The following is a 112500-nucleotide window of genomic DNA, read 5'->3' as shown; positions in this document are numbered from 1 at the left end:
CGATAGGAAATCAAAATTGCGATATTCCTGAACTAGGCTCACCGGCTCATAGACAACCCGCTTTTCAAGGTCGTCATAACGCACTTCGGTATAACCAGTCAGCGGGAAGTCCTTGCGCAGTGGATAGCCCTCGAAGCCATAATCGGTCAGCAGGCGGCGCATGTCCGGGTGACCGGCAAAGCGGATGCCATACATGTCGAATGCTTCGCGCTCGAACCAGTCGGCGCTGGGGTGAAGCCCGGTAAGGCTCGGCACCGCGGCGCTCTCATCAGTCGACACCTTGACGCGGATGCGCTGGTTCAGGCGCATCGACAGGAAGTGGTAGACGACCTCGAAGCGCTGGCTGCGCTCTGGATAGTCGACACCGCAAATGTCGATCAGCGTCTCGAAGACGCACTGATTGTCGTCCTTTAGGAATTTCGACAGGCGCAGGATCGAATCGCGTTCGGCGAGCAGCGTCAGCTCGCCATGCTTCACATGGAAGCTTTTCACCATATCAGCGCACGAGTCGCTGATATGCTCGCCAAGCTCTTTCAGGGCTTCACTCATGACCAGTAAATCCTTTCCGCCTAGCGCTCGATCGAGCCTTCGCGGCGGATCTTCTTCTGAAGTTGCAGCATACCATAGACGAGCGCTTCTGCGGTCGGCGGGCAGCCTGGCACATAGATGTCGACAGGCACGATACGGTCACAGCCGCGAACGACTGAGTATGAATAGTGATAATAACCGCCGCCATTCGCGCAGGACCCCATCGACACGACGTAACGCGGCTCCGGCATCTGGTCGTAGACCTTGCGAAGCGCTGGCGCCATCTTGTTGGTGAGCGTGCCGGCAACGATCATCACGTCTGACTGACGCGGAGAGCCGCGCGGCGCCATGCCGAAGCGTTCAAGGTCATAACGCGGATTGCCTGCCTGCATCATTTCAACGGCGCAGCATGCCAGACCGAACGTCATCCACATGAGCGAACCGGTCCGCGCCCAGGCGATCAGATCGTCGGCACGTGCGGTGAAATAGCCCTTGTCGGCAAGGTGATCGGAAAGACCGGCAAAGAACGGGTCGTCAGCGCGCACATCGTGCCCGCCTTCGACACCGGCCCGGCCGGCTCCAAGTGCATACGGCTTATAGTCGTCGGCCATCTATTCCCACTCCAGCGCCCCACGGCGCCATTCGTATATGAAACCTACCGTCAGCACGCCGAGGAAGACGACCATGGACCAGAAGCCGAACACGCCGATGGTGCCGAGACTGACCGCCCAAGGGAAGAGGAAGGCCACCTCCAGGTCGAAGATGATGAAGAGGATGGCCACCAGATAGAAGCGGACATCGAATTTCATGCGCGCATCGTCGAAAGCGTTGAAGCCGCACTCATAGGCCGAATTCTTTTCAGGGTCCGGGTTGGACGGGGCCAGAATGGCGGCGCCAATAATGAAAAGCAGCGACAGGATCACACCAAGTCCCAGGAACAGGATCACTGGCAGATAGTCGAGGGCAAAGCGTTCAATCTCGGTCATATGAGGTGAGCTCCTCGAAGGACGGGCGTCGAAAGCGTCGGGTTAGGACGCTTTCAGCGCGATGGCAACATGCCATCCCCATCATAACTAACGTGGCTGACAGAAAATTCTGCCCCCTCGCATGCGGCGAGGCGACGCGCTGGCTGCAACCGGCATCCAGCTGAAAATGCGAAGGATTTGCAAGTGTTCGAACCCGGCGCTCTTTGAGCAATTACAATCGCCTGAGCATTTGAAATCGAGGCGTTGCGCCCGTCACTCAAATTGAAACGTGAGCGGCTTCCTTCCAACTTGCTAGTTGCGGGCCATGCAAGCCCTCTGTACGCCGGAGAAGTGATCTCATCAGGACTGCAGACTTGAATTATGTCTCGATACAACCGTTGATCAGCAAAGCGTCGGAAGCAGATCTGGCTGCGTCGAAGCGAGAAGCTTTTTTTCAGCCGAAGTTGAGATTAATCCGGAACAGGGTCGGCAAAACAGCTGGATGCCTGATCTGGCGCGCGCCCTGGGCGATCCCAATCTCGCGCAAAACATAAATTATCTCTATGAAGTGCTTCACGACCTATGCACGGACAATCCGGGCAAGCTCTTTACCTTTGTAGTGAGAGCGAAGCCGGGAGCCGACCTGGAATCTCTTCTAGTTATCTACGACTTTATTCGATCACTCGACGAAGAGTCGCCTGAATGTTCCGTGCTGGCCTATCTAACATATGACTGAGACTGTGGGCGTGTTACCCACACTGTTTGTAGATCGCGGAAAAAACACCGCCAGTACACCGTCAGAAACACCGTGCCTGCACCAGAGTTTCCGACACCTGAGCGCCACGGGGTACATTAGCCCCATGATCGCCCGCGACTGGATCCTTGATGTCTTGGCAGAGCTAGAGCTCTGGTACTGGCCCATCTTCCTATGGGAGCTGTACTGGCTGGACCGCTACCTCACGGCCCGCCGCGCAGAGCATCGCTCTGGCCTGATTGGCTACTCGGTCTGCAAGAAGGGCCGCATCTATATCACGCTGCAGGCCTTCGCGGACAAACCAGACCCGAATGACTGGACCGTCTTCGCGCCGCGCGCGCCGTGGAAGCAGCTGTCTTTGGACATCTCTGCTGTTTGGCGGGGCCGCAATGATGCTGAACCTCAGAAACCCACCCAGCAGCTAACGCGCGGTACCCCCGAACCGTGGAAGTTCTTCGCGCCCGCACCACTCAACCTTGTCCCACCCTAACCACAACACCTAGCACCAACTCCGCAAGGTGAGCGAAGCCGAACCAGGCGGCCGCCTACCGCCCCCTCAAAACCCATCACCCACCTCCCGAAGATACCTGCGAAGGCAGGTATCCAGAGTGCAGTCTCAGAACGGAAACTCTGTTTCACCGGGTTCACTATGGACACCTGCCCCTCATCCTGAGCTTTTCGAAGGACGCAGATGTCTTCGGCCTCAAAGCCACCCAGTACCGCAGCCCCACCCGGGCCTGCGGCCGCAAGCGCTGCCTCATCCTGAGCCTGTCGAAGGATGAAGCAGAAAATCACCGAAGGAAGCCCTACAACCTCCTGAGACCCCGGCCTGCGCCGGGGTGAGCGGATTGAGTGAAGAGCAGCCCTGAACCCGATCCATCGCGAAGCAAAGCGAAGCGGGGACCAAAAACCAAAAAAGCACGCCTCACAAGAGGCGCGTAGCTTGGATATGGAAACTGGAAAAAATGGTGCCCGGGGGCGGATTTGAACCACCGACACGCGGATTTTCAATCCGCTGCTCTACCCCTGAGCTACCCGGGCGGGTCACTGGGGAAACGGCGTCATAACGCCGGGACTCGCCATTGTCCAATCCCCTGTTTGATCTTTTTGCAGCAAGCTGCAGCCAGCCTCAATTATAGCGAGGCTGAACCGTCTCCGCGGGGGCCGATTCACCTGCCCGGACAGTCTCGCAAGCCGCGTCGAGATCGCGCAGATAGTCATCGATCATATCGGCATGTTTTGGCGACAGCATCAGATGGAGACTGCGCGGCTCCTTGGTGACCGAGGTGAACCAGCCACGCTTGTACAGCTCACCATAGAGCGCAAAGGAATGAAGGTCCGGATGGCGAAACGCGATGAGGCCCAGCAGCGGGTTGCCGAGAATCTCAAACCCGCGTTCGCGCAACCCCTGCTCTACTTTCTCCCGCGCGCTGCAAACCTTGCCCTGGAGGCGGCAATATCCCTCGACACCCAGATGGTTCATAACGGCCCAGGCCGCAGAGATCGCCCCGCCCGGCCGCGTCCCGGCCAGGGTCGGCGTTTTCATCGGGGCCCCGGACCAGCCCGCAAAGTCGAACGGCATATGCTGATAGATGTCAGCAGAGCGGAAAAGCACCGTAGATGCGCCTTTGGCAGCGTATCCGTATTTATGAAGATCCGCGCTCATCGACTGAACGCCTTCCAGCTCGAAATCGAAAGCCGGGACCGGGACGCCATTCATTCGCGCAAACGGCGCGAGAAACCCGCCAACGCAGGCATCGACGTGAAGCCAGACGCCCTTCTCAACTGCAACATCCGACAGAGCCTCGATCGGATCTATAACGCCATGTGGAAAATTCGGAGCTGAGCCGACCATCATGATCGTATTCTCATCCAGCGCAGCCGCCATGGCGGGCGGATCAGCCTTGAAGCTGCCATCGGTCTGCAGCGGTACGCGCCGGATCTCCACATCCATGAGATGCGCTGCCTTGTCGAAGGCAAGGTGCGCCGACTGCGGGAGGACGATATTTGCAGGGCCTGACTGGCCTTTCGAACGGGCGAAGTCGCGCGCTGTCTTGAGCGCCATCGTAATCGAATCGGTCCCGCCAGACGTCATTGCGCCGGTCGCGCCTTCCGGCCCATGCAGGAGGTCCAGAGCCATGGAGACAACATCCTTCTCCATCTGCGCGAGCGACGGAAAGGCAAGTGGCCCAAGCCCGTTTTCGGACATGAAAGCCGCATACGCTTCCTTCTGCACCTGCTCGACCTCGGGGCCCGCATTGAAGACATAGACGGCCGTCTTGCCATCGCGCCATTTAGCGTCACCCGCGCCGCGCGCAGTCATTTCGGACTTCAGCTCGGTCCAGCTCGTTCCAGTTTTTGGTAATTTCATCGCTGCCTCCCAGCCGGGCAGCATAATAGAACCGCCAGCAATGGCGACCCCTACAGGACTTGAACCTGTAACCGTCGGATTAGAAGTCCGGTGCTCTATCCAGTTGAGCTAAGGGGCCGGAAAGCGCGCCGGACTAGTGCGTCCAGGGTTGTTTGCGATCGGCAGCGAAGTTCTGGGAATAGGATTTCACCAGACGCCTTGGCTCACGCGGCTCATCGACGGTGAAGGCCAGTTTCTCGCGCTTGGCAAACTCGATCGCCTGCTCGCGCGTTTCGAAGTGCATACGCACCTGGCCTGTTGTGTCGTTGATGCTGGTCCAGCCCATCAGCGGGTCGGCGAAGCGAGCATCGTGATCAGCACGAAACTCGAGAACCCATTCACGCGTCTTTCCCCGGCCAGACTGCATGGCAGTCTTTCTGGGTTTGTAGATACGCGCGTCCATGTTCGCCTCCACAGTATCGATGGTCGGAGCGAGAGGATTCGAACCTCCGACCCCCTGATCCCAAATCAGGTGCGCTACCAGGCTGCGCCACGCTCCGACATCGGATTGCCCTTCTATTCAGACGCGCCGGAGGCTGCAAGCCCTATTTAGCGGTTCGACGCAGCACGCGGAAAACAGCATCAGCTCTAGCAGCCAAAACCGTGCCCACGAGCATGTCAGCCGTCACATGCACAACGCCGTTATCGCTAGCTATGACGCGGGGATTCGCCTCGAGCCAGTCGCCCGGACGAATGGTGCCATAGAAGCTGGTCGTGAGCTTCAGCGTGACTGACATTTTACGGGTTTCGTACCAGACGGCCCAGGCAAGCGCGCCATCGGCGAAAGAACTCACCATGCCGCCATGCATGAAGCCCATACTGTTGCAGTGGCGGTCCAGCACCCAGATACCGCTGCGCATGTCGCCTTTTGCGGTCGCCCGGCAGACCGGGCCATTGCGCATCGTGAATGGCCCGCGAGAGGAAGATACTTCGAAGCCCGCAGGCGGGTCGCGGTGGACTTCGTTATTCTGCGGCATCATTACCGAAGATTGCATGGCGCACGGTGTCACCCGGCTCAATGCCAAGCTCGGCTGCCCTGCCGCCATTGATCTCAAGTACGCCCTTCACAGGTGTGCCGGGTGAAATCGTTCGCAGCGAACCTGGGACAGCATTCCGGGCGATCATCACGACAGTCCCGGTTGGGGAGATGAACAGCATGTCGAGCGGGATCAGCGTATTCTTCATATACATCGCTGGCTCACGCGGATTGCCGAAATCAAATAGCATCCCCGCCTCCGGTGGGAGTGATTCGCGGTTCATCAGGCCGTAGGAGATTTCGTCACTTTCATCAGCGATCTCGATGTCGAACTGGTGACTGCCATTTGCGGACTCGATGGTCACAGTCGATTCCTCAAGCGGAACGGACGGCGCCTCGATCTGCGCAAAAGCGGTGGAGGATGGCAGCACAAGCGTGCTGAAGCTCAGGGCCGCGACGGCAAGAAGTATTTTCATGACAGCGGGTTTAGCCCGCACCTTTCGCCCGCACAACACGTCTTGGAGGCCTGCGATGTATCTATTCTGTAAGGACGGCGCTGACATAGGCGCCGCGCGTGCCGTCAGCGATCGTGACAGTGAACTGTTCGCCAGGTTCGGCGGATGAAATGCCGCTGCGACGCAGGACGGAAATGTGGATGAAGACATCGCCTTCTTCCTCAACCCGGTTCACAAAGCCAAAGCCCCGTTCTGTGCTGAACCATTTGACGATGACGTCTTCGGGATCAGGCGCGTTGCCCTTTTCCTTGGCGATCACTTCGCGCGGGCGGTCCATTTCAATGATGTTATCGACCTGCCAACCGCGCTCTCCTGCCACCGCATCACACACTATCCGTGCGCCTTCATCCGCGTCAGACTCGCCGTAAGCGCGCAATGCCGAAATGTGGATCATCACATCACCTGCGAGCTCGGATGAGGTCACAGAATCCGGAATGACGAAACCATAGCCCTTGGCGGGGTCAAACCATTTGATAGCGCCGATCACCCTCACTGAGGTTGAGGGCTCTAAATTCTGGATTTCTGGTTTCAACGCGCTCATCAACCCACCATTCCCGACAGGAATAGTAGAAAAGCCGAATCAGATTGTCATCCCCGAAGAAGAAAACAAATCGTGTTTTACGCGAAATTGTCCAAAAATTGGCACTCCCTAGGGGAATCGAACCCCTCTTTCCAGGTTGAAAACCTGGCGTCCTAACCGATAGACGAAGGGAGCGCTCTGTTTGGAACGCGCGATATAGCTGCCAGTCGCACAGCTTGCAAGCGGCTCTATGCGGACAAATCAGTTTTTTGCAGTTGGTAGCTTTTCACCGGGCATTTCTACATCGCTGGAGCCCCGGCCATACAAGCAATTTCACGGATTTAGCTGTGCGACGGCGCGGCGTCCACGAGTTCCAGTTGCGCGCGGCGGCGGCCATTCCACTCGTCACATTTCAGCCGGCCTACCAGGTGAAAACGCCCCCGGGCCTGCAAGGCGTCGCCAAGTGGCGTACCTGCGCTGCGCCAGCTCAGCACCTCGACACGGCCGCTCGTGCTTTCGGCCGTCAGGCGAAGGTGGTTCACGCCGATCGGCCGCGCGTGCGTAATCTCCATGTCCGTCAGCGCGAAGTATGGCTCAGGTGCGCCCTGACCGAATGGGCCGAGCTGCGCGATCAGATCAAACGTGTCTGGTGATATCGCGCCTGCATCGAGCAGTGCGTCGACTTTCAGTTCACGTGCAGCATGACGCTCATCGGAAAAGGCGCTGAGATGTGTGTTGAGCCACTCGGAGAAGTGTTCGATCTGATCTGGCTCGAGGCTGAGTCCTCCCGCCATCGCGTGCCCACCACCTGAAAGGATATGCCCCTCGCGCGCCGCCTGTGCAATCGCATCGCCAATGTTCACCCCGAGCACAGACCGCGCCGATCCTTTCGCGACTGGCCCTAGGTCAATGCCCCAGCCAATCACGATGGTCGGCCGGTGGAAGCGATCCTTGATTCGCCCGGCCACGATTCCGATGACACCGGGATGCCAGTCTTCGCCGGAGACAACGAGGGCATGGCGATCCGGGTCCTGCTCGATCTGGCGTTCAGCCTGTGCGGTCGCGATTTCAAGAATGTGAGCCTCTACCGCCTTACGCTCATCGTTCAGGCCATGAAGACGCTCTGCAAGCTCGATGGCTTCCTGCCGGTCATCCGTCGCAAGCAGTTTCGCTGCAAGCCACGGATCGCCCACGCGGCCGCCAGCATTCAGACGCGGACCGAGGACGAACGTCGCATGATAGACGCTTTCGATTCGGCCGATCCCGGCGACATCCGCCAGGGCACGAAGCCCCGGATTACCGTCGCGTGCCATGATCTTCAGCCCCTGATGCACGAAGGCCCGGTTGGCATCGCGCAAGGGAGACATGTCGCAGAGCGTGCCGAGGGCGCACAGGTCCAGCCAGTCGAGCATGTTGGGCAGTCCGCCAGCAGGGGCGATATTCCGCCTGCGCGCTTCGGCGTTCAGGGCTGCGAGCATGACGTAAACAACGCCCGCCGCTGCGAGGTGGCCATGGCCGGATGTATCGTCCGGGCGATTCGGATTGACCAGCGCCGCCACCTCCGGCCACTCATGCCCCATCAGGTGGTGGTCAATGACAATGACGGGAAGACCAATGCGATTCGCTTCTTCGAGCGCCTCAGTCGCTGCGGCGCCGCAGTCCACCGTTATGACGAGATCGGCCCCCTGCTCTTTCAGATAGCGGAAGGCCGCAGGCGATGGGCCATAGCCTTCTGTCAGACGATCTGGAACGTAGAGCCCGAGTTCGCGGCCCCATGCGCGGAAATAGCGGGCGAGCAAGGCTGAAGAAGTGCCACCGTCGACGTCATAGTCAGCGAAAACCGTGACGTTCCGGCCATCGGCTATTGCGTCGAGAATCAGGCTCGCCGCCTTCTCCATATCCTTGAATGTCGACGGATCTGGAAAAGTGTCGCGAAGCTTTGGCGCCAGAAAACCCTGCGCTGCACTTGTTTCCACACCACGCAGGAAGAGCAGTCTTGAAATGAAGTCCGGCGTGCCGAGCGAGAGACTCAGCTGGCGCACCTTGTTGTCATCCACCTCTGCGAGCGACCAGTAACGGTCGCCGAGGGACTGACCAACATTGAAGAGGAAGCCGCTGTCCGGCATCGCCTAGACGGTTCGGTAGCGGGACTGGATCTTGCGCACCATGCCGTCGGCCGAACTCATCACGAGCGTATCGGTTGTCGTGACATCGGCGTGCACGACGACACCGTCGACGAGGCCGCCCTTGGTGACACCCGTTGCGCAGAAGACGGTTTCCCCACTCGCCAGTTCATCAAGATCATACTTGCGATCAAGGTCAGTTACGCCAACACGCTTTGCACGTGCACGCTCGGCGTCATTGCGGAAGAAAAGACGTCCCTGCATCTGTCCCCCGACGCATTTCAGCGCGGCGGCCGCCAGCACGCCTTCTGGTGCACCGCCTTGCCCAATGTACAGGTCAATGCCCGTGTCTGGATTGGTCGTATTGATGACGCCAGCGATGTCTCCGTCAGAAATCAAACTGATACGTGCACCGACGCTGCGAATGCTCTCGATGATCTCTGCGTGCCGAGGACGATCAAGAACGCAGACGGTTATCGATTCGATTGAACGTCCGGACGCTTTCGCGATGGATTTAATGTTATCGGCTGGCGTCGCGTCGAGATCGATCACACCTTTTTCATAGCCAGGCCCAACGGCGATCTTGTCCATATAGGTATCCGGCGCATGGAGCAGGCCGCCGCGCGGCGCAATCGCCACGACAGCGAGCGCGTTCGCCATAGCCTTGGCGGTGAGTGTCGTGCCTTCAAGCGGATCTAGCGCGATATCAATCTCTGGGCCGTTTCCCGTACCGACCTCTTCGCCGATATAGAGCATCGGCGCCTCATCACGCTCCCCTTCACCAATGACGATACGGCCCTTGAACTCAACCGAGTTGAAGGCTGTGCGCATCGCATCAACAGCGGCCTGGTCGGCGGCTTTTTCGTCGCCAAGGCCAGCCAGTTTTTGTGCCGCAATCGCCGCGGCTTCTGTCACGCGCACCATCGCATCAGCAAGATGCGGGACGAGAATGCTCTTCGTCATATCACTCCTCGCAGCCTGACCGGCTGCTCCCCCTACTCTGATGACGCCTCGATCGCCATTATTTGCGGCGTTCCTACATTCGAGGCCAGTGACTGCAAGCGCTCGCGCGCATTGGATATCGCCGTACGCGAACAAAGATGCGTCATGATCGCAATCGGCGCGGCACCGTCATCATCTGACGAATCCTGCAGCAATTTGTCGATCGACACGCCCGCTTCGGCAAGCGCCTCAGTAAGCTCTGCCAGCGAACCTGCCTTGTCCATCAGTTTTACGCGCACGAAATAGGCAGACGTTTCATTGGCTTCCGCGACAACGAACTTCCGTCTCGCATGATGTTCGGCATGACCGAAGGCGGGTCGCGCAATCGGATTGAACAGCTTAGCCACATCACCCATGACCGCACTTGCCGTCGGTCCGGGGCCTGCGCCAGGGCCGGTCAGCGTAACGGCACCAAGTGGTTCGCCCTCTACGCGCACGGTGTTCAAGCTGCCATTGATCCGGGCAAGCGGGTGGCTCTTTGGCAAGGCAAACGGCTCGACCCGGCAGACAACGCCCTCGCCCGCAATTTTGCCTTCTGCAATAAGCTTGATTCGAAGACCAAGCCGGTCAGCGAGGTCGAGGTCCAGCAGTTCGACACCATCGACGCCGGATACCGAAACCTTCGAGAAGTCCAAGTCAGCCGAGAATGCGATCGCCGCGAGAATAGCCGCCTTGTGAGCGGCATCCATGCCGGACACGTCCAGCGTCGGGTCAGCCTCGGCAAAGCCGAGGCGCTGCGCCTCCGCCAGAACCGTTTCATAAGACTTGCCGGTATCGAGCATTTCGCTCAGCAGGAAGTTACAGGTACCGTTCAGGATGCCAGTGACGCGATTGATCTCGACGCCAGCAAGCGAGTCGCGAAGCACGCGCACAATCGGTACACCGCCAGCCACAGCCGCTTCGAACAAAAGGTCCACGCCATGTTCGCGCGCCAACTCGGCGAGTGCCTGACCATGCATGGCGATCAGTGCCTTGTTAGCCGTCACAACGGACTTGCCCGACTTGATCGCGGTTTCGACGGCAACCTTGGCGGGCCCGTCCGAGCCGCCAATCAGTTCCACGAAGACATCGACCGACTCGTCAGCGGCCAGTTTCGCTGCATCATCGAACCAGCGATAGGAGTTTGTCTCGACAGGTCGGTTCCGGCTGCGATTACGCGCCGTGACACCCGTAATCTCGACCTGACCCGGAAGGCGCAGATTCTCCTGACGCTGCACGAGGTCAACGAGACCACAGCCAACATGGCCGAGCCCTGCGATACCGAGCTTCAATGTCTTCACGACAGCTCCTTTCCTTCTAATACCGGTCCCTCACCCGTCGCAGCGGTCTGGCTGCGGGTCTGAAGGAATTTCTTGATGTTACGTGCGGCCTGCCGGATGCGCTGCTCGTTTTCAACCAGCGCAATGCGAACATAGCCTTCGCCGCGCTCACCGAACCCGGAACCGGGCGCCACAGCAACACCTGCCTCATTTATGAGCGCGAGCGAGAATTCGAGGCTGCTCATGGACTTGCACTGCTCAGGCACCGGGGCCCAGCAGAACATGGAGGCAGAAGGTTTCGGCACATCCCACCCAGCGCGGCGGAAACTGTCAACGAGGGTATCGCGCCGCGCGCGGTAGATTTCGCGGGCCTCGGTCACGCAATCCTGAGGGCCGTCGAGCGCTGCGCAAGCCGCGACCTGGATTGGCGTGTAGGCACCGTAATCAAGATAGGACTTTACCCGGCCCAGCGCACCGATCAAGCGCTCATTCCCAGCGGCAAAGCCAATGCGCCAGCCCGCCATGGAATAGGTTTTCGACAGTGTCGTTGTTTCAACGGCAATGTCCCGCGCACCTTCGACCTGAAGAATGGATGGCGGTGGATCTTCGAAATAGATTTCGTTGTAGGCGAGGTCAGACAGGATCCAGAGATCGTGCTGGCGGGCGATCTTCACCGCTTCGCGGTAAAAATCGAGATCGGCTACAGCCCCGGTCGGGTTGGACGGATAACAAAGCACCATCGCGGTAGGCGGCGGCACGCTGTAGCGGATCGCATGATCGAGATTGGAGAGGTATTGCTCAGGCGTCTGCGCAGGCACGCCGCGGATCGAAGCTCCAGCGATGATAAAGCCGAAAGAATGCAGCGGGTATGAAGGGTCCGGCGCAAGGATAACATCGCCCGGCGCCGAAATCGCCTGCGCGAGGTTGGCGAAGCCTTCCTTGGACCCTAGCGTGACAATGACTTCGCGATCCTTGTCCAGCATAACGTCGAAGCGGCGCTTGTAATAATTGACGAGCGAGCGGCGCAGGCCATTGATCCCGCGAGAGGCCGAATAACCGTTTACGTCCGGCTTCTGCGCTGTCTCGCAAAGCTTGTCGACAATGTGCTTGGGGGTCGGCAGATCCGGATTGCCCATGCCAAGATCAATAATATCTGCGCCGTTTGCCCGAAGTGCCGCCTTCCGACGGTTCACCTGTTCGAACACATAGGGGGGCAGACGCCTGATCTTATAAAATTCTCCGGCCATGACCGAACTCCGCAGGGCAAATAGGCTTCAGCAATGAAAGGGAAGTGTCAGCGCCGGGCGCGGCGTCTGTCAAACCTTGCCCGCAGGGAAGCGACTTCCTGGTCCGTCAGGAAGTCGGCTGGACCGGGCCGCCCCTCCAGCCTGCTCAACTGTTCGTCACCCCAAGCCGCAATTTCCTGCGGCGTGAGATAAGTCGGAGCAGAGCGCGGATCCTTTATTATGGCCTGCCACAATGCGGTGCGCCGACGGACAGCGAGATCCTTGGCGCGCTTGGAGTCCGGATCGATTCGATCTTCCGCGTCTGCGGCCCGCTGAGGGACGGTTGGTACATCAGCGATCCTCGGAAAGCCCCGCTCCGTCAGCTCCGCCTGGCGCTGTTCGTACCATTCTGGAGGCTGGACAGCGCTGCCAGTCGGCTCGGTGGTCGTGCATCCAACAGCGATCATTGCAAAAACGGGGACTAACCAGACTTTCGTCATAAACTTCGGCACTCTTCATTCATCCTGAAACATTTATTCCCTACCCCTGTTTGTGTAGAATGGCGATAGAGGGTGATGAAAAGCACGAGCGATATGAGCGAACCCGAAAACCGCACACTGAATGCAATTCTTGCAGATCAATCACCTGAACAGTTGCAGGCGATCGGACAGGCGCTCGCTGAAGCCGCGATTGAATCGCAAGCGCTTCTCAATGAAGTACTGGCAACAGCAAAGCCGGGGGCCGGGCTTTCGGCTAATCCGGACCCGTTTGGCGTTGGCGGAACCTATGGCCGGCTCGGCCAGTCGCTCGCAAGCAATCCGCAGGCCCTGCTAAACGCCAACCTTGAGCTCTGGACTAGCTGGATCAGTCTCTGGAAAGACTTCACGCTCGGCCAGATCAGCGGCGTGCAAGACAAACGGTTTTCCGACCCGGAATGGTCTTCCAACCCGGCATTTGAGTTCATGCGCAAGGCATACGAGCTGAATTCATCATGGATGATGTCGCTTCTCGACGCGGCGCCGGACCTGTCGCCGAGCGAAAAGCGCAAGGCGCAATTCTACACCCGCCAGACCATCGATGCGCTGTCGCCCACGAACTTCTTCGCGACAAATCCTGCTGCCTTGCGCGCCATGCTGAAAACCGGTGGCCAGAGCCTTGTGGATGGCCTGCGCAATGCGCGTGCTGATATTGCCAAGGGAGGCGGACGCCTTTCGATCAGCCAGTCTGATGAAACCCCGTTCGAGATCGGCAAGAATGTCGCGACAGCCCCCGGCAAGGTCGTGTTCCGCAACAAGCTGATTGAGCTCTTGCAATTCGCTCCTTCGACTGAGCAGGTGTATGAGCGCCCGCTGCTGATCTTTCCGCCCTGGATCAACAAGTACTACATCATGGATCTTCGGGAGGAGAACTCGCTGATCCGCTGGCTGGTTGACAAGGGATTGACAGTCTTCGTTGTGTCGTGGCGGTCGGCCGACGCGGTGACCCGCGATTTTACCTGGGACGACTATATCGAGCACGGCGCTTTTGCCGCCATGAATGAAGCTCTTGCCCAGACAGGCGCCGAGAAGCTGAACGCTATTGGTTACTGCATCGGCGGGTCTCTCCTGACCGGCGCGCTTGCCCATATGGCCAAGACCGGAGATGACCGCGTTTCCTCAGCCACTTTCTTCGCATCGCAATCGGATTTCTCCGATGCCGGCGATCTCATGGTCTTTACCGACCCGGAATCGCTCGACAGCATCGATACTGTCATCGACGAGAATTCTGGGATCATGCCAGGGGAGATGATGGGCCAGACATTCAACTGGCTGCGCCCCGTGGACCTGGTCTGGCGTTACGTTGTCGACAATTATATGATGGGCAAGAAACCTCGCCCGTTCGACCTTCTGTTCTGGAATGCGGACCAGACGAATATCCCGGGCGAAACGCACCGTACTTATTTGAAAAACCTCTATGGGAAGAACGAGCTAGCCGAGGGACGTTTCAAAGTCTTTGGAGAGCCGGTTTCCATGGGCGACATCTCAATTCCCGTCACCATTCAGGCGAGCCGCGAAGATCATATCTGTCCGTGGCACTCCATCTATCGGGGTGCCCAGAAGTATGGCGGCGACGTCAATTTCATCCTGGCCGGGTCTGGGCATATTGCTGGCGTGATCAACCACCCAAGCGCCGAGAAATATCAGCACTGGACGAATGAGGACCTCGCAAAAACGCCAGAGGCCTGGCTGTCCGGAGCCGAAGAAACCAAGGGCTCGTGGTGGCCGACATGGTGGGAATGGCTGGAACCCAAGGCGGGCGAGCTGAAGTCCGCGGAAGCCATTGAGGACAAAGGTCTCGGCGACGCGCCCGGCACCTATGTTAAGATGCGCCTCTCGGACATTGCACAGGGCAAGATGCCGGCGACAGAGTATTCGATGCCTTCCAAACCTGCTGCCCGCCCGGTCCCCAAGGCGAAACCGGCAGCAAAAAAGGCGTCGGCGCCAAAGCCCAAGCCGACTACCGCAAAGGCAAAAAGCAGCTCGACGACTTCGGCGAAGTCAAAAGCGGGCGCGAAGAAGCCAGCCAAGAAAACTACGCCTCAGGGGAAAAGCGGCAGAAGCGCGTCGAGCCCCAAGGCCTGATCCCACCCCATCATCAGGTTGAGGTTCTGGATGGCCTGACCGCTCGATCCTTTGACGAGGTTGTCGATCACGGCGATCACAATCACACGGCCCTTCGCGCTGTCCGGGTAGACGGCGATCCTGCAATCATTTGTCCCGCGCACGTGACGCGTATCTGGCGGCGGTGCGCCAAGCGGCAAAACGGTGACAAAAGGCTGACCTTCGTAGGCTGCCGAGAGCGCTGCATGGATCGTATCGACGTCTCCACGCAGATGGCAGGTAACGTGTTCACCGCGGGCCATCGGGATCAGATGGGGCGTGAAGGTCACCTCGATATCGTCGAGGCCTGCACGAAGATTTAGCTCCTGCTCGATCTCGGGGGTGTGCCGGTGGGTACCGACCCCATAAGCATGCAAGCCTTCGGTGACCTCGCTAAAGAGATTGCCTTCCTTGAGGCCCCGCCCTGCCCCGGTCGCGCCGGATTTGGCGTCGATGATGATCGCGTCACGGTCGATGATCATAGGGTTCATCAGGGGCAGAAGAACCATGAGAATCGCCGTCGGATAGCAACCCGGACAGGCGACTAGATCTGCGCCATTCATGGCATCGGAGGCATGTTCGCTAAGGCCGTAGATTGCATTGGCCGTACGCTCGGGCGCGATATGCTCGCGCCCATAAGCCTTCGAATAGGCCACTGCATCGCGAAACCGGTAGTCTGACGACAGATCGACGACCTTTACATGGGATGGCAGCGTCTCAATCAGGTCCTGGCTCGTGCCGTGCGGCAAGCAGCCGAACGCAACATCGACACCGTGCCAGTCGACATCCTCAGCCTTGATGACGTCGAGCTCGTACTTACCGCGAAGGTGCGGGAAGATATCCGACAGTGTCTTGCCCGCGAGCGCATTGCCCGTCGCGGCGACGGGCGTGACATTCGGGTGATTGCGCAGGAGTCGAACGGTCTCAGCGCCGGTATAACCGGACGCGCCGAGAATAGCGGCTTTCAACGGTTGATCGGTCATGAGGCCTCTTTGTCATGTCAGCGGGCAAAGAAAAAGGGCGCTTCGGTGTCGAAGCGCCCTTTTCGGGAAAAGATTCTGAATGCGAACCTAGCGCTTCGAGAACTGGAAGCTGCGGCGTGCTTTCGCACGGCCATACTTCTTACGCTCAACCGTACGCGGGTCGCGGGTCAGGAAGCCGAATGGCTTCAGAACCGAACGCAGGCCTGGCTCATAGTTGACCAGCGCGCGCGCAATGCCGTGACGCACTGCGCCAGCCTGACCGGAAAGGCCAGAGCCCTTGACGGTGCAGATCACGTCGAACTCGGTGCGACGATCAGTTTCGATCAGCGGCTGTTCAATCACCATGCGCAGAACCGGGCGAGCGAAATACTGCTCCTGGTCCTTGCCGTTGACGGTGATCTTGCCGGTGCCTGGCTTGATCCATACGCGGGCCGTTGCCGATTTACGACGGCCGGTGCCGTAGGAACGGCCGAACTCGTCGATCTTCGGCTCTACAGTGACAACCGTTTCGGTTGCGGCTTCGCCGCTCGTTACGGTTTTCAGGTCTTCAAGAGAATTGGCGGTATCGGACATATGATCAGTCGTCTCTCTGATTCTTGACATTCATCGATGCGAAATCGACGGTTTCCGGCTTCTGAGCCTCATGCGGGTGCTCGGACCCGGCATAGACGCGAAGCTTGGAGAATTGCTGGCGGGCGAGCGAGCTTTCGCCCGGCATCATGCGCTTCACAGCGAGCTCAATCGCGCGCTCTGGGAAACGGCCGCCAAGGATCTTCTCTGCGGTGGTCTGCTTGATGCCGCCCGGGTAACCGGTGTGACGGTAATAGGTCTTGTCACGCAGCTTATTGCCGGTGAAACGAGCCTTTTCCGCATTAATCACAACAATATGGTCGCCCGTATCGATGTGTGGTGTGTAGTCAGCGCGGTGCTTGCCGCGCAGGCGTTTGGCGACATATGAAGCAAGGCGACCGACCACAACATCAGTTGCGTCGATAACGATCCACTTGTTCTCCACGTCAGCTGGTGCGTTATAAGTCTTCATTGCTCCTCGGGAGCCTCTCATTCGGAGTGTTGGAATATGTTCAAGCGCCCGCGTTTAAGCGCGCAGACCTTCCCTGTCAACGCAGGGATCGCCGGTTTCCTGCTATTCTATGCTGCATCCTGTTCTGGACCGCAAGAGCCAGCCGAGCAGGGCGAAGTAGCGCCTCAGGAGCAGGACGCGCCCCCTGAAAGCACGGATACCGCCAACGTAAATATGTTGCCGGCTGTCTGGTCGACCCGAGAGCTCGATTCGCCGGTCGCCAGTATTGGCGTCGCGGGCGGTGCCGGATCGACCTTCGCCGTCGCCTATGACGATGGAAGCGTGCAGATCTTCGACTTTGACGGTGAGCGCATCACCGAACCGACGGGTGAAGGTACGCGCGCGCTCGCGGAAGGGCGCTATGCGATGCTAGCCGGTACGCCCGTGACGATTTTCCCGGGTATCGATGCAGAAGGCAGCCTGAAGGTCTGGATTTATGGCGGCGGTGTCGCTGCGCCTATTCAATATGACCTGCAGGGAGACCAGGCCGGCCCCGCAGCTGGCCTATGCGCTGCGCCGCCCGCTGACGACACAGATTCTATCCATCGGATCGCCTACTGGACTGAAACCGAGCCGGACACCCTTTATAACGGCGCAATCCGTGAGGCAGGCGGTGAGCTCGTCTTCGAAGTCGAAGATGAGCAATCAGCCGACGGCCCGATTTCGGCCTGTATTATAAGTGCTGATGCCGCCACGGCGTTCACCGACCCGGTTGATGGCGCAGCAAGCCTCCGCCGCCTTGGGCGCGAGACGCTGATTTTGAGTGAAGGAAATGGTCGTCTCAAATTGGCTGTAAACGAAAGTGAGCCTGCCGCCTTCGAGATCCGTGAAGGAATCACGGTCGAAGTGCCGAACATGTTCACATCCCTCGCGGCAACGGGCGATGCCCGCGGCGGCGGTTATCCCGGCGGCGTAATTATAGTCGGCGGAACGGTCAGCGGTGACGATCACCGGGTCGTGATGATCGACCCAAGCCGCATCACGATGTCGCCGATTGAAGTTCCTGCGGCGACCGAGTGATCCAGACAAGGCGCACGGCGGCGATGAACACGATCACGCCGAGCGCCTGATGGATGATCGCAAGCTCCAGCGGCGCGCCGCTGACGAGCGTGTAGATCCCCCACGCGGCCTGCGCCGTAACCAGGGTCGCCAGCAGGGCAAAGGGTTTGGCGGCAGGCTTGCCCCAGGCAAGCATCGCCCCGCCCAGTGCCGCGCCCCAGAGGACGTAGGCGAGCACCCGGTGATTGAACTGGGTCGCCGCCAATCCTTCGAACAGGCTGCGGATGCCAAGACCTTCCTGAATATATGAAGCGGGCAGGAAGGCTCCGTCCATCAGCGGCCAGTCAGTATAGGTCCGCCCCGCATCCAGACCTGCTACGAGGGCGCCTGATGCCATCTGGATAGAGACCAGGGCCAGTAGCGCAATCGACAGGACAGAAAGAAGCCGGGAGGTTTTGAACCGGCGTTCGCCGCCGAGGTCCAGCCAAAGCCAGACCGTATAACCGATAATAATGAGCGCGAGCATGAAGTGCGTCATCAGCCTGTAGGGGGCGACGTCCAGCCTGTCCGTGTCGCCGATGCCGCTCGACACCATCCACCAGCCAATTGCGCCTTGTAGGCCGCCAAGCGCGATGAGGATCACGAGACGTGCCGTGAGCGCTCGTCCAATCCAGTTACGCATCAGAAAAAAGACCAGGCCGCCCACGGCGATCAATCCGATCAATCGGCCGAACAGGCGATGGCCCCATTCCCACCAGTAGATGTACTCGAACTCGCCAAACGTCATATTGTAATTCTGCTGCTGGAATTCCGCTGTCTGCTTGTACTTCGCAAACTCCTCGGCCCAGTGGTGCTCACTCAGAGGTGGTAGAGTGCCGCCGATGACGTCCCATTCGGTAATTGAAAGGCCGGAGTCAGTCAGACGGGTCATCCCGCCAATCAGGATCATCGCGTAAACGAGCAAAGCGATAACGACGAGCCAGCGTCGGATCCATTTGTCTGCGAGCGGGGACTTTGCCATGTGTGTCATGGCGACCTATCTGAGCGTAAACCGCAATTTCGCAAGCCGTCACGCGGTCGCAGGTAATTCAAAGCAGCATCGGGACACGTCATGCGCAAAGGGCTCGCCGCCATCGCAATCCTTGCAATCATTGCCATCTGGATCGTGTTGGTCGGCACGATTGGTAGCCGCATCACAGATTGGCCGTTCTGGGCGCAACTGCCATTCTACGTTATCGCGGGCATCGCCTGGATCCTGCCCGTGCGCCCTGTCCTGCGCTGGATGAACAGCGCAGAGCCACGCAAGGACTAGCGGTTACCCTCGTCCTCATCCTCACCTGCGAGCCTTCGGGCCTGCTGGCGAAGTCGCTCGAACATTGTGGATGGGTCCTCATCTTCGCCCTCAGCATCTGACGATGTGTCAGCGCCCGGCTCGAAATTCGGTGTCTCCGAGACGTCTTCTGCGACTTCTGGCGGTAGCGTCTCAGGCGTTGGCTGGGTGACCCATTCTTCCTCACTCGCCTGCACTGTGGCTTCCGCTTCTTCCTCTACCGGCGCCGGAATGACTTCCGGGGTTGGCTGCGAGTCGGCTGTGTAAGCTTCGTTTTCCGGCACGTCCGCTTCATCTACAGGAGCGTCTGCCTCAACCAGCTGCTCAGGCATGACCTCCGGCGACGCAACTGCAGCGGTAGCGGCCGTCGTCGCGACCGGGGCGGTGTTTTCGGAGTGGCTCCCGGCCATCGCCTGCACCGCGTCATCATGCTGCGGTGCAGATGCAGCCTTGGTCAGTGCAAGATCCCAGAGAATTGTTTCGCCGCCCGTCAGCGTGCGGCCCGGCTGAACGATGCAGCTACCCGGCGAACGCGCCGGAATGTAGACATCACACCAGCCGCCGAGGCGGCGCGTTGCGACCGTTTTCCCCTTGGCGACCCGGTCACCTGCGTCAGACTTGGTAACAAGGCGCGGGCCGAGACCGCCGGATGCAAAGACGAAACCGGTGCGAATATTGTTGTTGCTGAACACTGCAGAGAGGCGCGCCAGCCCTTCTGACTCAGCCTTCATGGCGATGACCGCCTTCGGCTCTCCCTCAGTGCATTCGATACGGTCAAGAGCGCCCGCAATGGGTGCGTGAACGTTGTTGGTGGAAACTGGTGAGGACGCGACACGGATGCGTACGGCCGGACCGGCCATGCGAAGACTCTCCGGTGCCTCTACCTCTTCTACTGAGACGACAACGCCGTCGCAGGGCGATGTGACATGGTCCGCAGACTGCGGTGTGACACGCTCTGCCGTACGCGTGGCAAAAAGGATGATCACCCCCGGAATGAAGCCGAGCCAGAAGAGCGGCTCCCACAGCATGGCGAGCAGGATGCCGAGCAACCAGGCAGCCAGAAATCCGACAACGCCCTCAAGGTCAAAACCGCTCCTGAACCAGGGGAAGGTCTTGTGAGAGAGCGACGCGTCACGGTCTGCCATGGTAATTCCTCTTATTCGGCGGCGGTTGCGAGTCGGTCTCTTGCAACCTGATGCGCCCACATTTGTGCATACTTGCCTTCAGAGCGCAAAAGTTCGCTGTGCGTTCCGCGTTCTGCGATCCGTCCCTGCTCGAGAACGATAATTTCATCGGCATTTTGTACAGTCGAGAGGCGGTGCGCGACCATAAGCGTCGTTCGTCCGCGGGAGGCTTCGTCCAGCGCATCCTGCACAGCAGCCTCGGTCGCGCTGTCGAGCGCGGAGGTCGCCTCATCAAGGACAAGCACGGCCGGGTCAGCGAGGATGACGCGGGCGATCCCCACGCGTTGCTTTTCACCGCCCGAAAGCTTCAGCCCTCTTTCACCAACTTCGGTGTCCCAGCCATCGGGCAAGGCTCTGATGAAGGACAGCAATTGCGCACGTCGGGCTGCATCCTCAAGCGCGTCGATTGAGGCGTCCGGATTGGCGTACGCAATATTGGCCGCGATCGTATCGTTGAAAAGAACCACGTCCTGCGGGACGAGCCCTAAGGTTTGTCTAAGCGAGGTCTGTGTCACGTCACGCACATCCGTCCCGTCGATACAAACACTGCCGGACTGAACATCGTAGAAACGGAAGAGGAGTTTCAGCAGGGTCGATTTACCTGCACCAGAGGTGCCGACGAACGCCACCTTGCGGCCGGCCGCGACATCAAAGCTGATATCGGCCACGCCAACCGTGCGGGCATCATGCGTGAAGCTTGCACCGTCGAACGAAACCGCTCCCTCGGGCTTATGGAGTTCAACGGCGTCCGGCTCATCCTGTACCTCGGGCTTCATGGCGAGCAGACCATGAAGTTTTTCAAGATCGACAGCACCCTGTTTGATTTCGCGCCAGGCCCAGCCAAGGATGTTCAGCGGGGCATACAGACTAAGCAGAACGAGCATGACAGCCGTAAGGTCACCGATCTGCATCGTTCCCTGGGTGTAATTCCAAGCCGATAACGCCAGCACGGCCAGCAAGCCGGCATTCATGATGAAGGCCTGAACACCGTTCAGCAGGTACATACTACGTACCGCTTCGACATAGCGTTTGTTGTAGCGGCGCGTCGCCGTGTCATAGCGACCGGTCTCTCGCTTCTCAGCGGCGAACGCTTTCACAGTCTCGAAATTGGTGAGTGTATCGATGGAGACAGCGCGAAGCTCTGTGTCGGCTTTGTTCATGCGCCGGCGCTGGCGCACGCGCCATTCCGTGATGATGACGGTCGCAATCACATAGAGGATGATGGTCGCCACAGCGATCAAGGCCAGCCGGTAGTCATAGGCTGCGCCAAGCGCAATGGAGGCCAAAGCCAGACGAACGAAAGTCGGGCCTATGTTAAACGCAAGGAAACGGATCAGATAATCGATGGCGCTGGCACCGCGCTCGATCACGCGGTTGAGCGCGCCAGAACGGCGTGTCTGGTGGAAACCGAGAGAAAGCGATTGCGCGTGGCCGAAAGCGTCGACGCAGGCGATGCGCTGGGCATCTTGGCTGACAGGGCTGAAGAGCGCGTCGCGCGCCTGCGGGAGTGCTGCGGCCAGGAAGCGAAGACTGATCGCGAGCGCGATCCAGCCAATTGCGATTGCAAGCGGCGCAGCTTGCACGCCATCCTCACCTGCCACCCGGTTGATCGCGTCGCCGAGGATTATGGGTGAAATAACTTCCAGCACCGCTGCGCCAAGCGTAAGTATGATGGCAACCACCATGATGGGGCGCCATTTCTTCATCTCGGGCCGAGCGAGCAGTTTCAGGATTTTGATGATCGCGCTGCCAAGGCCGCCATCGGCGCTCTCGATCTGGTCGCGGTCTGGCTGCGAAGAAGTAGGTGCGGTCATGGCTGCCATATGGGACGAAATGTGCGCGGCGAACAGGGCGAGGCTGGAACGAATCCACGCAGTAGCCTAAACGCGCTTTGAAAAAGAATGAGACTGAAATGGCGAAACTGAAATCAATCTGTGTCTATTGCGGGTCGTCCGACGATGTTCGCCCCGGTTATCTGACCCTTGCCCGCAATCTTGGTCGCGCGCTCGCGGATCAGGACCTCAAGCTGGTCTATGGCGGCGGCGGTGTCGGCCTTATGGGCGCTTGCGCACGCGCGGCTCACGAAGCGGGAGGCGAAGTGCTGGGCATCATGCCAAAGTTCCTGCTTCAGAAAGAACGCGTCTTCGATGAGGTCGAACACCGCATTGTCGATGACATGCACACGCGCAAGCAGATGATGTTCGACGAATCGGACGCTTTCATCGTGCTGCCCGGCGGCATCGGCACGCTGGAAGAAGCCGTAGAAATGCTGAGCTGGGCGCGCCTTGGCCTTCACGCAAAGCCAATGGCATTTCTTGATGAGGATGGCTTCTGGGCTCCGTTCTTCGAGCTGATGAACCACATCATCGATGGCAAGTTCACGCCGGAAAGCTTTCGCGGCGCGCTAGTCCATGAGAGCACGCCGGAGAAGGCCATCGATGCCTTGCGCGACCGGATCGTCAAACTCTCCGACTAGGTCGGCACATCTTCGGAAATTAGCGTGGAAACAGACGCCGTTCGGCAGCTTCGCGCCCGATAAGCGGGAAGATCACCGACATGTCAGGGCCGTGCTCCTGACCTGTAAGCGCCTTGCGGAGAGGCATGAAGAGCCCTTTCCCCTTGCGGCCGGTCGCTTCTTTCAGCTCCGTGGTCCAAGCCTTCCAGCTTTCACTGGTCAGCTCTCCTTGTGGAAGACGGTTGCGCGCCTCTGCAATGAAGTCCGCGTCTTCGTCATCAATGACTGATGAAATCGTGCCGTAAGCGATGTCCGCGAAGGGCTTTGCGTCATAGACCGTCTCGCAATTCTCGCGAACGGCGAGCCAGAACGGCTCGTTCGCGGCATCTGGCGAGATCTTTTCGAGGTCTTCGCGAACCGCATCGAATGGCAGGTCATGCACCAGAACCGCATTCAGGCTGAGGAGGTCTTTCTCATCGAACTTGGCAGGCGCGCGGCCGATTTTGCCGAAGTCGAACTCGCTTGCGAGCGTGGCGAGGTCCTCACGGACCTCGATATTGTCGCTGGTGCCAAGCTTGGCGAGCAGTGACAGGATTGCCATTGGCAGGATGCCGCGCTGCTCCAGCGTATCCATGCTGAGCGAGCCGAGGCGTTTGGAGAAGGCGCCGCCTTCGGCATCGACCAGAAGCGGCGTGTGGGCCATGTCCGGCGTTTCGCCGCCAAGGGCCTTGAAGATTTCGATCTGCGCGCCGGAATTGGTGACGTGGTCTTCGCCGCGTACGACATGAGTGATCTTCGCGTCGATATCGTCGACGACCGATGGCAGCGTGTAGAGGTAGGATCCGTCCTCGCGGATCAGGACAGGGTCGGAGACGCTGGACGTGTCGATGCCCTGCGGGCCGCGGACAAGGTCATTCCATTCGACCCGGTTACCAGACAGTTTGAAACGCCAGTGGGCTTTGCGGCCTTCGGCCTCCAGTTTTGCCTTGTCCTCATCAGTGAGGCTGAGCGCTGATCTGTCATAGACGGGCGGGCGGCCGCGTGAGAGGGCGATCTTGCGCTTGCGGTCGAGCTCATCAGCGGTCTCATAGCAGGCATAGAGCAGGCCCATGCCGCGCAACTTGTCAGCGGCCGCATCGTACTGGTCAAAACGCTTCGACTGGTTGAACGTGTCGTCCCAGACAAGGCCAAGCCAGGTGAGATCGGCTTTCAGACCGTTCTCATAGGCCTCCGTCGAGCGCTCAGTGTCCGTGTCATCGACACGCAGGATGAATTTGCCGCCCTGCCCTTTGGCGAACAGCCAGTTGATAAGGGCTGTGCGGACATTGCCGACATGAAGCTTGCCAGTTGGCGAAGGCGCGAAACGGACGACAGGTGCGGTCATCAATCATCCCTGAAACGGTTGGTAATCGGATAGCGACGGTCGCGGCCGAAATTCTTGCCGCCGACTTTGACGCCGGGCGGCGCTTGCCTACGCTTGTACTCGGCAATGTACAAGAGATGCTCGATGCGTCTTACAGTCGCCTCATCGTGGCCACGCGCCAGGATGTCGTCGATATCGGCCTCATCATCGACGAGCCCGCGCAGGATGTCATCGAGGTCGTTATAGGATGGCAGCGAGTCTTCATCCTTCTGGTCTTCGCGCAGTTCTGCAGATGGCGGCTTGGTGATGATCCGCTCGGGGATAACCTCACCGGACGGTCCAAGCGCCCCTTCTGGCAGGTTCATATTGCGCCAGCGCGAGAGCTCAAAGACCTCGGTTTTGTAGAAATCCTTCAGCGCATTGTAGCCGCCGCACATGTCGCCATAGAGCGTCGCATAACCGACCGCCATTTCCGACTTGTTGCCCGTCGTGACGACCATGTGGCCGAACTTGTTGGAGAGGGCCATCAGCGTGACACCCCGCAGCCGGGACTGAATGTTTTCTTCGGTCGTGTCGCTTTCCTTGCCGGAGAAAAGCTCGTCCAGCATCTCATCCATGGCGCCGACGCCCGGCGCGATGTTGATGATATCGTAGCGCACGCCCAGGGCCTCGGCGCAACGTTTGGCGTCCTCAAGGCTGTCGGATGAGGTGTATTTCGACGGCATCATGACGCACCAGACCCGGTCAGGCCCCAGCGCATCGACCGCGATCGCGGCCGTTAGTGCGCTGTCGATCCCGCCAGACATACCGAGCACGACACCCGGAAACCTGTTCTTGTTCACATAGTCACCGAGCGCCAGCATCGCAGCGCGGTACTCCATATGCCATCCGTCCGGATCGAGCTCACATCCGCCATCGGGGAGACGCAGCTTGCGTGTGGCGAGATCAAACTCGACTATGGCAGTGCCGGTCTCGAACTGGCCGACGAGGCCGCAACGTTCAGCATGCACCGTGTTGGTCGCGTATGACGCACCATCAAAGATAAGCTCATCCTGACCGCCGACCTGGTTCACGAAAAGATATGGAAGCCCAAGCCGGCTCCACCGGTCGAAGGCCTCGGCACGTTCCGTGTGGATGCTGCGGCGCCAGGGCGAGCCATTGGGGATGACCAGCAGTTCGGCGCCAGCCGCCTTTGCCGCATTCGGGACGCGGTCGAACCAGACATCTTCACAGATGGCGAGACCGATCTTTACGCCCTTCACTTCAACTATACAGGCGGGCGACTTGCCCTTCGTGAACAGGCGCTGTTCGTCAAAGACGCCGTAATTGGGCAGCTCCTGCTTGTCGTACCGCGCTTCGATGGCGCCATCCCGGCAGAAAAGCTCTGAATTGTAGAGCTCGCCATCCTCAGCCCAGGGAGAGCCGATGATGAAGGCTGGCAGGTCGGCAGACTCTTTTGCGAGGTCGGCGACCGCTTTCATGCTGAGCTCAACCGCGCTCGGCTTCAGAACGAGGTCTTCCGGCGGATAGCCAAGGATGAACATCTCGCTGAAAACAACGAGATCAGCCTCATCGCGCGCGCCTGCCTCAAGCGCCTCGCGTGCAAGCTTCGCATTGCCGTTGATGTCACCGACAACGGGGTTGAACTGGACCGCCAGTATTTTGAGCACGTCTGTCATGGCGCCCACATAAGAGAAACTGTCAGCGCTGCAAAGCACCAAGGAGTGCGTCACAAACCCGGTGGACCTGCTCTTCCGTCAGGTATGGGTGCATTGGCAGGCTGAGAACCTCCTTCGAGGCACGTTCACATTCTGGCAGACCGCCTGGAGGCGAGAACTGCTCGAAGGCCGGCATCTGGTGGATCGGCGTGTCGTAATAGATCGCCGTCGGCACGCCCTTTTCCTGCAGCGCGGCCCGGATGGCGTCACGCTCTGGCACCCGCACTGTGTAAAGACCGTAGGCTGACTCGTCGCCCTCGGCGCCGATCTGGCCTTCGACCTTATCCGCAAGGCGCTCATCATAGATTGTCGCCGAAGCGATGCGGCGCTGGCGCTCATCTTCAAAGATGCCGAGCTTTTCGGAAACGACGGCGCACTGGATCGAATCGCAGCGGCCATTGATGCCGACGCGGATAGATTCCTTACGATTATCGCCTGTGCCGTGCCAGCGGATCGAGCGCAGCAGGTCGCCGACTTCCTTGTCCCGCACAAGGATCGCTCCGCCGTCGCCATAGCCGCCGAGCGTCTTGGTCGGGTAAAAGCTCGTGGCAGAGATTTCAGCGAGCGTGCCAATCCACTTGCCGTCCTGACGTCCGCCAAAAGCCTGCGCGGCATCGGCGACAATTCGAAGGTTGTGCGCATCAGCGACTGCCTGGATGGCTTTGTAGTCCGCTGGCAAACCATAGAGATCGACTGGCATGATAGCGCGCGCGCGCAAATTGCGGCTACCTTTGACCTTCTCGATTTTCCGCTCAAGGTCTGCGGCGTCCATGTTGAAGGTCGCTGGGTCAATATCGACCAGAACTGGCGTTGCGCCAGCGAGGAGGACCGCATTCGCCGTGGCGTTATAGGTGAAACCCGGGATGAAGACCGCATCGCCATGACCATAGCCGAGCGCGATGAGCGGCATGACGAGCGCCTGCGTCCCCGAACCGACAACGACAGCGTCAGCAGCACCAGTAAACTCACAGAGTTTCTGCTCGCATTCATCAACTTCAGGCCCGCCGATATAGCGGCCGTGATCCAGTATGGACGTCCAACGCTCTTCGAGTGCGCCGCGGATCGAGGCCTGCTGAGATTTCAGGTCAAAGAACTGGATCGGCGCGTCGCCGGATGGGGTGATTTTTTCGGCAGCGGCCATGGGTCAGGCTCCGGTGGTTGTCTTTATTGTTGTTTCTAGGGCTTCGGCCACGCGCACAGCTTCGACTGCTTCGCTCCCCGGCACAAGGACAGGGCCTTTTCCGAGACAAGCGGCAAAGAAGGCATTGTCTGCCGCGCCGAGTGGGTCAGGCAGGGATTGCGAGACATCTGCGCGGACTTCGAACGGGGTGGTGTTGCGGACCTCACGTGTCAGGAAGTCGATTTCGATCTCGCCGCTCTTGAAAGCGAGGCGCATCTTGCGGCGGCGCTCTTCGGCGGCGCGGCTGGATGTGATGACGGCGCGTCCATCATTGGCAAAGCCCAGCGTCGCTGTGGCCTCGTCGATGAGGCCGGAATGGATGATAGCCCCCTGCCCTTTGATCTTGTCAGCGCCGCCCATCAGGCACGCAACCATGTCGAGGTCATGGATCATAAGATCGAAAATGACCGATACGTCGCCAGCACGGCCCGTCGGCGCGGGTGGGCTCTCACGCCATGCTTCGATTACGGTCGGTGTCTCAGGCAGGTCGAACAGGCCCATCTCCTTGAGAACCAGTCGCTCCTGATGGCCGACCTGTAGAACAAGTCCGGCTTCGTCTGCCTGCGCGGCGAGCGCTTTTGCGGTCTCGCCTGTGAGGGCCAGCGGCTTCTCAACCAGCACATGGCAGTTTGCAGTCAGTGCGGCCTCAACCGTTTCGGCGTGGTAGATTGCAGGGCACGCGATGACGACGGCGTCGGTAGCGGCGAGAAGTTCAGCCTGTGAAGTGGACGCCTTTACGCCATGCTTTTCAGCAAGCTCAGCGGCGCGCGCGGTATCGGGATCAAACACACCGACAAAATCAGTGGTCTGCGATTCTGCGATCTTCCCCGCATGATAACCGCCGAAGACGCCCGCACCGATCAGGCCCATTTTGAGAGACATATACCTTACTCCAGATTAGCTGCCCCATCGCACTCCACCACGCTGGCACGCAAGCAGCCGGCACAGATCACACGGTCAAAGACTCTTGCGAATTCTTTCGTCCCCGGCTTCACAGAAGCGCCGTGTTGACCCATGTTGCCGACCGAAACCTATCAGATATGTGAGGAAGCGCGATATGTCAGACATCAACGGAACAGGCTGGGCTCTGGCGAAACGTCCAGTTGGAATGCCCAAGACGGACGATTTCAAGACAGTCGATGTGTCAGCCCCTGCCCCTAAGGACGGCGAGATCCAGGTTCGAAACACCTGGATGTCGGTCGACCCATACATGCGCGGACGGATGTATGATCGCGAAAGCTATGTTCCACCTTTCCAGATTGGCGAACTGCTAACCGGCGGTGCCGTCGGACATGTCCAGGCGTCTGCACACCCTGACTACGCGGAAGGAGACCTCATCGTATCGATGGCCGGCTGGCGCGATGTGTGGACCGGGAAGCCGGAAGACAACATGGTCAACAAAGTCCCTCAGACCGGCCTGCCTGAGTCGGCATTGCTGGGTATTGCAGGCATGCCCGGGCTAACCGCTTATGCGGGCATCCTTCGGGTCGCTGATCTCAAGGAAGGCGACACCGTCTTTGTATCGGGTGCCGCGGGCGCTGTAGGGTCAACAGTCGTCCAGATCGCGAAGATCAAGAATTGCACCGTTATCGGTTCTGCTGGCGGCAGCGAAAAATGCAATCTCGTCAAGGAACTCGGCGCCGATCATGTGATCGATTACAAGGCACATGATACGTATGAGGGACTGCTTGGCGCGCTAAAGAAGGCCGCGCCCAAAGGTATCGACGTTTATTTCGACAATGTCGGCGGCGATCACCTGCAAGCCGCTATCGAATGCGCGCGGCCGATGGGGCGTTTCGCGATCTGCGGCATGATCAGCCAGTACAATGCGACCGACGTTCAGCCCGGCCCGAACAACATTATTCAGGTTGTCGGCAAACAGCTGACACTCAAGGGCTTTATCGTATCGACTTACGCAGATATGCAGCCGCAATTCCTCAAGGACATGGCCACCTGGATCCAGAATGGCGACATGAAGTTCGAGGAGACTGTAATGGAAGGTATCGAGATGGCGCCAGAAGCGTTCCTCGGCCTGTTCCAGGGTCGCAACAAAGGGAAGATGCTCGTCAAACTCGCCTGAGCATACCCCGCACGGAGGTAAGTCATGGCGCGTCTCTTCGACGCTTACATCATCGTGGACTGGAGCGCGGCGAGCAAACCCGCGCTCGGCGCCAACTCAGTCTGGGTTGGCGCGCTCGCCCGCGACGCACGTCTGAAATTTCAGTTTCAGGCTGCTAATCCGTCTACCCGCAAGAAAGCCCGTGAGCTCATTCAGGGGCTGGTCGAGCGGTTCGTTAAGCGCGGCGACAAGGTTCTTGTCGGCTTCGACTTCAGCCTGGGCTACCCGAGCGGAACGGCTGAACTGGCCGGGTTGTCCAGAGACAAGCCAGCCTGGCAAGCGATGCACGAGTATCTCGCCTCGAAGGTCAAGGAGACGGACGACAACAGCAATACGCGTTTTGCGGTCGCTGCGAGCCTCAACTATGCCATGAGCAAGGGACCGCTCCCTTTCTGGGGTGCGCCCGCGCGGGACCGGCTTACGACCCTGACGTCAACCAAAGGCAACTTCGAAGAGATAAGCCTCGAAGAATACCGCCGCGTCGAGCGCTTCGTACGCGAGAATTACAAGGCGAAGCCGAAATCAAGCTGGCAGCTTTATGGCGCGGGCTCCGTTGGCAGCCAGTCTGTGCTGGGAATTCCAACCGTTCAGACGCTTCGCCACTCTCTGCCGAACAGCAAGATCTGGCCATTCGAGACGGGCCTGGCAGCGATGGATGCAGAGACGCTGGACGAAACCGATGTCGTCTTCGCAGAAGTCTATCCGTCCATCGTTGATGCCAAGCCACGCCCCGGCGAGGTGATCGACCAGGCGCAGGTCGAAGCACTCGCCCGCCACTATTACAGTCTGGACGAGGCGGGGCGTCTCGGTGCCCTGTTTGGAGCACCTGAAACCCTCACAAGCGAAGAAATTACACAGATTGAGGGCGAAGAAGGGTGGATTCTGCTGAAATAGCCCGTGGTTATTGGGTTTTCAGCATATCTACCCAACTCGAATCATGTAGAAAACTTTCACGGCACAAAATCGCCGTTAACAAAGAGGAGTGCCCAATGAATAAGGGTGAACTTACGAAAGCCGTCGCAGAATCTGCTGGCATGTCACAAGCAGACGCCGGCAAAGCGGTGGACGCAGTCTTCGACACCATCTCCGGCGCAGTGAAGGACCGCAAGCAGGTCGCTATCGCTGGTTTTGGCACCTTCCACGCCAAGACCCGCGGCGCTCGTGAAGGCCGTAACCCGGCAACCGGCGAAACGATCCAGATTGCCGAAAAGACCTCTGGCGCTTTCAAGCCAGCTTCGGCTCTGAAAGACATCTAGGTCCGTCCAGGAACCTATGATTTGCGGCGCGTTGGCTTCAGCTGGCGCGCCGCTTTCGATTCCAGCAGTGCAGTCTGGGCCAGGCCAGCAATGAACGAAGCTATGAGCACAGCCTGCATCATGCCCATGGCGCCGCCGCCGCGCTCCATGCCGAGATACCAGGTCAGAGGCAACATGAGCAGGAAATATGAGCCGAGATGAATAAAGGTCGGCGGCCAGATCACATTCTGCGCGCGCATCGCCATCGAGGCCACGTTCTGAAGACCATCGAAGACGATGACGAGTGATGTAAATCCGATAATCGGCACGAGGGCGGCATGGATCGCAACGCCGGCGACTTCTGCATCAGACCGGATCAGGATTGAAGCCAGCTGCTCGCTGAACACCCAAACAAGCAATCCTAGCACTATCCCGATCAGCAGGGTCGCGATGATTCCAAGCCGGGACGCTTCGCGCACCTGGTCTGCATTCTTCCGCCCATAGGCCTCTGCGACGCGCACGCTGGTCGCCGTTCCAAGTCCCAGAAAGGCCATGAAGCAGAAGCCGATAACGTGGATCGCCATGCCGTAGATCGTATTCACGGAAGTGCTGATCAGCGTTGCGATAATGAAGGTCGAATTGAACCCGCCCCATTCGGCAACATTTGAGACGGCTGTCCCATACCCGACAGAGAACATGCGGCGCCCTTCATCTGCTGGCGCCTCGCTGGATGGCTTGAAGGCTGGTGTCATCTTCCAGACGGCGACGAGAAATAGCGCGACCAGAAACCAGCGCGTACCCGTAGTCGCGATTGCAACGCCGTCCGCACCAAGCTTGGGCATACCCCACCACCCGGCGACGACAGCAAGGTCAATAACCAGATTGACCAGTACGCCAGCATACATGATCGCCGCCACGATAAGCGGCCGCCTGAGAGCTTCAAGATAAGACCCTGCGACATGGGTGAGCATGTGACCGATGAGGCCGAGCGCGAGGATACGCGTGACTGACGCCGTGCCAGACGCGACCTCATTATTGAACCCAAACAGGCGAAACATCGGCCCTGCCGTCAGGAAGATGACCACTGTCAGGATTGCTCCGAACCACAGTGAGAACCGGATACCGCGTCTAAAGATGCGTCCTGTGTCCTTGCCCTGCCCTATGCCTGCAAGTTCAGCAGTTAGGACCGAAACGCCCATCAACAGGCCCATGGTCAGGCCAAGCGACACACCGATTGGCAGCCACGAATTCAAGACGAAGGGAACTTCTTCCGGCGCATTCTGCCCGAGCACGATAACGTCAGTCAGCCCCATCAGCATCATCGCAGCGCGTGAGACGGCAATCGGCCCTGAAAGCCGCAAAAGATCCGCAATGTCAGATGGCCGCGCCCAGGCGGGCCAAACCCGCCTGCGACGCATGGCGCTGTCTCCCCAGTCAGCTCGCTTGGCGAGCCTCGGCGTTTACCGCCTCTTTCATCAGCTGGAGCTTCTCTGCGATCAGGAAGGCAAGTTCAAGCGCCTGTTCGCCATTGAGGCGAGGATCACAATGAGTGTGGTATCGCGATGACAGGTCAGCTTCGGAGATTGCCTGTGCACCACCGATACACTCCGTGACATCCTGACCGGTCATCTCGAAGTGCACGCCGCCGGGATAGCAGCCTTCGCTCGAAACGATATCGATGAACTGGCTGATCTCGGACAGGATCCGGTCAACCGGACGGGTCTTGAAGCCGCTATCAGTCTTGAGCGTGTTCCCATGCATCGGGTCACATGACCAGACAACGTTGCGACCGCTGTTCTTGATGGCACGAACAAGCGGCGGAAGACCTTCTTTTACGCCCTCCGAGCCAAAGCGTGAGATGAGCGTAATGCGACCCGCCTCGTCTTTCGGATTCAGTGTCTCGATGAGACGAAGAAGCTCATCGGTTTCCATGCCTGGACCGCACTTGATGCCGAGCGGATTGTGAATGCCTTTGCAGAACTCAACATGCGCGTGATCGACCTGGCGCGTGCGGTGACCGATCCACAGCATGTGCGCGGACGTGTCGTACCAGTCGCCCGAGGTTGAATCGACGCGCGTCATTGCCTCTTCAAAGCCGAGCAGAAGCGCCTCGTGCGAGGTGTAAACATCCACCTGCGCCATTTGCGGCACGGTCTTGGAGCTGACACCGCACGCCTCCATGAAGGACAGCGCGTCCGTGATACGCTCCGCGAGTGCTTTGTAGCGTTCTGCCTGAGGCGAGCGGTCTACGAAGCCCAGCATCCAGCGGTGGACGTTTGCGAGATCTGCATAACCACCGTGAGAGAAGGCACGCACCAAGTTCAGCGTAGACGCCGATTGCGAATAGCTCTGGATCAGTCGCTCCGGATCCGGCATCCGGGACTCCGGCGTGAAATCCATGCCGTTGATATTGTCGCCTCGATAAGATGGCAGCGTAACGCCATCAATTGTTTCGATCGGCGCTGAGCGTGGCTTGCCGAACTGGCCCGCAAGGCGGCCGACTTTCACGACCGGCTTGGACGCGGCGAATGTCAGAACCACCGCCATCTGCAACATAACGCGCAGCGTATCGCGAATATTGTCGGCGCTGAATTCCTTGAAGCTCTCGGCGCAGTCACCGCCCTGAAGCAGGAACGCCTCGCCCCTGGAAACCGTCGCGAGCTGCTGCTTCAGCCTGCGGACTTCGCCGGCAAATACGAGCGGCGGAAAGTCTTTCAGGCGTGCTTCCACGTTCGCAAGTGCATCAACGTCCGGGTAGTCATCCGGAATGTGATTGGCGGGCCGTGCCCTCCAGCTGTTTGGCGTCCAAGTCATATTCATATCTCCAGAGCGGGGCGTATTAGCGGCCTCCGTTCGAATGGGCAAGTTTTACCACAGATAAGGTTTTTGTATCGCGACCAATGCAGTTTACGGGCGGTCCGGGCCCCACAGTCGCAAGATTTTGCCATTCTGGATCAGGCTGGTTCAGTCTCCGGCACCCATTTCTGGCGAAGGGTCACGATCTCTTCCGCAATGGTCGGGTGAACAGCGCAGGTCGCGTCAAACTGTGCTTTGGTTGCGCCCATTTTTACAGCGACCCCAATCATCTGGATCATCTCGCCTGCGTCCGGACTAACGATGTGAACGCCAACCACCTGATCGGTCTCGCCATTCACCACGAGCTTGATCATGACACGCTCAGGATCATCCAGGAGCATTGTCTTCATCGGCCTGAACTTGGTCTTGTAGATGTCGACCTTGTCGAGCGTCTTGCGGGCTTCGGCTTCTGTCATGCCGACCGTGCCCACTTCTGGCTGGGTAAAGACCGCCGAGGCGACATCGTCATGCTCGAAGTGCCATTCCTTGTCGCCGAAGATCGTATCTGCAAAGGCATGACCTTCACGAATGGCGACCGGCGTCAGCTGGATGCGATCCGTCACATCACCGACGGCAAAAATGTTAGGGACGCTGGTGCGGGAACTGTCATCAACGATAACTGCGCCCTTGTCAGAGAGTTTCACTCCCGCCGCCTCGCAGCCGAGCCCATCTGTCGCCGCGCGGCGGCCAACTGCCATAACGATCTTGTCGGCATTGATCTCCATGCCGTTGCTCAGCGTTATGCAGTAAGGACACTCTTCGCCTTCAACTTCGCGGATTTCCTCGAAGACGGCAGAGGTGACGACGCGGACGCCCGCTTCCTTAAGCCCTTCGTGAACGGCTGTCCGAACGTCCCAGTCGAAACCGTTCAGAACCGTATCGCCCCGGTAGACGAGGCACGTCTCCACGCCGAGGCCAGCGAAGATATGGGCAAACTCACAGGCAATGTATCCACCGCCCGCGATGACGACGCGTTTCGGGAGTTCGTCGAGGAGAAAAACCTCGTTTGAGGTCATCGTGTGCTCGACACCAGGCAGCTCTTCCGCCGAGGGTCGCCATGGTGTGCCACCTGTCGCGATTAGGATGCGGTCGACCGTAAATGTCTTGCCGCTCTCCTTGAGCACAACGGTGTGCGCGTCTTTCAACTCTGCGCGCTCCTCAAAAACGTCGACGCCCGCATTGGCTAGATTGCGCAGATAAATGCCGGACAGCCGATCGACTTCCGCGTGCATGGCCGACATGAAAGCAGGGAAATCGAAGCCCTTCTCTTCTACCTGCCAGCCATACTGACGAGCTTCCTCGATCTTCCGGCCATAGTCGCTTGCATAAACCATGAACTTCTTGGGGACGCAGCCGCGGATAACGCAGGTGCCGCCAATGCGGTACTCTTCTGCAATGGCCACGCGCGCGCCGTTCTGAGCAGCGATCCGCGCGGCGCGTACGCCGCCGGATCCCGCGCCGATGACGAACAGATCGAAGTCGTATTGAGCTTCAGCCATCGAGAAATTCCTTCCGGTACTTTTAACCTGCCAGCCTAGGTGGCGGCAGTCGCCTCAATATTCAAATATTGAGGCCCCATCATCGCTGCCAATAATCACTGTGCGAGCTAGACCGATGAAAAGACCGTGCTCCACGACGCCGGGGATTACCGAAAGAAGCTCGGCCGCATAGGCCGGGTCTGGAATGACTGAACAGGCGCAATCGAGAATGTAATTGCCGCCATCGGTTACGAGCGGTTTGTCACCACTTCCCCGGCGCACATCGATGCGTGGCCGCGACACGCCTGACGTCTTGAGCGCGTCGTAGACCTTCTTGGCCGTGATGGTGAAACCGAACGGCGTGACCTCTACCGGAAGCGGGAAAGAGCCGAGCACTTCGACCTGCTTCGAGGGGTCCGCGATCACGATCATGAGGTCGCTGGCATTCGCGATGATCTTTTCTCGTAGAAGTGCCGCACCGCCGCCTTTGATGAGTTGAGCCTGATCATCGACCTCATCGGCACCGTCCACGGTGAGATGAATGCGATCAACCTGCTCAACAGGTACCAACGGCACCCCGAGCGATTCGGCCAGGCGGCGCGTTTCCTCACTTGTCGGCACGCCGCGCACAACAAGACCATCCGCTATCTCGTCTGCCAGCGCCTCGACGAAGAATTTTGCGGTGGAGCCGGTGCCAAGACCGAGTGTCATGCCGTCTTCGACGAACTCAATAGCGGCCGTTGCCGCGTTTTCCTTTTCGCGTTCAAATGCCAATTTATATCTCCTGACGCTTTGAGGATTTCTCGCGCTGCTTCTGTTCTCTGAAGCCTTTGCTCCAGCCCGGCTTCTCGACCTGTTTTCCGCGGCCGAGGGCAAGCGCGTCATCCGACACATTCTGGGTAATTACAGAGCCTGAACCGACTATGGCCCGTTCGCCGATCGATACGGGCGCCACAAGTGCGCTGTTTGAACCGATGAAAGCCTCTGCACCAATCTCAGTTCGGTATTTCAGGAAGCCGTCATAGTTGCAAAAAATCGTGCCGGCGCCGATGTTTGCGCCCGCGCCAACCGAACCATCACCAAGGTAAGCCAAGTGATTGGCTTTGGCGCCTTTGCCGACAGTCGTGTTCTTGACCTCGACAAAGTTACCTATGCGGGCCTTCTCACCTATCTCGGCACCCGGCCTGAGACGGGCATACGGCCCGACTTCTGCGCCTGTGCGCACGATAGCTCCCTCAAGATGCGAGAAAGCGCGGACACGAGCGCCGGCTTCAACTTCGACGCCCGTTCCAAAAACAACATTCGGCTCAATTTCGACATCGTTTCCGATCGTCGTATCGTGAGAGAAGAAGACCGTTTCCGGCGCAATCATCGTGACGCCTTCACGCAGAAATGTATCGCGGCGCTTTGCCTGGAAAACCGCTTCTGCCTGCGCCAGTTCCACGCGTGAGTTCACGCCCATGACATCTTGTTCATCGCAGGTGACGGCACGGCAAACACATCCCGCCTCATTCGCAAGCCCGACAATATCAGTGAGGTAGTATTCCCCTTTTGCATTGTCGTTCGTGACTTTCGACAGGAGGTCGAACATCAATTCCCTCGCCCCGGCCATGACACCGGAATTGCAAAGCCTGATGGTGAGTTGTTCAGCACTCGCCTCCTTGGCCTCGACTATACCCTCGAGCCTCCCATCAGCAGTCTGGATCAGACGACCGTAAGCACCTGGCTCTTCCGCTTCGAAACCAAGCACGCCGAGATCGGCACCGCTCGCGAGCTCGCTAAAAAGATCGTTTACCGCGGTTTCCGGAATGAGCGGGCAATCGCCATAGAGCACGATCAGATCGCCGTCGAAGTCCTGAAGAACCTGTTCGCCAGCCTGAACCGCATGCCCGGTTCCCATTGGCGGGTCCTGAATGACGAAGGATCCTTCACCCAGCTCCCTGGTCACGTGATCCTGAAGCGCCTCCGAGCCGGCACTCACGACAACGATTATACGACGACAGCCGGACTTGCGCGCCAGGTCTATCGACCAGTCCAGCATTGCGCGGCCGCCAACCTTGTGGAGCACTTTCGGAACTTCCGACTTCATTCGTGTGCCCTGGCCTGCCGCCAGGATGAGCGCCGCCCGGTCTTGCATGATCAAAAAGTCTCGTTCTGCCTTGCCTTGTCGCCTAAACCATCAAACGACTCGATGCGAGAGGATAGAACAAGCAAGCATGACTTCCGACACACTTTCCGGCTGGACGATCGTTTTTGACCTCGATGGCACGTTGGTGGACACCGCGCCGGATCTGCACCTTGCGCTCAACCACTGCCTGTCCAAGGCAGGCTTTCAAGCTGTACCGTTCGAAAGCGTCCGCCACATGATCGGCCAGGGCGCGAAAGCTATGATCGAGAAAGGTCTCGCCTTCCAGGGTGTCAGCCGAGCATCGGCCGAGACCGAGCCCCTCTGGCATTCATTTCTGCAGTATTATGAAGCCAACATCTGCGCGGAAAGCAGACCCTTCAAGGGCGCCACAAGGTCGCTTGAATCCCTGGCAGCGATGGGCGCGACGCTGGCGATCTGCACAAACAAGACCCAGCATCTGGCCGAAACACTGATTGGAAAGCTCGGCCTGACGAGCCGTTTTGCAAGCGTTTGTGGCGCTGATAGCGTTCCACATAAAAAACCTTCAGGGGAACATATTCTGCATACTGTCGATCGAGCAAACGGCTCGCCCGACAGGGCAATTATGATTGGCGACAGCCAGACAGACGAAAGGGCAGCCCGGAATGCCGGACTGCCCTTCGTGTACGTTACCTTTGGATACGGCCCATCACCGGAAAACTGGGATGACACAAGATGTCGTGCGTCTTCCTACGTGGAAGTGATGGACGCTATCCAGTCAGTCGCGAACCCTTAGGCCGCTTCGACGACAACGTCGTTCGGACGATAGCTCGTGCGAACTTCTTCCTGCGTCTTCGCAATGCGACGGCGTGGCATGCCGTTCACCATATTGCTGCGCAGGTCAGTACGTGCGCTGCGCATTGCAGGAACGAAGCCAGCATCGACCAGGTCTACGTCGACTTCATAGCCGCGCTCTGCCCAATACTCGCGAATTTTCTCACGAAGACGTTTTGCACCTTCGTTGTTGCACCAATCTTTCATTTCAATCTCTCCAGACTATTTATTTAGGCTCGGAGGCTTAGCTCCAGCCCGTCTGTCCTTCTTTGTTGCTCGTTTTATCCAACGAGGGACATCGCTATGTCAGACCCCGTTCGTGTCGGTTAAATGACAACTTCGCCCGCGATTCACAACCCTTTCCGACTATGAAATTAGGTTTAGGTTCGAAGATGAACGGCCGTTCATACTGAACAGTTGTTCATCTTCGATGCGAGTTCGCAATTTTGCGCCCCTTGAACCTTTTCAATTGCAACTAAATTGCTTTCGGACGTCGATATCGGAACACGGGCGGGCATGTTTGCCCTTCGTCAATCGCCAATCTTGCCTTAACACAATGTGTCGCACCCAGACGCTGAGCGGCTAGCTGATTGCAGTTCTGCATGCCTGATTTGCAAACTTATTCTGAGAAACGGGCTTCTTCGGGCGTTGATGTCTTATCGCGTTGACCCAGAACACCCCTCGATATAAGACCGCGCTTCCTGTTTTCGGGCGATTAGCTCAGTGGTAGAGCACTGCCTTCACACGGCAGGGGTCACTGGTTCGAACCCAGTATCGCCCACCATTCCATTTCCAGGCGGCAGGAACGGGAGACAGCCTCTCAGATGAAGTCTTTCCTGCGTTCGCCGTTCATATCCGCCACTCTTGGTTATCTAATCTGGGCCTACATGGTCCTATGTGCCCGAACTATCCGTTGGACAGTCGAAGGCGATGATACTTTCAGAAAGGCATGGGCGGCGGAGAATGGCCTGCTGGTAGCCGGGTGGCATTCGAGGGTGCTGCTATTGCCCGTCATCTGGAGCAAGATCGCGCGAAAGCTGCCCGCCAAGGAATATCCGACTTCCATGCTAATCTCGCTGTCCAAGGACGGCGAAGCCGTTGCCAAAGCAATCGAACATCTTGGACTGGAGGCAGTACGCGGCTCGTCCTCTGATAAGCGAAAGAACAAGGATAAGGGCGGCGCAGCAGCTGTTGCAGAAACGAGCAAACGCCTTCGGTCCGGTAGCGTTGTCTGCATTACGCCTGATGGTCCCCGCGGCCCTGCCGAAACCGTGCAGCCGGGCACACTTATCATGGCGCAGCGCACCGACGCCCTCATCATTCCTTATGCGCTCGACTGCCGACCGGTCTTCAGACTGGACACCTGGGACAGATTCATGATCCCTCTCCCCTTCACAAAAGGGGCCATGATCCTTGGGGCGCCCCTCAGCGTGAAAAGGACCGTCGGCAAGGAAGAAAGACTGCGCCAGATAGAAGAGGCGATGAACGCAGCTTACGAGCGAGCCGCAGCCGTCGTTGCAAAGCGCTAGCAGTTTAGCGTCTGGCGAAGCCTGTAGAGCAGATTATCTTCACCAGATGAGCATGGGCCGTTTCCTTTATAGAACCACGACGCGCGCAGCGCAGCCCTTTCTCGGGTCACTGCTGCGCCGCAGGGCGAAGCACGGCAAGGAAAATGCTAAACGGATAGCAGAGCGGTTCGCCCGCCCGGATATGGACCTTACGCCAGCCCATCTTGTCTGGATGCATGGTGCGAGTATTGGTGAAACGAGGCTCTTGCTCGAAGTCGCTGAAAGACTTGGCGCGAAACGCGCAAACCTTCACTTCCTGTTCACAAGCCAGACTCAGACCGCAGCTGAGCTGATCAATCGCCACTTAAATGGCTCCGACGTTTTGCGTGAACGAGGCCGCTACCAGGTGGCCCCGCTCGACACACCCGACATCGCAGCCCGCTTTCTCGACAATTGGCAGCCCATCCTTTGTGTCTTCGCTGAAGGCGAAATCTGGCCGAACCTCATATTGGAAGCCAGCAGCCGGAAAATCCCTCTTGCTCTCATCAATGCGCGTATGACCAATAAGTCCGTGAAAGGCTGGACCTTTTGGCAGGGGTTTGCTCGCGAAGTGTTTTCGAGCTTTGATACAATTATCGCTGCGGACCACCAGACAGCTGAGGCGCTCCGAAATTTGGCTCAGACCGACGTGCCCTGTCCTGGCAGTCTCAAACTTTCGCTGTCGGTCGGCGACATTAGCGAAACCGAGGCTCAGGCCATTCGTAACGCCTTTATTGGTGGGCGACGCTGCATTGTCGCGGTTTCTACCCATGAAGGTGAGGAGGCGTGGATACTCAACGCCCTCGAGGGAATTGATCCGCGACCTGCCCTGACCATTATTCCGCGCCATCCAGAACGTCGCGAAGCAATTGAGAGCCTGCTCAAGGACCGCGGGCTGACCTTCTCTGTACGTTCTCGCGGCGAAACTCCGACGACAGCAGACGACGTGCTTTTGTGTGACACGCTTGGAGAAGTGGCCCTCTTCGCCAGCGTTTCCGACAGCGTCTATCTCGGAGGTGGTCATGCAAACGGCGTTGGTGGGCACAACCCGATCGAGATCCTGCGCATCGGCAAGCCGGTCTTCACCGGGCCGCACATACACAATTTTGCCGACCTTGCTGCCAGGCTGGAAGGCAATACCAGTTTCCAGATCGTTCGCGACCAGGAAGCACTGCGACGAGCTTTCCCCCTGCCCCCGCCTTCACACACGCTTAAGGCGTCTCTTAAGGCGCAGGCAGAAGAGCCCATGCGCGTGACGCTTAACGCGCTGGACAGGTTGTTGGAACAGACCACTTCATGATGCGCTCACCACGCTTCTGGGACCGTGACGTCGACCCAAAGTCACGCGAGGGGGCACCGCTGACCCGGCTCCTGATGACGCCACTTGCTGCGGTCTATGCCGGGGTCACTGCCCGGCGCATACGCAACGCCGATCCTTTTAAGATCGGCATTCCTGTGATCTGTGTCGGCAACCTCACGGCGGGCGGCAGTGGGAAGAGTCCCGTCGTTGCTGCCATACGGCAACATCTCACCGGGCTGCATGATGGCATTCGAGCTGCCAGCCTGTCGCGCGGCTATGGCGGCAAGTTGCAAGGTCCGCTGCGGGTTGATCCTGAAATACACAACGCCTCGCAAGTTGGCGACGAAGCGCTCATGCTGTCTCAATCCGGCGAAGCGTGGATTGGCGCCAACCGCGCTGCCGCCGGTCAGGCAATGGAATCTGATGGCGTCGATGTCATAGTTATGGATGATGGGTTCCAGAACCCCGGCCTGGCGAAAACGCTTTCCATTATTGTCGTCGATGCCGCTTCAGGCTTTGGGAACAGCCATGTGATTCCGAAAGGCCCACTGCGCGAACCCGTCCAGGCGGGGCTCGCCCGGGCCGATGCCGTAATTCTGATGGGTGCAGGTGAACCGCCCGACGAGTTGAGCGACTTCGAGGGGCCGGTTTTTCGCGCCAGTATAATGCCTGCTTCGCCTCCAACGCCTGGGGCTTATGTTGCTTTTGCGGGCATCGGCAGGCCAGAGAAATTTTTTGACACGCTGAAAGCCTACGGAACGCCGCCACTAGACGCGGTACCTTTCGGCGACCATCACACTTATAGTGAAAGTGACCTCAGATATCTTCGAGCGCTCGCGGCCGATTACAACGCGCAGCTGATCACAACCGAGAAGGATTTTGTCCGGCTGCCCCCCGCACAGCGCAAAGATATCGCCACACTCCCCGTTGCTGCCCAGCTCCAACGGTCGTCTGATCTGGTAGAACTCCTCAAGCCTGTTACAGACAGGCTTATGTGATGAGCGACGACAAGACCCAATACATCAGGCCGAAAGACATCGACGATCGGTCGACCTGGCGCCAGCGACTTGCCTGGCTTTTGGAAGCGGTTGCGTGGGATCTCATCTACTGGTGGCCCATGAAAGCGCTGGGGCCTGACCGGGCCTCGGATTTTGCTGGCTGGCTGGTCAAGCGGATTGCCCCGCTGCTGAGCCAGGACAAAACGGTCAAGCGCAATCTTCGCATGGCTTTCCCTGACTGGACAGAGGCGAAGGTCGAAGAGGTGGCAAAGGCAAGCTGGGAAAGCGTGGGACGGACGGCCGGTGAACTACCGCACCTGCCGAGGATACACCCTTATGAGGGCGACCGGGTCGAGGTCATACACCCGGAGCGACTGGACGCGGTCGAGACGAGCGAAAAAGGTGCAGTCTTTATATCAGGTCATTTCGCGAACTGGGAGGTGATGGCGGCTGTCATCTGTCGTCGGCCTGTCGATTGTCTCGTGACCTACAGGGCACTGAACAACCCGCATATTGACCGGCGCATCAATAAGGTCCGTCATGATTACGGCATAGGCGTCCTAACGCCGAAGGGCCTCGGCACGCGTGAACTGATGCGGGCTTTGTCGGCGGGTCGCTCTGTTGCATTGATGAACGACCAGAAATTCAACAAGGGCCTCGGCGTTCCCTTCTTTGGTCATGAAGCAATGACCGCACCGGGGCCTTCACGTCTTGCGTTGAAATATGACGTACCGATTATCCCCGTCTCGACCTTGCGGACCGGGCCTGCACGTTTTCAAACCACAATTCATGAACCAATACGCCCTCGCGCCGGGCTGGACGGCGAAGACGCTGTTCGCGATTGCGTTCAACAAATTACCAATTTCATCGAAGCGCAGGTGCGAGCCTACCCTGAACAGTGGTTCTGGCAGCACAGGCGCTGGCCGAAATCGGCCTGGAAAAATGCAGGTGTTTAGCTAGCTAAACCATTTGAACCGTCACATCGCTTTCTGGCCGCCAGGGAAACCACATGTCACCATTCATTCTGCTTTCGTCGGCCGCGCTCGTATTTTGCGCCCTTATCGGTCTTGGCGCACTCTTCGCCCCGAAATGGGCGCAGGGCGTTGTGAGGCTGGTTCCAGACCCTGATCCGGCGCGCCCGGGGGGATTTTCAGAGTTCCGCGCCACCTATGGCGGCCTGCTTTTCATGCTACACATTACAGCGCTGGTTATCCTGCTGCGCTTGAATAATCCGCTTGCCTTACTCGCCATCATGCCCGTCGCAGCTGGCTGGTTTGGCGCGGGCCTTGGCCGTTTGGTTTCCCATCTTGCAGATTCGAAAGAGAACCGGGCACCGGGCCTCATCCCTGTATGGATTGCTGTGGAGTTCGCACTGGCCCTTGCAATTGCTTCCCCGGTTCTTCACCTAGGCTGATGCCTTTCTAGAGGAACAGCACATGACGGATCGTCGAGAGACGCCCCGGCCCGGCAGACGGACCAAACCCAGCCAGATTTCATCGCACGTCGACCCCGACTGGTCCGGCGGCGAGCGCATTGCGAAATGGCTTGCGCGAGCAGGTATTGCATCGCGGCGCGAGAGCGAAACGCTGATCGAGGCAGGCAAGGTAACGGTCAATGGCCGCAAGCTGACCTCCCCCGCCTTCAAGGTGACCGGCAAGGAGTCAATCAAGGTCAACGGCAAACCCGTAAAAGCCCCTGAGAGCACGCGGCTGTGGCGCTATCACAAGCCTTCCGGTTTGATCACAACGACGCACGACCCCGCCGGTCGGCGTACGATCTTCGAAGAATTGCCAAAGCATCTTCCGCGCACTGTCACTGTCGGCCGACTGGACCTGACGACGGAAGGGCTGCTGCTTCTGACCAATGACGGCGAGCTCGCACGCACGCTTGAGCTCCCGCGGAATGCGTTCCGTAGACGCTACCGTGCAAGGGCACATGGCCGCGTGACGCAAGACAAGATCGAAGCTTTGAAAGATGGCGTCACCGTGGACGGCGTCACCTACGCGCCCATCATCGCGGAGCTTGAGCGCGAAACGGGGACAAATAATTGGATCAAGGTTGAATTGACCGAAGGCAAGAAGCGTGAGGTTCGCCGGGCTCTTGAGTCGGTCGGGCTTGAGGTGAACCGCCTCATCCGCACAGAGTATGGTCCTTTCGAGCTGGGCGATCTCGCGCCAGGCGCTGTCGAGGAAGTACCATACCAGATGCTGATGGAGGCGCTTGGACCGATGCTTCCCGCGCAACCTGTTCGCCGCAAGCCCGAGCCAAAGAAGCAGAGGGCTGACGCTAAGAAAGGCCTTAACAGACGCCGTTAGTCAGATAATGCTGGGTCGGTCCGTACAAGACCATCTGGAGACCCAAATGTCAGACACAGCCGTTGCCCAGCCGCCAGAGACCAAGAAAGATCCGTCTCGCCAGATGAGCGACGCGGCTCGCGCTACGAGTGACCTCATCGTGAGCCCCGATGTCTATGCCCATATGGATCAGCTTGATGCAGCGTTCTCGAGGCTTCGCGCAGAGGACCCGGTCGCCTGGTGCGAACCTGAAGCCTTCCGGCCATTCTGGGCCGTGACCAAGCATGCTGACATCATGGAAGTCAGCCGCCAGAACAAGCTCTTCACAAATGGCGAACGTGAGATGCTGAGCTATGAAAGCGCCGAGGAACGTGTCTATGCACAGACAGGCGGACCGCACCTTCTCAAGACACTCGTTCAGCTTGATGACCCAATGCATTACAAACTGCGTCATCTGACGCAGGACTGGTTCATGCCACACAAGGTAAAAACCCGCGAAGACGCCATCCGCACGATCGCCAAGGAGTTCGTCGACCGTATGGAAGACATGGGCGGCGAATGCGACTTCCAGCAGGACATTGCCCTTTACTATCCGCTGCGCATCATCATGCAGATCCTGGGGGTGCCGGTCGACGATGAACCGATGATGCTGAAGCTCACCCAGGAAATCTTCGGCGCTCAGGATCCCGACCTTATGCGCGACAAGAGCCTGTCCGAACAAGGCGACGCAGATAAAGGCCTCTCCTCGATCCAGGAGACGCTCGCCCAGTTCTTCATGTATTTCACGAATATAACTCAGGACCGCCGCGACAATCCGAAAGACGATGTCTCGACCGTCATTGCGAACGGCACAGTCGATGGAGAACCTATCGGGCAACTCGAAGCGATGAGCTACTACATCATCGTCGCGGCTGCGGGCCATGACACGACCAGCGCATCGACAGGCGGCGGCGTGCTTGGCATGCTGAACAATCCAGCCCAGCTGAAAAAGATGATGGATGATCCGAAAGGCATGTCCCGCACCGCGGTTGATGAAGCCATTCGCTGGACGACGCCGGTGAAACATTTCATGCGGACGGCTCAAGACGATTACGAGCTGCGCGGCCGCAAGATCCTTAAAGGTGAAAGCCTGCTGCTCTGCTACCCGTCCGGCAATCGCGATGAAGATGTGTTCAACGATCCGTTCGAGTTTCGCGTGGACCGGAGCCCGAACAAGATCATCTCATTTGGGCATGGAGGACATATGTGCCTTGGCATGCACCTCGCCCGACTTGAGATGCAGGCCATCTATGAAGAGCTCTTCTCCCGCGTGAAATCGATCGAACTCGCTGGTGAGCCGAGCTTTATTCGCGCGAACTTTGTCGGCGGACCAAAGTCCATTCCCGTGCGCTACAAGTTCTAGTCGACTGACTCGCTAGGAACGGGTTCGGCGTTACCAACGCTGAACTCGATACGGCGGTTACGCGCATAGGCAGCCGTGGTCTGCGACGTGTCTATGGGTTGGCTCTCGCCATAACCGACCGCGCGAAGCGAAGACGACGCCACGCCCAGATCGATAAAATAGTCCCGAATGGTGTTTGCACGGGTCTGTGACAGGCGTTGATTGAAGGATTCCGCACCACGGGCGTCCGTGTGTGCGCCAATCTCTATACCGTGGCGGTCACACAGAAGAGCAATCGCACCAAGCGCAGCTGCTATCGGCATTGTCTCGTCGGAAATTGCGGCATTGCCGGCCGAGAACTCGACCGTGCGACCATCAAGGACACCCGCAAAAGCCGCCGTGCAGGCTGAAACAGAAGGCGACGCCGGCAAGCTTGTAACCGGTATGCCTACGGGGTCTGATGCGCCTTCGATCTTGATCACGTCAACAATGACGCGTGCGCCATCGTTTGCGATGGTATCGTTCCTGATAGCTGTTGACGCAGCTTCCAGCGCAGAGAGCTTCTCATCCCCATCTGTTGCGGTGCCTTCGATAAGCGCAATGCCGCTCCGCTCGCGGATCGAAAGCCAATCATAGCCTGCCTGTCGCAAATCATCCTGCAGACGGCCTGCCCACTGCAACGATGAGGTGTCAGACCCTTCCTTCGCGCTCGCTTCGATTGGAATACCTGATGCTGGAATGAATAGTCCGTCGGCAAACTGGTAAGATCCTTCCGCCAGTTCCACGCAAGCACTCGGCGCGCTGACCTGAGTTCCCGCCTCACTCACACCGGCGGCATCACAAGCAGCTAAGCCGGCCGCCAAACAAACCGAAGCCATATTCGCTCGTATTGTCGGTTTTCGCATTTGCTCTACTCTCCCGGCCGACGGCACTTCGCATATAGGAAGACGCTGACCGCCATGGCAATTTTCAATTTACGCAATCTCGCCGTTTCCGGCGGTGCAGTGTCTATGAGTTTGATTGCCAACGCACAAAGTGGAGCCGGAGCTCCAACATTTGATAAAAACGATGCGGCGCTCGACAAGCTGGTCGAAGCTTGCTTCGAGATGGAGGGGGGGGTGACCCTTGTCCAGGGAATCGAAACAATCTGCTACCCGCACATGAGGCGGTTCATCAGATCCTGGGCTGAACCGGCGAACAATATCTACAACCACAGCACGACACAGACCGCCGCACAGACCGACTTATTCGTTTCAAACTATATGTCCTGAGAGCAGGTTCTGTTCAGGCCAGCAGGTCCTTCGGGTAATCAGGATAGCTTGCTTTCATGACACCATGATTGAGCAGCATCTGCGCTTTCAGGTCTGAACCGCCCTCATCGTAAAAGCTTGTCAGCACCCAATAGTTCTCGACGCGTCGGCTTTGCGAAAGGGCTACCACTTCGCGCTTGAGTCGGTAGGTTTCGCCGACAAAGAGCGGTCCATCGACCATCTTGATTTCAAGGTCGGCGAACAGGCCGATGGAGGGCCGCTTTACCGGCCAACTCACCATTCCGCCCGTATAATTGCCCAGAACAGACACCATCTCGGTTGGCACAATTGCCCTGCCCCAGGGCGAAGCAGACGCATCATGATACCAGTCCAGAGGCTCTGTGATCTTCTGCAGCTTGTCATTCAGCGAAAATGGATAGAGATCGCCCATATGCTGGTCTGGATCCATTCGCACCAGTTCGTCGTCCGGGCCTGTCATACCCGTTTTCATGTCTGACAGAATAACAAGGTCGCCCGCCGGGCGTAGCTTCGCCATCCGTGCAGCCAGCAGTGTTTCGCCGTGGTCTGGGCCAAGCGTCGCGCTTGCTTCAAGCACCGGCGTGCCGTCAGCCTTCTCAGCGCGGCAATAGGCAAAGGTGTCAGTCTTGGGTTCGATAAAGACGCGAACCTCTTCTCCCTCTACCACCATGTTCTGGAAGTGGGTCGAGAAGCAGCCGCGTTCAAACCAGGCTTTGCCGAACAGGTCGACCAGAAATGGCGAGAACTGGCTGAAATGCGTCGGTCCCTCGATTGGGCCGGCCCTGATGCCAAGTTTCTCGGCTTCAGCATCGTCGTGGATGGAGCTGTGCCCGTCATAGGACTGCTCTGCCAGCATCTGGGCAGGTTTGCGAAGCGGCCCTTCGATCACCTTCGACATAAGAGACTAGCCCTCCATCCCGGCCATGCGCGCGCGCTCTGCCGCGAACTTCGCAAGAGGAACAACACGCTCGGCATTGGCTGCAGCATTGGCATTCGATGCGGTGCCATCGCGCACGCGTCCAACGATCCCTTGGAGAATGCCAGCAAGACGGAAAGCATTGTAGGAGAAATAGTAATTGAGGTCCGGCATGCCGTCCCGGCCCGTATGCTGGCAATACAGGTCGACATATTCTTCCAGCGTTGGAATGCCCCAGGCCTTCAGGTCCTTGATGTTGGCGATCGACCCACGCGATTCGTCATTGCCTGGCATTACCCAGTTCATGAGGTGGTAGGAGAAATCAGCCAGCGGGTCGCCAAGCGTCGAGAGCTCCCAGTCCAGAACGGCAGTCACCTTTGGGTCCGTTGGATGCAGGACCATATTATCCAGACGATAGTCGCCATGGACGATGGTGACGTCTTCGTTCTTCGGAAGGTTTTTCGGCAACCAGTCGATCAGTTGCTCCATTTCCGGAATATGCATCGTCTCGGATGCCTTGTACTGCTTGGTCCAGCGATGGATCTGGCGGGCGCAATAGTCGCCTTCCTTGCCGAAATCCTGCAAGCCGACTTTCTTGTAATCGGTGTTGTGCAGGTCAGCGAAGGTCTTCACCTTCGCCTCGTAGATCGCGCGGCGCTGGGCCGGCTCATAGTCTGGCAGCGTCTGATCCCACAGGATGCGGCCATCTACATTGTCCATGACGTAGAAGATCGTGCCGATGACGTCTTCATCCATGCAGAGGCCATAGGGACGCGCGACCGGGAAGCCGGTTGGATAAAGCGCATTGATGACCTTGAATTCACGGTCCACTGCGTGCGCTGATGGCAGCAGCTTGCCCGGTGGTTTACGGCGCATGACGTAGACTTTGTTCGGCGTGAAAAGCTTGTAGGTCGGGTTCGACTGGCCACCCTTGAATTGCTTGACGGTCAGTGGACCTTCATAGCCCTCTACGTTCGCTTCCATCCAGGCTGCGAGGTTGGCTTCGTTAAACCTGTGAGATTCGGCCACATCCTTCGTGCCGCTGAACATTTCCTGCGCATTGTCGGCTTCTGACATGGCTCTGCTCCCTGATCATCTTGTCTTGCGGCAACCTACCGAAACGCTGGCGACGGACAAGCGTCTCGCAAGGTAATCTCAACGACAGTTGCACCCCTGAACGCAAAGAGGCCGGCTCAAGGCCGGCCCCTCTATATTTCAATAACGCATCACTGCTTGGCTCAGGTGAGCGCGTCAGCGAATTTTTCGCCCTGGCGCGCAGAGTTCTTTGCCCGTTTCAAAAGCTCGGTGGTTTCAGGGTCGAGGCCAGAGCTCTCCAGCTTCGAATCAATCCGGTCGCCAAGATAGTCTTCGCCATCGTCCACCGCTTCGAGAGCTGCCTTCTCATCGCTCATGAAGAGCGACGTAAAGTCTGCCCAGCTGCGATGCAGGGCACCAGCCGCACCGCCGTCGGTTTCCGGCTCGCCGCCAAGGTCACGGACGCGGGCCTGAAAAGCTGTAACAAGTTCACTTCGCTCATAGGCGAGCGTCTTGAACTTGTTTCGTAGACCGTGATTCTCATCGGCAACTTCACAAACCTTCTCATAGCCCTTCTGGCTATCGATCAGGGTCTTGGTGACTTCATTCAACACTTCGATATTCGGGTTCGACATTCTGTCATCTCCTTGTTGCGAACATGAAGATAACGACCAACACCAACATGCGGTTGCTGAGTGCTTGCAGAAAATCCGCTATTTCAAAGCGCGGTGTCCGATATCATTCCGGAAGAAGCCGCCGGGCCAATCAATGGCGCGCACACCTTCATACGCCTTGTCGATGGCGACCTTGAGGCTATCGCCGGTTGCCGTCACGCCGAGTACACGCCCGCCAGCCGCAACCACCTCATTCTTGTCATTGATATCGGTACCGGCGTGAAACACAGTCACGCCTTCAATCTCATCCGCACCGTCGACCCCATTAATGATGGTGCCTTTGACAGGCTTGTCCGGGTATCCTTCAGCCGCCATCACCACGGTGGCGCTCGGCCTGAAGTCGGCCAGTCCCATCATGTCGCAGAGCGAAGCGTGGCTGCTGACGAGCCCTCCCGTTGAAGACACCAGAAGTGCAGGCACAATGTCACCCGGCAGGCCTGCCATGAGTGCCTGACATTCCGGATCGCCAAAACGCGCATTGAACTCGACGACTTTCGGGCCACTCTCGGTCGCCATAATGCCGACGTAAAGAACGCCCTGATACGGCATGCCATCTTCGGCCATGCCCGACAGCATCGGCTCGACGATCAGCGTCTGGACCAGTTCCATCATTCGCGCATCGACGATAGGTGCCGGTGCATACGCGCCCATACCGCCTGTGTTCGGGCCGACATCGCCATCACCAACACGCTTATGGTCCTGCGCCGCAGGCAGATAGATAGCGCCTTCTCCATCGGTCATCACAAAGATGGATGCTTCCTCGCCGGTCATGAACTCTTCTATGACTATCTCGGCGGAGGCATCGCCAAACTTGCCGGTCATGAATTCTTCGACCGTGTTCTCCGCATCTTCTTGCGACTCGACGATGACGACCCCTTTGCCGGACGCCAGACCATCTGCCTTGATGACGTACGGACCATCGATCGTTTCAAGATAATCGAGCGCCTCTGTCAGGTCGCTGAAGCGGCCATAGTCTGCCGTTGGCACGCCGTATTTCTTCATAAGGTCTTTGGCAAAACCCTTGGAGCTCTCGAGCTGAGCAGCTTGCTGGCTTGGGCCGAACACATCAAATCCGCGCGCCCGCAGTGCGTCAGAGGCCCCTGCCGCGAGTGGTGCTTCCGGGCCGATAATGATCAGGTCAGGCGTAATCTGGAGCGCCAGTTCCTGTACGGCTGTCAGATCTGTCGGGTCGAGATCGAAACACGGGCCGATCTTGTCCATGCCGGGATTGCCGGGCGCAGAGAAAACTTCGTCCACCAGCGGTGATTGCGCGATTTTCCAGGCCAACGCGTGCTCACGTCCGCCAGAACCAAGAATAAGAACTTTCATGGAAGGGGTGATGAACGCGATTTTCGGATGGATCAAGGCTTCTTGCATGCTCCACTGAGCAATGGCGAAACCATTTGCTGGGGCAATTTATTGTGGGCTCACTGGAGATCAGCCCTTGATGACTGCGCCTGTCGCAATGCAAGTTCTAGCCAGATGACCAAACCCTATTCTGCCCGCACACCCAACCATGATCTCAGTGGCCTCTGGACAGGCTTCTATGCCTATGACCTGACGGACGATGCTGTGCCTTTCACGGCATGGATTTCCGAAGATGACGGCACCATCACCGGTTCTGTACTCGAGGATGACATCACCAGCCCGGAGTCGGATGGAGAATGCACCTCGGAAATCATCGGCGAGCGCCGCGGGCTGGATGTCCGCTTCACCAAGATTGAAACGGCAGGCCCGGACGGCAGCCTCGAGCTGCTGCGCTATCAGGGGGATACCGATCCCGAATGCTGCGTCATAAGCGGCGTGTGGTTTTTCGACGATCCGGCAGAAAGCTCTGGCACATTCATGATGACCCGCATTTCGGGCGCGTTGAAAGCTGCGATCCAGCCAGCCGCGGCAAGCGAAAGCCAGTTCGGCCGAAATACCGAGGACTGAACCCGCGTGAGCGAACCACCCCCATCAAATGTCGTCGAGCTATCTGTCTCCGAACTCGCCGGAGCGCTCAAACGCACAATTGAGACGACCTACGACCATGTTCGCGTGAGAGGCGAACTCGGGCGCGTCACGATTGCCCGGTCCGGCCACATGTACGCCGATATCAAGGATGACAAAGCCGTCCTCAATTCGGTGATGTGGAAAGGTTCTGTCCAGCGCCTTCCCTTCAAACCGGAAGAAGGCCTTGAAGTCGTCGCTGAGGGGCGCCTGTCGATCTATGCGGGCCGGTCCAACTACCAGCTCATAGCCGATTTCATGCGACCAGCAGGTGCTGGGGCGCTCATGGCATTGCTGGAGGAGCGTAAAAAGAAGCTCGCGGCAGAAGGCCTGTTCGACGACCGGCATAAGAAACCGCTGCCCTTCCTGCCAAGAACGGTTGGTGTGGTCACCAGCCCGACGGGCGCCGTCATTCGCGACATTCTTCACCGCATTCGCGAACGCTTTCCGGTGCGGGTCATTCTCTGGCCAGCCCTGGTGCAGGGGGACCGTGCTGCTGCGCAGATTGAAGCAGGCATACGCGGCTTTAATGGGATGGAAGATGACGATCGTCCGGATGTATTGATCGTTGGGCGCGGGGGCGGCTCAATCGAAGACCTCTGGCCCTTTAACGAAGAGAATGTCGTCCGCGCTGCTTTCGAGAGCGAGATCCCACTGATCTCAGCTGTTGGCCACGAGACTGACACGACACTCATCAATTTTGTTTCAGACGCGCGCGCGCCAACCCCGACAGGCGCAGCCGAGATTGCCGTGCCTGTTCGCTCCGATCTGATGATGGCTATCGATGAGAGAGCGCAAAGCCTGACACGCGCTCTGTCGCGGCGGGTACGCCATGATGCTGACCGGTTGCGCGCATCAAGGCTGCCGAGACTTGAAACCCTCATTGCACAAAAACGCCAGAGCCTGGATTACCTCGACGCTGGACTTCGCGGTGGCCTCTCTAGTGCGATCAAATCGAAACATATCGAACTCGCCCGAACGGGAAGCCGTCTTCGCACCGACCCACTAAACAAGGATGCGCGTGATGCGCGTCGTCGTCTCCTGGACACAGCCAAAAGGGCGCGGCCAGCACTCGAACGCCTGATCGACACGCGCAAACAAAGACTCTCCGCCGCAGCAAATATGCTCGAGGCGCTCTCGTATCAGGCGACGCTGGCACGAGGGTTTGCGGTCGTCCGAAACGAAGAGGGCGCGATACTTCGGTCATCGAAAACTGTATCGGTCGGCGAGCATCTCAGCATCACGCTGAGCGACGGGACGGTCGACGCCGCGGTTACCGCAGGCGAAGGCAAGCTTGTCAGATCAACTGGGTCAGCCTCTCAAAAGCCAAAAGCTTCACCGGCGGCTTCGAAGCCGGCGAAGGAACCGCCGCAAGGCAATCTTTTCTAAGATTAGGTGCCTGCGCGCGTCACTTTCAGGCCATTGCCTTCGGTGCCGTCCACAAGGACAGAAGCCCCCTCCCCCGGATTGCTGCCATCAGTCGTTTCCGCAGGCCATTCGGTGTCGCCTAGCCGCACCCTGCCCTGCCCATTTGCGAAAGCCGCGATGACCGTGGCCCGCTGGCCAATCGTGCGGCTCATAAGCCTGTTCAACGTTGGATGCTCCGCATCCTTTTTGCGCATGTCGGCGAAAACGGTCCGGCCAAGCACAACCAGTCCGACAGCGGCGGCGGCAAAGAAAAGGAACTGCCCTTGCCAACTATTGCTGCCAATAATCGCGAAAGCGGAAAATAGAGCCGTTGCCCCTGCAGCGATGGACACCCAAAGCAGGTCAAAAGTACCAAGCATCGTTTCGATAGCGAGCAGAACAAGCGCCAGCGTTAGCCAGTGCCAGGCTGTCGGTGGCCAGACCAGGTCGATGAGAGCGTCCACGATTACTCCTCCCGCTGGCGCGTGGTGGGCACGGCACCGCCTGTATTCGCGGCGATCGACTTTCCTGCACTTTCGGTGAGGCCGCGGATGCCTTCAATCGTACCGAGGATGGAGCTGAACTCGGCGGGGATGATGACGGTTTTATTGCTCTGCGACGTGGCAAGTTTCTCAAACGCCATGACGTATTGCTGGCCAAGGAAGTAGTTGATCGCGTTCACGTCGCCCTTGGCAATCGCTTCCGATACCATGGCAGTTGCTTTCGCCTCGGCTTCAGCTTCACGTTCGCGCGCCTCAGCATCGCGGAACGCAGCCTCGCGGCGGCCCTCAGCTTCCAGGATTTGGGACTGTTTCGCACCTTCCGCTTTAAGGATAGCCGACTGCTTGTCACCTTCTGCGGTGAGGATCTCGGCGCGTTTCAGGCGCTCAGCCTTCATCTGACGGGCCATGGCCTCTGTAATATCGGCCGGCGGCGTCAGGTCCGCGATCTCGATCCGTGTCACCTTGACCCCCCAGGGGTTGGTCGCGGCATCGACGACGGAAAGAAGGCGCGCATTGATCTCGTCGCGGTTCGACAGGACCTGGTCGAGATCCATTGAGCCAACCACGGTGCGGATGTTCGTCAGTGACAGATTCTGAATGGCGTTCTGCAGGTTGTTCACCTCATAAGCCGCAGACACCGGGTTGATCACCTGGATGAATACGACCGCGTCGCAGGACACCATCGCATTGTCCTTGGTGATCACTTCCTGCGTTGGAATGTCGAGCACGCTCTCCATCATGTTCATCTTGCGGCCAACGCGCTGATAGAATGGCACGATGAAGTGAAGTCCCGGTGACAGCGTGGTCGTGTACCGACCGAAATTCTCAACCGTATAATTGTAGCCCTGCGGCACAACCTTGATGGCCGACACCAACACGATGAGTGCAACAGCGGCAATAACGATGACAACGATGACAGATGGTTCCATCCAGACCTTCCTCCTTGACCTAGGACTGATATCGGAAGAAATTCATCGTTTTTCAATAATGCTTCATTGAAAAACGGCGCATACCGACCGGGCATGCGCCGTTTATAGGCCGAGTCAGCGAACTTGTTGACCGAAAAGTCTGCCTAGAGCTGGCCGAGAAGGTAGTCGGCCGACGATACCTTGAACTCGCCGCCATCTTCGACGTTAAGCTGCTCAACGACACCGTCCTTGACCAACATGGAATAGCGCTTGGACCGCTCACCCATGCCGAAGCCGCTGGCGTCCATCTCGAGGCCCATGGCTTTCGCGAAGGCACCATTGCCGTCGGCCAGCATGCGGACTTTACCGCCCGTTTTCGCCGAGTCGCCCCAGGCATTCATCACGAAGACGTCGTTGACTGACGTGCAGACAATGTCGTCGACGCCCTTACCGTGAAGTTCTTCGGACTTTTCAACAAAGCCCGGCAGATGTTTGGCTGAGCAGGTTGGCGTGAAAGCGCCCGGCACTGCGAAGAGCGCGACGGTCTTGCCCTTGAAGATGTCATCAGTCTTGCGGGGCTCTGGACCATTGCCCGTCATTTCCATCAGGACCGCATCCGGAAGTTTGTCGCCTTGTTTGATCGTCATTGAATTTCTCCTTGCGAAACTGCCCGCTTCTTACGCAGGTGCGGGCAAGCTTTCAATCGAGCCTTGATAAATCAGCAGCGTTGCGCCAGCTTTCTTTCAAGGAAAGGTGACCAGTTCATGATGAGCGATCTGACTGGCAAGCTACTTATTGCCATGCCCTCTATTGGCGACGCGCGATTTTCACGGTCAGTGGTGCTCGTCTGCGCGCACGAACCTGAATATGCGATGGGCATCGTCCTCAACAAGCCAATTGGTGACCTAACCTTGCCCCAGCTGCTATCGCAGCTAGGCATTGAGCAAGATATCAAGATCCCTGACAGCGCGGTCCTGAATGGTGGCCCCGTCGGCACTGATCGTGGTTTTGTCGTACACACAGATGACTTCCACTGTGAGGGTGCAACGCTCGCTATCAATCATGATTTCTGCTTGACCGCGACGCGAGATGCACTGGTGGCAATCGCGTCGGATGAGGCACCGCGGGAATCCGTCATGGCGCTCGGTTATTCCGGCTGGGGCGCAGGCCAGCTTGAGAACGAAATCGCAGACAACGCATGGATCGTCAGCGAACCGATTCCGGATCTCGTTTTTGGCCCGGGGCACGATTCAAAGTGGACAACGGCGCTAAAGCTCATCGGCATCGATGCGGCTCGGCTGCACAGCGCTGGCGGCAACGCCTGATCCGCTAGGCTTTCAAGAGTTTTCCAGCTTGCAGCGCTGGAAGCGGCCGTGAGAAGGCGAAACCCTGCACGAAATCAAAACCAAGTGATCGCAAAAGGCTGACCGTCCCCAAGTCCTCGACACCTTCTGCTGTGGTGCTCAGACCAAGCTCATGCGCGAGTCCGGTGACAGACTTCAGGATTATCTGCATACGCTGGCGCTCAAGCTTCTTGATCAAGTCGGCATCAACCTTGAGGCCATCGGCCGGCAGTGCTTCCAGCCACTCAAAGGATGAGTGTCCGGTCCCGAAATCGTCGAGGACCACGCCTGCCCCAGCCTCTTTCAACGCTTCAACCGTTTGCAGCACCGTTTCCGGATCACGAAGGGCCGCCTGTTCAGTCAATTCAATTCTCAACTGCCCGGGGGAGAAGTCATGACCCGCGATAAGGTCGCCCACCAAAGCAACCAGAGGTTCTTCGGCGAGGTCGGGAGCTGTGACGTTGACGTTCACGAAGAGGTCACGTCGGCCGCTATCTCTTATCCATGACGACAGCGCTTCGCTAGCCCGCATCAACATCGAGGTTGCAAGGCCTCTATCTTCAGGACTGTAAGGGTGTCCAATACCCGCACGCGGCCAACGCGCGAGCGCTTCGAAGCCCCCTATCTCTCCCGTTTGAAGCGACACGATCGGTTGGAAAGCGGCTTCGAGCTCAGCGCCGGACGGGTCGGCCAGCCATTCTTCCGCATCGCTGCGGCGCATCAAGACCCCCGACGCCGAGCCATCAGCCGCGAAATCGCCAGTCAATGTGAGCGACTTTCCAGTTGATAGCTTCAGTCGACAGGAAATCGGTCCATACGCTGTTGGCTGACCCGAAAAGAGCTGATTTAGCCTTTGGTGACTGAGGCCTGCGAGCACCTTCGAAACTGACTGAAGCGTCCAGACCCCGTCTATCTCCTGGTAACCGGCAGACGCATCGACGTGAATTGCGAGGCGCGAGGAGTGCGCATCCCATGACCATTCGCCTAAGGTGAGAGGATCGGCCGACAACATCGAACGAAACGTAGCCCCATTCGCGGACGCTGGCGAGCGTCAGTTCCGGCGATTTTCCAGGATGTACTTGCGTACGTCCGAGGCTTCGGATGGCAGACGTTCAAATTGCTCTACGCGGTCAGCAAGACCTGCAACTCGTTCCGGCAATGGGCACGATCTGCCTACGGCATCCTTGACGGTTTCAGGAAATTTGGCCGGGTGTGCCGTTGCAAGGACCACATCCGCGATGTCGGCCCCGACGGGCTCGCGCCGCGCAACACTGGTGCCAACAGCGGTGTGCGGACAGATCAACCAACCTGTCTCGTCATGAACCCGGTTCATCTCTTTCAGAGTCTCGCTATCGGAAACAGCTGCCGCCGAGAGTCCACTGCAGCCAAGCGGCCCGGAGATACGATTCGGCAAATCGACCGATCCTGACTGGGCAAAGCTTTCGTAAAGTCCACGAACGAGCTCGGGGTCGCGCCCACTTACTTCATAGGCGAGGCGTTCGAAATTGCTCGGCACCGAAATATCCATCGCTGGGCTAGGCGTTGCCAGCGCGGGTCGGCGGACCATCCGTCCTTCCTCGAATAGAACGCGTAGCGTGTCATTTTCATTGACGGCGCATACCGCTTGGAAACCAGCTAGCAGGCCGCAACGGGCCGCGACATAGCCTGCAAGGGCGTCCCCCATATTGCCGCTGGGCACGATAAATCGAAGCGAGCGGTCAGTCCCTAAAGCTGCCTGCGTCGTCGCATAATAGACAGCTTGCGCGGCAATCCGCGCCCAGTTGATTGAGTTTACGCCAGAGAGGTAAGTTTCATTCACAAAATCGCGGTCTGCGAACAAGGACTTCACGATGGCCTGGCAGACATCAAAATCGTCGTCGATAGCGATATTGTGTACATTGTCAGCGCCGGTCGTTGTCATAAAAAGGCGCTGAACCGGAGAGACGCGCTCGTATGGGTGCAGAATGAAGAGATCGACCTGTGAGGCACCTGCAAAGGCCGCAGCCGCCGCTCCGCCCGTATCGCCCGATGTCGCGCAAGTGACGCTCATTCGTTGGCTACGCGCAGAGAGAACTTCATCAAACAGCTGGGCGATCAACTGCATGGCGACATCCTTGAACGCCAATGTGGGGCCGTGATGTAGCTCCATGACGAACCGGTTCGCGCCCCACTGGACGAGAGGCGCAACGCTCTTGTGAGAAAAGCCTGAATAAGCCCGCTCACAAATGCCTTCGATAGTTTTCCTTGAAAGTTCATCGCCGGCGAACGCCGCGATCACTCGGCAGGCCACAGAAACGTAGCTCTCATCGGCGGATGCCCGCTCAATGGAAGGCCAGCTTTCTGGCACGTAGAGACCGCCATCGGGCGCCAGTCCGGACAGACAGGCGTCCACGAAGCCGACCGGCTCTGCCTGACCACGAGTGGATGTGAATTTCACGAACTGCCTCCGAACCTCAGCCGCCCCTGCGAGCGATGGAAGGCGATGTAGACCCCGATAAGGCCCAACGCCATTCCCCACCAGGTGAGCGCATAGCCGAAGTGGCGCTCGGGCGGCAATGGGTCCCGCCCGGTCAGCGTCGCATATGGATTTTCAGCGGTTCGCACGCGTGACATGTCGGCGCCGAGCACGACGCGCATCTTGTCGGGTTCAACCACGCGGCTGTCTGCGCTGGAATAGCCGAGATTGTTGAGCATCAAACCAGCATTGAAGCCGTACCACAGATCACGCTGCGGGTTGCTTGAACCGGCAAGACCGTTGGTCTGGGCTGGTCGCTCAAACGCGTTTGCCCGGCCTTCAAAATTTCCAAGACCCGAAATCTGAAGTGGTACGGGGTCGGTCCCTGCAACGGCATCCCATAGCAAAAGGACGACCGGCCCTTCACCATCGATTCGACCGGGCACATAGCGCCGCCAGATCGCTTCGCCATCAACAATGCCATAAACCTGTTGGGCGAACCCGTCATTCGACGTGTCGATCTCGACATTCATCGTCTCGAACGGATCGTTCTCGACCTGCCCCTGCGCCTTCTTCTCACTATACCGCTCGTACTGCCAGTTACCGAGCAGGACGAGGATGACCAGGCTCGCTATGGTAAGAACGGTCAGAAGCGGCATAGGTTTGAAGATCATGCGCTCGGCCCATCCAAAGCAAACCACCCTGCCCGACTAAAGTCCGGCATCATCTTGAGAGCGAACAGGCTGACATTCTTGGCCTTCGCCTTACCGGGAGCCAGGCATCGACGGGCGAACCTGGCTCTCATCGGTAAACGGCATTTGACCAAGTCAGCCTCTTAGTGGCCAAGCACCAGGTAAGGAATGACGTAGACGAATGCGAAGAGGAACAGCCACACCACGTCAACGAAGTGCCAGTACCAGGCCGCAAATTCGAAACCGAGATGCTTCTTCTCCGACATGCCGCCCGTCATCAGACGAATGAGACATACCGCCAGGAAGATCGTGCCAATAACGACGTGGGCGCCGTGGAAGCCGGTCGCCATGAAGAAGGCTGACCCATAGATCGTGCCGTCAAAGCTGAAACCAGCATGGGAGTATTCGAGAATCTGAAGACCGGTAAAGAAGATACCGAGCAGAACCGTGATCGCGAGCATGTTGATCGCCGTCTTGCGATTACCATGCTGCAGGGCGTGGTGCGCTGCCGTAACGGTCGTGCCGGACAGAAGCAGGACCAGCGTGTTCATGAGCGGCAGGTGGAATGGATCAAACAGTTCAACGCCAGCTGGTGGCCACTGGCCGCCAACGGCCTGAAGCGCTTCGGCGTAAAGCGGGTTCGCGGCGTCGAACGAACCGCCAACGCGGGCGCCATGGAAAATAGCAAACTCGAAAAAGCTCCAGAACCACGCGACGAAGAACATGATCTCCGATGCGATAAAGAGCACCATGCCGTACTTCAGACCAATGGAGACGACAGGCGTATGGTCGCCAGCCCGGCTCTCTTTGATAACTTCACGCCACCAGCCGAACATCACATAGCCAACAAAGCCGAGGCCAATCAGCATGAGCCATGGCGAGCCTTCAGGGATGCCAAACATGCCCTTCATGTAGGTGACGGCGCCAATCGCCAGCACAACCATCGCCATCGACCCCAGCAGCGGCCAGGGAGATGGGTTCACGAGGTGATAGTCATGTTTCACTTCATCATGTGCCATTGCCCGGAATCCCTATCGTCCATCAATTTATTCGCGCCTTTTAGCCTGCAGGCTATTGGAATCGCAACCGTCTAGTTTAGTGCCGCCGATTTCGCCGCACCTTGAAAGTTGTCTGTCTCATAGAAGGTGTAGGACAATGTAATTGTCCGCACGTCTGCCAGATTGGAGTCTGCATCCATCTCCGGAGAGACGAAATACACGACTGGCAGCTTCTTGGTTTCGCCGGCTTCGACGATACGCTCCTCAAAGCAGAAGCATTCCAGCTTGTTGTAGTAAATGCCAGCCCTGTGCGGCGTGACATTGTACGACGCCATCAGGCTTACATCCTGGTCGGACGTGTTCGTTACCTCGAAGAAGGCAAGACCGTGTTCGCCGAGATGAACGTCCATGCTGGTCTGAAGCGCCCGGAATTGCACAGGCGCATTCATCACATTGGAATCGAAACGGACATTGACGGTGCGATCGAGAATTTGCTCAGGCGCAGCCTCAGCAATCTGGGTGGTGCCGCCAAAGCCCGTCACGCGGCAGAAGGTGTCGTAGAGCGGCTTTGAGGCAAAGGCCAGGCCGAGCATTCCAAGTGCCGCCGCGCCAAATCCAAGAGCGAGCGTCCGATTGTTCATTAGTCACCTCCCTCTTCTGGCTGGCTTTCATTATCAGCGGCCAGATCCGGCATGGACTTGCTGTTGTCTTGAGGCGGATTACTCCAGTAAAAGCCGCCATCTGGGCCAAGCTCTGAATCGGCAAGGCGGACAATTGTCGTCACGCCGACCAGTATAACGAAACCGAAAAGCGCGAGTGCGAGCCACAGGTTTCGCTTCTTCTGCGCCTGTCGGGCTCTCTCATCAAGCTGAGGTGGGGTGCCTGGAGTATTGGTCATCATATCCCCGGCATCGCGAAGTAAGCCCCGAACCCGTGCTCGAGGATCAGCGCTGCAAATAACAGGAATAGATAGAGAATGGAGAAGGCAAAAAGCCGCTTGGCCGCCTTTGCACCCTCTGGCTGCACTGGCACTGCACCAGCATCGCTCCGCCACACATCGACCGCCAGCTTGACGAAAACGAGACCTAGGACCGCTGCCGCGGCCGCATAGATTATACCCCCTAGTCCGGTCAGCACCGGCGCGAGAGCCAGCGGAGCCAGTAGGAGCGAATATGCAAGAATCTGATTGCGGGTCGTTTTGGCACCATGGGTTACTGGCAGCATCGGAACGTTCGCTTTCTTATACTCGCCATGAGCAAGCAGGCTGAGCGCCCAGAAGTGAGGCGGCGTCCAGAAGAAAATGATCACGAAGAGAAGCCACGCATCGAGCGGCGCGCTACCTGTCACAACAGCCCAACCGATGACCGGTGGGAACGCACCGGCTGCGCCTCCAATGACGATGTTCTGCGGCGTACGGCGCTTGAGCAGCATGGTGTAAAACCAGCCATAATAAGCGATCGAGAGCGCAAGAAGCGCTGCCGCGACTGCGTTCGAAGCGAGCCACATCAGCAGAACGGAGACACCGCTCATAACGAGGCCAAGCGCAATTGCCTCTTCGCGCGGCACGGCGCCCAACGGGATCGGGCGGGTCGATGTCCGTTTCATGATTGCATCAATGTCGGCGTCGTACCACATATTGATGGCGCCTGCAGCGCCGGAGCCGAGCGCAATCGCCAGTGTAGCAATCGCCGCCATGAGCGGATTAACCGAAACACCGGTCACGCCCACCGCGCTAACGAGGCCGGCAAGTCCCGTAAACACAACAAGCATCATGATGCGCGGCTTCATCAGCTGCACATAGTCACCCGCAGTCGCGTAACGCGGTGCGTCTGAGGTCATATCAGCTGTATCGACATGCGACATCGGATTTGCGTGCTCCATAAAGATGGAAACGGCCCCTCGCGACACTGAACGCGAAGGGCCGCTTTGTTTCAGTCGTTCGACGGCCCTTTAGTGGTGACCTTGCGGCTTCACTTCAGGCAGCTCGTTGAACTGGTGGAATGGTGGTGGCGAAGGCAGCGTCCATTCCAGTGTGGTAGCACCCTCGCCCCACGGATTGCCAACACCCTTGCGGCGACGAACGGCGGCTTCGATCACGCCGACAAAGAAGATCAGCGTTGCGACCAAAGTAACTGCGTAGCCCATGGATGACCAGAAGTGCCAGGTGGAGAAGGCATCAGCGTAGTCAATGTAGCGACGCGGCATACCGTTCAGGCCGAGGAAGTGCTGCGGGAAGAAAAGAAGGTTCGAGCCAATGAACATCGTCCAGAAGTGCGCGTAACCAATCGTCTTGTTGTACTTCACGCCAAACATCTTCTCGAACCAGTAGTACCAACCCGCGAAGAGACCGAACACGGCGCCGAGCGAGAGCACGTAGTGGAAGTGCGCCACCACATAGTAGGTGTCGTGCAGGATATGGTCGATACCGGCGTTTGCGAGCACCACACCCGTTACGCCACCAACGGTGAACAGGAAGATGAAGCCGATGGCCCATACCATGGGGACAGCGAAGTCGAGCGAACCGCCCCACATGGTCGCGATCCAAGAGAAGATCTTGATGCCGGTCGGCACCGCGATGACCATGGTCGCAGCCACGAAGTAGGCCTTCATATCAGCAGGCATACCGACGGTATACATGTGGTGAGCCCACACGATGAAACCGATCGCGCCAATCGACACCATGGCGTAGGCCATTCCGAGATAGCCAAAGACGGGCTTGTTCGAGAAAGTCGATACGATGTGACTGATGATGCCGAAGGCCGGCAGGATCATGATGTACACTTCCGGGTGACCAAAGAACCAGAACAGGTGCTGGAACATGATCGGGTCGCCGCCCCCGGACGGGTCGAAGAACTGCGAACCGAAGTTACGGTCGGTCAGAAGCATGGTCAGCGCGCCAGCCAGGACAGGAAGAGCGAGCAGCAGCAGAACCGCCGTGACAAGCATGGACCAGGCGAACAGCGGCATCTTGTGCAGGGTCATACCCGGCGCGCGCATATTCAAGATGGTCACGATGAAGTTGATGGCACCCAGAATGGACGCAATACCAGCGGTGTGAAGCGAAAGGATCAGGAGGTCCATCGAAGGACCAGGGTGACCGGTTGCGCTGGAAAGCGGCGGATAAAGCACCCAGCCACCACCGAAACCGAGGAACTGGCCGGTGCCCGGGATCAGCATGGAGATACACGCCATGATGAAAGCTGCCACGGTGAGCCAGAACGAGATGTTGTTCATGCGCGGGAACGCCATATCAGGCGCACCGATCATGAGAGGAACAAACCAGTTACCAAAGCCGCCAATGAGCGCTGGCATCACCATGAAGAAGATCATGATAAGACCGTGATAGGTAATCACGACGTTGTAGAAATGCTTGGCATGCTCAATGGCCTGGTCGCCAGAATAGCCGAAGAACTCCATCAGGCTGGTAAGCGGGCCAATGCCCGGCTGAGCCAGCTCAAGACGGATAATGCCAGACAGGGTATACCCTACAATGCCTGCGATGATCGCAAAGACGAGGTACAGGGTACCAATGTCCTTGTGGTTCGTGGACAGGAACCAGCGGGTAAAGAAGCCCGGCTTGTGATCGTGGGCATGATCGTCATGGACGGTCGAAACTTGATCCATTGCCATGTCAGAAATCCTCTTGGGTTCTACTCGGCGCGGGCAAGGCGCGTTTGAGCACCTGTCCGGTCGGAATTGCTTGCAACTTGAGCCTGGTCGAGCGCACCGAATGCGCCTTCAAAATCACCAGAGCGAAGGGTCGAGATCCAGGTGTCGTAGGTCGCCTGATCAACAACACGAACCTCGATCGGCATGTAGGCGTGGTCCTTGCCGCAGAGCTCGGAACACTGGCCGTAATAGGTGCCTTCTTCCTCAACCAGGAACCAGCCCTCATTAAGGCGTCCTGGCACAGCGTCTGTTTTTACGCCAAACGCGGGAACAGTCCAGGAGTGGATAACGTCCGAAGCGGCCGTCTGATAGCGGATGTAGCGATTGACGGGCAGTACCAGCGGATAATCAGTCGAGAGATTGCGCGGACCGCGAGCAGCCTCGGTGTCCTGGTCCGATGACAGGCCACGCTGAAGCGGGTTCGAAACGAACTCGACCGGATAGCCACCATCGTCCAGCTCATCAGGGAAGGAGTAAGTCCAATTCCACTGGTTGCCCTGCGCCTTGACCGTGATCCAGCCTTGAGCGGCGGCATCAGGATAGATGTTCGGATTGTCGTCCTCAGCGGTCGCGATGACTTCGAGGTCAGGCTGATTTTCCTGATAGAACAGGTTCGAGAAGGAAGGCCCCGCAATCGCAACGAGGATCAGCACAGGAACGACTGTCCAGACGATCTCAATCGGTGTGTTGTGGCTGAACTTACGGGCAACCGGGTTTGAGCGCTTGTTGTACTTTACGCAAACCCAGACGATCAGCGCCAACACAAACAAGGTGATCAGCGTGATGATCACCAGCAGGTAATTGTGAAACCAGTGCAGACGCTCCATGATTCGCGTTGCGGAAGCTTGAAGATTTAATCCGCCTTCCTCAGGCACAGCGGCGTATGCTGCAGCGCTGAAAGGAAGGATCGAAAGAAGAGCGACGAGAAAACGCACAACCCGACTCCTTGGTAATTATTTGAGCCTTGCAATAGCCGTCGGTAGAAGCCGCGTCCACCCGCCCCTTCAGCAAATTCAAATATGTCGCAGCAGCTTCGCTTTGTTTGCGCGCAGGTCTATATTGCGGCTGATCCATAGGGAGGTATCCAGCATGTTACGTATCTTTCTGACCGGCACGGTTGCAATGTTCGCGGCCGCGAGCGCAAGCGCGCAGGTCTTCGTCGTTGGCGGCGGATTAGCGCGAGATTGCTACGATGAGGCTCAGAGCGGCAACTACGTCTTTCGGCTCGCTGAGCAGACGTGCTCACGCGCACTGCGCGAAGAGACGCTGACGCGGGAAAATCGCGCGGCCACTTACGTGAATCGAGGCGTTCTGCGCATGCGCGAGGGTGAATACGAGCAAGCACTGAGCGATTATAATAATGCAACCTCGATCCTGCCTGAACTCGGCGCCGCCTACCTGAATGAAGGCGCGGCCCATATCTACCAACGGAACTTTTCCGACGCTCTGGTCTCCCTGAACCGCGCCATCGAACTCAATACGAACGATTTATTCGCGGCTTATTACAACCGCGCCATCGCGCGTGAGAACACCGGTGATGTGCCCGGCGCCTATTATGACTTCCAGCGATCACTGGAGCTCAAGCCGGGCTGGGACCTCGCAGAGCGCCAATTGAGCCGTTTTGAGGTTCAGGAGCAGTAAGTGCGCTCTGCCCGCTTGCGGGCGGAGCGACGAATGGCCATTCTCTTCTCATGCTAGAAACAGATCTCCCGTTCGACCGCTCCGAAGCAACCCGTATTCTGGCCGAGGCCTGCGAGGGGGCTGACGATGGCGACATCTACGTCCAGCGCGCACGCTCTGAGAGCTTCATGTTCGATGATGGCCGGCTGAAGTCGGCCGCTTTCGATACGTCGCAAGGCTTTGGGCTTCGGGTCGTTGCCGGCGAGGCAAGCGGAAACGCGCACTCTGGAGAACTGACACTGGACGCGATTCGTCGTGCAGCGCAGACCGCCTCCGCCGCGAAGCGCGGCTATTCAGGCTCACTCGCGGCGGGGCCGGTCCCGACGAACAGGAAGCTATACGCGCCGATTGATCCGACCGAAGCACCGGGCTTCACCGTCAAGACCGGCCTAATGGCCGAGATCGATGCATGGATCCGCGCGAAGGATCCGCGCGTCGTTCAGGTGTCCGTGTCACTGGCTGGGAGCCATGAAGAGATCGATATCTTGCGCCCTGCAGGCGAAACCTTCCATGACGTCCGCCCTCTCGTCCGGCTGAATATCGCTGTCACGCTCGAAAAAAATGGCCGCCGCGAATCGGCGACCTCCGGAGCAGGCGGCCGCGCGGAATACGAAGAATGGATCAAACCAGAGCGTTGGCAGGCCATGGCCGAGCGGGCGCTTCGCAAGGCTGAGATCAATCTCGATTCTATCCCCGCCCCAGCTGGCGAAATGGAAGTGGTGCTCGGGCCGGGTTGGCCCGCGGTCCTCTTGCACGAAGCGGTTGGCCACGGGCTCGAAGGTGATTTCAATCGCAAGCAGACAAGCGTTTATTCCGGCAAGATCGGCCAGCAGGTTGCGGCCAAGGGCGTCACGGTTGTTGATGACGGCACGTTGGATGCGCGGCGCGGGTCTCTATCCTTTGATGATGAAGGCACGCCGACCCAGCGCAACGTCCTCATCGAGGACGGCATCCTGAAAGGCTATATGCAGGATCGCCAGAACGCGCGCCTGATGGGCATGACACCGACGGGAAATGGACGGCGCGAAAGCTATGACGCCGGCATCATGCCGCGCATGACAAATACCGTTATGCTCGGCGGTCAGGATGATCCGGAAGAGATCGTCAAATCAATCAAGCGCGGTATCTGGGCGGTCGATTTTGGCGGCGGCCAGGTCGACATCACCTCGGGCAATTTCGTCTTCCAGTGCACCGAAGCCTATCTTGTCGAGAACGGTAAGGTCGTTGCGCCAGTCAAGAACGCGACGCTGATTGGACATGGCCCGACCGCACTCAACAAGGTTTCGATGATTGGCAACGACTTCGCCATGGATGACGGCGTCGGCACTTGCGGCAAGGCTGGCCAGACCGTGCCGGTCGGCGTTGGCCAGCCGACGCTTAAGGTCGATGCCCTAACCGTGGGCGGTGCGGGCTAGGAAACCGAATTTTCGTCGCAGGGCCCAAAGCTGCTCATATTGATTTCGCTGACTTCGCCTTCCAAACGGTACTCCAGCGGGTAAACCACGTTGAAGCGGGGCAAAGCGCGGCCACCGATCCGTTTGGGCTCAAACTGTGCTAGCGAAACGGCTTTTTTTGATTGATAGCAAAATATTGGCTGTGTGCAGGATGTCGTCAGGCTGAACGTGTAACCGTTTTCATCAACGGAAAACCTGACCTCGCAATAGCCCTCAAGTCCGAGCATGGCAGCCATGGGCGGATAGGTCGGGACCGGTGGCACAATCGGCACTGCATCTTCATCAGCATCGCTTTGAGCATCCGCAGTTACACCGAAGACAACTACGCTCATTGTTAACAAAGCAACTCTGATCATTCCAACGCCCTCCAAGTAGGCTTGAAGGTTATGATCCTGGGGTTGAGCTGGCAATGTGTGGAATAGGTTCCCTTAAAATACAAATCCCCGCGAGGCTGTGCCTTACGGGGATTTGCAGCCAGCTTGGATTAATGCGGCCTAGCTTTGCGTCCGGTCCATAGAGACACCGGAAGGATCTACCTCGGCGCGGCGCTCCTTGTCGCCGGGGCCGTGGCTGCGTTCGGCATGCTTGGTCAAGTTGCGAAGCCAGGGGCTGAGAACAATCAGCACGACACCAAGCGCGACAGCGGCGCCGCCAAGCTGCAGGTAGACTGCGTTGTATGCCGCGAGGCTTTCTTCGGCGGGAGCTCCTTCAGGCACTTGCGTCGCTTGCGCGATCCCAGCCGCGATGACGTTCGCGTAGGATGAAGCGAGGAACCAGTAACCCATCATGAAGCCGACGATCTGTTTGGCCGAAAGCTTGGTCACAGCGGAAAGGCCAACGGGGGACAGGAAGATCTCACCCGTCGTGTGAAGCAGGTACATCAGCATGATGAACAGGACAGAGATACGCAGCGCACCATCTGCGTCAGGGACGGCGGTCTGGATACCAAGATTGAGCACGAAGAAACCCGCACCAATCTGGACCATGGCGAGGCCAAACTTGATGAAGCTGTTCGGCTCAATCCCGCGATTGCCGAGCCACGTCCAGAGGACAGCAATCAGCGGTGCGAAGTACATGATGTAGAGCGGGTTGGCCGACTGAAGGACCGGGGCCGGGAAAGGCTCGCCTCCGACCTGATTGTCGACGTGCGCTGCTGCGAAGAGGTTCAGCGATGTCGGGCCCTGGTCAAAGAGCGCCCAGAACAACACTGAAGACACGGTCAGGATCAGAAGGCCAATCATCGCGTTCCGAGTGTCGGACTCCAGCTTGACGAGCATATAGATAACAATGCCGAGCGTCACGACGAGGAAAACGACGTGCATAGCGAGCGTCATGATACTGGCGATCTGCAGCAGGAAGAAAGCTGCGAGCGCGAAACCAAGGCCCGCCGCATAAACAAGCCATTCGCGGTTCAGGCCGGCAAAGACCGGGGTCTTCAGGTCGACATCCGCTGGAGGATCCGCGCGGCCTTCCAGCCAGCCCTGCCCCCAGACAAAAACCAACAGGCCAGCGAGCATGCCGATGGCAGCAAGACCAAAGCCGGCCCACCAACCGAGCGTCGCAGCGGCAAGCGCACAGAAAATACCCGACAGGAATGAGCCGAGGTTGATGCCCATATAGTAAAGCGTGAAGCCCGAATCGCGACGACGGTCGCCTTGGTCGTAGAGCGCGCCGACGCAGGTCGAGATGTTTGGCTTCAGGAAGCCGACGCCCGCAACGATAAGCGCAAGCGCAGCAAACAGGATCGTTGCAAAGAGCGGATTGCGCTCCTGTTCCAGAGTCCCCACCAGGACTGTTTCTTCGTCGCCTTGAGTGAAAGTGACGGTACGTATAGTGGAGCCCTCTTCAGGCTGAACGAAGCTATCGATCGCGATCTCTTCGCCATCAATGACGATGAAACGGTCGCGCGCTTCGCTGTATTCCGGACGCTCCAGCTCATAGACAGTGCCGTCCACGTTGAGCGTTTCGGTCGCTGCAGGGCCATGAAGGCCCATCAGGCCGTGACCGGCCACAAGAAGAATTGCGCCGAACGTCACAGCTTTCCTGAAGCCGATATATTTATCAGCAAGCCAGCCGCCTAAAAGCGGTCCGAGATAGACCAGCGCCACATAGGCACCATAGAGGGTCAGCGAGAAGCTGCTCTCGAACAGGAAGTGCCAGGTGAGATAGAAGATGAGAAGCGCCCGCATCCCGTAATAGGAAAAACGCTCCCACATCTCTGCGAAGAACAGGATGTAGAGGCCTTTGGGATGTTTCCTGAGTTGCCACATCGTGAAACCGAGCGGCGGCACTGCCAGAAGCGACAATAGAACAGAAAACATCAGCTAGACCCTCAACCTCTCTGCGCGTGATCTCACGCTTCGTAAGCGCACACTTTGATCACGCAGCTTGGTCTGGCTCAAGCAAAGATGTGCCATTTGTAATCAGAAAGACGCAAAGGCTCGCTAGTATGCCAGCGTTTCGAAGGCTGGTTCGACCCGCCTGCCCCATTCACCATGATAGAGGTCAAGCAGTCGGTCCGCTGGTGTCAGCCCGCTTTCGGCGATCTCGTCGAGCTCCGCGATGAAACCGGTCTCATCGTCACCGGAGCTATTATACCTGGCGCGCGCCTTGAGTCCGTTCCGACTGATCGCCAACACTTGCCTGGCCAGGTCCTGAAGCGTGCCGCCGCCAGGGATCGGCGTACGAAGACCAAGCACTCGAACTGACTGACGCATGGCTTCACGTTCCGACGCCGACCAGTTCTTCACGAGGTCCCATGCTGCATCGAGCGAGCTCTGCTCGTACAGAATGCCGGTCCAGAAACCTGAGAATGCACATAGACGACTCCACGGCCCGGAATCGGATCCGCGCATCTCAAGAAAGCGCTTCAGCCGGACCTCCGGAAAGATCGTCGAAAGATGATCGACAAAGTCGTCGATGGCCGGCTTTTGACCGGGCAGTATGTCCAGCTCGCCCTTCATGAAGTCGCGAAAACTCTTGCCAGAGGCGTCGAGATACTTGCCACCGCGGCGAACGAAATACATCGGCACGTCAAGCGCGTAGTCGACATACCTCTCAAAACCGGCACCATCCTCAAACATGAAAGGCAACATGCCGGACCGATCTGGATCCGTGTCGGTCCAGATGTGCGAGCGGTAAGACAGGAACCCGTTCGGGCGGCCTTCGGTGAAAGGTGAGTTTGCGAAAAGAGCCGTACCGAGCGGCTGAAGCGCCAGCGATACGCGCAACTTCTTCACCATGTCGGCTTCAGACGCGAAGTCGAGGTTTACCTGCACCGTACAGGTCCGGAACATCATCTCGCGCCCAAGGCGCCCGACCTTGAGCATGTAGTCCCGCATGATGGCGTAACGACCCTTCGGCATCATTGGCGTATCCGCCATGCTCCAGAGGGGTGAAGAGCCCATCCCCAGAAAACCAACGCCAAGCGGGTCAGCGATCTCCCGCACTTCCTTGAGGTGGTCGCCAACCTCGTTGCAGGTCTGGTGGATGTGCTCAAGCGGCGCGCCCGAAAGCTCGAACTGCCCGCCCGGCTCAAGGCTGACGCTCGCGCCGTCCTTCTTCAGACCGATGAGCAGTCCGGACTCGGAAATCGGTTCCCAGCCGAACTTGTCGGAAAGACCTTCGAGCATCGCACGAATTGAAACATCGCCGTCATATGGCAGTGGTTTCAGACCTTCGCGGATGAAGCCGAACTTTTCGTGCTCGGTACCAATTCGCCAGTCGGCTTTAGGTGCGCTGCCCTGCTCTATCCATTCGACGAGCTCGGATTTTGACGCGATACGCGGGGCGTTCTCGTCGATGTCGGATGTAGGCGTTGTCATGCCGGCCCCTCTAGCCGTTTTCGGTTTCAGGCAGATAGGGATGTTCCTGCCAGTCGCCAACACAAGATTGCCATAGTGTGAGCGCAGCAACCACAGCTGTCTCCGCACGAAGAATACGCGGTCCCAGTGTTACCGGTTGAATATGCTCAATTTTTCGGAGCCACTCGCGCTCTTTCGGAGAAAAGCCACCCTCTGGGCCGATGAGGACTCCTGCGGCGGTGTCGCGGGCCTCTGACAACACCTCGCGCATGGGTCTCGCATCGCCTGCTTCATCACAGTAATAAAGCGGTTTACCTGATGGCCAGCCTTCAAGTGCGCTGATCAGCGGCACATCATCAAACACTTCTGGCACGTCCATTCGCTCGGTCTGCTCAGCCGCCTCGATTACCACTGACTGTAACCGGTCCCGGCGCACCCGGCTCGACTGCGTGCGTTCGGTCATGACTGGCTGAATACGACGCACACCAAGTTCGCATGCTTTCTCTACGACGAAATCAGTACGCGCCTTCTTCAGCGGCGCGAAAAACAAGGTAAGATCGGGCGTTTCCACCTGTGGCCTCGACTGTCTGTCGGGCACGATAGAAGCGCGCTTACCGCTCCGGGGCACGACAGCCGCACGCCACTCACCGTCTCGTCCGTTAAAGACCCGGACAGGCGCACCTTCCCCAAGCCGCATGACACGCAGAATGTAATTCGCCTGGTTGTCGCTTAGCGCGACCATCTCTCCTGAAGACAGGGCCGCATCAATGAAAAGTCTGGGAACGGAACTCATGGCGACCATATAGGCTTCTGTTGTCAGAGAGTTAAGCCAAAACCAGCGAGGCCGCACGATGAGTGTCAGCTCCATCAATCCCGCCACTGAAGAAGTCATCGAAACTTTCGACCCTCACAGTCAGGTCGACGTGGACGCCGCGCTTGCCAAGGCTGATCAACGTTACGCCGACTGGCGGCTGACCAGTTTTGATGAACGCGCCAAGCTCATGGAGAATGCTGCCGAGGTGCTGGAGAGCCACGTCCGCGACTGGGCCCCGGCCATGAGCCGAGAGATGGGCAAACCGCTGGCGCAGGCCGAAGGTGAGTTGAAGAAGTGTGCCTGGGTTTGCCGCCATTATGCCGAGCACACCGAAGGCTATCTCAAAGACGAGAAGATCAAGACCAACGCCAGCCAGTCCTTCGTGCGTCATCTGCCTATCGGTCCGGTGTTGGCGGTCATGCCATGGAATTTTCCCTATTGGCAGGTCTTCCGGTTTGCTGCGCCGGCACTGATGGCGGGCAATGTTGGTCTTCTGAAGCATGCATCGAATGTCTGGCGCTGCGCCCTAAACATCGAGGACGTTTTCCGCGAGGCCGGCTTTCCGGTTGGCTGCTTTCAGACCCTGCTGATCGGTTCAGACGGCGTCGAGAATGTCCTGCGCGACCGGCGCGTGCGCGCGGCAACCCTGACCGGGTCTGGCCCGGCAGGCGCTTCAGTCGCCTCGATCTCCGGTGACGAGATCAAGCCAACCGTGCTGGAGCTTGGAGGGACCGACGCCTTCATCGTCATGCCTTCGGCTGATATCGAGAGCGCGGTCGAGACGGCTATCGACGCCCGCGTACAGAACAATGGCCAGTCCTGCATCGCGGCTAAACGCTTCTTCGCTCATGAAGATATCTATGACGAATTTCGCGACCGCTTCGTTGAGGGGATGAAGGCCTTGAAGATTGGCGATCCTCTGGCGGACGACACGAACATCGGCCCACTCGCCATGAAGGCGCTTCGCGATGATCTCACCGAACAGGTCGACAAGTCAGTGGCAGCAGGCGCCAGGCCGCTACTTGAAGCACGGTCATCGCCGGACAAGGGCTGGTGGTACGGACCGCAAATTCTGGAAGACGCCCCTGATACAGCGCCAGCCGCCCACGAAGAGATGTTCGGCCCGGTTGCTTCGCTATGGAAAGTCTCCAGCCTCTCACAGGCCATCGAGCGCGCAAATGACAGCCCTTTCGGACTCGGCTCGTCCATCTGCACGGCCGCCAAAGCCGAGATTGAGATGGCAATTCGTGATCTCGATGCAGGCTCCACATTCGTAAATTCAAAAGTAGCCAGCGACCCCCGCCTGCCCTTCGGCGGCGTCAAGGCATCAGGCTATGGGCGCGAACTTGCAGCAGACGGCATCAAGGCCTTCATTAATCGCAAGACCGTGTCTATCGCCTGAGGCGTGATTGCGGTTATACCGAGCCCATGAACGAACCGATCACACTAAGTACGCCGCCTGAAACTCCGGACGCTGTATCGCAACAAGAATCGGCCGAAGGTGCTGGAAGCAGTGCTGCCAAAGCCCCGGCAGACAGCGCATTACCGGGCTGGCTCACGTCTTTGCCGGACACGCTACGCCCCTACGCGGCGCTAGCCCGTCTCGACCGTCCAATCGGCACGTGGCTCGTCATGCTTCCGGCACTGGCTTCGCTCGCCTATACGCGCATGGAAACCGCTTTTGCGTGGATCGATATCTGGTGGGATATACTGATTATAGTCGGCGCTATCACGTTGCGGGGCGCGGCCTGCACATGGAATGACATCACTGACCGAGACTTTGACGGCGCGGTCGCACGAACCGCGAACCGGCCGCTGCCAGCTGGCGATGTGACTGTTACTCAAGCCTATGTGTTCCTCGGCATACAGGTCGCTGTGGCCTTTATTGCCTGGCTATGTATCCCGACTGACGCGAAAATAGTGTCCCTGCTTGCCCTTCCGCTCATCGCCGCTTACCCATTCATGAAGCGTGTGACGTGGTGGCCGCAGGTCTGGCTCGGCTTCACCATCAACTGGGGCGTGCTCGTTGCTGCGGCGATGGCTACCCATGTCTCGTTCGGCACTATCCTGCTCTATATCGGCTTTGCGGCTTGGACCGTCGGCTATGACACGATCTACGCCATGCAGGATCGGGACGACGATGCGCTCATAGGCGTGCGATCGACGGCAAGGCTTCTCGGTGAGCAAACGATCCTCGGCGCGTTCTGCTTCTATCTCGCAGCGACCGCGTTCTTTGGCGGCGCAGTTGCCGCGAACGGTGGCATGCCCCTCGCTGTGCTTGCAGTGATCGCCTTCTTTGGCCAAGCGATCTGGCAGGTCTACAAGATGAACCAGGGCGACGACCACGCGCTGATGGTGTTCAAATCAAACGCATGGGCGGCACTAATACTTGTCGCTGGCTTTACGCTGTCGGCGATAATCTAGGCACCCGACGCCACCAAGGAGGAACAGATGAACAAGCTGACCATCGAAATGGTATCCGATCTCGTATGCCCCTGGTGCTGGCTTGGCCTCCGGCGGATCCGTAGAGCAATCGATCTCGTTGAAGACGTAGACGTTGAGCTTGTCTTCCGCCCATTCGAACTCGATCCGACCATTCCACAGGGCGGCGTCAATTATCGTGATTACATGGCCAGCAAGTTCGGACCTGAAACCGAAGACAATCGCTGGGCGTCCATGCGGGAAGCCCTCGTCCAGTATGGCGAAGAAGAAGGCATACCATTTAATTTCGGTGAGCTACGCCACCGTCCTAACAGTTTCGATGCCCACCGGCTGGTTCGCTGGGCGCAGGGCCAGGGCAAAGGCGTCGAGGCGAAAGAGGCGCTATTCTCTGCCTACTTTGAGCATGCCCAGGACATCGGGGATTATGACGTGCTTGCAGACATTGGAGAGTCCATCGGACTTGAGCGCGATATCGTGGCCCGTCTGTTAGACTCCGGAGCCGACGCCGAAGCGGTCCGCGAAGAAGAAAACCTTTTCCGCGAGATGGGTATCGGCGGCGTTCCAACCTACATAGCGATGCGTCGCATTGCGGTACAAGGCGCCGAAAGCGCCGAGAAGCTAACGAAATTCCTCAGCGCTTCAGCCAAGCAGATGCCGCAACAGCGCAGTTATGGCTAGCTAAGCTGTAGCTCGACGAGCTGCTTGTAGAGACCGCCCTCGCGTATCAGATCGTGATGGGTGCCTTCTTCTGCGACCCGGCCGTCGTCCAGGACAATGATGCGATCGGCCGAACGCACTGTCGATAGCCTGTGAGCAATAACAAGCGTCGTACGGTCCTTCGCATACTCGGCGAGCGCTGCCTGTACTTTGGCCTCACTTTCGGCATCGAGTGCGGACGTCGCTTCGTCGAGCAGCAGAATTGGTGCCTGACGGATGATCGCGCGGGCGAGAGAGATACGCTGTCGCTGACCGCCAGAAAGGTTGCGCCCCATTTCACCGCATGGCGCCTCGTAACCGCCGGGAAGCCCAAGGATGAAGTCATGGGCGCTGGCCGCGCGAGCGGCGCCCTTGATCTCTTCCAGGCTCGCGCCCATACGGCCAAGCGCGATGTTGGCAGCGACGGTATCATCGAACAGCAACGCTTCTTGAGCGACGAGCGCCGTGGACCTGCGTAGGCTCGCCCCCGTATAGGCGCGCACATCTGATCCATCGACCATGACCGATCCAGAAACAGGCTCATAAAGTCGCAATAAGAGATTGAAAACTGTAGACTTCCCAGCGCCTGATGGCCCGACCAGCGCCACTGTTTCCCCTGGGCTGGCAGAAAAGCTGAGGCCTTTTAGAGCCTGCGACCCGTCAGGATAAGCGAAGTGGACGTCCCGAAACTCCACGCTGCCGCGGGCATTCTCAAGTGTGCGGGCATCGGCGCGATCCTTGATCTGCGGCTCGGCGTCAATGATCTCGAAGACACGATCAGCGGCTGCGCCCCCTTCCTGCGCAACCGCATTCAACGTGCCAAGCGCGCGCACTTCTGGCGCCGCAACTGCGACCGCGCCGATGACGCCGACGAAGTTGCCGAGAGATGTGTCACCGTCTGCAATGCGCCACGCGGTCAGGGCCAGTATGCCGACCAGTGCGAGCCCCCCGGTAATCTCCAGGATTGGATCCACGGCGGCCCTGTCCGTGAGGACTTTCAGGAACAACCGCGAGCGCTCGACGAAGCCGCGCTTTGCCCTGCCCTTCTGGTACTCTTCCAGCCCATAGGCCTTGACCACGCGCGCCGACTGGAAACTCTCTGACAGGAGCGAGGCCACTTCGCCGATCTGTTTCTGTGCCCGCTTGGATCGCTTGCGAACACGATTGCCGAGGCTGATGACCGGCCCGAAGGCAATCGGATAAACGAGAAGCAAAATCAGCGTCAGCTTCCAGTCCATGATGAACATGGTGATCAGGACGCCAATGACGGTGAGCACGCCTTTGGTCAGATTATTCGCAAGTCGAAGACCGGCGTCGCGGATCGCATTCACATCATTGATGAAACGCGAAACAAACCCGCCTGACCTGTCAGCTGACAGACGCGCAAAGTCCCCTTCGGTCAGCGAAGCGAACTGATCGGCCTGAATGTCTACAATGGCGCGCTGCACACCGGTATTGTTGGCCAGCGTCATGCCGTAAAGTGACAGGGATCGTAACGCTGCCGCGAGCCCGATAATGCCGATCAGCCACCACAGGCTGGACGGCACGGAGGCGGTCTGTGGCCCCGCAAGGTCCTCAAGGCCTTCCACGACCAGTTTCAGAAGATAACCATAAGATGCGGCCGCAACCGCCGTTACGGCTGCGCAGCCCGTACCGATGACAAACCATCTAAGGTGAGGCCTGAACCGCTCCTTGATCAGCCTGAAAAGGCTGTGAGTGCGTTCCGGCCCGCTCGCCATGTCAGACGTGATGATGAGAGCCCGTTTCAGGGTCGAGCAGCCTGTGCGCATGAAGGATGAAGTAGCGCATTTCCGCGTGGTCCACGGTGCGTTGCGCTGCATTCTTCCAGGCATCATAGGCCGCTTTGTAGCTTGGGAAGGCCCCCACAAAGTCCAACTTGGAAAGGTCTTCGAACTCAATGCCGCGCACGTCTTTCAACTCACCGCCAATGACGAGGTGAAGAAGTTGCTTGGTCTCCGGCATATCAGCCATTTTCGTCTGCTCCGTTTCACTCGCCCTGTCATATGGCCTGACCGTCCAGTTCGGATCAGGCAGTCGGACGCCTTTGACGCGCTCCACTAACAGAGGATGCAGGCGCTTTCCAGCCGCAATGAGACTACGTTGTGCCGGTTCACTGCGATTGAATCTGAAGCGCTCGCCTAGATGCGTTGTCGCAACGCCGCCAGCCTCTTCAACAATAACTGCCCCTGCGGCAAGGTCCCAATCCGATTTACGCCACAGCGCGAGCGTCGCATCCCATTCTCCGGTTGCCACCCAGCACATGCGCAGCAGGGTCGCATTCGGCTTCGGACGGGCAAGCTTCATATCTGGCCAAGGGACACGCCACGCCGGATGCGTGAGCATCGATTCGGATGCGATCATCTTGCACCCTGTTTCTTCGTCGCAGCTGCTGGTCAGCAATCGCTGTCCGTTCAGCCAGGCTCCCTTGCCACGCTCTGCCGCATAAGTTTCTCCGAGTGCAGGTGCGTGAACCACGCCGCAAACCGCATGTCCGTCTTTCACCAGGGCGCCAGCGATAGCCCAGTAAGGCTCCCCCCCCATGAATGCGCGCGTGCCGTCGATCGGATCGACACACCAAACAGTATCGGTAAGGTGTGTATCGCGGGAAAGCGCGGTTTCCTCAGACAACCAGCCATAATCCGGCCTGTTGCCCGACAAGTGGCGCTTGATGATGCGATTAGCTTCCAGGTCGGCATTGGTAACGGGGTGGCCCGGCGTCTTCTCCCATGCCTTGGTGTCTCCCCGCTCGAATCGAGCAAGCGCCATATTTCCAGCCTCAATCACGGCTTCCTGAAGAAGCATGAAATCATCGCTGAAAGCCGTCTCAATTGCCTGCAATCGACATGTCCTCAACCAGAAGGCTTGGCGCATTGATGCGGCCTCGGAATTCGAGATCTGACGCCGGAATGAGACGGGCAAAGATCGCCGGCAAGTCCCCGGCAATCGTCACCTCCGATACCGGGTGCTGGATTTCGCCATTCTCGAACCAGAAGCCAGCTACACCGACCGAATAGTCGCCGGTGTTTGGATTGATCGACGGTCCAAACATGTCCGTGACGAGAAGGCCTTTGCCCGCTTCCGACATCAGCGTTTCAGGTGTCTTCGCACCTGCTTCGATATGCGTATTCGATGTGCCGACGCCCGGTGGGTTACCGAAGCCGCCCGCCGCAAAGCCATTCGGCCGTAAGCCTAGCTGGCGCGCCGAAGACGTGTTGAGCAGCCAGCGCGTCAGGACGCCGTCCTCGACCAGTGCCGACTTCGCGACCGGGAGCCCCTCCCCATCATGATTGCGGCAACCGAGGGCCCGCTCAAGAAACGGATCATCTATGATGTTCAGTCCATCGCCAAAGACCTTCTGGTCCATCCGGTCTTTCAGAAAGCTGACGCCACGAGCCACGGACGGGCCGGAAATCCCTGACAGGAATGCACCGATAAGGCTGGATGAAACACGCTTGTCATAAATAACCGCGGCCTTCTGTGTCTTCACCTTGCGCGGGCCGAGCCGTGCAACAGCGCGTTCGCCGGCGGTGCGGCCAATCTCTGCTGGTGACGGCCGGTGAGCCATCTTGCGCACGCTCCAGCTGTCGTAGTCGCGCTCCATGGCGTCGTCACGCATCGCAACGGCAGCGAGCCCAAGACTCGTAGATCCGCCCGCGAGGTAAGATGAGAAACCATTGCTCGCTGCAACCCAGCGCTCGGACCGGCTCCAGCCATTGCCGCAACCTGCAACCGTCTTCACGCCCTTTATCGCCAATGCTGCAGCCTCTGCCTCAATCGCATCTGATTCGAGCTTCTCGAGCGCGATCTCGCCGTCTCCTTCGAGATCAAGTTCTGGAGGATTGGTCTCCAGAAGATCATGATCAGGCAGACCCGCGAACCTGTCCTCTGGAACGGCCTTCGCCATTGCGACGCATCGTTCGGCCATCGTTCGCAGCGCGTCGTCTGAAAGATCCGAACCCGAAACATGCGCCTGCCGCTGCCCAAAAAGGGCCCGAAGCGAGACGCCCTGAGACTCGCTGCGCTCTACATTTTCGAGCTTGCCGTCGCGAACATCGACGCTGACGCCATCAGAGACTGCTAGCGAACAATCAGCGGCCGTCGCACCTGCAGCCAGGCATTGGTCGATGAGTGTTGCGAGGATGTCCTGCGGGGGCGTTTTGAAGCTGGATGTCATACTAGTTGAGGTAACCCTGTCTCGTGTGAGCGGCAACGCCCAAGCTGTCAGCTTTTTGCAGGCCGTTTCGCAAGGATGCCTCCGGTCAGGTATGGCGAAACTGCGCGAGTGCTTCAGGTGCTAGATCATCTATAGCGCCCAGCAGCACATGAAGATCAGCTTCGCGGGTCCTGTGATTGGTTATATTAACGCGTATCGCAAGTTTGCCATTCACTTTCGTCGTGGATGGTGCCGCAACGCCAGTTTCCTGAAGCCGGACAACGATTTCCTCATTCAGAGCATCGAGTTCAGATTCAGTCAGACCATCAGCCCGATAGCGGAAGCAACATATGGATGTTTCGACAGGCGCCAGACGTTCAAGAGACGGTGCATCGTCAACAAGTGCGGCTAGTGTTCTGACGAGTTGACAGTTTTCAGAAATCGCGGCGCCAAGTCGCTGCGGCCCGAACTCAGCAATGTGCGCCCAGACTTTGAGCGCACGGAAGCCTCGCGACAGCTCTGGTCCGAACTCAACCGGCCACGGATTGCCAGCCGCCAACCCTCTTTCGGCAGCCTTCAGATATTCCGGGCGCGTCGAGAACGTACGGCGATGCAGATCTTCATCGCGGACCAAAACAAAACCTGCATCATAATTGACGTGTAGCCATTTATGGAAATCGAAAGCAATGGAATGCGCGCGCTCTATGCCGCGCAGCTTGGGCGCGACTTCGTCGCTCAAGATTCCCGAAGCCGCAAACGCACCGTCAACGTGAAACCATAGCTTTTCCTGTTCTGCGATAACCGCAAGACCGCCCAGATCATCAATTGCTCCGGTATTGACCGTACCGGCTGTGCCAATGACGGCGAATGGAACAAGTCCGGCTGCCCTGTCCCGATCAATCGCAGACTTGAGAGCCGACAGGTCCATGCGGAACGCGCCGTTCACAGCGATTTTACGCAGCGCCGATGTCCCCAGACCCAATATGTCCAGGGCGCGGGCGTTGCACGCATGCGCCTCGGCAGAGGTATAGGCAACCAGCTTCGATCCATCGACGCCGGTCTCTCGCGAAGCAAAACCAAGCGCGGCATCGCGAGCCACCTTCAGGGCGACGACTGTCGCCATCGACGTACCCGTTACGACCAGACCGCTCGCCGTTTGCGGAAAGCCAAACTGTTCAGCGACCCACGCGGTCAAGGCGCGCTCGACCTTGAGGCCCACATGATCTCGCCCGCCGCAATTGGCGTTGAGTGACGCTTCAATCATTGCTGGCAGCAAGCCGAACGGTGTCCCACTGCCATGCACCCAGCCCAAAAATCGTGGATGGGTGTTTCCAACCCCGTAGGGGAGCAAAGACGCAAGCGCCGCATCGCAAGCATCGGCCTCAAGCGGTGCAGCGACGAGCGCCTGCTCTAGCTGCGACTCCACGTCTTTCGGCACGGGTGACCAGACACTACCCGTCCCGGCCTGCTCAAGCCGGTCGAGCGCCCGGTCCAGCGTCTCATGGGCGCGCTGTCTGAACGCGGCCCAGTCATCTGGTTCCAAAGCGCTCTTCTCAGGAAAATCAGTCACAGTCTGGTTGGTCCTCTGGCTTTCATCAGATCCACCACTCCCTCGCCTTTAATCGCTTTCGTAGCAATCGGGCGATGTACTTCGGCCCGCATCCACATCCTTCAATGGGTGGCGCCGGATAATTGAAAGACCGATCAAGCCGGAAACGGCGTTAGCTACAACAGTCGCAATCGCGAGACCCAGAAAACCACCTGCCAGGACACCAATCCATGCTCCGGTTGCCAGAAGCCCGATTGCCCGACCTGCGCCGACAAAAAGCCCACTGACCGACCGCACAAGACCATTGAGCGCGGCGGTCAGTGAGTAAGCCTTTCGGAAACAGTATCATCCCACCACAACCGGCAGGCACCGCACCGTAGCTATGATGCCGCGACTTTCCGTCCAGCCATGATGCCCGCGTCAGCTTGACCTAGCGGCCACGAAGCAGCACATCGCGGGACATGAGCATCAAACCGATCCACATCATTGGCGGCGGCATGGCCGGGTCCGAAGCCGCCTGGCAAGCTGCAAATATGGGCGTGCCCGTCATTATCCATGAGATGCGCGGCGTACGCGGCACCGAGGCGCACCAGACTGACAAGCTGGCAGAACTCGTCTGCTCGAACTCCTTCCGCTCCGACGATCACACGTCAAACGCCGTCGGCGTGCTGCATGAAGAAATGCGCCGGGCGAATGGCCTGATCATCACAAAGGGCGGTGAGCACTCCGTCCCGGCCGGCAGCGCGCTGGCTGTGGACCGCGAAGGCTTTTCCGAGGATGTCACCGCCACCCTCGAAGCTCACCCGAACATCACCATCGTGCGCGAAGCGATCGACGACATCCCGCCAGAAGACTGGGACAGCGTCATCATTGCGACGGGCCCACTGACCTCAATCAAGCTCGCCGAAGCCATTCGCGCGCATACGGGCGAGGAGGATCTCGCCTTCTTCGACGCGATCGCACCCATTGTCTATTTCGAGAGCATCGACATGGACAAGGCGTGGCGCCAAAGCCGCTATGACAAGCCCGGCCCGCACGGCGAGAAAGCCGCCTACATCAACTGCGCCATGAATGAGGAACAGTATAACGCCTTCATCGACGCGCTGATCGCCGGTGAGAAAACCGAGTTCAAGGATTGGGAAAAGGACACGCCGTACTTCGAGGGGTGCCTGCCTATCGAAGTTATGGCAGAGCGCGGGCGCGAGACGCTTCGTTTTGGTCCGATGAAACCAGTTGGGCTTACAAACCCGCACAATCCGGACGTGAAAGCCCATGCCGTAGTTCAGCTGCGCCAAGACAATGCGCTCGGCACGCTCTGGAACATGGTCGGTTTCCAGACCAAGCTGAAATACGGGGCACAGGCCGACATCTTCCGGATGATCCCGGGACTGGAGAACGCACAGTTCGCTCGCCTTGGCGGCATTCACCGCAACACTTTCCTCAACTCACCAAAGCTGCTCGACGAACAGCTGCGCATGAAGTCGATGCCACGGCTTCGTTTCGCAGGTCAGATAACGGGCGTCGAAGGCTATGTCGAAAGCGCTGCCATGGGTCTTCTCGCTGGTCGGTTCGCCGCAGCCGAACGCCTCGGGCTAGAGCTTGCGCCGCCGCCACCAACTACCGCGCTCGGCGCTCTTGTCGGTCACATCACGGGCGGCCACCTTGAGGGCAAACAAAGCTTCCAACCGATGAACATTAATTTCGGCCTCTTCCCTGATCCGGAACCGGGCACCGTCCCGACAAAGGATGAGGAAGGCAAACGCATTCGCGGCAAGGCAAAGGGCCGCGCCAAGAAAGGCGTTCAAGCCGTTCGGGCGCTGCAGGACATTGATACCTGGCTCTCGGCGCAGCGCGAGCCTGTCGCAGCAGAGTAGTCGCGCAATGCTGCAGGGTAAGTAACGTGCGAACCTTCTTCGGATTGGTGATACCAATGAGCCGATGAACGCGCTCTATGACACCATCGGCGTCGACTACGCCCAGCTTCGCAAACCCGACCCGCGGATCGCGCGCCAGATCCATGCGGCGATTGGTGACGCCAGAACTATTCTGAATGTCGGCGCGGGAAGCGGCTCATACGAACCGCAAGGGCGCAAGCTGACAGCGCTTGAGCCTTCGGCAGAGATGATCGCCCAGCGCCCAGCATCAGATGCCGTGGCGATACAGGGCTCGGCCGAGTCCCTGCCCTTCGCCGACAAGAGGTTCGATGCCTCAATGGCCGTATTGACTATCCATCACTGGAGCGATCAGGCCAGAGGCTGCGTAGAGATGCGAAGGGTAACGCGCGGGCCCGTCGTGTTCCTCACTTTCGATGCCAATCATAAGGACTTCTGGCTATTCGATTATTTCCCAGCGCTGCTTACGCTGGATGAAGCCACCATGCCCCCAATGGAGCGGTACGCAGACTGGCTGGGCGAAGTCGTGATCGACGCCGTTCCGATCCCCCATGATTGCACCGACGGCTTTCTCGCCGCCTATTGGAGGCGGCCTGCCGCCTATCTCGACCCGCGTATCCGCCGCGCCATGTCGTCCTTCTGGAAAATAGGCGACGTGTCGGACGGACTGGAACAGCTTGATCGCGATCTCAAAGACGGTTCTTGGGAAACGAGCTATGGGCATCTATTGAAGCTGGACACGCTCGACTGTGGCTACCGGCTGGTGCGAACCACTCATCCGGCGAGATGTCAGTGATACACCCCCAGAGGGCCGTCCGATCCAGAGTGGCCCTGATGAAGCGCATCATTGCCGGTTGAGGTTAGAGCATCCCGATTATTCTTGCAGCCAATGATAAAGATCGCCTGATCTAGCAGCCCTGGCATCGGCTCAAGCACATCATTGATCTGATGCAAAAGTATGCGGCTTTCGTCTGAAAGCACCCCTGCTGCAAGAGCGATCTCAGTGAGATTGGCGATGGCGCAGTTGCTCTGTTCTCTGTTCATGGTGCCTTTCAGCAGTTGCAGGCAGTCTTCAGGGCTCTCCCGCAACTCCCAAGCAGCGGAAGCCGCCTGCCAGTCGGGACAACTGATTGCGCAGTGAAGGGCGCGAACGATTTGCGTCGTGTCATCCCCGCTATCCTTGTTTTCCATCATCATGATGCAGGCCAGCATGAACGCCGCTTTCGCCGTTAGCGGTTTCTGCGTCGATGCCACTTTGATTGAGGATTTCATCATCGTGTCTCCAGATCGGCTCAGTTCAGGTCATTGCGAATGGGTTCGCTCAAGCCGCTAATCGACATCATTTTCGCGCTGCCACAAAATGCCGTTACCGAAGTTCCGCCGAAGTTTGGACGAACATGCCCCTGTTTTCACTACCATATTTTTCTTGCAGGGTTTCAACCATACGTGAACATGGTATGCGTGATGCCGCATGGCAGATTACATTTTTCACGAGCCTCCGAACGACCACGACTTCCGGGAGCTCTTCCAGTTTATATGCGATCATGGCATCGGGCAGCCGGTGGACGCTCGCGGTCACTTCCAGCCATGGAGCGACGAAGCGCTGGAAGCCGCCTTCGCTGAGACGGCGACTTCCGTGGATAAGAGATCAATCCAGAGCTGGCGAAGTGGCGCGTCGGTGCCGCGTCTGGACAAACTTCGCTCCCTTGCCGATCTGATCACCAGATCGGCAGGCCAGCGTAGCATATGGCTCAAGGCGCTGATCGACGCACGTCGCAAATCGATTGATGCACGAAAAAGGCAAGCAACGGCAGAAAAGCCCTCGCCATCTAACTCTTACGCACCTGACGACCCTCCTCTAAGACCACGCAACAGCAAATGGGTCGCCACAGCAGCCGCAATCGCGCTTGCCGGTCTGACGCTCATCGGCGCCATGTTCGTTTTCAGTGACCGGGACGCTGAGGCCAGCATCGCGAACATTCAGTTCTGCACGGAAGAAAACTTCTCCACGGAGAGCTTTTCCTGTCTGGAAACGTCGCAGTCATTCGACGAAAACACCACGACGCTGATGGTGACGTTTGATCTGGTCAATGTCGACGAGGGCGCATCGTTTGAGCGCATCTGGTACCGAGAGGGTCTCGAATTTCTCCGCAAGTCCAGCTTCAATGATGAAGCGTGGCCCGGATACACCTTTCTCAACTTTGATCGGTTTCCGGAGGGCAACTACACCCTCCGGATCATCGTCGATGGCAAGTCTTTCACTTCGACTTTCAAGATTGGAGACGAGACAGGATATCTCGCTTACGAGCAGGACTAGCCGATCTGTTCTTTCGCACGCTCGCGCCACTTCCCGATATTCTCGAACTCTTCGTGCGGTTTCCATTTCATTACGCCAGCAAAACCGGTGAAGCAGTAGAGCGTGATATCGGCAATTGAGAAGCGACCCGCAGCAAGGAAATCGTTTTCCGCCAGATGCGCATTGATGCGCTTTGCCATGGCCCGCGCGCCCTTCTCTGCCTTTGCGCCGACCTCGGGCAATTGCGGAACCTCTAGCGGCGCCATCGCCGGATGCGTGTTGCGGAACCAGGTCGCGAACTGGATGAAGAGCATGAGTTCAACGCGGCGGTCCCACATCTCGATCAGCGCCTTCTCCTTCGGATCGGCTCCCATCAGGTTCGGCTCAGGGAAAACACCTTCGAAATAGGTACAGATTGCCCGGCTTTCTGTCAGCGTGGTTCCGTCATCAAGCACGAGAGACGGCACCTGCGAGAAAGGAGAAACCTTTCGGTAGTCATCGGTCTTGTGTTCCTGCTTCATGATCGAGATCTCTTCGATCTCGACCGCACCAAGCTTGCCCTTGGCTTTCAGGAAGTTGGTCACGCGTTCCGGATTCGGCGCTTGCGGGCTGTGATAAAGCTTCATCGGTTTCCTCCTCGGTTTGCCGAGAGGTGTAGCGCGCCACAGGCGGCATGCGAAGCCTTCCGTGGCGAAGATTTCTAACGATTTAGGAGCAACAATTCAGCACACACACGCCGCCTCTCCAGCAAAAGCGGGGAGGTCGGAAAAAGGACTAGTCGGCTAATTAAACCGCTTCCTCACCCCGAACGTCGCGTTCAGGGGCTCACCCGGGAAATATCGGTTATTGCCGAAGGCAAGGTCCGCCCGGTCTGCATAGTTCAGGTCGAACAGGTTTCGCACGATGACAAAGCCTTCCAGCGTCTCGCTAAATGCGTAGGACGCGCGCGCATGCGTTGACGTATGGCCTGGATAGGTCTGCGTATTGCCCGGATCGACATAGTACTCACCGATATACTCGGCTGAAAGACTGGCTTCGAACCGCTCAGTCGGGTGCCAGGTCACACGAATATCGCCAAGCCAATTTGGCGCGGTATCGACTTCATTGCCATCGCGGATGACCTCGGAGCCTGCGGCGACAATCCGGTCGAAAGTGTATGTGTGCTCAGCATAACTCGCGGTCCCGGATATAGTGAACGCTTCGTTCACTAACCAGTTCGCCTGCGCTTCAATACCGGTATGCAGCGTGGACCCGTCGGTCACGTTAAGGCCGTCGGAATCTCGGAAAAAGAAGTTCTCTTTCTCAGCATAGTACGCTGCGACGTCAAAGATCATGCCCCCATTGAGCGCCGCGCCGCGAACACCAGCTTCAAAACTGTCCATCGATTCCACATCGGCTTCAGCGATGCCCTGCTGGCTCTGCAGCCTGTAGAGGTCAGAGGCCTGAGGCGCGCGCTCTCCGCGCGAATAATTGGCGTAATAGCTGACAGAGCCATCACCCGGTGACCAGATCGCGCCAAGTTTCGGCGTCAGCAAGTCATAGCTATCTTCACGGTTCGCCGGCACGAGGAACCGGCCGTTCGGCCCAGGCGGCACGTCCGTCTCATAGTCATAGTCGTGGGTTTCCCCCCGCAGCCCTGCCAGAATGGTCAGCTCATCAGACACCGCCCATTCGGCCTCGGTCCAGAGTGCAAACACGGTCGTATCGACGGTGTAGTCGTAGTGGACCCCGACCGGGAAGCGGCTATCGCCCGGGAAGAACCCAAACGGCTCAAGCTGGGTTTCTTTCAGCCAGCCCGAAGCAATGTCGGCGTCAGCGCCAATACGCAGCATCACTGCATCACTGGCTGCAAACTCATACTTCGACTGAAGGCCGAACGCATCGTGCCCGTTTTCTTCCACGCCGCCATTCGGCAGGAAGTGCTGGGCAAATTCCATCTCCTGCCAGCGATAGAATGGCGTTAGCGTAAGCTCGCCCGGACCGATTTCACGAGACAGCCGGACGGCCCCCATGGCCCATTGGGCATCGCGATAGGCCTCCGGGTTCGGGTTTTGCGTTGCAAGGTCATCATCGCGATACGCCTTGTACCCCTGAATGAAGCCACCCGTTTCCTGATTGAGATTGGATGCACTGACGAAGGCGAGACCGTCCCATCCGGCCACGTCAAACGTATACTGGGCCGAAAGCTTTTGCTGCTCGACGCCAGTAATATCACGCCAACCCGCATCGTCCTGAAGTGACAGCGATACCCGTGCCTTGTCGCCCAGATTACCAGTTACATCTGCCTTATAGCGATTGAGCGTCGAACCCGAGAGACGCGCATCAGCAAACGAACCGGGCTGTGGTGCGCCCAGAATGACATTGATAAGGCCATGTACCGCGTTCGAACCGTACTTGGCGGACCCGGGCCCTCGCACGATCTCGATCGCATCTGCTGTCTCGTGATGGATCTCGAACAGCGAGTTGACGTTACCAAAGGCGGGTGAGCGCGTCGGCACACCATTCTGGAGAATCAGGAAGCTTCCCTGGCCGGCACCGCCCGTCAGCACGGGCGAGCGCAGCGCAATCAGATGTTCCTGCCCCGAATTCATCTGGACGTTTACGCCCGGCAACTCATTCAGGATCTGCGCGGGGTGATCTGCATTGACCGTGACGATCACGTCTTCATCGACTGTCGCAACACTGCCTGGCTGCTCATTGGTCCGGTCGCCGAAGACGAGTACAGGCGATAGCCTTGAACCACCGTCACCAGTTTGGGCATCCGCTCCAGCTAAAGACGCGAGAGCTAGGGTTGCTGTTGTTGCAAGCAGAAGGCGTGACGGCATGAAAGAACCCGAAATTCAGAAAAGAAACGAGTTCCAGAGTGTAGGTCGCAGCCCTATGGCTGACGACCCCCATCGCTGCGTTAGCCTGCGGCACCAATGAACAGTTGTACCGGCAATGCCCCAACGACTGCACCGGAAAGACACGTCGCAAGTGTACCCGCAATCAATGTTTTCCAGGAGAGTTCGAGGAAGGTGGAGCGGCGTTCCGGACAGATAATGTTCAGGCCACCAATCAGGATGCCGATAGAACCGAAGTTCGCAAAGCCGCAGATCGCGTGCGCCGTGATAATGCGCGTGCGCGGGTCCATCGCATCGGCAGGCACGTTGCCAAGCTCAATGAAGGCCACGAACTCGGTCAGCACCGTCTTGATGCCCATGAGCGAACCGGAAAGCGGCGCTTCGCTCCATGGCACACCGATCATGTACATGAGCGGCGAGAATATCCAGCCGAGCACGCGCTGAATCGAAAGCGGTTCTCCACTGACGGCTGGAAGCGCGCCGAGACCGGCATTCACCAGCCAGAGAAGCGCAAGCGCCGCGATCAGCATGGTGGCGATGTTGAGAACGATCTGGAGACCATCGGCGGCGCCGGTTGCAAACGCGTCCATGGTCGAATTGTATTTGAAGTCCGGCTCATGCGCGCGCTCGGAGGAGTCCACCGTCTCCGGGATCATGACCAGCGCCATGGCGACGGCAGCCGGCGCTGCGATGATGGACGCGGTCAGAAGCTGCGCCAGCGGATTCGCCATCACGCCGTCGAGGAATGTCGTATAAATGACCAGAACCGAGCCGGCGATGGTCGCAAAACCAGCCGTCATCAGGATGAAAATCTCAGACCGGGTCATGCCTTTGATGTACGGCTTCACGAGAACGGGCGCCTCGGTCATGCCCATGAAGACGTTCGCAGACACGGCGAGCGAGGTTGCCCCGCCGAGGCCCATCAGCTTGCGGAAAATGAAGGCGAAGCCCTTCGTGACCCAGCGCAAGATGTGCCAGTGCCAGAGAATGGCCGACAGCGCAGCAACAACGATGACGACAGGCAAAATCTGGAAGAAGAAAAGCGGCGGGGCATCGCCGGTCATGATCTCGCTGGCGGCCTGGTTGTCACCGACATAACCAAAGACGAAACTTGTACCGTTACGCGTGGCTTCCTGAAGCGCTTCAACTATGAAGTTGGCCTTGAAGAGCAGGTTTCGCACGAACGGGATACCGAACAGCAGAAGCGCAAACGCGAACTGCATGACGACAGCGCCAAGCACCAGTCTTACCGGAAACTGGCTGCGTTTTTCAGACAGGCCCCAGCCAATTGCGAAGATAAGCGCGATGCCCAGAAGTGCGCGCGCATTGTCCCAGCCCCATTCCATCCGGCCAACTCCCTGATGCCTCTAGACTCACAAGCCTTATCGCGCGTCCCCCGTATCCACCAGACCCGGGACTCAGAACCTCTGTCGGAACGGTGCGTCTGCCAGCACGTTGTTTAATCGGTAGAACACCAAGCAATTGAAGGAGCGATCATGAAACGCAAGACTTTCACCCCGCTACGCGACCAGAAGGTCAACATGGAACCGCGACCGGTCACGACTGACCAGATTGACGGCGTGATGAATTCCTCCGCTGCGCTCGATGAGAAGATGGAAAAACTGAACGAGCTGCGCCAGGCGCATAGCGATTGGGCAAATCGCCAACCAGAGACAGATGGCAAACCACTGCTTCGCTATATCGATGATGCCGTGAAGCGCCTTCTTCACGATGATAAACTGGAGCGGAAGGTCGAGGTCGCCTAGTCGGCCCGACAACCAGACCAAACAAAAGCCGCGGGCGCCTCATTGGCCCCGCGGCTTTATTTTGTGACTGAGACTCAGAACCTAGCCGAGTTTGCAGACACAGATTTTGTGGCCGTCTGGATCACGGAAATAAGCCCCATAGAAGGTCGGCATACGATTGCCGGGTTCGCCGTCCGGCGTCGCACCGAGTTCGATCGCTTTCGCATAGGCCTTGTCGACCGTTTCATTGTCGGCACATGCGATCGCCGGCATGACGCCATTGCCACAGGTCGCTTCCTTCTCATCGTACGGGCCGCCGATAGCAAGCATGGGCTGGCCGGGCCCGGTGCCGTAGAAATAGAGCCGACCATTGTCGAAAAAGCGCTTCGCGCCGACCGTCGGCATGAAGCCGTCATAAAATTCCAGGGCTTTCTCGATATTGTTCGACCCGAGCGTCACATAAGCGAGCATGTCAGTCCTCCTTGCTGATTAGGTGGCTTCTTGCAGCACGGCGAGCAGGCGCCAGCAAGCACTTCCCCAGCGCGAATGCTTGACGTTTACGTGAGCGGGTGCTGCAAGGCTGACCGTCAAGTTTTACCTCAGTCAGGAGATACCCCATGGCAGACATTCGTTTTGACGGCAAAGTCGCTATCGTCACCGGTGCAGGCGGCGGTCTTGGCCGTTGTCACGCGCTCGAACTCGCCCGCCGCGGCGCAAAGGTCGTCGTGAACGATCTCGGCGCATCGATGGACGGATCGGGCGGCAGCTCGGCAGCGGCCGACGAAGTCGTCAAGGAAATCGAAGCGCTTGGCGGCGAAGCCATCGCGAACGGTTCGTCGGTCACCGACGACGCTGGCGTCAAAAAGATGATCGATGACGCCATGAACAAGTGGGGCCGTATCGACATCCTGATCGCCAATGCTGGCATCCTGCGCGACAAGTCCTTCTCCAAGATGACGATGGAAGACATCCAGCTCGTCGTCGACGTCCACCTCATGGGCTCCTTCAAGCCTATCAAGGCGGCCTGGGACATCATGAAGGAGCAGAATTTCGGCCGCATCGTCGTGACCACCTCTTCGACCGGCCTCTATGGCAACTTTGGCCAGGCCAACTATGGCGCCGCCAAACTCGGCCTCGTCGGCATGATGAATACGCTCAAGATTGAAGGCGCGAAGAACAACATCAAGATCAACGCTGTCTGCCCGGTCGCCGCGACCCGCATGACCGAAGGCCTGATGCCTGAGGAAGTCCTGAAGCAGCTGAAGCCGGAATATGTCACGCCAGGCGTGATGAACCTCGTCAAGGACGACGCCCCGACCGGCATGGTCCTGTCGGCTGGCGCCGGCGCATTCTCCATGGCAGAAATCGTAGAGACCAACGGCGCCTTCGTCGGTCAGGGCGATGCCCTCACGGCCGAAGCTGTTGCCGCCAAGTGGGATCAGATCACCGACAAGTCGACCCAGACGCACTTCAACGCTGGCGGCGAGCACGGTCAGAACATCTTCCGCCTCCTCGCTGAGGGCGCAAAAGGCTAGTTCAGCCAGACAAGAAGACGATTTTGGGCCACGCCCGCAGCTTGCATTCAGGCTGCAGGCGTGGCCCAATCATTTTGAGCCACACCGTTTCGGAGGAAATGACATGCGCCTTGCCCTTCTGACCGCCAGCCTCTTCCTGCTCGCTGCCTGCCAACCAGAGCCGATCCCTGTTGATGGTGATCCGGCATCGCGCCCGGGCGACACACCTCGAGCGGAAGGCGAAATGTGCGGCGGCATCGCAGCGATTCAATGTGGCGAGGGTCTCTATTGCGCTGACAGGCCCGGCCAATGCGTCAACACTGCTGACGGCTCGGGCATTTGTGCGCCGCGCCCGGAAGTGTGTACCCAACAATACGATCCGGTCTGCGGCTGCGATGGCAAGACCTATGGCAATGCCTGCACGGCAGCGGCTTCCGGCGTCAGCATCGCCTCACAGGGTGAATGTCCCGCAAGCTAATACGGGCGCTAAAGCGCCTCAGCCAGCCCTTCGACAAGCGGCAAGAGTGGCTCGGCAAGCGGTGAGTGACTGCGCGCGCCGTCCTTGGTGACGACGCGAAGGGTCTGGCGACCGTCGACGCCAATCACCGGCGCAACGACTTTCCCGCCAACAGCGAGTTGCGCGGAAAGGTCTTCAGGGATTTGTGTGACCGCGCCTGTGACGAGGATGCGGTTGTAAGGCGCGTGCTCGCGCCAGCCTGAAAACCCATCGGCCTGACGCAGACTGACATTCCGGATGCCTAACGCATCTAGATTGCTACGCGCTGCATCGACTAGCGTCTTGAAACGATCAACCGCCCAGACCTTGCCAGCGATTTTCGCCATGAGCGCGGCCGTATAGCCGCTGCCTGCGCCGATGAGCAGGTAGCTTTCCTTGCGACCCGGCGTCATCCCCAGCGCCGTGAGAAGCTGCGCGACGGTCAGCGGCTTGGGCAGAACCTGACCACAGGCAAGCGGCAGGACGGCGTCCTCCACCGCCAGCTTGTGCAGCGACTTGTCGATAAAGTCCCGCCGGTCGACAGTCTCCATCGCTGACAGAACAGCATCGTCCCTTATGCCCTGCTGGCGAAGCTGCAGGATGAAGCGGGCGGCGCGGAACGGGTCAGTGCTCACTGCTTCCACTCAGCCTTCAGGGTTTCGAGGTAGCGGTTGTGCGTCAGGTCCACATGGAGCGGCGTCACAGAGATGCGCCCCTCATAGATCGCTCTCAGATCAGTGCCTTCCGGCGGACGCGACAGCCTGCCTTTGAAGCCAATCCAGAAATAGTCGTTGCCGCGCAGATCTTCGCGCCGTTCGGTATGAATGATCTGTTCGTCGCGGAAGCCCTGACGCGTGACTTCGATTCCGGCGACATCGTCTGGCTCACGGTCCGGGAAGTTGATGTTCATCACGACATCATCCGGCCAGCCCTTCTCGATCAGCGGCTTGATGACCCTGGCGCCCCAGCTTTTCGATGTCTCCCAAGGCAGGGAGCCACGCTCACGAAAGCTCTGCGCCTGGCTTAGCGCGATGGACGGCACGCCAAGATGCATGCCGAACATGGCGCCCGCGATCGTCCCCGAGAGGCTCGTATCTTCGGCGATATTCTGGCCACGATTGACGCCGGACAGAATGAGGTCAGGCTTTTCGGGCATCAGGTCATGCACGGCCAGAAGCACACAGTCAGTCGGCGTGCCCATCACCGCCCAGCATTTCTCACGCACTTCGCGCGTGCGCACGGGCTGGGTCAGCGTGATAGATCGCGACTGGCCGGACTGTTCGACCTCAGGCGCCGCAATCCAGATATCGTCAGAGAGCTCTCTCGCAATCGACTCCAGCACCGATAGGCCCGGCGCGTGGATCCCATCATCATTGGTGAGGAGAATTCTCATCCAATCACCTCAAGCCCGCCCATATAGGGCCGCAGCACGGCCGGCACGCCAATCGTGCCATCTTCACGCTGATAGTTTTCCAGAACCGCAACAAGCGTACGACCGACCGCGAGGCCGGAGCCGTTCAGCGTATGCACGAATTCTGGCTTCGGCTTTGGATTGTCAGCGCTTGGTGCCGCGCGCCAGCGGGCATTCATCCGGCGGGCCTGGAAGTCCCCGCAATAGGAACACGAGCTGATCTCACGATAGGTGTCCTGGCTCGGCAGCCAGACTTCGAGGTCGTAGGTCTTGCGGGCGCCGAAGCCCATATCGCCAGTACAGAGCAGCATGCGCCGGTAAGGCAGCTCCAGACGCTCAAGGATCGTCTCGGCGCAGCGCGTCATCCGCTCCAGCTCTTCAAGGCCTTCGGCTTCGTCCTTGACGATGGAGACAAGCTCCACCTTGTTGAACTGGTGCAAGCGGATCATGCCCTTCGTGTCACGCCCAGCACTGCCCGCTTCCGAACGAAAGCATGGCGTATGCGCGGTCATGCGAAGCGGAAGGCTTTCGCCTTCGAGGATGTCTTCACGAATCGTATTGGTGAGCGAGATTTCCGACGTCGCGATGAGCCACATGCCGTCTGTCGTCTCGAAGGAGTCTTCACCAAATTTGGGCAATTGGCCGGTGCCTTCCAACGCGTTGGGACGTACAAGGAATGGCGGGCTCGTTTCCTGATATCCGTGCTCTCCGGTCTGGACATCCAGCATGTAGTTTGCGAGCGCACGCTCCAGCCGCGAAAGCTGGTGGCGCAACAGCACGAAGCGCGAACCCGACATCTTGGCAGCGGTCTCGAAGTCCATCATGCCAAGTGCTTCACCAAGGTCCGCATGGTCCTTCGGCGCAAAGGCGAGCGCGGTCGGCGTGCCAACCTTCTTCTGCTCAGCATTATCGGCTTCGTCTTCGCCTTCCGGAACTTCATCCAATGGAAGGTTCGGCAGACCGAGGATCAGCTCTTCCAGCTCCTTACGGGCCGCAGCTTCCTGTTCGCCAGCGGCCTCGATCGTTTCCTTGGCCTTGGCGACTTCATCGCGCAGGCGCTCAAACTCGGCTTCATCGCCGCTCGCCTTTGCCTTGCCGATCAGCTTGGAATTGGCATTACGCGCGCTTTCGGCCTCCTGCTTATCGGTCAGCGCCTGACGCAGGGCCGCATCATGGGCGAGGATGTCATCGACGTTGTCGCCGAGGCCGGACGTCCGCCGGTTCCAGGCCTTGCGAAAGTGGTCAGGGTTTTCACGAATGGCGCGAATATCGAACATGGGTTTGGCCTTCAGGCAGCTCTTTGTCTCTTGCCGAAGCGTCTAGTCTAATTGGCGCGCCAGCGGAACCGTCTGAACTGAACCAGCAGGCGTCAATTATCGCCAGCGTCTATCGCGTCGTCCTCTGCCGCCTTCTTCTCCATCATGGAGACGCAGACAATCGAGATCTCGTAGAGAAGGAAGACGGGCACAGCCAGCATGACCTGAGAGATAAGATCAGGCGGCGTGAAGAAGGCTGCGGCGACAAGGATACCTACAACTGCGTACTTGCGCCCCGACTTTAGCGTATCGCTACCAATGATCCCTGCCCGCCCGAGCAGGCTGAGCACGACCGGCAGCTGGAAGCTCAGACCAAACGCCAACATCAGAGCCATGACCAGCGACAGGTACTCCGACACCTTGATCTGCGGTGTGATGGCCGCTCGCCCTTCTGCAGCCTGCTGCTCGAATGAGAGCGCAAAGTTCGAGATCAGCGGCAGCATGACCCAATAGACGAATAAAGCACCGAGCAGGAACAGGACAGGCGCGGCGATCAGGAAAGGCAGGACGGCGCCCTTCTCCCGCTTGTAGAGACCCGGCGCCACGAAGGAATAGATCTGCCAGCCCATGACTGGAAAAGCGACAAAGACACCGGCAAATAGCGCCAGCTTCAGCTCGACGAAAAACACTTCCAGAGGCGCTGTATATATCAGCTCGAAGCGCGTCTCGCCGCGCTCGAGCTCAGCGACCTGAACCAGGGGGTCGAGCAGGATGTTGTAGAGCGGCCGCGCGAAGAAAAAGCAGAGAAGCGTCGCCCCGGCCAGCGCCGCAATCGACCAGATCAGCCGGGTACGCAGCTCAATGAGATGGTCGAGCAGCGGCGCGCGCGATGATTCCATCTCGCTGTCTTCGTCGGTGAAGTTCGGCTGCTCGTCGGCCCGCATGTCTTTGCTCATGAGGACGCGGCCTTCTTGCCATCATCGTCAGGCTTGGCTGGGTCATCCGGCGTGCCTTCAGCCTTTCCGCTGGTCGAAGCAGCCGACTTCTCACCCGGAAGACTCTCATCCGTTGTGCTCGGCGCATCCTTGCTATCTGAAATGACACCCGGTCCGCCTTCCTTGCCCGCTTCGGGCCAGGGGTTTTCCATCATCACGCGGCGATTGATGTCGCTTTCGGCCTTCTTCATGTCATTGACCGCGTCGGTCAGCGCATTGTCACGGCGCAGATCCTCAATTTCCTTGCGCAGCTCATCCAGCTCCGCCTGGCGTGCAATATCATCGAAAGCAGACTGAAACTCGCGCGCCATGGCGCGGCCCTTGGCGACGAACTGGCCAAGCTTGCGCATCATCAGCGGCAGGTCCTTCGGACCCACGACAATCAACGCAACAATTGCCACGAGCATGAACTCGGTGAGACCAAATTGTGGAAGCATGCTTAGCCGGCCTCACTTGCCTGTCAGCTGGAGGTTTTCGACTTGTCCTTCTCAGGCGTGACGTTCACCATCTTGTCGTCACTGAGGTGGCGCGACTGTTTGGACTTGGAAGTGTCCTTGTCCTCGCTGTCTGCCTCCTCATCGTCATTCAGCCCCTTGCGGAAGCTGCGGACGCCTTTGGCCATGTCACCCATGATGGAAGAAATCCGGCCGCGCCCGCCAAACAGCAGAAGGGCGACGATCAGCACGATAAGAAGCTGCATCCAGCTAGGGGCCATGGAAGGTCTCCAGAAGTTCTTCTGCACAAGTAGCGCCCATCAGGATAACTCTCAATGGGTAACGATCACACAATAACGTGCAATCAGTCGTCTTCGCTGCCCATGAAGTCTGTCACGAACGTACCGTCCTGCTCAATTCCGTGATCATCGGCCTCGCCCTCGGTTGCAGGCATATCGATGTCGCCCGGATCAAAGTCCGGCGGCACGACGTCAGACAGGAGCCCCCCTGCCTGAAGTTCGGCCCTGCCCGGCAGCATGTCGAGGCTTTCCAGCCCAAAATGCTCCAGAAAGCCATTGGTCGTACCATAGGTCACCGGGCGGCCCGGCGTCTGACGGCGGCCTTTGATTTTCACCCAGCCCGCTTCCATGAGCTGGTCGATCGTGCCTTTTGACACGGCCACACCGCGCACAGCCTCGATCTCGGCGCGCGTGACAGGCTGGCCATAGGAGATAATGGCGAGCGTTTCGAGCGCCGCCTGAGACAGCTTCTTCTGCTCTTGGCGCTCTTCAACGAAGAGATAGGCAAGGTCTTCCGCCGTCTGGAAGCGCCATTTGCCTGCCACTTCGACCAGCGTGACGCCGCGATGCGCGTAAGCCGCTTTGAGCGACATCAGCACGGTTGCGGCATCGATCCCCTGCGGAAGCACTTCCGCAACCTGCTCGGCGCTCAGCGGCTCACCCGCGGCAAAAAGAATGGCTTCAGCCCGGCGCAGCGCGTCCGCGATGACATCGGCGCCGCCATCAGCCTCACGCTTCAGCAGCTCCTCAGAGCGCCTGTAAGCAAAGGAAAGCTGGCGCACGGCATCGCGAATCTCTTCCGGCGCGTCTTCCAGCTTTTCGTTCTCAAAACGGGGTATCGCGGTCATCCGCCCATCCCTTCCTGTCTGTCCTGGCTGCCGCGCAGGTAAAGCGGCTGGAAGTGAGCTCCCTGCCGGATTTCAATGTCGCCATCGCGCGCCAGTTCCAGTGCCGCTGCGAAGACGCTCGCTGTGACCGATCGGGGCGGAATGTCGCCTGCAACATCCTTCATGCGCTGGCGCAGTTCATCGAGGCTGGCCCAGCTATCGATCATCTTGCTCAAACTTTTGAGCGAGTCGCGCGCATGCTCTAGTGGCAGAACATATTGATGCACAACCTTGTGCGGTGCGGCTTCTTCGCGGCGCTGACGGATACCGCCGAAAGCCTGCATGAGGTGCCAGAGCGATATGTCGTATTCAGTATGCTTGATCACGCGCGGTTGCTCAGGTGCCCCGCGGAGGAACACTTCCTGGCCAAGCTGCGCGAGATCCATCAACTCTTGCCCAGCCTCGCGCATCGCCTCAAGACGCTTCAGGCGGAAAGCGAGGCGTGCAGCCATCTCCTCGCCATCGATCTCATCATTGGCGGCCTTTTCAGGCTTGGGCAGCAGCAGGCGCGACTTCATGAAAGCCAGCCATGCGGCCATGAGCAGATAGTCAGCCGCAAGGTCTATTCGCTTCTCGCGGGCGTCCTCGATGAAGCCGATATACTGGTTGGCAAGTTCCAGCATGGAGACCTTGAGCAGGTCTACTTTCTGGCGACGCGCCAGATCCAGCAGCAGATGAAGCGGCCCCTCATATCCATCGATATCAACCGCGAAATAATCCCCGTTTTCTAGGTCATCGCGGTCGATCAGGTCGCTGGAGACGAGTTGCGAACTCATACGCTGATGGAGCCTGTGTTCGGAATGAGTGATTTGAAGCGCGCCCAGCCTGCTTCGGTGTCAAACGACGTCTCGCGCTGGGTGGCCGCTTCAGCCGCTTCTGCACGGGTAAATGCTTTGCCGGAAAGCTCAGGCGCAGCTTCGGCCACTTCACGCATTTCGGCGAAAATAGCGTCCGCATCGTGCAGGAAGCCAGAGCAGTGCAGTAGCATGTCACAGCCCGCAGAAATCGACGCGTCAGCGCGCTCGGTGAGCGTCCCGCCAAGAGCCTGCATGCCAAGATCATCAGTCATAAGCAGCCCATCAAACCCGATTCGCTGCCGGATGACCTCATTAATCATGATCGGAGAGACCGTCGCAGCGCGTCCTTCATCAAAACGATCATAGGAAATATGGGCCGTCATGGCCATTGGCGCATGGGCGACATGGGCAAAGGCGGCAAAATCCGAGGACAGCTCATTGTCGCCCGCAGTGACACGCGGCAGCTCCAGATGGCTGTCTGCGGTCGAGCGGCCATGGCCGGGGATATGTTTGATGACGCCCGCCACGCCGCCATCCTCAAGACCTTTGAGCGCCGCAGCCGCGATCGCGCCCACCACGTCTGGATCGGTGCCGAAGGCCCGGTCCCCGATGACATCATGTGCGCCTGGCTGCGGAAGGTCGCACACAGGCGCGCAGTCTGCATGGATGCCCAATACCGTCAGTTCAGCTGCCATGAGCCGGTGACCAAGCCAGACCGCCTCAAGCCCCAACTCCCTGTCGCGGCCATAAAGCTCACCATAGAGCTCCCCGCGCGGGAAAAGCGGCCATTCAGGCGATTTCAGACGCGCCACACGCCCGCCCTCCTGGTCGATGAAGATAAGGATCTCTCGGCCAACCGCTTCCCAGATATCATCGACGCAGCGGCGCACCTGGTCGCGCGTCTGGCAGGACCGGCCCATGAGAATCACACCCCATGGCTTCTGATCTGCGAAAAGGGCCGATTCCTCCTTTTGAAGAACCGGCCCCGAAATGCTCAATATGCAAGCCTTGTTGGTCATGGCGTCTCGCGAGTGATGATACAGTCTCCACCAACCCGTTTATAGGATTCGCAGAATTCGCTTGCATCGCTTCTTGTATCAAAGCGCCCTGCTCTCACCCGAAAGAAAATACCATTCGCGCCGAGATCGGCCCGTTCAACCACTTTCTCGGCGCCGGTAAACACGTCTGGATAACGGCTCTGCACGCGGCTCCACGCCTCATCAGCGGCAGCCTGGCTACGCACAGCCGAGATCTGAACCAGAAATGGGCCGTTGGCCGTGAAAGTAAACCGTCCGCCGCGCGCCGGCTCAACAGGCGGGGCCGTGTCGATGGCTGGGTCGTCATGGCGCTCATCAGTGGCGGCTGGCGCAGGCTGTTCCAGCGGCGGCAGATCATCAGCCTGCACTTCGGCTGGCGCGGCACCTTGCGATGAGCTCGAACCGGACCCACCGCGCAGGTCCATCGGTGGACCGGCCAGCATGGCAAGCTCGCGTTCGCCTGCGACCGGCTGCGGCTCGGGTGGCCGGGTAGACCCGTCAATATTGTCATAGAGCCTGCGATCCAGATCCTCGATCTGAATACCGCCGCGGTCTTCTGGTACGGTCTTGAAGGGCTCGGCATCTGCCGTGACCATTGGCAGTTCACCGTCTTCTTCGCGTACGCCCTGCCTGTAAGTGTTCCACACGACAGCGGCAAAGACGATCAGGACACCGATAGCCAGAGCAAGGATCAGCGGTCCGCGCGCCGACTCATCATCGCGTATCTCGAACCCGCGATATTCATCCTCATAGGACGCGTAGTCGTATCTGTTGCTGCCGTGGCTCATCGCACGCCTGCCCCTTCGTCGCCTTTGAATATTGGTTAAGAAATTGCCAGTGCTTTGTTAACGATCCTTGAATCGGCGTGCCCTTTGCCCTGTAAGCGGCTCACACCATGCCCTCGATGCTGAAGACCTTGCGGTGCAGGTCGATGGCGTAATTGTCCGTCATGCCAGCGATATAGTCGCAGACAAGCCGGGCGCGCCGCGCCTCTGGCGCCTGTTCAGCGTCCTGCCTCAGCGGCGGTGGCAGGATGTCAGGCTCGGCGAGGAAAAGCTCAAACAGCTCTTTCAGCACGCGCTTTGCCTGGCTGCGCATCCGGTTGACCTTGTAGTGCTTGTACATCCGCTCGAACAGGAAGGCCCGCAGCGCCCTCTGCTGCGCGTCGAAATCATCCGAAAAGGCGACCAGCGGCTCTGGCAGCGCCCGCACTTCAGCGGCCGACTGCGGATTGTGACGCGCCACGCGTCTCTCGGTCTCGGCGACGAGATCGCCAATCCAGAGGCCGATCAGGCGTCTCACGGCTTCATAGACCGTGCGCTGCGTGTCGAGCACGGGATGCTCTATCCGCACAGACCGGAAGACGTCACCAACAAGTGGCAGGTGTAGCATGTCATCAATGGTGAAAAGGCCCGCCGCGATACCGTCATCAATATCGTGATTATTGTAGGCAATATCATCGGCCAGCGCGGCAATCTGCGCTTCCGGTCCCGCAAACTGGTCAAGTTCAAGCCGCTCCAGCTGCGGGAAGTCGCGGAACGCAGCAGGTAGCGCTGAGACAGGCGTACCATCGGTGATCAGCGGGCCATTATGCTTAACGAGGCCCTCCAGCATCTCCCAGGTCAGGTTGAGACCGTCGAAATTGGGATAGCGCTGTTCAAGCCGCGTCACGACGCGCAGGGTCTGCGCATTGTGATCAAAGCCTTCGAAGGCCTCCATGCACGCGTCGAGCTGGTCTTCGCCTGCATGACCAAATGGCGGATGACCAAGATCATGGGCCAGCGCCATCGCCTCAGCCAGGTCTTCATCGACGCCAAGCCGGCGCGCAACGGACCGCGCAATCTGCGCAACTTCCAGCGAGTGGGTCAGGCGCGTGCGGTAATGGTCGCCTTCATGAGCGACAAAAACCTGCGTTTTCTGCTTCAGGCGGCGAAATCCGGATGAGTGGATAATTCGGTCCCGGTCACGCTGAAATGGCGTGCGCGTGGCCGATTCAGCCTCTTCGTGGAAACGCCCGCGGGAGCTTTCCCACAGTGTTGCAAACACCGCTCTCTTTTCTGGAAGCGCAGGTTTACCTATCTTGTGAGTCATGAGCGACGTCACCCTTTCCGAAAGTGCTGCCCGGCGCGTTAATGCGATTCTGGCAAAACAGTCCGACAAGGACTACCTTCGCGTGTCAGTCGAAGGTGGTGGCTGTTCGGGCTTTTCCTACAAGTTCGACCTCGAAGACACGAAAAACGATGATGATGTCATCGTGGAGCGCGATGGCGCGCAGGTGCTTGTCGATGAGATGAGCATGGAATTCATGCGCGGCTCCGAGATCGATTTCTCAAACGAGCTGATCGGCGCGGCTTTCAAGATCAACAATCCGAACGCGACGGCGGCCTGTGGCTGCGGGACAAGCTTCTCTCTCTGAGGGAGTTCGAGCCCGGGCACGGCCAGCACCTACATTTTTTGGAACACGCCCCGCCTGTGAGGGTTTGTTCTGCCATACCAAGCTTTGGGCAATGAGGCCCGGAGCGAACGCAAGTTCAGGAGGCAGAACGCCATGACCCTATCCAAGACTCTTCTTCGCAACTCGACGCTTGCTGCGGGCGCAGCAGCGCTGCTTGCAGGTGCCCCGGCCCTCGCAGATAATCACAAAGAACATCGTGAGCAGGCCTACAAGTTCGAGAATGTCCAGGAAGCGAAGGCGACCTTGGACAACTGCCGTACCGTCGCTGAGACCTGCGGCGCAGACATCGACGCGGCAGCTGGCGTCCTCGTCTTCCCGGAAGTCTGGAAAGCTGACCTGATAGTTGGCGGCGCCGGCGGTGAAGGCGTTCTCTTCATCGATGGTGAGCCCACCGGCCAATACTATATTGGCAAGGCGTCCGTTGGCCTTCAGGCCGGCGTTGACAAATCCCAGGTGGTCTATGTCTTTCAGGAGCAGGACGCGCTTGATGAGCTGATGGACGGTGACGAATGGGAAGTCGGCGCAGCCGCCGGCGCAACCGTCGTTGACGCCGACGCCAATGCGATGGCCGCCACAGGTGATCCGCGCATCTACATCATCAATGCCGAAGGCCTGAATGCCGAGCTGAGCGTCAACGCGCTGCGCATCTGGCATGATGACGAGCCAGAAGCCGAAGACGATGATGACATGATGGACCATGACGATATGGACCATGATGATATGGACCATGATGATGACGACATGATGGACATCGATGACGACGACTAAGTCTCTGAAATCCGTGACAGATTGGAAGGCGCTCTTCGGGGCGCCTTCTTTTTTTTGGCCTGTTCGCGGCGTTCCCCTTCCCTTCCCCAGCGTCGCTGTCCTAGACCGCTGAACTCAAGCAAGGAGAGCCAACCCATGGATGTCAGCCAGGCCGTAAATCAGCGCATCTCGACACGCGCTTTTCTCGACAAGCAGATCACCGCTGATGAGGTCCGTGACTGGTTGGCGACAGCGCAGCGTGCGCCTTCTGGTGGCAATCTCCAGCCATGGCGGGTGATCGCAGTTACCGGCGAGGAGAAGCAGGCCGTCATTGACCTTGCTCAAAAGAAGCTCGCCGAAGACCCACGCGGGGAACGGACTGACAGGCCGATCTATCCGAAGGACCTCTGGGAGCCGCATGAAGCGCGGCGCCGCAAGGTCGGCGAGATGATGTATGAGAAGCTTGAGATCCCGCGCGAAGATAAAGCCAAGCGAATTCAATGGTTTTCGCGCAATTTCCGCTTCTTCGACGCGCCTCTAGCTGTCTTCTTTGTGATCGATGAGCGGATGGGCCACGGCCAATGGGCGCATACCGGCATGTTCATGCAGACGCTGGCCCTGCTCGCCGAAGAGCGCGGCTGGGGCACCTGTTTCCAGGAATGCTGGGGCATCCTTCGCCCGACGCTGAAAGAGCATTTTGGACTTGGAGAAACCGAGATGCTCTATTGCGGCATGGCGGTCGGTTACCCGGACCCGGACCATCCGGTAAACCAGCTTCGCGCGGAGCGGGCTGAGGTCGACGAGTTTGCCGAACTCAAGGGATTCTAGAGATATTTTCCGGCCGGGAAATCCCGCCGTTTGCCTGAAAATCATGGTGCATTGACGGTGTACTGGCGGTGTTCCTGGACGGTGTCTGAAAGCGCGCAAAATCTGCTTGCTTGACGCCTCACAGGATCCGGCGTAGTTTTTATCGATGAACGATAAATTCGACTTCCGGCCCGGCGATGTTGTCTCTGTCCGCTTTGGCGGCGTGCTTCGACATTATGGCATCGTTGGCTGGGATGGCCGGATCATTTCGAACACGCGCCGGCATCATGGCGTCGTCTCGCAATCGATCGACGACTTCGCAGATGGCCGTGAGATCAGGAATCATGGCCGCAGCGCTTCGGCCTGTGACTTCACGGCAATCGACCGCGCCAGCCGCCGCATCGGGCATGACTACCATCTCACCGGCTCGAACTGTGTCCACTTCGTGCGTGGTGCGCATGGCCGCAAACCAACCGCGACTCAGATCGCGCGTGGCACGTTTGAAGCGTTCCGGGATATGGTGGGGCCAAAGCGGTCTCGCTGGTAGGCGGCAGGCGAATTGGTGGTCGGCTGACGGGCTGGCGCGCTGCGCCGCTCAGCCCTTCCAGTTATGCGGCGGCTTTCCGTGTTTGCCCGTACTTTCCCATTGCGCCTCTTCGGCCTTGTTCGAAAGCTGCAGGTTGAAGAGCACGCCCTTGAACATGGGCAGCAAGGCTAGCGCCGTCCCGACCATGGCGCTGAGCAGGACTACAAAACCGAAAATTTTCAGCCAGAGCGCCATCTCCACCATTGGCAGGATGAAGTAGAATGGCGCGAAGACGATCATCACCAGGAAGCCGACAAAAAAGGCCGGGCCGTCGGCTGTGTCGGCCGAGCGGAAGTCCTGGCCGCAGGCCTCACACTCGTCGCGGAAGACGAGATAACGGCCGAATAGCCTGCCTTCGCCGCAATTCGGGCAGCGTTGCTTGATACCGCGCTTGATCGGATCGTTTATCATGAACCAGATATGCACCCTGCCCGCCCGCGCCGATAGTGCGGCGCGAGCGCACATCAGGCTTGTTACCTAGTGAACGGCTTCTCCCGCGTCTCCGGACTTCCTACGCTTTCGCGCAACGAGGTTCAGGATTTCGACAAAGACCGAGAAGGCCATGGCCGCGTAGATATAGCCCTTGGGGACGTGAACCCCGAAGCCGTCTGCGATCAGCACCATGCCGATCATCAACAGGAATGCCAGCGCGAGCATGACCACTGTCGGATTCTTGTTGATGAACCGTGCCAGCGGTCCAGCAGCAAGCAACATGACCAGGACTGCGATAACCACCGCCACGACCATGATCGGTACCTGATCGGTCATACCGACAGCAGTCAGGATCGAGTCGATCGAGAAGACCATGTCGAGGAGGATGATCTGAACCAGAACACTTGCGAAGCCGACGCTTGCTCGCTTGTCCCCGAAGACGCTGTCGCTCGGCTCCGGGTCGATATGGTGGTGGATCTCAGTCGTCGCTTTCCAGACGAGGAAGAGACCGCCGGATACGAGAATGATGTCGCGCCAGGAGAAAGCGGTTTCAAAGGTAACCTCGCCGTGATCACCCGGAGGGCCGGAAATGCCGAGATCGAATACCGTCGCCGTCAGCCCGACGATCCAGGCAATCGTTGCAAGCAGAGCCAGACGCAAGATGAGTGCGAGGCCGATGCCAATCCGCCGAGCAGCGGGCCGCTGCTTTTCGGGAAGCTTGTTCGTGAGGATCGAGATGAAGACGAGATTGTCGATACCGAGAACGATTTCGAGAACAATCAGGGTGGCAAGCGCCGCCCATGCTTCCGGCGTTGCAAACACTGCAAGATAATCAGCCAATCTCTTTCCCCCTGTCCTGTAGATCGAGTTAGTAATGGCTTGAGCAGGCGCCGGGTTCCAGCCCTGCTTGTCTCAACTGAGAGACTAATTTGATTTTGCCGTTGAACGGGCCTTGGCTACCGCAGCGGCAGCAAACTAGCTTGCGCAGCAGATATGCCCGATTCAGGCACGAGGGAGAGATTGAGGATGGAATACGAACAGGTTGTACGCGAGCGTCGCAGCATCAGGGGCTATCAGAAAAAGCCCGTCCCTAAAGCATTGGTGCGCGAAGTTCTCGAAATCGCGATGCGCGCGCCGACCTCGCTCAATACCCAGCCCTGGAATTTCTACGTCGTGGCCGGTGACGTGCTGGACAAGATCCGCAAGGGCAATGTTGAGCGCAATGTGGCGGGCGTTCCTGATAGCCGCGAGTTTCGTATGGGTCCCGGCTATGAGGGCCCCCACCGCGAGCGCCAGATCGAGATCGCGAAGCAGCTGTTCGCCGTCATGGGCATTGAGCGCCACGACAAGGAAGCGCGCATGGACTGGGTGCTGCGCGGCTTTCGCCAGTTCGACGCGCCGGTGTCCATCGTGGTGACCTATGACAAGTCGATCCAGGGCAGTGATATCGCGCCGTTCGATTGCGGCGGTGTGGTGAACTGTATCGTCAACACGGCCTGGTCGAAGGGGCTTGGCTGCGTGATCAACAGCCAAGGCATCATGCAGAGCCCGGTGGTGCGTGAGCACGCAAAAATCCCGGACGATCAGGTGATCCAGACCTGTATTGCCATGGGCTGGCCGGACGATGAATTTCCGGCAAACTCTGTCGTCTCGAACCGCAAATCCGTCGACGAGGCAGCGACCTTCCTCGGCTTCGAGGACTAGGCCGACGGGCAAGCGAGTTGCCTTCGCGTCACCTCTCGAATAATCGTCAGAACTGGCGTTAGATAGCTTTCAGGGATGGAAACCAGGAAGGCTACACGCTCATGGATGGCGGGGCCGCACACACTGAAACCGGCAAGGCGTCCGGTCTCTCAAGGCGTTGGCCATGGCTGACAGCGCGGCGCGTGAAACTGGCCGTGACTCTGTTGGTCATCGCGTTTGCTGCAATCTTCCTGTTCCGGTTCCTGAGTGAGCGTGCGGGCTATGTAGCGACAGCCGATGCGCGCATCGCCTCCGACATGGTGGCCGTCTCAACCGACATTTCCGGGCGCATTATGAAGCTGGCGGTCAGCAAGGGCGACCGGGTTGCGGCGGGCGACGTGATCTTCGAGATCGACCGGCGCGAGGCAGAGCTGACGCTGGCCCAATATCAGGCTGAAGCTGACCGGCTGCGTGCGGAAATCCAGCGGGAGGAAATGCGCGCAAACCTCTCAACGTCGAAGGCCGGAAGTGAAGTGGCCGCCCGCCGGGCCGGCACACTGTCAGCCAGTGCATCGGTCGCCGCCGCCATGTCTGACTTCGAGACCGCACAGTCCGACTTTGCGCGCACCGAAGACCTGTTCGCCCGTGGGCGGGTGACGCAAGCCGCGCTGGACCGCGCGCAGAATGAACTCGACACCGCGCAGCAGGCGGTGAGGCGCGCCGAAGCAGATGCCGACCGGGCACTCGCAGAACAGCGCACCGCGAGCATTGCGGGGGAGGAAGTCGCCCTTATCGAGTACGACCTTTCAGTCCTTCGCGCGGCCCTTCGCCAGGCAGAGGCACGGGTGGAGGCGCAGGAAGTCGTCGTAGACCAGCACACCATCCGCAGCCCCGTAGACGGCGTGGTGGATGAGCTTTTCTACGATGTCGGCGAGCATTCCCTGCGCGGCTTCCGCATGGCGCTCGTGCACGACCCAAGCGAGGCATGGGTGTCGGCCAATATCAAGGAAACCGAGATCCGGCACGTCCAGCCCGGCGCGCCCGTGGCCGTGAAGATCGACAGCTATCCGGGCCGTGAGTTTGATGGCCGCGTGACGGCAATAAATGATTCGACACTGGCTGAAGCGGCCCTGATGCCGAACCCGAACGCCAATGGCGTCTTCACCAAGATCACCCAACGCATTTCAGTCAGAATTGACCTTGAGGCGGGCGACCTGCCGCTGCGGCCCGGTACGATGGCGACGGTGCGGATCGAGAAAACTGAAGCCGGGGATGCGGGGTGAGCGTCACATCAGGAACGCCGCGGCCGGGCAAATTTCGCGCGCCGCTGCCCCTGCCTGCCGACATTCCGCCTCTCGCCAATAGCGCGATCCGCGAACGGTTTGCCCAGTTCGGCGCGTCGTACCGGTGGCTCCTGCTCTTCTCCATGTTGATCGGATCAATGTCGACGCTGCTGGCGGCGACGACAATCAATGTTGCCCTGCCCGCCATTATCGGTGCCTTTGGCCTTGGACAGGATCAGGCGCAATGGATGTCGACGGCGTTTCTTGCCTCCTCCACGATCGCCATGCTCGCCAATGCATGGGCGATGTCCGCATACGGACCGCGCGCCACCTATATATTCGGCATGCTGATGTTCGTCGCAGGGTCGCTGCTGGGCGCCGTCAGCAATACACTCGCCCTGCTGATCTTGTCACGGGCGATGCAGGGCATGGCAGCGGGGCTGCTGCAGCCCATGTCGATGTTTCTGATCTTCCAGACTTTTCCTGACAAGCAGCGAGGGACGGCGATCGGCATCTTCTCCATCGGTGTCGTGCTGGCACCTGCCTTTGGCCCCGCGCTGGGCGGCGTCGCCGTGGACCTGTCCAGTTGGCGGCTCGTCTTCGTGGCGACCGTTCCGCTGGCGCTTCTGGCTCTCGCGGCAGCGCCCCTGCTGATGCCCAAGGCAGACCCGGCTCAACAAGCTGAGAAACGTCCGCTCGACTGGCAGGGTCTGATCCTTCTCAGCGTATCGGCGGTGTCCTTCCTGTCCGGCTTTGCGGGCGGCAATCGCGATGGTTGGGATTCGGATATATCCCTCATCAAGTTTGCGGTCGGCTTTATTGCCGGGATCGGCTTCTATTTCTGGGAGCGGCGACACCCCTTCCCTGCCCTGAACCCGAAGATCTTCACCTATCGCCAGTTCTGGTCTGCGGGCCTCGTCATCTCGGCGACCGGCATCGCGATCTACGGATCGACATATATGATCCCGCTCTTTGTCCAGCTGGTGCAGCACTACTCACCCACAGCGGCAGGCGTGATGATGATCCCGGCTGGGCTTGCCATGGTGATCGGGTTTCCGATTGCGGGGCGGCTGACAGACAAGGTGGATGTGCGCTGGCTGCTTGCCTTCGGCATCATCTCGTTCGGGACATCGGCCTTCCTGCTTTCGCATGTGACCGCGCTGACGCCATACTGGACGCTGGTCTTCTGGATCGTGCTCAGCCGGGTCGGGATCAGTTTCTGCATGCCGCCGGCCAATACGACAGCTGTGCGCGCCGTGCCGCCGCCGCTGCTAGCATCCGCGACGGGCGGCGCATCCTTCCTGATGCAGATTGGCGGCGCATTTGGCGTCAATCTGCTGGCCATCCTGCTGCAGAGACGGCTCATCTTTCATGGCGAGCACCTGGCCTCCGGCGTCAACGAAGCGAACGCGCAGCTCTCCTACACGCATGTCCAGATCGCCCGCGAACTGGAGCGGAGCGGCATGCCGCAGCTGCCGGCCTTCCAGTCGGCATTCGGTGAGCTTGGACGCCAGATATCCAGTGAGGCAGCTGTCTACGCTTTTCGCGACTGCTTCCTCGTTATCGGCATATGGTTCGTCATCGTGCTTGGCTTTCTGGCCCTGATGCCGAAGCCGAAGCTGGACCCGTCGCAGGGTAGGTAGGCGCGCCGGTTGGCGTATCGCAACCGGCGCCTCCTCGCTTAATCCGCGTCAGCGCTCGCTTCGACCGGATTGCCGTGAATGTCGAGGACAGTGACATCCCCGCCCGCAAACTCGGTGACCGATACGAGCTGCGTTTCGGCATCACCAACTATGACCCACGTCATCTGAGGTTCTGCAATATATTCGCTGATCACGCGTTGATACTCTTCCAGTGGCATGGAGAGGAGCGCCTGTTGTTCCTGTTCGACGAAGTCGACCGGGCGGTCGAACTCGCTGATCTCATGCAGGATGCCGAGCTTTGCGCTCAGGCTTTCGAAGGCGCGCGTATTGGCTTTCACGACTTTTTGGCGCGTCAGCTCCACCGCGTCATCGTCAAAGCTCGGGCCGTAATCCTGCAGCATCTGACGAATAACATTGAGCGACGCGCCCGTGGCGTTGGCCCGCACGCTGGTGCCGATCCTGAAGGTCTGCGGCTCGGTGCCTTCGCTGAGATAGGAATAGGCGCCGTAGGTATAGCCTTTCTCGATCCGCAGGACCTGGGCAAGGTCACCGCTGATCCCGCCGCCGAGTTTCTCATTAGCGAAGTTGATCTGCTTATAATCGGGATCGGTCGTCGGGACGATCAGTTTACCGATATTCAGTACGCTTTGCTTTGAGCCTGGCACGTCGATGAAGTAGACTTGGCCCTGATCGTCCTGCTCGGCGACGTCATACTCCGAGCGCACAATGCCTTCCTCCGAAAGCAGTGCTGTGACGCCAGTAAACGCTTCTTCTGCGCGCGCCTGAGAGACATCTCCAGCGAAATGCATGCGGACATCACTGGCCAGCATCAGATCGAAATAGGATTTGAGGTCGGCGAGCTCGATTGCACTGACACTCTCTTCCGTTCCGATGCTGAAACGGCCCTGCGGATGATCCGCACCATAGATCAGCTGAGCGAACGCGCCAGCGGCGATGTATTGCGGATTGGCCTGTCGGTCGCGAATGGTTGTGAGCGCGGCTGATTTCTCGCGTTCAAAGTCGTCCTCATCCCAGCGCGGGGCGGAGATCATCTCCTCAATGAGTGCGACCGTCTCTTCGAAATTGCGGGCGAGTGAGGTGGCGCTGATAGTGACGCTAGTGGCGTCAGCGCGGACGCTGACACCGGAACCGAGAAGGCCGATGGCCTGCTCGAACTCAGCCGGCGTTTTCGTCGCCGTCCCCTCGTTTAACATAGCCGCCACCAGGTTGGCGGTCCCGACCTTGTCCTGCGGGTCGAGCCAGGAGCCGGCGTCGAAGATGATGTCGAAGGAGACCAGTGGCAGCTCATCATTCTCGATGCCGTAGAGCTCTGCGCCCTCGCCCAGCGATGCCTGCCAGACTTCGGGCATTTCGATCAGGGGGAGGTCTCCGAATGACGGCTCGGAGCGGTCGTACTGGCTCGGGGTCTTCTCATATTCCGCTTCTTCGCCCTGCGAGACTTCCTCGCTGGCGACGTCTGCGCGGACATCCTCAATCCAGACCTCGGCCTGCTCTGCGCCCTCCAGCGCAAGCGCGGCTCCGCCCTGCGGCACGAAGCTGGTGATGATGGAGGGCTTGTCCTTGATGTATGTCTCATAGACGCGCATCATGTCTTCAGCCGTCACGGCCCGCAGCAGTTCGGCCGTGCGGATGGAGTTCGCCGGGTCGCCCGCGAATTCATTATCGGTGGCGAGCTGGTTTGCCTTGCCGAGCACGGTCGAAAGCTCATTATACAGAATTGTTTCCTGCTCAGCCTTGATACGCTGGAGGTCAAGCATGTTGACGCCATTTTCCTCGAAGTCGGCGAGCGCGGCGTCGACTGCCAATTTGACGGCATCAAGGTCAGTTCCTGATTTTGCACGTACACGGAACACAAACTCGCCGGCGAGTTCCATGCTGTTATTGTAGGCCGAGACATCCGGGGCGAGTGCCTGCTCCTCGACGATTTCGCGGTAGAGCGGCGAATTCTTCGTTCCCGCGATCAGGCGAGCGAGCACGTTGAGCGCCTGCTCATTCTCCTCATAGGAGGCAACCGTCGGGAAGGTCAGCCTAAGTTCCGGCAGGGTCGCGAAGTTATCCTCAAACCATAGGGAACGCGTCTCGTCGAGCGAGACCGGCATCGGTGCGAGAGTTTCGACGTCAGGCCCGCGGCGGATTTCGCCGAACCAGCGCTGGACGTTCTCTTTCATTTCTTCGATATCGATGTCGCCGACAATGGCGAGCGTCGCATTCCCTGCCCCGTAATATTCGGTGTAGAATTCTTTCAGGTCGTCGAGCGTCGCAGCCTGGAGATCCGGCAGCTGACCGATGACTGTCCAGCTGTATGGGTGGCCCTCCGGGTAAAGCGCTTTGCGGATGACTTCCTGCGTGTAGCCATAAGGCTGGTTATCGACCCGTTCGCGCTTCTCATTCTTGACGACCTGCTTCTCACGCTCGAGCGCAGCTTCGGTCACCGTATTGATCATGTAGCCGAGACGATCTGAGTCAATCCAGAGGATCTTGTCGACGGCGTCCTTGGGGACGACTTCATAATAGATCGTGCCGTCAGACCAGGTGCCGCCATTACGGCTGCCGCCCCAATCAGGGATGGCCTTGCGGTTCCAGCCGCGCGGAACGTTTTCAGAATCATTGAACGCCATATGCTCGAAGAAGTGCGCAAAGCCGGTGCGACCCGGGCGCTCACGGTTCGAGCCGACATGGACGACGGTCGAGAAGGCGACGATCGGGTCCGACCTGTCGACTTGCAGGATGACTTCGAGGCCGTTTTCCAGCGTGAATTTCTCAAATTCGATTTCAAACTCAGGCGCGGCGGCGACTTCCTCTGCGACGCTGCTCTGCGCCTCGGCAGGTCCGGCTTGCTGCGCGACGACGGTCGCAGGTGCGATAGCCAGAGTGAGAATAGTTGCAAGCGCTGTACAGGCCCTGAGCTTCATGACGTGTCCTTTGATCGAGTTTGATGCGCCAGACTGTGCGGCGCGTGGCCGAAGAAGGGCCGATCAAAGGACTGTAGCTTTATTGATTTTCGATGTCACGCGTCGAGCTGGCGCCCGTCACACTTTTCCCGACAGCACAGCCTTGAAAACGCTCAGCCGTTTCGAAAGCGGCCCGGGAGAAGCCTTACGTGCATAGAGGTGGCGCAGGCGCAAATGTGCAAGAGCTGGCAGCGTATCAGATGGAAGTCGAAGGATATGCCCCCGTTCAACCGGCGGTTCCCCTCTTCGTCCGGCGGCAAACTCCGATACCAGCCCATCAATTTCCGGATTGAGGTCTACCGACGGCGCGACAATTCTAACCGCAGCGCCTGCAATTGCGGCTTCAGGCTCAAGCGTGCGGACTTTCTGCTCGAAGGCCGTTTCATATCCAACAATGATCGACACGAGGTCAGCCGTGTTCAGGCTGGAGCGATCCAGCATCACTGCGACCACCGACACGACATCATGGGCGCGCGGTGGGCGACCATCTTCCAGTTCAGCCAGCGCATCGCGCCACCACTGAAAGCGAATGGCGCCCAGCGTCGGTTCGGTCACGATCAGCCGTACACGCGCCAGTTCCCAGCAGAACGCATAGAGTGCGATCAGGTCACGACGCACGTCAGCTTGGGCATACCGGGAAGAAAGCCAGCGATCTTCATCGCCTGTCCGCAGTCTTCTATCGATATTCGCCCATATTTCAGGGCCCGGCGGGGTGGAACTAATCGTCATGGCAACCATATCTGTCACCAAACGCCTTTATCAAAGGCAGCAATACAGCAAGGAGTGACCTCATGGCATTTGATCTTCCCCCTCTTCCCTATTCCCGCGACGCCCTTTCCCCGCACGTGTCGGAAGAGACCCTCAACTTCCACTATGGCAAGCACCATCAGGCCTATGTGAACAACCTCAACAAGCTGATCGAAGGCACCGACCACGCCGACGCACCGCTTGAGAAGATCATCACGGACGCTTCCGGCGACAGCTCCAAGGCGGGCCTGTTCAACAATGCCGCTCAGGTCTGGAACCACACCTTCTACTGGCACTCCATGAAGCCAGGCGGTGGCGGTAAGCCGACCGGCGCAATTGCTGACAAGATCAATGAAGACTTCGGCTCCTACGAAAAGTTCGCTGAAGAATTCAAGGCAGCCGGTGGCGGCCAGTTCGGCTCTGGCTGGGCATGGCTGGTTCTGAAGGATGGCAAGCTTGGCATCCGCAAGACGCCAAATGCCGAAACCCCGCTGACCGAAGCCGGCGCGACCCCGCTCCTTACCATGGACGTCTGGGAGCACGCCTACTACCTAGACTATCAGAACTCGCGCCCGAACTATATGGACGCGTTTCTGGAAAACCTGGTCAACTGGGACTTCGTGAACCAGAACCTCGCTGACGCGAGCTAGTCGACGAAAAATCGATGGTATTTGATTGGCCCGTTTCCGTGATGGAGGCGGGCCAATTCTTTTGGGCGACATGCAGACCCTTTCGCACCTGCGGAAATTCGGCTATTGCGGCGCCATATGTTCTTCCGGGCATGGAAAAGCGCCCGGTACATAGCTGTCATACGGACGGCTCTCACCCCGAGCGTAATTCAATCCATCCCTGGAAAAGAGACAAATTTGACTGACACCCAGAACGACACCCCGAAAACAACTTTCGCCGCCCTTGGTCTTGGCCCAAAAATCCTGCAAGCCATTGAAGAGGCTGGCTATGACACGCCAACCCCGATTCAGGCGAAAGCCATTCCGCAGATCATTCTCGGCGGTGACGTAACCGGCATCGCACAGACCGGTACCGGCAAGACTGCGGCCTTCGTCCTTCCAATGATCCACCGGCTGGAGCGCGGGCGCGCACGGGCACGCATGCCGCGCACGCTGATCCTGGCGCCGACGCGCGAACTGGCCGCCCAAGTCGCAGAGAATTTCGAGAAGTATGGCAAGAACCTGAAGCTTGAGATGGCGCTGCTGATCGGCGGCGTGTCGTTCAAGGAACAGGAAATGAAGCTGATGCGCGGCGTCGATGTTCTGATCGCAACGCCCGGTCGCCTCATCGACCAGTTCGAGCGTGGCAAGATCCTGCTCACTGGCGTCGAAGTTCTCGTCATCGATGAAGCTGACCGTATGCTCGACATGGGCTTCATCCCG

At 58.7% G+C, this 112500-nt stretch carries 115 protein-coding genes and 5 tRNA genes (2 of these 120 running past the window's edge); 42 read left to right on the top strand and 78 right to left on the bottom strand.

The genetic code is table 11. The annotated features are described in order from the left end of the window. The 3 genes in view from O4G74_RS13380 to O4G74_RS13370 are tightly spaced (at most 20 nt apart) and all read right to left on the bottom strand, a layout consistent with a single transcriptional unit that may run on beyond the window. Positions 1-549, bottom strand: partial view of an NADH-quinone oxidoreductase subunit C gene (locus O4G74_RS13380; RefSeq protein ID WP_269403106.1) — the 5' portion only. 69 nt of this gene lie to the left of the window's left edge; 549 of the gene's 618 nt are visible here — the first part of the coding sequence; the start codon lies at positions 547-549; its stop codon lies off the left edge, out of view. A gap of 20 nt (positions 550-569) precedes the next feature. Continuing rightward, positions 570-1139 carry a NuoB/complex I 20 kDa subunit family protein gene (locus tag O4G74_RS13375; RefSeq protein WP_119378117.1) on the bottom strand — a complete coding sequence of 190 codons (570 nt, stop codon included), beginning with the start codon at positions 1137-1139 and terminating at the stop codon, positions 570-572. After that, on the bottom strand, positions 1140-1514 hold the full coding sequence (locus O4G74_RS13370; protein WP_119378118.1) for an NADH-quinone oxidoreductase subunit A: 375 nt from the start codon (positions 1512-1514) through the stop codon (positions 1140-1142). A gap of 481 nt (positions 1515-1995) precedes the next feature. Between O4G74_RS13370 and O4G74_RS13365 the strand changes: the two genes are divergently transcribed. Further along, the gene (locus O4G74_RS13365) at positions 1996-2229 is read left to right on the top strand and encodes a hypothetical protein (protein ID WP_269403105.1); all 234 of its coding nucleotides are present in this window, start codon (positions 1996-1998) and stop codon (positions 2227-2229) included. A 124-nt stretch (positions 2230-2353) separates the two neighbouring features. Next, complete coding sequence (locus tag O4G74_RS13360; RefSeq protein ID WP_269403104.1) at positions 2354-2737, top strand: hypothetical protein; 384 nt, start codon at positions 2354-2356, stop codon at positions 2735-2737. Between the two features lie 476 nt (positions 2738-3213). Here O4G74_RS13360 and O4G74_RS13355 read toward each other — a convergent pair. The 14 genes from O4G74_RS13355 to O4G74_RS13290 all read right to left on the bottom strand — a co-directional run bounded on the left by O4G74_RS13355 (position 3214) and on the right by O4G74_RS13290 (position 12745). Continuing rightward, positions 3214-3288 (bottom strand) — tRNA-Phe (locus O4G74_RS13355). A gap of 88 nt (positions 3289-3376) precedes the next feature. Beyond that, positions 3377-4618, bottom strand: a complete 1242-nt coding sequence (locus tag O4G74_RS13350; RefSeq protein WP_269403103.1) for a pyridoxal phosphate-dependent decarboxylase family protein — start codon at positions 4616-4618, stop codon at positions 3377-3379. A gap of 41 nt (positions 4619-4659) precedes the next feature. Further along, positions 4660-4736, bottom strand: a tRNA-Arg gene (locus tag O4G74_RS13345). A 15-nt stretch (positions 4737-4751) separates the two neighbouring features. Beyond that, positions 4752-5060 (bottom strand): ETC complex I subunit, encoded by a 309-nt coding sequence (locus O4G74_RS13340; protein ID WP_269403102.1) that lies wholly within the window; start codon positions 5058-5060, stop codon positions 4752-4754. Positions 5061-5080: 20 nt separating this feature from the next. Next, positions 5081-5157 (bottom strand) — tRNA-Pro (locus O4G74_RS13335). A 45-nt stretch (positions 5158-5202) separates the two neighbouring features. Next, positions 5203-5652: a PaaI family thioesterase gene (locus tag O4G74_RS13330; protein ID WP_269403101.1), complete on the bottom strand. Its 450-nt coding sequence runs from the start codon at positions 5650-5652 to the stop codon at positions 5203-5205. After that, a complete protein-coding gene (locus O4G74_RS13325) occupies positions 5621-6109 on the bottom strand; it encodes a DUF192 domain-containing protein (RefSeq protein ID WP_269403100.1) in 489 nt (162 codons plus the stop codon). Before O4G74_RS13325 ends, O4G74_RS13330 begins: the two co-directional genes overlap by 32 nt. A 61-nt stretch (positions 6110-6170) precedes the next feature. Next, positions 6171-6689 (bottom strand): cold-shock protein, encoded by a 519-nt coding sequence (locus O4G74_RS13320; protein WP_269403099.1) that lies wholly within the window; start codon positions 6687-6689, stop codon positions 6171-6173. 99 nt (positions 6690-6788) lie between these two features. After that, positions 6789-6863: transfer RNA gene (locus tag O4G74_RS13315), tRNA-Glu, on the bottom strand. Positions 6864-7009: 146 nt separating this feature from the next. Beyond that, positions 7010-8794, bottom strand: coding sequence for a single-stranded-DNA-specific exonuclease RecJ (recJ, locus tag O4G74_RS13310; RefSeq protein ID WP_269403098.1), 1785 nt, complete (start codon positions 8792-8794; stop codon positions 7010-7012). Positions 8795-8797: 3 nt separating this feature from the next. Further along, complete coding sequence (gene glpX / locus O4G74_RS13305) at positions 8798-9754, bottom strand: class II fructose-bisphosphatase (RefSeq protein ID WP_269403097.1); 957 nt, start codon at positions 9752-9754, stop codon at positions 8798-8800. A gap of 32 nt (positions 9755-9786) precedes the next feature. Further along, positions 9787-11073 (bottom strand): homoserine dehydrogenase, encoded by a 1287-nt coding sequence (locus tag O4G74_RS13300; protein ID WP_269403096.1) that lies wholly within the window; start codon positions 11071-11073, stop codon positions 9787-9789. Next, entirely contained in the window at positions 11070-12299 is a 1230-nt protein-coding gene (locus tag O4G74_RS13295; RefSeq protein WP_269403095.1) for an LL-diaminopimelate aminotransferase, read from the bottom strand. The genes O4G74_RS13300 and O4G74_RS13295 overlap by 4 nt, the downstream gene beginning before the upstream one ends. Before the next feature lie 47 nt (positions 12300-12346). Further along, positions 12347-12745 (bottom strand): hypothetical protein, encoded by a 399-nt coding sequence (locus O4G74_RS13290; RefSeq protein WP_269403094.1) that lies wholly within the window; start codon positions 12743-12745, stop codon positions 12347-12349. A 126-nt stretch (positions 12746-12871) separates the two neighbouring features. Between O4G74_RS13290 and O4G74_RS13285 the strand changes: the two genes are divergently transcribed. Continuing rightward, a complete protein-coding gene (locus O4G74_RS13285; protein ID WP_269403093.1) occupies positions 12872-14899 on the top strand; it encodes a PHA/PHB synthase family protein in 2028 nt (675 codons plus the stop codon). Here the strand turns inward: O4G74_RS13285 and argC are convergent. The 3 genes from argC to rplM form a co-directional block, all read right to left on the bottom strand. Beyond that, positions 14857-15900, bottom strand: coding sequence for an N-acetyl-gamma-glutamyl-phosphate reductase (gene argC / locus O4G74_RS13280; RefSeq protein WP_269403092.1), 1044 nt, complete (start codon positions 15898-15900; stop codon positions 14857-14859). The genes O4G74_RS13285 and argC overlap by 43 nt on opposite strands. A gap of 87 nt (positions 15901-15987) precedes the next feature. Beyond that, the gene (gene rpsI, locus O4G74_RS13275) at positions 15988-16473 is read right to left on the bottom strand and encodes a 30S ribosomal protein S9 (RefSeq protein ID WP_269403091.1); all 486 of its coding nucleotides are present in this window, start codon (positions 16471-16473) and stop codon (positions 15988-15990) included. A gap of 4 nt (positions 16474-16477) precedes the next feature. After that, positions 16478-16942, bottom strand: a complete 465-nt coding sequence (gene rplM, locus O4G74_RS13270) for a 50S ribosomal protein L13 (protein WP_119380009.1) — start codon at positions 16940-16942, stop codon at positions 16478-16480. A gap of 36 nt (positions 16943-16978) precedes the next feature. Here rplM and O4G74_RS13265 point away from each other — a divergent pair, with 36 nt between their 5' ends. Further along, entirely contained in the window at positions 16979-18001 is a 1023-nt protein-coding gene (locus tag O4G74_RS13265) for a hypothetical protein (protein WP_269403090.1), read from the top strand. Here O4G74_RS13265 and O4G74_RS13260 read toward each other — a convergent pair. Beyond that, positions 17961-19010 (bottom strand): COX15/CtaA family protein, encoded by a 1050-nt coding sequence (locus tag O4G74_RS13260; protein WP_269403089.1) that lies wholly within the window; start codon positions 19008-19010, stop codon positions 17961-17963. The two genes, O4G74_RS13265 and O4G74_RS13260, sit on opposite strands and share 41 nt — an antisense overlap. A gap of 81 nt (positions 19011-19091) precedes the next feature. Here O4G74_RS13260 and O4G74_RS13255 point away from each other — a divergent pair, with 81 nt between their 5' ends. Beyond that, positions 19092-19292, top strand: a complete 201-nt coding sequence (locus tag O4G74_RS13255; RefSeq protein WP_269403088.1) for a DUF2842 domain-containing protein — start codon at positions 19092-19094, stop codon at positions 19290-19292. On the opposite strand, the gene O4G74_RS13250 is transcribed toward O4G74_RS13255, so the two are convergent. Both O4G74_RS13250 and O4G74_RS13245 read right to left on the bottom strand, forming a co-directional pair. Further along, entirely contained in the window at positions 19289-20455 is a 1167-nt protein-coding gene (locus tag O4G74_RS13250; protein WP_269403087.1) for a phosphatidylserine decarboxylase, read from the bottom strand. The genes O4G74_RS13255 and O4G74_RS13250 overlap by 4 nt on opposite strands. 11 nt (positions 20456-20466) lie before the next feature. Beyond that, positions 20467-22308: an ABCB family ABC transporter ATP-binding protein/permease gene (locus tag O4G74_RS13245; protein ID WP_269403086.1), complete on the bottom strand. Its 1842-nt coding sequence runs from the start codon at positions 22306-22308 to the stop codon at positions 20467-20469. A gap of 98 nt (positions 22309-22406) precedes the next feature. Here O4G74_RS13245 and O4G74_RS13240 point away from each other — a divergent pair, with 98 nt between their 5' ends. Next, on the top strand, positions 22407-22970 hold the full coding sequence (locus tag O4G74_RS13240; protein ID WP_269403085.1) for a TIGR00730 family Rossman fold protein: 564 nt from the start codon (positions 22407-22409) through the stop codon (positions 22968-22970). 19 nt (positions 22971-22989) lie between these two features. On the opposite strand, the gene gltX is transcribed toward O4G74_RS13240, so the two are convergent. Genes gltX through O4G74_RS13220 form a run of 4 tightly spaced genes read right to left on the bottom strand, consistent with a single transcriptional unit; the run spans position 22990 to position 28092 of the window. Continuing rightward, positions 22990-24333 (bottom strand): glutamate--tRNA ligase, encoded by a 1344-nt coding sequence (gene gltX, locus O4G74_RS13235; RefSeq protein WP_269403084.1) that lies wholly within the window; start codon positions 24331-24333, stop codon positions 22990-22992. Continuing rightward, a complete protein-coding gene (locus tag O4G74_RS13230; protein ID WP_269403083.1) occupies positions 24333-25991 on the bottom strand; it encodes an NAD+ synthase in 1659 nt (552 codons plus the stop codon). Before O4G74_RS13230 ends, gltX begins: the two co-directional genes overlap by 1 nt. 22 nt (positions 25992-26013) lie before the next feature. After that, positions 26014-27171, bottom strand: coding sequence for a DegT/DnrJ/EryC1/StrS family aminotransferase (locus tag O4G74_RS13225; protein ID WP_269403082.1), 1158 nt, complete (start codon positions 27169-27171; stop codon positions 26014-26016). 3 nt (positions 27172-27174) lie between these two features. Next, positions 27175-28092: a Gfo/Idh/MocA family protein gene (locus O4G74_RS13220; protein WP_269403081.1), complete on the bottom strand. Its 918-nt coding sequence runs from the start codon at positions 28090-28092 to the stop codon at positions 27175-27177. Between the two features lie 175 nt (positions 28093-28267). Between O4G74_RS13220 and O4G74_RS13215 the strand changes: the two genes are divergently transcribed. The 3 genes from O4G74_RS13215 (at position 28268) to O4G74_RS13205 (ending at position 30585) form a co-directional block, all read left to right on the top strand. Continuing rightward, positions 28268-29290: an NADP-dependent oxidoreductase gene (locus tag O4G74_RS13215; protein WP_269403080.1), complete on the top strand. Its 1023-nt coding sequence runs from the start codon at positions 28268-28270 to the stop codon at positions 29288-29290. Positions 29291-29314: 24 nt separating this feature from the next. Further along, positions 29315-30223: a hypothetical protein gene (locus tag O4G74_RS13210; protein ID WP_269403079.1), complete on the top strand. Its 909-nt coding sequence runs from the start codon at positions 29315-29317 to the stop codon at positions 30221-30223. A 95-nt stretch (positions 30224-30318) separates the two neighbouring features. Then, positions 30319-30585, top strand: coding sequence for an HU family DNA-binding protein (locus O4G74_RS13205; protein WP_018147124.1), 267 nt, complete (start codon positions 30319-30321; stop codon positions 30583-30585). A 14-nt stretch (positions 30586-30599) separates the two neighbouring features. On the opposite strand, the gene O4G74_RS13200 is transcribed toward O4G74_RS13205, so the two are convergent. The 5 genes from O4G74_RS13200 to glmU form a co-directional block, all read right to left on the bottom strand. Then, positions 30600-31982, bottom strand: a complete 1383-nt coding sequence (locus tag O4G74_RS13200; RefSeq protein ID WP_269403078.1) for an MATE family efflux transporter — start codon at positions 31980-31982, stop codon at positions 30600-30602. Between the two features lie 16 nt (positions 31983-31998). Continuing rightward, positions 31999-33384 carry a class II 3-deoxy-7-phosphoheptulonate synthase gene (locus O4G74_RS13195; protein WP_419715400.1) on the bottom strand — a complete coding sequence of 462 codons (1386 nt, stop codon included), beginning with the start codon at positions 33382-33384 and terminating at the stop codon, positions 31999-32001. 134 nt (positions 33385-33518) lie between these two features. Continuing rightward, complete coding sequence (gene gor / locus O4G74_RS13190; protein WP_269403076.1) at positions 33519-34919, bottom strand: glutathione-disulfide reductase; 1401 nt, start codon at positions 34917-34919, stop codon at positions 33519-33521. A 54-nt stretch (positions 34920-34973) separates the two neighbouring features. Further along, positions 34974-35672, bottom strand: a complete 699-nt coding sequence (gene rpiA / locus O4G74_RS13185; protein ID WP_119380023.1) for a ribose-5-phosphate isomerase RpiA — start codon at positions 35670-35672, stop codon at positions 34974-34976. Position 35673: 1 nt separating this feature from the next. After that, positions 35674-37035 (bottom strand): bifunctional UDP-N-acetylglucosamine diphosphorylase/glucosamine-1-phosphate N-acetyltransferase GlmU, encoded by a 1362-nt coding sequence (gene glmU, locus O4G74_RS13180; protein ID WP_269403075.1) that lies wholly within the window; start codon positions 37033-37035, stop codon positions 35674-35676. Here glmU and O4G74_RS13175 point away from each other — a divergent pair. Next, the gene (locus tag O4G74_RS13175; RefSeq protein WP_269403074.1) at positions 37034-37801 is read left to right on the top strand and encodes an HAD hydrolase-like protein; all 768 of its coding nucleotides are present in this window, start codon (positions 37034-37036) and stop codon (positions 37799-37801) included. The two genes, glmU and O4G74_RS13175, sit on opposite strands and share 2 nt — an antisense overlap. On the opposite strand, the gene O4G74_RS13170 is transcribed toward O4G74_RS13175, so the two are convergent. Then, positions 37798-38046: a hypothetical protein gene (locus O4G74_RS13170; protein WP_119380026.1), complete on the bottom strand. Its 249-nt coding sequence runs from the start codon at positions 38044-38046 to the stop codon at positions 37798-37800. The genes O4G74_RS13175 and O4G74_RS13170 overlap by 4 nt on opposite strands. A 502-nt stretch (positions 38047-38548) precedes the next feature. On the opposite strand from O4G74_RS13170, the gene O4G74_RS13165 reads away from it, so the two are divergent. The 8 genes from O4G74_RS13165 (at position 38549) to O4G74_RS13130 (ending at position 45380) form a co-directional block, all read left to right on the top strand. Further along, positions 38549-38623, top strand: a tRNA-Val gene (locus O4G74_RS13165). Between the two features lie 40 nt (positions 38624-38663). After that, positions 38664-39368 (top strand): lysophospholipid acyltransferase family protein, encoded by a 705-nt coding sequence (locus tag O4G74_RS13160; protein ID WP_269403073.1) that lies wholly within the window; start codon positions 38664-38666, stop codon positions 39366-39368. Positions 39369-39420: 52 nt separating this feature from the next. Next, positions 39421-40686, top strand: coding sequence for a 3-deoxy-D-manno-octulosonic acid transferase (locus O4G74_RS13155; protein WP_269403072.1), 1266 nt, complete (start codon positions 39421-39423; stop codon positions 40684-40686). Beyond that, complete coding sequence (lpxK, locus tag O4G74_RS13150; protein ID WP_269403071.1) at positions 40683-41684, top strand: tetraacyldisaccharide 4'-kinase; 1002 nt, start codon at positions 40683-40685, stop codon at positions 41682-41684. The genes O4G74_RS13155 and lpxK overlap by 4 nt, the downstream gene beginning before the upstream one ends. Next, complete coding sequence (locus O4G74_RS13145; RefSeq protein ID WP_269403070.1) at positions 41684-42640, top strand: lysophospholipid acyltransferase family protein; 957 nt, start codon at positions 41684-41686, stop codon at positions 42638-42640. The genes lpxK and O4G74_RS13145 overlap by 1 nt, the downstream gene beginning before the upstream one ends. A gap of 53 nt (positions 42641-42693) precedes the next feature. After that, positions 42694-43098, top strand: coding sequence for a DUF4345 family protein (locus O4G74_RS13140; protein ID WP_269403069.1), 405 nt, complete (start codon positions 42694-42696; stop codon positions 43096-43098). A gap of 22 nt (positions 43099-43120) precedes the next feature. After that, positions 43121-43999: a pseudouridine synthase gene (locus O4G74_RS13135; RefSeq protein WP_269403068.1), complete on the top strand. Its 879-nt coding sequence runs from the start codon at positions 43121-43123 to the stop codon at positions 43997-43999. Between the two features lie 46 nt (positions 44000-44045). Continuing rightward, a complete protein-coding gene (locus O4G74_RS13130) occupies positions 44046-45380 on the top strand; it encodes a cytochrome P450 (RefSeq protein WP_269403067.1) in 1335 nt (444 codons plus the stop codon). Here O4G74_RS13130 and O4G74_RS13125 read toward each other — a convergent pair. Then, a complete protein-coding gene (locus O4G74_RS13125; RefSeq protein ID WP_269403066.1) occupies positions 45377-46144 on the bottom strand; it encodes an OmpA family protein in 768 nt (255 codons plus the stop codon). The two genes, O4G74_RS13130 and O4G74_RS13125, sit on opposite strands and share 4 nt — an antisense overlap. 174 nt (positions 46145-46318) lie before the next feature. Between O4G74_RS13125 and O4G74_RS13120 the strand changes: the two genes are divergently transcribed. Beyond that, positions 46319-46630 carry a hypothetical protein gene (locus O4G74_RS13120; RefSeq protein ID WP_269403065.1) on the top strand — a complete coding sequence of 104 codons (312 nt, stop codon included), beginning with the start codon at positions 46319-46321 and terminating at the stop codon, positions 46628-46630. Between the two features lie 13 nt (positions 46631-46643). Here O4G74_RS13120 and O4G74_RS13115 read toward each other — a convergent pair whose 3' ends face one another. The 4 genes from O4G74_RS13115 to purD form a co-directional block, all read right to left on the bottom strand. Next, a complete protein-coding gene (locus O4G74_RS13115; protein WP_269403064.1) occupies positions 46644-47546 on the bottom strand; it encodes a hypothetical protein in 903 nt (300 codons plus the stop codon). A 6-nt stretch (positions 47547-47552) separates the two neighbouring features. Then, positions 47553-48641, bottom strand: a complete 1089-nt coding sequence (locus O4G74_RS13110; protein ID WP_119380037.1) for a phosphotransferase family protein — start codon at positions 48639-48641, stop codon at positions 47553-47555. A gap of 161 nt (positions 48642-48802) precedes the next feature. Beyond that, positions 48803-49234 (bottom strand): PA2169 family four-helix-bundle protein, encoded by a 432-nt coding sequence (locus O4G74_RS13105; RefSeq protein ID WP_269403063.1) that lies wholly within the window; start codon positions 49232-49234, stop codon positions 48803-48805. 78 nt (positions 49235-49312) lie between these two features. Further along, positions 49313-50602, bottom strand: a complete 1290-nt coding sequence (purD, locus tag O4G74_RS13100) for a phosphoribosylamine--glycine ligase (protein WP_269403062.1) — start codon at positions 50600-50602, stop codon at positions 49313-49315. 153 nt (positions 50603-50755) lie between these two features. Between purD and O4G74_RS13095 the strand changes: the two genes are divergently transcribed. Next, the gene (locus O4G74_RS13095) at positions 50756-51208 is read left to right on the top strand and encodes a hypothetical protein (protein ID WP_269403061.1); all 453 of its coding nucleotides are present in this window, start codon (positions 50756-50758) and stop codon (positions 51206-51208) included. Between the two features lie 6 nt (positions 51209-51214). Further along, entirely contained in the window at positions 51215-52654 is a 1440-nt protein-coding gene (gene xseA / locus O4G74_RS13090; RefSeq protein WP_269403060.1) for an exodeoxyribonuclease VII large subunit, read from the top strand. A gap of 2 nt (positions 52655-52656) precedes the next feature. On the opposite strand, the gene O4G74_RS13085 is transcribed toward xseA, so the two are convergent. The 3 genes from O4G74_RS13085 to O4G74_RS13075 form a co-directional block, all read right to left on the bottom strand. Further along, complete coding sequence (locus O4G74_RS13085) at positions 52657-53136, bottom strand: NfeD family protein (RefSeq protein ID WP_269403059.1); 480 nt, start codon at positions 53134-53136, stop codon at positions 52657-52659. A 2-nt stretch (positions 53137-53138) separates the two neighbouring features. Continuing rightward, positions 53139-54104: an SPFH domain-containing protein gene (locus O4G74_RS13080; RefSeq protein ID WP_269403058.1), complete on the bottom strand. Its 966-nt coding sequence runs from the start codon at positions 54102-54104 to the stop codon at positions 53139-53141. Between the two features lie 143 nt (positions 54105-54247). Then, positions 54248-54730, bottom strand: coding sequence for a peroxiredoxin (locus O4G74_RS13075; RefSeq protein ID WP_269403057.1), 483 nt, complete (start codon positions 54728-54730; stop codon positions 54248-54250). A gap of 120 nt (positions 54731-54850) precedes the next feature. Here O4G74_RS13075 and O4G74_RS13070 point away from each other — a divergent pair, with 120 nt between their 5' ends. Next, positions 54851-55408: a YqgE/AlgH family protein gene (locus O4G74_RS13070; protein ID WP_269403056.1), complete on the top strand. Its 558-nt coding sequence runs from the start codon at positions 54851-54853 to the stop codon at positions 55406-55408. Between the two features lie 4 nt (positions 55409-55412). On the opposite strand, the gene O4G74_RS13065 is transcribed toward O4G74_RS13070, so the two are convergent. The 9 genes from O4G74_RS13065 to coxB form a co-directional block, all read right to left on the bottom strand. Continuing rightward, positions 55413-56192, bottom strand: a complete 780-nt coding sequence (locus tag O4G74_RS13065; RefSeq protein ID WP_269403055.1) for an EAL domain-containing protein — start codon at positions 56190-56192, stop codon at positions 55413-55415. A gap of 285 nt (positions 56193-56477) precedes the next feature. Beyond that, complete coding sequence (gene thrC / locus O4G74_RS13060) at positions 56478-57863, bottom strand: threonine synthase (RefSeq protein WP_269403054.1); 1386 nt, start codon at positions 57861-57863, stop codon at positions 56478-56480. Beyond that, positions 57860-58555, bottom strand: a complete 696-nt coding sequence (locus O4G74_RS13055; protein WP_269403053.1) for an SURF1 family cytochrome oxidase biogenesis protein — start codon at positions 58553-58555, stop codon at positions 57860-57862. Before O4G74_RS13055 ends, thrC begins: the two co-directional genes overlap by 4 nt. A 161-nt stretch (positions 58556-58716) precedes the next feature. Beyond that, positions 58717-59592: a cytochrome c oxidase subunit 3 gene (locus O4G74_RS13050; RefSeq protein ID WP_269403052.1), complete on the bottom strand. Its 876-nt coding sequence runs from the start codon at positions 59590-59592 to the stop codon at positions 58717-58719. 71 nt (positions 59593-59663) lie between these two features. After that, entirely contained in the window at positions 59664-60212 is a 549-nt protein-coding gene (locus tag O4G74_RS13045; RefSeq protein WP_269403051.1) for a cytochrome c oxidase assembly protein, read from the bottom strand. After that, a complete protein-coding gene (locus tag O4G74_RS13040; protein WP_269403050.1) occupies positions 60212-60469 on the bottom strand; it encodes a hypothetical protein in 258 nt (85 codons plus the stop codon). The genes O4G74_RS13045 and O4G74_RS13040 overlap by 1 nt, the downstream gene beginning before the upstream one ends. Further along, on the bottom strand, positions 60469-61410 hold the full coding sequence (gene cyoE, locus O4G74_RS13035; RefSeq protein ID WP_269403049.1) for a heme o synthase: 942 nt from the start codon (positions 61408-61410) through the stop codon (positions 60469-60471). The genes O4G74_RS13040 and cyoE overlap by 1 nt, the downstream gene beginning before the upstream one ends. Positions 61411-61521: 111 nt before the next feature. After that, on the bottom strand, positions 61522-63201 hold the full coding sequence (ctaD, locus tag O4G74_RS13030) for a cytochrome c oxidase subunit I (RefSeq protein WP_269403048.1): 1680 nt from the start codon (positions 63199-63201) through the stop codon (positions 61522-61524). A 20-nt stretch (positions 63202-63221) separates the two neighbouring features. After that, positions 63222-64175: a cytochrome c oxidase subunit II gene (gene coxB, locus O4G74_RS13025; protein WP_269403047.1), complete on the bottom strand. Its 954-nt coding sequence runs from the start codon at positions 64173-64175 to the stop codon at positions 63222-63224. Positions 64176-64329: 154 nt separating this feature from the next. Here coxB and O4G74_RS13020 point away from each other — a divergent pair, with 154 nt between their 5' ends. Further along, positions 64330-64881, top strand: coding sequence for a tetratricopeptide repeat protein (locus O4G74_RS13020; protein WP_269403046.1), 552 nt, complete (start codon positions 64330-64332; stop codon positions 64879-64881). A gap of 50 nt (positions 64882-64931) precedes the next feature. After that, on the top strand, positions 64932-66335 hold the full coding sequence (tldD, locus tag O4G74_RS13015) for a metalloprotease TldD (RefSeq protein WP_269403045.1): 1404 nt from the start codon (positions 64932-64934) through the stop codon (positions 66333-66335). Here the strand turns inward: tldD and O4G74_RS13010 are convergent. The 4 genes from O4G74_RS13010 to O4G74_RS12995 all read right to left on the bottom strand — a co-directional run bounded on the left by O4G74_RS13010 (position 66332) and on the right by O4G74_RS12995 (position 71045). Continuing rightward, positions 66332-66730 carry a TonB family protein gene (locus tag O4G74_RS13010; RefSeq protein WP_269403044.1) on the bottom strand — a complete coding sequence of 133 codons (399 nt, stop codon included), beginning with the start codon at positions 66728-66730 and terminating at the stop codon, positions 66332-66334. The genes tldD and O4G74_RS13010 overlap by 4 nt on opposite strands. 138 nt (positions 66731-66868) lie before the next feature. Then, positions 66869-68695, bottom strand: a complete 1827-nt coding sequence (locus O4G74_RS13005) for a peptide MFS transporter (protein ID WP_269403043.1) — start codon at positions 68693-68695, stop codon at positions 66869-66871. 123 nt (positions 68696-68818) lie between these two features. Then, positions 68819-70198 (bottom strand): glutamate--cysteine ligase, encoded by a 1380-nt coding sequence (locus tag O4G74_RS13000; RefSeq protein WP_269403042.1) that lies wholly within the window; start codon positions 70196-70198, stop codon positions 68819-68821. Between the two features lie 10 nt (positions 70199-70208). Continuing rightward, positions 70209-71045 (bottom strand): 16S rRNA (uracil(1498)-N(3))-methyltransferase, encoded by an 837-nt coding sequence (locus O4G74_RS12995; protein ID WP_269403041.1) that lies wholly within the window; start codon positions 71043-71045, stop codon positions 70209-70211. Between O4G74_RS12995 and O4G74_RS12990 the strand changes: the two genes are divergently transcribed. The 3 genes from O4G74_RS12990 to O4G74_RS12980 are packed head-to-tail and all read left to right on the top strand — an operon-like array spanning position 71029 to position 74111. Continuing rightward, a complete protein-coding gene (locus tag O4G74_RS12990; RefSeq protein WP_269403040.1) occupies positions 71029-72393 on the top strand; it encodes an NAD-dependent succinate-semialdehyde dehydrogenase in 1365 nt (454 codons plus the stop codon). The two genes, O4G74_RS12995 and O4G74_RS12990, sit on opposite strands and share 17 nt — an antisense overlap. 26 nt (positions 72394-72419) lie before the next feature. Beyond that, positions 72420-73415 (top strand): 4-hydroxybenzoate octaprenyltransferase, encoded by a 996-nt coding sequence (locus O4G74_RS12985; protein ID WP_269403039.1) that lies wholly within the window; start codon positions 72420-72422, stop codon positions 73413-73415. A gap of 27 nt (positions 73416-73442) precedes the next feature. Beyond that, positions 73443-74111 carry a DsbA family oxidoreductase gene (locus tag O4G74_RS12980; RefSeq protein ID WP_269403038.1) on the top strand — a complete coding sequence of 223 codons (669 nt, stop codon included), beginning with the start codon at positions 73443-73445 and terminating at the stop codon, positions 74109-74111. Here the strand turns inward: O4G74_RS12980 and O4G74_RS12975 are convergent. From O4G74_RS12975 to O4G74_RS12960, 4 genes are all read right to left on the bottom strand, one after another. Continuing rightward, positions 74108-75970: an ABC transporter ATP-binding protein gene (locus O4G74_RS12975; protein ID WP_269403037.1), complete on the bottom strand. Its 1863-nt coding sequence runs from the start codon at positions 75968-75970 to the stop codon at positions 74108-74110. The genes O4G74_RS12980 and O4G74_RS12975 overlap by 4 nt on opposite strands. Then, positions 75870-76952, bottom strand: a complete 1083-nt coding sequence (locus O4G74_RS12970; protein ID WP_269403036.1) for an inositol monophosphatase family protein — start codon at positions 76950-76952, stop codon at positions 75870-75872. The genes O4G74_RS12975 and O4G74_RS12970 overlap by 101 nt, the downstream gene beginning before the upstream one ends. 22 nt (positions 76953-76974) lie before the next feature. Next, a complete protein-coding gene (locus O4G74_RS12965) occupies positions 76975-78324 on the bottom strand; it encodes a TldD/PmbA family protein (protein WP_269403035.1) in 1350 nt (449 codons plus the stop codon). 85 nt (positions 78325-78409) lie between these two features. After that, a complete protein-coding gene (locus O4G74_RS12960) occupies positions 78410-79873 on the bottom strand; it encodes a pyridoxal phosphate-dependent decarboxylase family protein (protein ID WP_269403034.1) in 1464 nt (487 codons plus the stop codon). A gap of 440 nt (positions 79874-80313) precedes the next feature. Here O4G74_RS12960 and trmFO point away from each other — a divergent pair, with 440 nt between their 5' ends. Together trmFO and O4G74_RS12950 are read left to right on the top strand one after the other, a co-directional pair. After that, positions 80314-81726, top strand: coding sequence for a methylenetetrahydrofolate--tRNA-(uracil(54)-C(5))-methyltransferase (FADH(2)-oxidizing) TrmFO (gene trmFO, locus O4G74_RS12955; protein WP_269403033.1), 1413 nt, complete (start codon positions 80314-80316; stop codon positions 81724-81726). A gap of 64 nt (positions 81727-81790) precedes the next feature. Then, positions 81791-82540, top strand: coding sequence for a class I SAM-dependent methyltransferase (locus O4G74_RS12950; RefSeq protein WP_269403032.1), 750 nt, complete (start codon positions 81791-81793; stop codon positions 82538-82540). On the opposite strand, the gene O4G74_RS12945 is transcribed toward O4G74_RS12950, so the two are convergent. Next, positions 82534-83019 carry a hypothetical protein gene (locus O4G74_RS12945; protein WP_269403031.1) on the bottom strand — a complete coding sequence of 162 codons (486 nt, stop codon included), beginning with the start codon at positions 83017-83019 and terminating at the stop codon, positions 82534-82536. The two genes, O4G74_RS12950 and O4G74_RS12945, sit on opposite strands and share 7 nt — an antisense overlap. Before the next feature lie 196 nt (positions 83020-83215). Here O4G74_RS12945 and O4G74_RS12940 point away from each other — a divergent pair, with 196 nt between their 5' ends. Then, positions 83216-84061, top strand: a complete 846-nt coding sequence (locus O4G74_RS12940; RefSeq protein WP_269403030.1) for a hypothetical protein — start codon at positions 83216-83218, stop codon at positions 84059-84061. On the opposite strand, the gene O4G74_RS12935 is transcribed toward O4G74_RS12940, so the two are convergent. From O4G74_RS12935 to O4G74_RS12925, 3 genes are all read right to left on the bottom strand, one after another. Continuing rightward, entirely contained in the window at positions 84058-84666 is a 609-nt protein-coding gene (locus O4G74_RS12935) for a glutathione S-transferase family protein (RefSeq protein WP_269403029.1), read from the bottom strand. The two genes, O4G74_RS12940 and O4G74_RS12935, sit on opposite strands and share 4 nt — an antisense overlap. A 156-nt stretch (positions 84667-84822) precedes the next feature. Beyond that, positions 84823-86865: a TonB-dependent receptor gene (locus O4G74_RS12930; RefSeq protein WP_269403028.1), complete on the bottom strand. Its 2043-nt coding sequence runs from the start codon at positions 86863-86865 to the stop codon at positions 84823-84825. Between the two features lie 80 nt (positions 86866-86945). Continuing rightward, complete coding sequence (locus tag O4G74_RS12925) at positions 86946-88229, bottom strand: NupC/NupG family nucleoside CNT transporter (protein ID WP_269403027.1); 1284 nt, start codon at positions 88227-88229, stop codon at positions 86946-86948. A 150-nt stretch (positions 88230-88379) separates the two neighbouring features. Between O4G74_RS12925 and O4G74_RS12920 the strand changes: the two genes are divergently transcribed. Beyond that, positions 88380-88649, top strand: coding sequence for a hypothetical protein (locus O4G74_RS12920; protein WP_269403026.1), 270 nt, complete (start codon positions 88380-88382; stop codon positions 88647-88649). Positions 88650-88730: 81 nt separating this feature from the next. Here the strand turns inward: O4G74_RS12920 and O4G74_RS12915 are convergent, their stop codons facing one another. Beyond that, positions 88731-89099: a VOC family protein gene (locus O4G74_RS12915; protein WP_269403025.1), complete on the bottom strand. Its 369-nt coding sequence runs from the start codon at positions 89097-89099 to the stop codon at positions 88731-88733. Between the two features lie 146 nt (positions 89100-89245). Between O4G74_RS12915 and O4G74_RS12910 the strand changes: the two genes are divergently transcribed. Both O4G74_RS12910 and O4G74_RS12905 read left to right on the top strand, forming a co-directional pair. After that, positions 89246-90163, top strand: a complete 918-nt coding sequence (locus tag O4G74_RS12910; protein WP_119454224.1) for an SDR family NAD(P)-dependent oxidoreductase — start codon at positions 89246-89248, stop codon at positions 90161-90163. A gap of 103 nt (positions 90164-90266) precedes the next feature. After that, positions 90267-90620, top strand: coding sequence for a Kazal-type serine protease inhibitor family protein (locus O4G74_RS12905; protein ID WP_269403024.1), 354 nt, complete (start codon positions 90267-90269; stop codon positions 90618-90620). An 8-nt stretch (positions 90621-90628) separates the two neighbouring features. Here the strand turns inward: O4G74_RS12905 and O4G74_RS12900 are convergent, their stop codons facing one another. From O4G74_RS12900 to O4G74_RS12850, 11 genes are all read right to left on the bottom strand, one after another. After that, positions 90629-91282: a protein-L-isoaspartate(D-aspartate) O-methyltransferase gene (locus O4G74_RS12900; protein ID WP_269403023.1), complete on the bottom strand. Its 654-nt coding sequence runs from the start codon at positions 91280-91282 to the stop codon at positions 90629-90631. Continuing rightward, entirely contained in the window at positions 91270-92031 is a 762-nt protein-coding gene (surE, locus tag O4G74_RS12895) for a 5'/3'-nucleotidase SurE (RefSeq protein ID WP_269403022.1), read from the bottom strand. The genes O4G74_RS12900 and surE overlap by 13 nt, the downstream gene beginning before the upstream one ends. After that, entirely contained in the window at positions 92028-93326 is a 1299-nt protein-coding gene (gene serS / locus O4G74_RS12890; protein WP_269403021.1) for a serine--tRNA ligase, read from the bottom strand. The genes surE and serS overlap by 4 nt, the downstream gene beginning before the upstream one ends. A 92-nt stretch (positions 93327-93418) precedes the next feature. Further along, positions 93419-94261, bottom strand: coding sequence for a twin-arginine translocase subunit TatC (gene tatC / locus O4G74_RS12885; RefSeq protein ID WP_269403020.1), 843 nt, complete (start codon positions 94259-94261; stop codon positions 93419-93421). Then, positions 94258-94737 (bottom strand): Sec-independent protein translocase protein TatB, encoded by a 480-nt coding sequence (tatB, locus tag O4G74_RS12880; RefSeq protein ID WP_269403019.1) that lies wholly within the window; start codon positions 94735-94737, stop codon positions 94258-94260. Before tatB ends, tatC begins: the two co-directional genes overlap by 4 nt. 23 nt (positions 94738-94760) lie before the next feature. Continuing rightward, complete coding sequence (gene tatA / locus O4G74_RS12875; protein WP_269403018.1) at positions 94761-95015, bottom strand: twin-arginine translocase TatA/TatE family subunit; 255 nt, start codon at positions 95013-95015, stop codon at positions 94761-94763. A gap of 83 nt (positions 95016-95098) precedes the next feature. After that, positions 95099-95881 (bottom strand): SMC-Scp complex subunit ScpB, encoded by a 783-nt coding sequence (scpB, locus tag O4G74_RS12870; protein WP_269403017.1) that lies wholly within the window; start codon positions 95879-95881, stop codon positions 95099-95101. Further along, the gene (locus O4G74_RS12865) at positions 95878-96696 is read right to left on the bottom strand and encodes a segregation and condensation protein A (protein WP_269403016.1); all 819 of its coding nucleotides are present in this window, start codon (positions 96694-96696) and stop codon (positions 95878-95880) included. The genes scpB and O4G74_RS12865 overlap by 4 nt, the downstream gene beginning before the upstream one ends. Next, positions 96693-97736 (bottom strand): beta-N-acetylhexosaminidase, encoded by a 1044-nt coding sequence (nagZ, locus tag O4G74_RS12860; protein ID WP_269403015.1) that lies wholly within the window; start codon positions 97734-97736, stop codon positions 96693-96695. Before nagZ ends, O4G74_RS12865 begins: the two co-directional genes overlap by 4 nt. After that, positions 97733-98542 carry an SPOR domain-containing protein gene (locus O4G74_RS12855; protein ID WP_269403014.1) on the bottom strand — a complete coding sequence of 270 codons (810 nt, stop codon included), beginning with the start codon at positions 98540-98542 and terminating at the stop codon, positions 97733-97735. Before O4G74_RS12855 ends, nagZ begins: the two co-directional genes overlap by 4 nt. A 100-nt stretch (positions 98543-98642) precedes the next feature. Beyond that, the gene (locus O4G74_RS12850; RefSeq protein WP_269403013.1) at positions 98643-99845 is read right to left on the bottom strand and encodes a deoxyguanosinetriphosphate triphosphohydrolase; all 1203 of its coding nucleotides are present in this window, start codon (positions 99843-99845) and stop codon (positions 98643-98645) included. On the opposite strand from O4G74_RS12850, the gene erpA reads away from it, so the two are divergent. The 4 genes from erpA to O4G74_RS12830 all read left to right on the top strand — a co-directional run bounded on the left by erpA (position 99844) and on the right by O4G74_RS12830 (position 102310). After that, positions 99844-100170 (top strand): iron-sulfur cluster insertion protein ErpA, encoded by a 327-nt coding sequence (gene erpA, locus O4G74_RS12845; protein WP_269403012.1) that lies wholly within the window; start codon positions 99844-99846, stop codon positions 100168-100170. The two genes, O4G74_RS12850 and erpA, sit on opposite strands and share 2 nt — an antisense overlap. Positions 100171-100302: 132 nt before the next feature. Next, positions 100303-100977, top strand: a complete 675-nt coding sequence (locus O4G74_RS12840; RefSeq protein WP_269403011.1) for a lipid-binding SYLF domain-containing protein — start codon at positions 100303-100305, stop codon at positions 100975-100977. Positions 100978-101112: 135 nt separating this feature from the next. Further along, on the top strand, positions 101113-101784 hold the full coding sequence (locus tag O4G74_RS12835; RefSeq protein WP_269403010.1) for a nitroreductase: 672 nt from the start codon (positions 101113-101115) through the stop codon (positions 101782-101784). Positions 101785-101929: 145 nt separating this feature from the next. Then, positions 101930-102310, top strand: coding sequence for a hypothetical protein (locus O4G74_RS12830; protein WP_269403009.1), 381 nt, complete (start codon positions 101930-101932; stop codon positions 102308-102310). 48 nt (positions 102311-102358) lie between these two features. Here the strand turns inward: O4G74_RS12830 and O4G74_RS12825 are convergent, their stop codons facing one another. Both O4G74_RS12825 and O4G74_RS12820 read right to left on the bottom strand, forming a co-directional pair. Next, entirely contained in the window at positions 102359-102760 is a 402-nt protein-coding gene (locus tag O4G74_RS12825) for a DUF983 domain-containing protein (protein WP_269403008.1), read from the bottom strand. 66 nt (positions 102761-102826) lie between these two features. Then, positions 102827-103621: a TerC family protein gene (locus tag O4G74_RS12820; RefSeq protein WP_269403007.1), complete on the bottom strand. Its 795-nt coding sequence runs from the start codon at positions 103619-103621 to the stop codon at positions 102827-102829. Positions 103622-103807: 186 nt separating this feature from the next. On the opposite strand from O4G74_RS12820, the gene O4G74_RS12815 reads away from it, so the two are divergent. The 3 genes from O4G74_RS12815 (at position 103808) to O4G74_RS12805 (ending at position 107390) form a co-directional block, all read left to right on the top strand. Next, positions 103808-104485 carry a nitroreductase gene (locus O4G74_RS12815; protein ID WP_269403006.1) on the top strand — a complete coding sequence of 226 codons (678 nt, stop codon included), beginning with the start codon at positions 103808-103810 and terminating at the stop codon, positions 104483-104485. A 101-nt stretch (positions 104486-104586) separates the two neighbouring features. Beyond that, positions 104587-105747 carry an HlyD family secretion protein gene (locus tag O4G74_RS12810; protein ID WP_269403005.1) on the top strand — a complete coding sequence of 387 codons (1161 nt, stop codon included), beginning with the start codon at positions 104587-104589 and terminating at the stop codon, positions 105745-105747. Next, positions 105744-107390 carry a DHA2 family efflux MFS transporter permease subunit gene (locus tag O4G74_RS12805; protein ID WP_269403004.1) on the top strand — a complete coding sequence of 549 codons (1647 nt, stop codon included), beginning with the start codon at positions 105744-105746 and terminating at the stop codon, positions 107388-107390. Before O4G74_RS12810 ends, O4G74_RS12805 begins: the two co-directional genes overlap by 4 nt. Before the next feature lie 38 nt (positions 107391-107428). On the opposite strand, the gene O4G74_RS12800 is transcribed toward O4G74_RS12805, so the two are convergent. After that, a complete protein-coding gene (locus O4G74_RS12800; RefSeq protein WP_269403003.1) occupies positions 107429-110323 on the bottom strand; it encodes a M16 family metallopeptidase in 2895 nt (964 codons plus the stop codon). A gap of 117 nt (positions 110324-110440) precedes the next feature. Continuing rightward, positions 110441-111091 (bottom strand): squalene/phytoene synthase family protein, encoded by a 651-nt coding sequence (locus O4G74_RS12795; RefSeq protein ID WP_269403002.1) that lies wholly within the window; start codon positions 111089-111091, stop codon positions 110441-110443. Positions 111092-111153: 62 nt separating this feature from the next. Here O4G74_RS12795 and O4G74_RS12790 point away from each other — a divergent pair, with 62 nt between their 5' ends. Continuing rightward, positions 111154-111759, top strand: a complete 606-nt coding sequence (locus O4G74_RS12790) for a superoxide dismutase (RefSeq protein WP_269403001.1) — start codon at positions 111154-111156, stop codon at positions 111757-111759. Between the two features lie 216 nt (positions 111760-111975). After that, positions 111976-112500, top strand: partial view of a DEAD/DEAH box helicase gene (locus O4G74_RS12785; RefSeq protein WP_269403000.1) — the 5' end (the start) only. The gene runs 1017 nt beyond the window's last position; the window shows 525 of its 1542 coding nt (coding positions 1-525); it begins with the start codon at positions 111976-111978; the stop codon falls past the right edge of the window.

It is taken from the genome of Henriciella marina, from assembly GCF_027213945.1.
GTDB classification, from domain to species: domain Bacteria; phylum Pseudomonadota; class Alphaproteobacteria; order Caulobacterales; family Hyphomonadaceae; genus Henriciella; species Henriciella marina_A.
This window is presented reverse-complemented; position numbering and strand designations above follow the sequence as displayed.

Bases quoted from the DNA above. Each gene is read 5' to 3' on its own strand.
- O4G74_RS12975 (WP_269403037.1), bottom strand. From the start codon at position 75,970: ATGCAGCGCAACGCACCGTGGACCACGCGGAAATGCGCTACTTCATCC.
- O4G74_RS13250 (WP_269403087.1), bottom strand. From the start codon at position 20,455: ATGGCAGACCGTGACGCGTCGCTCTCTCACAAGACCTTCCCCTGGTTC.
- erpA (WP_269403012.1), top strand. From the start codon at position 99,844: ATGAGCGACGTCACCCTTTCCGAAAGTGCTGCCCGGCGCGTTAATGCG.
- O4G74_RS12855 (WP_269403014.1), bottom strand. From the start codon at position 98,542: ATGAGCCACGGCAGCAACAGATACGACTACGCGTCCTATGAGGATGAA.
- O4G74_RS13240 (WP_269403085.1), top strand. From the start codon at position 22,407: ATGGCGAAACTGAAATCAATCTGTGTCTATTGCGGGTCGTCCGACGAT.
- argC (WP_269403092.1), bottom strand. From the start codon at position 15,900: ATGACCGATCAACCGTTGAAAGCCGCTATTCTCGGCGCGTCCGGTTAT.
- O4G74_RS13095 (WP_269403061.1), top strand. From the start codon at position 50,756: ATGACCAAACCCTATTCTGCCCGCACACCCAACCATGATCTCAGTGGC.
- rplM (WP_119380009.1), bottom strand. From the start codon at position 16,942: ATGAAGACTTATAACGCACCAGCTGACGTGGAGAACAAGTGGATCGTT.
- O4G74_RS13340 (WP_269403102.1), bottom strand. From the start codon at position 5,060: ATGGACGCGCGTATCTACAAACCCAGAAAGACTGCCATGCAGTCTGGC.
- O4G74_RS13290 (WP_269403094.1), bottom strand. From the start codon at position 12,745: ATGATCGCTGTTGGATGCACGACCACCGAGCCGACTGGCAGCGCTGTC.
- O4G74_RS13020 (WP_269403046.1), top strand. From the start codon at position 64,330: ATGTTACGTATCTTTCTGACCGGCACGGTTGCAATGTTCGCGGCCGCG.
- O4G74_RS12925 (WP_269403027.1), bottom strand. From the start codon at position 88,229: ATGGAATGGGGCTGGGACAATGCGCGCGCACTTCTGGGCATCGCGCTT.
- O4G74_RS13260 (WP_269403089.1), bottom strand. From the start codon at position 19,010: ATGACACACATGGCAAAGTCCCCGCTCGCAGACAAATGGATCCGACGC.
- tatC (WP_269403020.1), bottom strand. From the start codon at position 94,261: ATGAGCAAAGACATGCGGGCCGACGAGCAGCCGAACTTCACCGACGAA.
- O4G74_RS12970 (WP_269403036.1), bottom strand. From the start codon at position 76,952: ATGCTTCTTCAGGAAGCCGTGATTGAGGCTGGAAATATGGCGCTTGCT.
- O4G74_RS13350 (WP_269403103.1), bottom strand. From the start codon at position 4,618: ATGAAATTACCAAAAACTGGAACGAGCTGGACCGAGCTGAAGTCCGAA.
- gor (WP_269403076.1), bottom strand. From the start codon at position 34,919: ATGGCTGAAGCTCAATACGACTTCGATCTGTTCGTCATCGGCGCGGGA.
- O4G74_RS13175 (WP_269403074.1), top strand. From the start codon at position 37,034: ATGATCAAAAAGTCTCGTTCTGCCTTGCCTTGTCGCCTAAACCATCAA.
- O4G74_RS13370 (WP_119378118.1), bottom strand. From the start codon at position 1,514: ATGACCGAGATTGAACGCTTTGCCCTCGACTATCTGCCAGTGATCCTG.
- O4G74_RS12905 (WP_269403024.1), top strand. From the start codon at position 90,267: ATGCGCCTTGCCCTTCTGACCGCCAGCCTCTTCCTGCTCGCTGCCTGC.
- surE (WP_269403022.1), bottom strand. From the start codon at position 92,031: ATGAGAATTCTCCTCACCAATGATGATGGGATCCACGCGCCGGGCCTA.
- O4G74_RS12980 (WP_269403038.1), top strand. From the start codon at position 73,443: ATGAACAAGCTGACCATCGAAATGGTATCCGATCTCGTATGCCCCTGG.
- O4G74_RS13110 (WP_119380037.1), bottom strand. From the start codon at position 48,641: ATGTCAGAAGCCGACAATGCGCAGGAAATGTTCAGCGGCACGAAGGAT.
- rpsI (WP_269403091.1), bottom strand. From the start codon at position 16,473: ATGTCCGATACCGCCAATTCTCTTGAAGACCTGAAAACCGTAACGAGC.
- O4G74_RS13160 (WP_269403073.1), top strand. From the start codon at position 38,664: ATGAAGTCTTTCCTGCGTTCGCCGTTCATATCCGCCACTCTTGGTTAT.
- O4G74_RS13330 (WP_269403101.1), bottom strand. From the start codon at position 5,652: ATGCAATCTTCGGTAATGATGCCGCAGAATAACGAAGTCCACCGCGAC.
- O4G74_RS13375 (WP_119378117.1), bottom strand. From the start codon at position 1,139: ATGGCCGACGACTATAAGCCGTATGCACTTGGAGCCGGCCGGGCCGGT.
- O4G74_RS12840 (WP_269403011.1), top strand. From the start codon at position 100,303: ATGACCCTATCCAAGACTCTTCTTCGCAACTCGACGCTTGCTGCGGGC.
- O4G74_RS13005 (WP_269403043.1), bottom strand. From the start codon at position 68,695: ATGTTTTCTGTTCTATTGTCGCTTCTGGCAGTGCCGCCGCTCGGTTTC.
- O4G74_RS13265 (WP_269403090.1), top strand. From the start codon at position 16,979: ATGTTCAAGCGCCCGCGTTTAAGCGCGCAGACCTTCCCTGTCAACGCA.
- gltX (WP_269403084.1), bottom strand. From the start codon at position 24,333: ATGACCGCACCTGTCGTCCGTTTCGCGCCTTCGCCAACTGGCAAGCTT.
- nagZ (WP_269403015.1), bottom strand. From the start codon at position 97,736: ATGACCAACAAGGCTTGCATATTGAGCATTTCGGGGCCGGTTCTTCAA.
- glmU (WP_269403075.1), bottom strand. From the start codon at position 37,035: ATGCAAGACCGGGCGGCGCTCATCCTGGCGGCAGGCCAGGGCACACGA.
- purD (WP_269403062.1), bottom strand. From the start codon at position 50,602: ATGAAAGTTCTTATTCTTGGTTCTGGCGGACGTGAGCACGCGTTGGCC.
- O4G74_RS13360 (WP_269403104.1), top strand. From the start codon at position 2,354: ATGATCGCCCGCGACTGGATCCTTGATGTCTTGGCAGAGCTAGAGCTC.
- lpxK (WP_269403071.1), top strand. From the start codon at position 40,683: ATGATGCGCTCACCACGCTTCTGGGACCGTGACGTCGACCCAAAGTCA.
- O4G74_RS12800 (WP_269403003.1), bottom strand. From the start codon at position 110,323: ATGAAGCTCAGGGCCTGTACAGCGCTTGCAACTATTCTCACTCTGGCT.
- O4G74_RS13145 (WP_269403070.1), top strand. From the start codon at position 41,684: ATGAGCGACGACAAGACCCAATACATCAGGCCGAAAGACATCGACGAT.
- O4G74_RS13055 (WP_269403053.1), bottom strand. From the start codon at position 58,555: ATGATCTTCAAACCTATGCCGCTTCTGACCGTTCTTACCATAGCGAGC.
- O4G74_RS12795 (WP_269403002.1), bottom strand. From the start codon at position 111,091: ATGACGATTAGTTCCACCCCGCCGGGCCCTGAAATATGGGCGAATATC.
- O4G74_RS13230 (WP_269403083.1), bottom strand. From the start codon at position 25,991: ATGACAGACGTGCTCAAAATACTGGCGGTCCAGTTCAACCCCGTTGTC.
- O4G74_RS13000 (WP_269403042.1), bottom strand. From the start codon at position 70,198: ATGACAACGCCTACATCCGACATCGACGAGAACGCCCCGCGTATCGCG.
- O4G74_RS13130 (WP_269403067.1), top strand. From the start codon at position 44,046: ATGTCAGACACAGCCGTTGCCCAGCCGCCAGAGACCAAGAAAGATCCG.
- tatA (WP_269403018.1), bottom strand. From the start codon at position 95,015: ATGGCCCCTAGCTGGATGCAGCTTCTTATCGTGCTGATCGTCGCCCTT.
- O4G74_RS13170 (WP_119380026.1), bottom strand. From the start codon at position 38,046: ATGAAAGATTGGTGCAACAACGAAGGTGCAAAACGTCTTCGTGAGAAA.
- O4G74_RS13365 (WP_269403105.1), top strand. From the start codon at position 1,996: ATGCCTGATCTGGCGCGCGCCCTGGGCGATCCCAATCTCGCGCAAAAC.
- O4G74_RS13245 (WP_269403086.1), bottom strand. From the start codon at position 22,308: ATGACCGCACCTACTTCTTCGCAGCCAGACCGCGACCAGATCGAGAGC.
- O4G74_RS12995 (WP_269403041.1), bottom strand. From the start codon at position 71,045: ATGGAGCTGACACTCATCGTGCGGCCTCGCTGGTTTTGGCTTAACTCT.
- O4G74_RS13080 (WP_269403058.1), bottom strand. From the start codon at position 54,104: ATGGAACCATCTGTCATCGTTGTCATCGTTATTGCCGCTGTTGCACTC.
- O4G74_RS13325 (WP_269403100.1), bottom strand. From the start codon at position 6,109: ATGAAAATACTTCTTGCCGTCGCGGCCCTGAGCTTCAGCACGCTTGTG.
- O4G74_RS13045 (WP_269403051.1), bottom strand. From the start codon at position 60,212: ATGAACAATCGGACGCTCGCTCTTGGATTTGGCGCGGCGGCACTTGGA.
- glpX (WP_269403097.1), bottom strand. From the start codon at position 9,754: ATGACGAAGAGCATTCTCGTCCCGCATCTTGCTGATGCGATGGTGCGC.
- O4G74_RS13050 (WP_269403052.1), bottom strand. From the start codon at position 59,592: ATGGCACATGATGAAGTGAAACATGACTATCACCTCGTGAACCCATCT.
- O4G74_RS13210 (WP_269403079.1), top strand. From the start codon at position 29,315: ATGGCGCGTCTCTTCGACGCTTACATCATCGTGGACTGGAGCGCGGCG.
- O4G74_RS12810 (WP_269403005.1), top strand. From the start codon at position 104,587: ATGGATGGCGGGGCCGCACACACTGAAACCGGCAAGGCGTCCGGTCTC.
- ctaD (WP_269403048.1), bottom strand. From the start codon at position 63,201: ATGGCAATGGATCAAGTTTCGACCGTCCATGACGATCATGCCCACGAT.
- O4G74_RS13200 (WP_269403078.1), bottom strand. From the start codon at position 31,982: ATGCGTCGCAGGCGGGTTTGGCCCGCCTGGGCGCGGCCATCTGACATT.
- O4G74_RS13115 (WP_269403064.1), bottom strand. From the start codon at position 47,546: ATGTCGAAGGTGATCGAAGGGCCGCTTCGCAAACCTGCCCAGATGCTG.
- tldD (WP_269403045.1), top strand. From the start codon at position 64,932: ATGCTAGAAACAGATCTCCCGTTCGACCGCTCCGAAGCAACCCGTATT.
- O4G74_RS12945 (WP_269403031.1), bottom strand. From the start codon at position 83,019: ATGATGAAATCCTCAATCAAAGTGGCATCGACGCAGAAACCGCTAACG.
- O4G74_RS13195 (WP_419715400.1), bottom strand. From the start codon at position 33,384: ATGAATATGACTTGGACGCCAAACAGCTGGAGGGCACGGCCCGCCAAT.
- trmFO (WP_269403033.1), top strand. From the start codon at position 80,314: ATGAGCATCAAACCGATCCACATCATTGGCGGCGGCATGGCCGGGTCC.
- O4G74_RS13155 (WP_269403072.1), top strand. From the start codon at position 39,421: ATGGGCCGTTTCCTTTATAGAACCACGACGCGCGCAGCGCAGCCCTTT.
- O4G74_RS12825 (WP_269403008.1), bottom strand. From the start codon at position 102,760: ATGATAAACGATCCGATCAAGCGCGGTATCAAGCAACGCTGCCCGAAT.
- O4G74_RS13295 (WP_269403095.1), bottom strand. From the start codon at position 12,299: ATGGCCGGAGAATTTTATAAGATCAGGCGTCTGCCCCCCTATGTGTTC.
- O4G74_RS12985 (WP_269403039.1), top strand. From the start codon at position 72,420: ATGAACGAACCGATCACACTAAGTACGCCGCCTGAAACTCCGGACGCT.
- O4G74_RS13255 (WP_269403088.1), top strand. From the start codon at position 19,092: ATGCGCAAAGGGCTCGCCGCCATCGCAATCCTTGCAATCATTGCCATC.
- tatB (WP_269403019.1), bottom strand. From the start codon at position 94,737: ATGCTTCCACAATTTGGTCTCACCGAGTTCATGCTCGTGGCAATTGTT.
- O4G74_RS12940 (WP_269403030.1), top strand. From the start codon at position 83,216: ATGGCAGATTACATTTTTCACGAGCCTCCGAACGACCACGACTTCCGG.
- O4G74_RS13215 (WP_269403080.1), top strand. From the start codon at position 28,268: ATGTCAGACATCAACGGAACAGGCTGGGCTCTGGCGAAACGTCCAGTT.
- O4G74_RS12830 (WP_269403009.1), top strand. From the start codon at position 101,930: ATGAACGATAAATTCGACTTCCGGCCCGGCGATGTTGTCTCTGTCCGC.
- recJ (WP_269403098.1), bottom strand. From the start codon at position 8,794: ATGCCGGACAGCGGCTTCCTCTTCAATGTTGGTCAGTCCCTCGGCGAC.
- O4G74_RS13075 (WP_269403057.1), bottom strand. From the start codon at position 54,730: ATGACGATCAAACAAGGCGACAAACTTCCGGATGCGGTCCTGATGGAA.
- O4G74_RS12950 (WP_269403032.1), top strand. From the start codon at position 81,791: ATGAACGCGCTCTATGACACCATCGGCGTCGACTACGCCCAGCTTCGC.
- O4G74_RS12915 (WP_269403025.1), bottom strand. From the start codon at position 89,099: ATGCTCGCTTATGTGACGCTCGGGTCGAACAATATCGAGAAAGCCCTG.
- O4G74_RS13140 (WP_269403069.1), top strand. From the start codon at position 42,694: ATGTCACCATTCATTCTGCTTTCGTCGGCCGCGCTCGTATTTTGCGCC.
- O4G74_RS13320 (WP_269403099.1), bottom strand. From the start codon at position 6,689: ATGAGCGCGTTGAAACCAGAAATCCAGAATTTAGAGCCCTCAACCTCA.
- O4G74_RS12965 (WP_269403035.1), bottom strand. From the start codon at position 78,324: ATGACATCCAGCTTCAAAACGCCCCCGCAGGACATCCTCGCAACACTC.
- O4G74_RS12850 (WP_269403013.1), bottom strand. From the start codon at position 99,845: ATGACTCACAAGATAGGTAAACCTGCGCTTCCAGAAAAGAGAGCGGTG.
- serS (WP_269403021.1), bottom strand. From the start codon at position 93,326: ATGTTCGATATTCGCGCCATTCGTGAAAACCCTGACCACTTTCGCAAG.
- O4G74_RS12815 (WP_269403006.1), top strand. From the start codon at position 103,808: ATGGAATACGAACAGGTTGTACGCGAGCGTCGCAGCATCAGGGGCTAT.
- cyoE (WP_269403049.1), bottom strand. From the start codon at position 61,410: ATGACCTCAGACGCACCGCGTTACGCGACTGCGGGTGACTATGTGCAG.
- O4G74_RS12920 (WP_269403026.1), top strand. From the start codon at position 88,380: ATGAAACGCAAGACTTTCACCCCGCTACGCGACCAGAAGGTCAACATG.
- O4G74_RS12835 (WP_269403010.1), top strand. From the start codon at position 101,113: ATGGATGTCAGCCAGGCCGTAAATCAGCGCATCTCGACACGCGCTTTT.
- scpB (WP_269403017.1), bottom strand. From the start codon at position 95,881: ATGACCGCGATACCCCGTTTTGAGAACGAAAAGCTGGAAGACGCGCCG.
- O4G74_RS12790 (WP_269403001.1), top strand. From the start codon at position 111,154: ATGGCATTTGATCTTCCCCCTCTTCCCTATTCCCGCGACGCCCTTTCC.
- O4G74_RS12935 (WP_269403029.1), bottom strand. From the start codon at position 84,666: ATGAAGCTTTATCACAGCCCGCAAGCGCCGAATCCGGAACGCGTGACC.
- O4G74_RS13225 (WP_269403082.1), bottom strand. From the start codon at position 27,171: ATGGCCGCTGCCGAAAAAATCACCCCATCCGGCGACGCGCCGATCCAG.
- O4G74_RS12910 (WP_119454224.1), top strand. From the start codon at position 89,246: ATGGCAGACATTCGTTTTGACGGCAAAGTCGCTATCGTCACCGGTGCA.
- O4G74_RS12990 (WP_269403040.1), top strand. From the start codon at position 71,029: ATGAGTGTCAGCTCCATCAATCCCGCCACTGAAGAAGTCATCGAAACT.
- O4G74_RS13040 (WP_269403050.1), bottom strand. From the start codon at position 60,469: ATGACCAATACTCCAGGCACCCCACCTCAGCTTGATGAGAGAGCCCGA.
- O4G74_RS12865 (WP_269403016.1), bottom strand. From the start codon at position 96,696: ATGAGTTCGCAACTCGTCTCCAGCGACCTGATCGACCGCGATGACCTA.
- O4G74_RS13010 (WP_269403044.1), bottom strand. From the start codon at position 66,730: ATGATCAGAGTTGCTTTGTTAACAATGAGCGTAGTTGTCTTCGGTGTA.
- O4G74_RS13105 (WP_269403063.1), bottom strand. From the start codon at position 49,234: ATGTCGAACCCGAATATCGAAGTGTTGAATGAAGTCACCAAGACCCTG.
- O4G74_RS13205 (WP_018147124.1), top strand. From the start codon at position 30,319: ATGAATAAGGGTGAACTTACGAAAGCCGTCGCAGAATCTGCTGGCATG.
- O4G74_RS13120 (WP_269403065.1), top strand. From the start codon at position 46,319: ATGGCAATTTTCAATTTACGCAATCTCGCCGTTTCCGGCGGTGCAGTG.
- O4G74_RS12930 (WP_269403028.1), bottom strand. From the start codon at position 86,865: ATGCCGTCACGCCTTCTGCTTGCAACAACAGCAACCCTAGCTCTCGCG.
- O4G74_RS13070 (WP_269403056.1), top strand. From the start codon at position 54,851: ATGAGCGATCTGACTGGCAAGCTACTTATTGCCATGCCCTCTATTGGC.
- O4G74_RS13285 (WP_269403093.1), top strand. From the start codon at position 12,872: ATGAGCGAACCCGAAAACCGCACACTGAATGCAATTCTTGCAGATCAA.
- O4G74_RS13135 (WP_269403068.1), top strand. From the start codon at position 43,121: ATGACGGATCGTCGAGAGACGCCCCGGCCCGGCAGACGGACCAAACCC.
- O4G74_RS13220 (WP_269403081.1), bottom strand. From the start codon at position 28,092: ATGTCTCTCAAAATGGGCCTGATCGGTGCGGGCGTCTTCGGCGGTTAT.